The sequence below is a fragment of the Aeromicrobium changchenzhani genome, from assembly GCF_057586615.1.
The window spans coordinates 3023699-3139041 of the sequence record NZ_CM172480.1; the positions used below are offsets into that span (position 1 = coordinate 3023699).

Annotated in this window: 108 protein-coding genes (2 of these 108 running past the window's edge); 41 read left to right on the plus strand and 67 right to left on the minus strand. The window is 61.9% G+C overall.

Annotated elements, in window-relative coordinates:
* The 12 genes from AC2YB9_RS15295 to AC2YB9_RS15350 form a co-directional block, all read right to left on the minus strand.
* Positions 1–228, minus strand: the start of a protein-coding gene (locus AC2YB9_RS15295) for an MCE family protein (protein WP_487266217.1). 951 nt of this gene lie to the left of the window's left edge; only the first 228 of its 1179 coding nucleotides appear in the window; the start codon lies at positions 226–228; the stop codon falls past the left edge of the window.
* On the minus strand, positions 225–1571 hold the full coding sequence (locus AC2YB9_RS15300; RefSeq protein WP_487266218.1) for an MCE family protein: 1347 nt from the start codon (positions 1569–1571) through the stop codon (positions 225–227). Before AC2YB9_RS15300 ends, AC2YB9_RS15295 begins: the two co-directional genes overlap by 4 nt.
* The gene (locus tag AC2YB9_RS15305) at positions 1568–2776 is read right to left on the minus strand and encodes an MCE family protein (protein ID WP_487266219.1); all 1209 of its coding nucleotides are present in this window, start codon (positions 2774–2776) and stop codon (positions 1568–1570) included. Before AC2YB9_RS15305 ends, AC2YB9_RS15300 begins: the two co-directional genes overlap by 4 nt.
* A complete protein-coding gene (locus AC2YB9_RS15310) occupies positions 2773–3759 on the minus strand; it encodes an MCE family protein (protein WP_487266220.1) in 987 nt (328 codons plus the stop codon). The genes AC2YB9_RS15305 and AC2YB9_RS15310 overlap by 4 nt, the downstream gene beginning before the upstream one ends.
* Positions 3759–4826 carry an MCE family protein gene (locus AC2YB9_RS15315; protein WP_487266221.1) on the minus strand — a complete coding sequence of 356 codons (1068 nt, stop codon included), beginning with the start codon at positions 4824–4826 and terminating at the stop codon, positions 3759–3761. The genes AC2YB9_RS15310 and AC2YB9_RS15315 overlap by 1 nt, the downstream gene beginning before the upstream one ends.
* Positions 4823–5962: an MCE family protein gene (locus AC2YB9_RS15320; RefSeq protein WP_487266222.1), complete on the minus strand. Its 1140-nt coding sequence runs from the start codon at positions 5960–5962 to the stop codon at positions 4823–4825. The genes AC2YB9_RS15315 and AC2YB9_RS15320 overlap by 4 nt, the downstream gene beginning before the upstream one ends.
* Positions 5963–5966: 4 nt before the next feature.
* Positions 5967–6806, minus strand: a complete 840-nt coding sequence (locus AC2YB9_RS15325) for an MlaE family ABC transporter permease (protein WP_487266223.1) — start codon at positions 6804–6806, stop codon at positions 5967–5969.
* Entirely contained in the window at positions 6806–7579 is a 774-nt protein-coding gene (locus tag AC2YB9_RS15330; protein ID WP_487266224.1) for an MlaE family ABC transporter permease, read from the minus strand. The genes AC2YB9_RS15325 and AC2YB9_RS15330 overlap by 1 nt, the downstream gene beginning before the upstream one ends.
* A 67-nt stretch (positions 7580–7646) precedes the next feature.
* Complete coding sequence (locus AC2YB9_RS15335; RefSeq protein ID WP_487266225.1) at positions 7647–9164, minus strand: FAD-binding protein; 1518 nt, start codon at positions 9162–9164, stop codon at positions 7647–7649.
* A complete protein-coding gene (locus AC2YB9_RS15340; RefSeq protein ID WP_487266226.1) occupies positions 9161–10225 on the minus strand; it encodes a 2Fe-2S iron-sulfur cluster-binding protein in 1065 nt (354 codons plus the stop codon). Before AC2YB9_RS15340 ends, AC2YB9_RS15335 begins: the two co-directional genes overlap by 4 nt.
* Positions 10218–10517: a hypothetical protein gene (locus AC2YB9_RS15345; RefSeq protein WP_487266227.1), complete on the minus strand. Its 300-nt coding sequence runs from the start codon at positions 10515–10517 to the stop codon at positions 10218–10220. Before AC2YB9_RS15345 ends, AC2YB9_RS15340 begins: the two co-directional genes overlap by 8 nt.
* Positions 10517–11665: a 3-ketosteroid-9-alpha-monooxygenase, oxygenase component gene (locus AC2YB9_RS15350; RefSeq protein WP_487266228.1), complete on the minus strand. Its 1149-nt coding sequence runs from the start codon at positions 11663–11665 to the stop codon at positions 10517–10519. Before AC2YB9_RS15350 ends, AC2YB9_RS15345 begins: the two co-directional genes overlap by 1 nt.
* Positions 11666–11727: 62 nt before the next feature.
* Between AC2YB9_RS15350 and AC2YB9_RS15355 the strand changes: the two genes are divergently transcribed.
* The 4 genes from AC2YB9_RS15355 (at position 11728) to AC2YB9_RS15370 (ending at position 18197) form a co-directional block, all read left to right on the plus strand.
* Positions 11728–12912 carry an acyl-CoA dehydrogenase family protein gene (locus AC2YB9_RS15355; protein WP_487266229.1) on the plus strand — a complete coding sequence of 395 codons (1185 nt, stop codon included), beginning with the start codon at positions 11728–11730 and terminating at the stop codon, positions 12910–12912.
* 27 nt (positions 12913–12939) lie between these two features.
* Positions 12940–14040 (plus strand): acyl-CoA dehydrogenase family protein, encoded by a 1101-nt coding sequence (locus tag AC2YB9_RS15360; protein WP_487266230.1) that lies wholly within the window; start codon positions 12940–12942, stop codon positions 14038–14040.
* The gene (locus AC2YB9_RS15365) at positions 14037–15581 is read left to right on the plus strand and encodes an AMP-binding protein (RefSeq protein WP_487266231.1); all 1545 of its coding nucleotides are present in this window, start codon (positions 14037–14039) and stop codon (positions 15579–15581) included. Before AC2YB9_RS15360 ends, AC2YB9_RS15365 begins: the two co-directional genes overlap by 4 nt.
* A gap of 141 nt (positions 15582–15722) precedes the next feature.
* On the plus strand, positions 15723–18197 hold the full coding sequence (locus AC2YB9_RS15370; RefSeq protein WP_487266232.1) for a glycoside hydrolase family 16 protein: 2475 nt from the start codon (positions 15723–15725) through the stop codon (positions 18195–18197).
* A gap of 106 nt (positions 18198–18303) precedes the next feature.
* Here the strand turns inward: AC2YB9_RS15370 and AC2YB9_RS15375 are convergent, their stop codons facing one another.
* The 9 genes from AC2YB9_RS15375 to AC2YB9_RS15415 all read right to left on the minus strand — a co-directional run bounded on the left by AC2YB9_RS15375 (position 18304) and on the right by AC2YB9_RS15415 (position 28079).
* Positions 18304–18480: a hypothetical protein gene (locus tag AC2YB9_RS15375; protein ID WP_487266233.1), complete on the minus strand. Its 177-nt coding sequence runs from the start codon at positions 18478–18480 to the stop codon at positions 18304–18306.
* A gap of 80 nt (positions 18481–18560) precedes the next feature.
* Positions 18561–19553, minus strand: a complete 993-nt coding sequence (locus AC2YB9_RS15380) for an SDR family NAD(P)-dependent oxidoreductase (protein ID WP_487266234.1) — start codon at positions 19551–19553, stop codon at positions 18561–18563.
* A 32-nt stretch (positions 19554–19585) separates the two neighbouring features.
* Positions 19586–20551, minus strand: a complete 966-nt coding sequence (locus AC2YB9_RS15385; protein WP_487266235.1) for an alpha/beta fold hydrolase — start codon at positions 20549–20551, stop codon at positions 19586–19588.
* A complete protein-coding gene (locus AC2YB9_RS15390) occupies positions 20548–22023 on the minus strand; it encodes a WS/DGAT/MGAT family O-acyltransferase (protein ID WP_487266236.1) in 1476 nt (491 codons plus the stop codon). The genes AC2YB9_RS15385 and AC2YB9_RS15390 overlap by 4 nt, the downstream gene beginning before the upstream one ends.
* Positions 22020–23645, minus strand: coding sequence for an AMP-binding protein (locus AC2YB9_RS15395; protein WP_487266237.1), 1626 nt, complete (start codon positions 23643–23645; stop codon positions 22020–22022). The genes AC2YB9_RS15390 and AC2YB9_RS15395 overlap by 4 nt, the downstream gene beginning before the upstream one ends.
* 8 nt (positions 23646–23653) lie before the next feature.
* Positions 23654–24430: a 1-acyl-sn-glycerol-3-phosphate acyltransferase gene (locus AC2YB9_RS15400; RefSeq protein ID WP_487266238.1), complete on the minus strand. Its 777-nt coding sequence runs from the start codon at positions 24428–24430 to the stop codon at positions 23654–23656.
* Positions 24427–25275, minus strand: a complete 849-nt coding sequence (locus AC2YB9_RS15405) for an alpha/beta fold hydrolase (protein WP_487266239.1) — start codon at positions 25273–25275, stop codon at positions 24427–24429. Before AC2YB9_RS15405 ends, AC2YB9_RS15400 begins: the two co-directional genes overlap by 4 nt.
* A gap of 82 nt (positions 25276–25357) precedes the next feature.
* Positions 25358–26455: an NAD(P)H-dependent flavin oxidoreductase gene (locus tag AC2YB9_RS15410; protein WP_487266240.1), complete on the minus strand. Its 1098-nt coding sequence runs from the start codon at positions 26453–26455 to the stop codon at positions 25358–25360.
* Entirely contained in the window at positions 26445–28079 is a 1635-nt protein-coding gene (locus tag AC2YB9_RS15415; RefSeq protein ID WP_487266241.1) for an acyl-CoA synthetase, read from the minus strand. Before AC2YB9_RS15415 ends, AC2YB9_RS15410 begins: the two co-directional genes overlap by 11 nt.
* Positions 28080–28126: 47 nt before the next feature.
* On the opposite strand from AC2YB9_RS15415, the gene AC2YB9_RS15420 reads away from it, so the two are divergent.
* Positions 28127–28927: a crotonase/enoyl-CoA hydratase family protein gene (locus AC2YB9_RS15420; protein WP_487266242.1), complete on the plus strand. Its 801-nt coding sequence runs from the start codon at positions 28127–28129 to the stop codon at positions 28925–28927.
* A 7-nt stretch (positions 28928–28934) separates the two neighbouring features.
* On the opposite strand, the gene fadD8 is transcribed toward AC2YB9_RS15420, so the two are convergent.
* Positions 28935–30530, minus strand: coding sequence for a fatty-acid--CoA ligase FadD8 (fadD8, locus tag AC2YB9_RS15425; RefSeq protein ID WP_487266243.1), 1596 nt, complete (start codon positions 30528–30530; stop codon positions 28935–28937).
* A 3-nt stretch (positions 30531–30533) separates the two neighbouring features.
* Complete coding sequence (locus AC2YB9_RS15430; protein ID WP_487266244.1) at positions 30534–31382, minus strand: SDR family oxidoreductase; 849 nt, start codon at positions 31380–31382, stop codon at positions 30534–30536.
* Between the two features lie 172 nt (positions 31383–31554).
* Between AC2YB9_RS15430 and AC2YB9_RS15435 the strand changes: the two genes are divergently transcribed.
* From AC2YB9_RS15435 to AC2YB9_RS15455, 5 genes are all read left to right on the plus strand, one after another.
* Positions 31555–33060, plus strand: a complete 1506-nt coding sequence (locus AC2YB9_RS15435) for an FAD-dependent oxidoreductase (protein ID WP_487266245.1) — start codon at positions 31555–31557, stop codon at positions 33058–33060.
* Positions 33057–33509 (plus strand): nuclear transport factor 2 family protein, encoded by a 453-nt coding sequence (locus tag AC2YB9_RS15440; protein ID WP_487266246.1) that lies wholly within the window; start codon positions 33057–33059, stop codon positions 33507–33509. The genes AC2YB9_RS15435 and AC2YB9_RS15440 overlap by 4 nt, the downstream gene beginning before the upstream one ends.
* A 75-nt stretch (positions 33510–33584) precedes the next feature.
* Positions 33585–34544, plus strand: coding sequence for a Zn-ribbon domain-containing OB-fold protein (locus tag AC2YB9_RS15445; RefSeq protein ID WP_487266247.1), 960 nt, complete (start codon positions 33585–33587; stop codon positions 34542–34544).
* A 165-nt stretch (positions 34545–34709) separates the two neighbouring features.
* Positions 34710–35759, plus strand: coding sequence for a thiolase domain-containing protein (locus AC2YB9_RS15450; RefSeq protein ID WP_487266248.1), 1050 nt, complete (start codon positions 34710–34712; stop codon positions 35757–35759).
* A complete protein-coding gene (locus tag AC2YB9_RS15455) occupies positions 35759–36943 on the plus strand; it encodes a thiolase domain-containing protein (RefSeq protein ID WP_487266249.1) in 1185 nt (394 codons plus the stop codon). The genes AC2YB9_RS15450 and AC2YB9_RS15455 overlap by 1 nt, the downstream gene beginning before the upstream one ends.
* Before the next feature lie 64 nt (positions 36944–37007).
* On the opposite strand, the gene AC2YB9_RS15460 is transcribed toward AC2YB9_RS15455, so the two are convergent.
* A complete protein-coding gene (locus tag AC2YB9_RS15460) occupies positions 37008–38243 on the minus strand; it encodes a cytochrome P450 (RefSeq protein WP_487266250.1) in 1236 nt (411 codons plus the stop codon).
* Between the two features lie 119 nt (positions 38244–38362).
* On the opposite strand from AC2YB9_RS15460, the gene AC2YB9_RS15465 reads away from it, so the two are divergent.
* The 4 genes from AC2YB9_RS15465 (at position 38363) to map (ending at position 43583) form a co-directional block, all read left to right on the plus strand.
* Positions 38363–39526, plus strand: a complete 1164-nt coding sequence (locus AC2YB9_RS15465) for a steroid 3-ketoacyl-CoA thiolase (protein WP_487266251.1) — start codon at positions 38363–38365, stop codon at positions 39524–39526.
* 13 nt (positions 39527–39539) lie between these two features.
* Positions 39540–41159 carry a GMC family oxidoreductase gene (locus tag AC2YB9_RS15470; RefSeq protein ID WP_487266252.1) on the plus strand — a complete coding sequence of 540 codons (1620 nt, stop codon included), beginning with the start codon at positions 39540–39542 and terminating at the stop codon, positions 41157–41159.
* Positions 41156–42721: a succinic semialdehyde dehydrogenase gene (locus AC2YB9_RS15475; RefSeq protein WP_487266253.1), complete on the plus strand. Its 1566-nt coding sequence runs from the start codon at positions 41156–41158 to the stop codon at positions 42719–42721. Before AC2YB9_RS15470 ends, AC2YB9_RS15475 begins: the two co-directional genes overlap by 4 nt.
* 82 nt (positions 42722–42803) lie before the next feature.
* Positions 42804–43583, plus strand: coding sequence for a type I methionyl aminopeptidase (gene map / locus AC2YB9_RS15480; protein WP_487266254.1), 780 nt, complete (start codon positions 42804–42806; stop codon positions 43581–43583).
* 17 nt (positions 43584–43600) lie between these two features.
* On the opposite strand, the gene AC2YB9_RS15485 is transcribed toward map, so the two are convergent.
* The 5 genes from AC2YB9_RS15485 to AC2YB9_RS15505 all read right to left on the minus strand — a co-directional run bounded on the left by AC2YB9_RS15485 (position 43601) and on the right by AC2YB9_RS15505 (position 48202).
* On the minus strand, positions 43601–44614 hold the full coding sequence (locus AC2YB9_RS15485; protein ID WP_487266255.1) for an alcohol dehydrogenase catalytic domain-containing protein: 1014 nt from the start codon (positions 44612–44614) through the stop codon (positions 43601–43603).
* Positions 44611–45075: an SRPBCC domain-containing protein gene (locus tag AC2YB9_RS15490; RefSeq protein WP_487266256.1), complete on the minus strand. Its 465-nt coding sequence runs from the start codon at positions 45073–45075 to the stop codon at positions 44611–44613. Before AC2YB9_RS15490 ends, AC2YB9_RS15485 begins: the two co-directional genes overlap by 4 nt.
* A gap of 75 nt (positions 45076–45150) precedes the next feature.
* The gene (locus tag AC2YB9_RS15495; protein ID WP_487266257.1) at positions 45151–45927 is read right to left on the minus strand and encodes an SDR family oxidoreductase; all 777 of its coding nucleotides are present in this window, start codon (positions 45925–45927) and stop codon (positions 45151–45153) included.
* The gene (locus AC2YB9_RS15500; RefSeq protein WP_487266258.1) at positions 45924–47087 is read right to left on the minus strand and encodes a sulfotransferase family protein; all 1164 of its coding nucleotides are present in this window, start codon (positions 47085–47087) and stop codon (positions 45924–45926) included. Before AC2YB9_RS15500 ends, AC2YB9_RS15495 begins: the two co-directional genes overlap by 4 nt.
* Positions 47084–48202: a DUF1214 domain-containing protein gene (locus AC2YB9_RS15505; protein ID WP_487266259.1), complete on the minus strand. Its 1119-nt coding sequence runs from the start codon at positions 48200–48202 to the stop codon at positions 47084–47086. Before AC2YB9_RS15505 ends, AC2YB9_RS15500 begins: the two co-directional genes overlap by 4 nt.
* Positions 48203–48284: 82 nt before the next feature.
* On the opposite strand from AC2YB9_RS15505, the gene AC2YB9_RS15510 reads away from it, so the two are divergent.
* Complete coding sequence (locus AC2YB9_RS15510; protein ID WP_487266260.1) at positions 48285–49070, plus strand: SDR family NAD(P)-dependent oxidoreductase; 786 nt, start codon at positions 48285–48287, stop codon at positions 49068–49070.
* A 4-nt stretch (positions 49071–49074) separates the two neighbouring features.
* Here the strand turns inward: AC2YB9_RS15510 and AC2YB9_RS15515 are convergent, their stop codons facing one another.
* Positions 49075–50085 (minus strand): class I SAM-dependent methyltransferase, encoded by a 1011-nt coding sequence (locus tag AC2YB9_RS15515; protein ID WP_487266261.1) that lies wholly within the window; start codon positions 50083–50085, stop codon positions 49075–49077.
* A 127-nt stretch (positions 50086–50212) separates the two neighbouring features.
* On the opposite strand from AC2YB9_RS15515, the gene AC2YB9_RS15520 reads away from it, so the two are divergent.
* Positions 50213–50812: a TetR/AcrR family transcriptional regulator gene (locus tag AC2YB9_RS15520; protein WP_487266262.1), complete on the plus strand. Its 600-nt coding sequence runs from the start codon at positions 50213–50215 to the stop codon at positions 50810–50812.
* A 4-nt stretch (positions 50813–50816) separates the two neighbouring features.
* Here AC2YB9_RS15520 and AC2YB9_RS15525 read toward each other — a convergent pair whose 3' ends face one another.
* Together AC2YB9_RS15525 and AC2YB9_RS15530 are read right to left on the minus strand one after the other, a co-directional pair.
* On the minus strand, positions 50817–51695 hold the full coding sequence (locus tag AC2YB9_RS15525) for an SDR family oxidoreductase (RefSeq protein WP_487266263.1): 879 nt from the start codon (positions 51693–51695) through the stop codon (positions 50817–50819).
* Entirely contained in the window at positions 51692–52459 is a 768-nt protein-coding gene (locus tag AC2YB9_RS15530; RefSeq protein ID WP_487266264.1) for an SDR family oxidoreductase, read from the minus strand. The genes AC2YB9_RS15525 and AC2YB9_RS15530 overlap by 4 nt, the downstream gene beginning before the upstream one ends.
* A 67-nt stretch (positions 52460–52526) precedes the next feature.
* Here AC2YB9_RS15530 and AC2YB9_RS15535 point away from each other — a divergent pair, with 67 nt between their 5' ends.
* Genes AC2YB9_RS15535 through AC2YB9_RS15555 form a run of 5 tightly spaced genes read left to right on the plus strand, consistent with a single transcriptional unit; the run spans position 52527 to position 57191 of the window.
* Complete coding sequence (locus AC2YB9_RS15535) at positions 52527–53345, plus strand: enoyl-CoA hydratase family protein (protein WP_487266265.1); 819 nt, start codon at positions 52527–52529, stop codon at positions 53343–53345.
* Positions 53342–54217, plus strand: a complete 876-nt coding sequence (locus AC2YB9_RS15540) for a CoA transferase subunit A (protein ID WP_487266266.1) — start codon at positions 53342–53344, stop codon at positions 54215–54217. Before AC2YB9_RS15535 ends, AC2YB9_RS15540 begins: the two co-directional genes overlap by 4 nt.
* Positions 54214–54990: a CoA-transferase subunit beta gene (locus tag AC2YB9_RS15545; protein ID WP_487266267.1), complete on the plus strand. Its 777-nt coding sequence runs from the start codon at positions 54214–54216 to the stop codon at positions 54988–54990. Before AC2YB9_RS15540 ends, AC2YB9_RS15545 begins: the two co-directional genes overlap by 4 nt.
* Positions 54987–56054, plus strand: a complete 1068-nt coding sequence (locus AC2YB9_RS15550) for an NAD(P)H-dependent flavin oxidoreductase (RefSeq protein ID WP_487266268.1) — start codon at positions 54987–54989, stop codon at positions 56052–56054. Before AC2YB9_RS15545 ends, AC2YB9_RS15550 begins: the two co-directional genes overlap by 4 nt.
* 33 nt (positions 56055–56087) lie before the next feature.
* Complete coding sequence (locus tag AC2YB9_RS15555) at positions 56088–57191, plus strand: HNH endonuclease (protein WP_487266269.1); 1104 nt, start codon at positions 56088–56090, stop codon at positions 57189–57191.
* A gap of 125 nt (positions 57192–57316) precedes the next feature.
* On the opposite strand, the gene AC2YB9_RS15560 is transcribed toward AC2YB9_RS15555, so the two are convergent.
* Positions 57317–57721, minus strand: a complete 405-nt coding sequence (locus tag AC2YB9_RS15560) for a DUF3021 domain-containing protein (protein ID WP_487266270.1) — start codon at positions 57719–57721, stop codon at positions 57317–57319.
* A 309-nt stretch (positions 57722–58030) separates the two neighbouring features.
* On the opposite strand from AC2YB9_RS15560, the gene AC2YB9_RS15565 reads away from it, so the two are divergent.
* Complete coding sequence (locus AC2YB9_RS15565) at positions 58031–58954, plus strand: esterase/lipase family protein (protein ID WP_487266271.1); 924 nt, start codon at positions 58031–58033, stop codon at positions 58952–58954.
* On the opposite strand, the gene AC2YB9_RS15570 is transcribed toward AC2YB9_RS15565, so the two are convergent.
* From AC2YB9_RS15570 to cysD, 3 genes are read right to left on the minus strand one after another with little or no spacing between them, the layout of a single operon-like run.
* Positions 58951–59697 carry a 3'(2'),5'-bisphosphate nucleotidase CysQ gene (locus tag AC2YB9_RS15570; RefSeq protein WP_487266272.1) on the minus strand — a complete coding sequence of 249 codons (747 nt, stop codon included), beginning with the start codon at positions 59695–59697 and terminating at the stop codon, positions 58951–58953. The two genes, AC2YB9_RS15565 and AC2YB9_RS15570, sit on opposite strands and share 4 nt — an antisense overlap.
* Entirely contained in the window at positions 59694–61532 is a 1839-nt protein-coding gene (gene cysC, locus AC2YB9_RS15575; protein ID WP_487266273.1) for an adenylyl-sulfate kinase, read from the minus strand. Before cysC ends, AC2YB9_RS15570 begins: the two co-directional genes overlap by 4 nt.
* Complete coding sequence (gene cysD, locus AC2YB9_RS15580; protein WP_487266274.1) at positions 61532–62443, minus strand: sulfate adenylyltransferase subunit CysD; 912 nt, start codon at positions 62441–62443, stop codon at positions 61532–61534. The genes cysC and cysD overlap by 1 nt, the downstream gene beginning before the upstream one ends.
* A 151-nt stretch (positions 62444–62594) precedes the next feature.
* Here cysD and AC2YB9_RS15585 point away from each other — a divergent pair, with 151 nt between their 5' ends.
* On the plus strand, positions 62595–63392 hold the full coding sequence (locus tag AC2YB9_RS15585) for an SDR family oxidoreductase (protein ID WP_487266275.1): 798 nt from the start codon (positions 62595–62597) through the stop codon (positions 63390–63392).
* Positions 63393–63395: 3 nt separating this feature from the next.
* Here AC2YB9_RS15585 and AC2YB9_RS15590 read toward each other — a convergent pair whose 3' ends face one another.
* The 5 genes from AC2YB9_RS15590 to AC2YB9_RS15610 are packed head-to-tail and all read right to left on the minus strand — an operon-like array spanning position 63396 to position 67574.
* A complete protein-coding gene (locus AC2YB9_RS15590; protein ID WP_487266276.1) occupies positions 63396–63830 on the minus strand; it encodes an SRPBCC family protein in 435 nt (144 codons plus the stop codon).
* Position 63831: 1 nt separating this feature from the next.
* The gene (locus tag AC2YB9_RS15595; protein ID WP_487266277.1) at positions 63832–65001 is read right to left on the minus strand and encodes an acetyl-CoA C-acetyltransferase; all 1170 of its coding nucleotides are present in this window, start codon (positions 64999–65001) and stop codon (positions 63832–63834) included.
* Positions 64998–65588, minus strand: coding sequence for a TetR/AcrR family transcriptional regulator (locus tag AC2YB9_RS15600; RefSeq protein WP_487266278.1), 591 nt, complete (start codon positions 65586–65588; stop codon positions 64998–65000). The genes AC2YB9_RS15595 and AC2YB9_RS15600 overlap by 4 nt, the downstream gene beginning before the upstream one ends.
* Positions 65589–65592: 4 nt before the next feature.
* The gene (locus tag AC2YB9_RS15605) at positions 65593–66396 is read right to left on the minus strand and encodes an SDR family oxidoreductase (protein ID WP_487266279.1); all 804 of its coding nucleotides are present in this window, start codon (positions 66394–66396) and stop codon (positions 65593–65595) included.
* Positions 66393–67574, minus strand: coding sequence for an acyl-CoA dehydrogenase family protein (locus tag AC2YB9_RS15610; RefSeq protein ID WP_487266280.1), 1182 nt, complete (start codon positions 67572–67574; stop codon positions 66393–66395). Before AC2YB9_RS15610 ends, AC2YB9_RS15605 begins: the two co-directional genes overlap by 4 nt.
* A gap of 82 nt (positions 67575–67656) precedes the next feature.
* Between AC2YB9_RS15610 and AC2YB9_RS15615 the strand changes: the two genes are divergently transcribed.
* Genes AC2YB9_RS15615 through AC2YB9_RS15635 form a run of 5 tightly spaced genes read left to right on the plus strand, consistent with a single transcriptional unit; the run spans position 67657 to position 73168 of the window.
* A complete protein-coding gene (locus tag AC2YB9_RS15615) occupies positions 67657–69195 on the plus strand; it encodes an AMP-binding protein (protein WP_487266281.1) in 1539 nt (512 codons plus the stop codon).
* Entirely contained in the window at positions 69192–70055 is an 864-nt protein-coding gene (locus AC2YB9_RS15620; RefSeq protein WP_487266282.1) for an enoyl-CoA hydratase, read from the plus strand. Before AC2YB9_RS15615 ends, AC2YB9_RS15620 begins: the two co-directional genes overlap by 4 nt.
* Positions 70052–71185 (plus strand): acyl-CoA dehydrogenase family protein, encoded by a 1134-nt coding sequence (locus tag AC2YB9_RS15625; protein ID WP_487266283.1) that lies wholly within the window; start codon positions 70052–70054, stop codon positions 71183–71185. The genes AC2YB9_RS15620 and AC2YB9_RS15625 overlap by 4 nt, the downstream gene beginning before the upstream one ends.
* Complete coding sequence (locus AC2YB9_RS15630) at positions 71182–72093, plus strand: acyl-CoA dehydrogenase family protein (protein ID WP_487266284.1); 912 nt, start codon at positions 71182–71184, stop codon at positions 72091–72093. The genes AC2YB9_RS15625 and AC2YB9_RS15630 overlap by 4 nt, the downstream gene beginning before the upstream one ends.
* Positions 72094–72103: 10 nt before the next feature.
* Positions 72104–73168 (plus strand): acyl-CoA dehydrogenase family protein, encoded by a 1065-nt coding sequence (locus AC2YB9_RS15635; RefSeq protein ID WP_487266285.1) that lies wholly within the window; start codon positions 72104–72106, stop codon positions 73166–73168.
* A gap of 41 nt (positions 73169–73209) precedes the next feature.
* Here AC2YB9_RS15635 and AC2YB9_RS15640 read toward each other — a convergent pair whose 3' ends face one another.
* The 6 genes from AC2YB9_RS15640 to AC2YB9_RS15665 all read right to left on the minus strand — a co-directional run bounded on the left by AC2YB9_RS15640 (position 73210) and on the right by AC2YB9_RS15665 (position 80459).
* Positions 73210–73779: a hypothetical protein gene (locus tag AC2YB9_RS15640; RefSeq protein WP_487266286.1), complete on the minus strand. Its 570-nt coding sequence runs from the start codon at positions 73777–73779 to the stop codon at positions 73210–73212.
* A 1-nt stretch (position 73780) separates the two neighbouring features.
* Positions 73781–75382, minus strand: coding sequence for a choice-of-anchor P family protein (locus AC2YB9_RS15645; protein WP_487266287.1), 1602 nt, complete (start codon positions 75380–75382; stop codon positions 73781–73783).
* Positions 75379–76086 (minus strand): ABC transporter ATP-binding protein, encoded by a 708-nt coding sequence (locus AC2YB9_RS15650; protein WP_487266288.1) that lies wholly within the window; start codon positions 76084–76086, stop codon positions 75379–75381. The genes AC2YB9_RS15645 and AC2YB9_RS15650 overlap by 4 nt, the downstream gene beginning before the upstream one ends.
* A gap of 156 nt (positions 76087–76242) precedes the next feature.
* The gene (locus AC2YB9_RS15655) at positions 76243–77043 is read right to left on the minus strand and encodes an ABC transporter ATP-binding protein (protein WP_487266289.1); all 801 of its coding nucleotides are present in this window, start codon (positions 77041–77043) and stop codon (positions 76243–76245) included.
* Positions 77024–78991: an ABC transporter permease gene (locus AC2YB9_RS15660; protein WP_487266290.1), complete on the minus strand. Its 1968-nt coding sequence runs from the start codon at positions 78989–78991 to the stop codon at positions 77024–77026. Before AC2YB9_RS15660 ends, AC2YB9_RS15655 begins: the two co-directional genes overlap by 20 nt.
* Positions 78992–78995: 4 nt before the next feature.
* Entirely contained in the window at positions 78996–80459 is a 1464-nt protein-coding gene (locus tag AC2YB9_RS15665) for an ABC transporter substrate-binding protein (protein ID WP_487266291.1), read from the minus strand.
* A gap of 132 nt (positions 80460–80591) precedes the next feature.
* On the opposite strand from AC2YB9_RS15665, the gene AC2YB9_RS15670 reads away from it, so the two are divergent.
* Positions 80592–81290 (plus strand): TetR/AcrR family transcriptional regulator, encoded by a 699-nt coding sequence (locus AC2YB9_RS15670; protein ID WP_487266292.1) that lies wholly within the window; start codon positions 80592–80594, stop codon positions 81288–81290.
* 89 nt (positions 81291–81379) lie between these two features.
* Here AC2YB9_RS15670 and AC2YB9_RS15675 read toward each other — a convergent pair whose 3' ends face one another.
* Entirely contained in the window at positions 81380–82024 is a 645-nt protein-coding gene (locus AC2YB9_RS15675; RefSeq protein WP_487266293.1) for a PaaI family thioesterase, read from the minus strand.
* Between the two features lie 204 nt (positions 82025–82228).
* On the opposite strand from AC2YB9_RS15675, the gene AC2YB9_RS15680 reads away from it, so the two are divergent.
* Genes AC2YB9_RS15680 through AC2YB9_RS15690 form a run of 3 tightly spaced genes read left to right on the plus strand, consistent with a single transcriptional unit; the run spans position 82229 to position 84862 of the window.
* The gene (locus AC2YB9_RS15680) at positions 82229–82777 is read left to right on the plus strand and encodes an SDR family NAD(P)-dependent oxidoreductase (RefSeq protein WP_487266294.1); all 549 of its coding nucleotides are present in this window, start codon (positions 82229–82231) and stop codon (positions 82775–82777) included.
* Positions 82778–82814: 37 nt separating this feature from the next.
* Positions 82815–83987 (plus strand): oxidoreductase, encoded by a 1173-nt coding sequence (locus AC2YB9_RS15685; RefSeq protein WP_487266295.1) that lies wholly within the window; start codon positions 82815–82817, stop codon positions 83985–83987.
* Positions 83984–84862 carry an SDR family oxidoreductase gene (locus AC2YB9_RS15690; RefSeq protein WP_487266296.1) on the plus strand — a complete coding sequence of 293 codons (879 nt, stop codon included), beginning with the start codon at positions 83984–83986 and terminating at the stop codon, positions 84860–84862. Before AC2YB9_RS15685 ends, AC2YB9_RS15690 begins: the two co-directional genes overlap by 4 nt.
* Positions 84863–84892: 30 nt before the next feature.
* On the opposite strand, the gene AC2YB9_RS15695 is transcribed toward AC2YB9_RS15690, so the two are convergent.
* Genes AC2YB9_RS15695 through hsaA form a run of 5 tightly spaced genes read right to left on the minus strand, consistent with a single transcriptional unit; the run spans position 84893 to position 88913 of the window.
* Complete coding sequence (locus AC2YB9_RS15695; protein ID WP_487266297.1) at positions 84893–85267, minus strand: DUF8021 domain-containing protein; 375 nt, start codon at positions 85265–85267, stop codon at positions 84893–84895.
* 35 nt (positions 85268–85302) lie between these two features.
* Complete coding sequence (locus AC2YB9_RS15700) at positions 85303–85923, minus strand: flavin reductase family protein (protein WP_487266298.1); 621 nt, start codon at positions 85921–85923, stop codon at positions 85303–85305.
* Positions 85924–85945: 22 nt separating this feature from the next.
* Positions 85946–86857 (minus strand): iron-dependent extradiol dioxygenase HsaC, encoded by a 912-nt coding sequence (gene hsaC / locus AC2YB9_RS15705; protein WP_487266299.1) that lies wholly within the window; start codon positions 86855–86857, stop codon positions 85946–85948.
* Complete coding sequence (gene hsaD / locus AC2YB9_RS15710; RefSeq protein WP_487266300.1) at positions 86854–87747, minus strand: 4,5:9,10-diseco-3-hydroxy-5,9,17-trioxoandrosta-1(10),2-diene-4-oate hydrolase; 894 nt, start codon at positions 87745–87747, stop codon at positions 86854–86856. Before hsaD ends, hsaC begins: the two co-directional genes overlap by 4 nt.
* On the minus strand, positions 87747–88913 hold the full coding sequence (gene hsaA, locus AC2YB9_RS15715; protein ID WP_487266301.1) for a 3-hydroxy-9,10-secoandrosta-1,3,5(10)-triene-9,17-dione monooxygenase oxygenase subunit: 1167 nt from the start codon (positions 88911–88913) through the stop codon (positions 87747–87749). The genes hsaD and hsaA overlap by 1 nt, the downstream gene beginning before the upstream one ends.
* A 128-nt stretch (positions 88914–89041) precedes the next feature.
* Between hsaA and AC2YB9_RS15720 the strand changes: the two genes are divergently transcribed.
* Positions 89042–89929, plus strand: a complete 888-nt coding sequence (locus tag AC2YB9_RS15720) for a DUF1295 domain-containing protein (protein WP_487266302.1) — start codon at positions 89042–89044, stop codon at positions 89927–89929.
* 5 nt (positions 89930–89934) lie between these two features.
* On the opposite strand, the gene dmpG is transcribed toward AC2YB9_RS15720, so the two are convergent.
* The 3 genes from dmpG to AC2YB9_RS15735 are packed head-to-tail and all read right to left on the minus strand — an operon-like array spanning position 89935 to position 92718.
* Positions 89935–91026, minus strand: coding sequence for a 4-hydroxy-2-oxovalerate aldolase (gene dmpG / locus AC2YB9_RS15725; protein ID WP_487266303.1), 1092 nt, complete (start codon positions 91024–91026; stop codon positions 89935–89937).
* Positions 91026–91919, minus strand: a complete 894-nt coding sequence (locus tag AC2YB9_RS15730; protein WP_487266304.1) for an acetaldehyde dehydrogenase (acetylating) — start codon at positions 91917–91919, stop codon at positions 91026–91028. The genes dmpG and AC2YB9_RS15730 overlap by 1 nt, the downstream gene beginning before the upstream one ends.
* A 10-nt stretch (positions 91920–91929) precedes the next feature.
* Positions 91930–92718, minus strand: coding sequence for a 2-keto-4-pentenoate hydratase (locus AC2YB9_RS15735; RefSeq protein WP_487266305.1), 789 nt, complete (start codon positions 92716–92718; stop codon positions 91930–91932).
* A gap of 57 nt (positions 92719–92775) precedes the next feature.
* On the opposite strand from AC2YB9_RS15735, the gene kstD reads away from it, so the two are divergent.
* From kstD to AC2YB9_RS15750, 3 genes are read left to right on the plus strand one after another with little or no spacing between them, the layout of a single operon-like run.
* Complete coding sequence (gene kstD / locus AC2YB9_RS15740; RefSeq protein ID WP_487266306.1) at positions 92776–94446, plus strand: 3-oxosteroid 1-dehydrogenase; 1671 nt, start codon at positions 92776–92778, stop codon at positions 94444–94446.
* Entirely contained in the window at positions 94446–95315 is an 870-nt protein-coding gene (locus AC2YB9_RS15745; RefSeq protein WP_487266307.1) for a MaoC/PaaZ C-terminal domain-containing protein, read from the plus strand. The genes kstD and AC2YB9_RS15745 overlap by 1 nt, the downstream gene beginning before the upstream one ends.
* Before the next feature lie 21 nt (positions 95316–95336).
* Positions 95337–95951 carry a class I SAM-dependent DNA methyltransferase gene (locus AC2YB9_RS15750; protein ID WP_487266308.1) on the plus strand — a complete coding sequence of 205 codons (615 nt, stop codon included), beginning with the start codon at positions 95337–95339 and terminating at the stop codon, positions 95949–95951.
* Here AC2YB9_RS15750 and AC2YB9_RS15755 read toward each other — a convergent pair.
* Genes AC2YB9_RS15755 through AC2YB9_RS15765 form a run of 3 tightly spaced genes read right to left on the minus strand, consistent with a single transcriptional unit; the run spans position 95944 to position 100633 of the window.
* Positions 95944–97113 carry a lipid-transfer protein gene (locus AC2YB9_RS15755; protein ID WP_487266309.1) on the minus strand — a complete coding sequence of 390 codons (1170 nt, stop codon included), beginning with the start codon at positions 97111–97113 and terminating at the stop codon, positions 95944–95946. The genes AC2YB9_RS15750 and AC2YB9_RS15755 overlap by 8 nt on opposite strands.
* Positions 97110–98429 (minus strand): OB-fold domain-containing protein, encoded by a 1320-nt coding sequence (locus AC2YB9_RS15760; RefSeq protein ID WP_487266310.1) that lies wholly within the window; start codon positions 98427–98429, stop codon positions 97110–97112. The genes AC2YB9_RS15755 and AC2YB9_RS15760 overlap by 4 nt, the downstream gene beginning before the upstream one ends.
* An 8-nt stretch (positions 98430–98437) precedes the next feature.
* Positions 98438–100633 (minus strand): acyl-CoA dehydrogenase family protein, encoded by a 2196-nt coding sequence (locus AC2YB9_RS15765; RefSeq protein WP_487266311.1) that lies wholly within the window; start codon positions 100631–100633, stop codon positions 98438–98440.
* A 60-nt stretch (positions 100634–100693) separates the two neighbouring features.
* Here AC2YB9_RS15765 and AC2YB9_RS15770 point away from each other — a divergent pair, with 60 nt between their 5' ends.
* Entirely contained in the window at positions 100694–101644 is a 951-nt protein-coding gene (locus tag AC2YB9_RS15770) for an alpha/beta fold hydrolase (protein ID WP_487266312.1), read from the plus strand.
* A 9-nt stretch (positions 101645–101653) separates the two neighbouring features.
* On the opposite strand, the gene AC2YB9_RS15775 is transcribed toward AC2YB9_RS15770, so the two are convergent.
* Positions 101654–103063 carry a WS/DGAT/MGAT family O-acyltransferase gene (locus tag AC2YB9_RS15775; RefSeq protein ID WP_487266313.1) on the minus strand — a complete coding sequence of 470 codons (1410 nt, stop codon included), beginning with the start codon at positions 103061–103063 and terminating at the stop codon, positions 101654–101656.
* A 54-nt stretch (positions 103064–103117) separates the two neighbouring features.
* On the opposite strand from AC2YB9_RS15775, the gene AC2YB9_RS15780 reads away from it, so the two are divergent.
* A complete protein-coding gene (locus AC2YB9_RS15780; RefSeq protein ID WP_487266314.1) occupies positions 103118–104359 on the plus strand; it encodes an alpha/beta hydrolase fold domain-containing protein in 1242 nt (413 codons plus the stop codon).
* On the opposite strand, the gene AC2YB9_RS15785 is transcribed toward AC2YB9_RS15780, so the two are convergent.
* Positions 104345–106513 (minus strand): acyl-CoA dehydrogenase family protein, encoded by a 2169-nt coding sequence (locus AC2YB9_RS15785; RefSeq protein WP_487266315.1) that lies wholly within the window; start codon positions 106511–106513, stop codon positions 104345–104347. The genes AC2YB9_RS15780 and AC2YB9_RS15785 overlap by 15 nt on opposite strands.
* Before the next feature lie 90 nt (positions 106514–106603).
* Between AC2YB9_RS15785 and AC2YB9_RS15790 the strand changes: the two genes are divergently transcribed.
* A complete protein-coding gene (locus AC2YB9_RS15790; protein ID WP_487266316.1) occupies positions 106604–107197 on the plus strand; it encodes a TetR family transcriptional regulator in 594 nt (197 codons plus the stop codon).
* Positions 107198–107201: 4 nt separating this feature from the next.
* Here AC2YB9_RS15790 and AC2YB9_RS15795 read toward each other — a convergent pair whose 3' ends face one another.
* On the minus strand, positions 107202–108272 hold the full coding sequence (locus tag AC2YB9_RS15795) for an NAD(P)H-dependent amine dehydrogenase family protein (protein WP_487266317.1): 1071 nt from the start codon (positions 108270–108272) through the stop codon (positions 107202–107204).
* Positions 108269–109069, minus strand: a complete 801-nt coding sequence (locus AC2YB9_RS15800; RefSeq protein WP_487266318.1) for an SDR family oxidoreductase — start codon at positions 109067–109069, stop codon at positions 108269–108271. The genes AC2YB9_RS15795 and AC2YB9_RS15800 overlap by 4 nt, the downstream gene beginning before the upstream one ends.
* A 46-nt stretch (positions 109070–109115) precedes the next feature.
* On the opposite strand from AC2YB9_RS15800, the gene AC2YB9_RS15805 reads away from it, so the two are divergent.
* Positions 109116–109541 (plus strand): nuclear transport factor 2 family protein, encoded by a 426-nt coding sequence (locus AC2YB9_RS15805; RefSeq protein WP_487266319.1) that lies wholly within the window; start codon positions 109116–109118, stop codon positions 109539–109541.
* 41 nt (positions 109542–109582) lie between these two features.
* Entirely contained in the window at positions 109583–110422 is an 840-nt protein-coding gene (locus AC2YB9_RS15810) for a thioesterase family protein (RefSeq protein ID WP_487266320.1), read from the plus strand.
* Between the two features lie 53 nt (positions 110423–110475).
* Here AC2YB9_RS15810 and AC2YB9_RS15815 read toward each other — a convergent pair whose 3' ends face one another.
* The 4 genes from AC2YB9_RS15815 to AC2YB9_RS15830 form a co-directional block, all read right to left on the minus strand.
* Positions 110476–112113: an AMP-binding protein gene (locus AC2YB9_RS15815; RefSeq protein ID WP_487266321.1), complete on the minus strand. Its 1638-nt coding sequence runs from the start codon at positions 112111–112113 to the stop codon at positions 110476–110478.
* A 64-nt stretch (positions 112114–112177) separates the two neighbouring features.
* Positions 112178–113656, minus strand: coding sequence for a sodium:solute symporter family transporter (locus tag AC2YB9_RS15820; RefSeq protein ID WP_487266322.1), 1479 nt, complete (start codon positions 113654–113656; stop codon positions 112178–112180).
* The gene (locus AC2YB9_RS15825) at positions 113653–114093 is read right to left on the minus strand and encodes a hypothetical protein (protein ID WP_487266323.1); all 441 of its coding nucleotides are present in this window, start codon (positions 114091–114093) and stop codon (positions 113653–113655) included. The genes AC2YB9_RS15820 and AC2YB9_RS15825 overlap by 4 nt, the downstream gene beginning before the upstream one ends.
* A gap of 48 nt (positions 114094–114141) precedes the next feature.
* Positions 114142–115343 carry the 3' portion of a hydroxymethylglutaryl-CoA reductase, degradative gene (locus AC2YB9_RS15830; protein ID WP_487266324.1) on the minus strand. Its footprint extends 82 nt past the window's final position, so 1202 of the gene's 1284 nt are visible here — the last part of the coding sequence; its start codon lies beyond the right edge, outside the window — the gene reads right to left on this strand; its stop codon occupies positions 114142–114144.

Sequence of the window (115343 nt, forward strand, 5' to 3'; positions counted from 1 at the left end):
CCCCCCAGCCTTGACCGTCATCTTCGACACCTTGCCGACCTTGACGCCGCGATAGGTCACCTCACTTCCCTTAAAAAGGCCACCGGAATCGGGAAGCAGAACATGCACCGTATAGCCACGCCCGAGGACTTGATCGACGAATCCCAGATAGGACGCGCTGACGTACATCATGCCGACTGCACTCAGCAGCACGAAAGCAATCAGCCTGACCTTGATGCCGCGCCTCATCGCGAACCTCCACCTAGGAGGCCACCGATAAGTCTCTGGACAAGTGACTGATCCAGCCCGCCGAGCACATCGGGCGAGACTTGCGGGATACCTGGTACGGGCGATGCACCCGGCTGTGCCTTAGGTGCGTTGCCAGTTGCTCCACCCGGAGCTTCCTGCTCGACGCGACGAAGCGCGGCGGAGACATCAGCTGCGGCCGTTTGGTCGCACAACGGCAAGGAGCCGAGCAGCGAGCAGAGCTGATCTACGGCGCCACTTGCTGGCGCGCAGATCGGGGCGAGCGGCGTTCCGCGACACAAGGTGACGAGATCGTTGAGTGTCGTCGGCAACAGCCCGCCCTCGCTGACCGGAATGAGCTTGATCTGCAGTTTGAAAACAACATTGGCAAAGTCACCGCGGATGGTATCGGCGGCTTCAAGCGGGAACGGATAGCTCGCGACGGCAACCAATCCTGGGACGAGGGAGTCGCCGGTATCGGCGAGCTTGCGCAGCACCGGCTCAAGGTGACGCAATTCGGCGACTAGGTCATCCTTGGTCTCATTGACGACGCGCGTCCCGACCTCGCCAAGCTTGTCTAGTTCCGAAAGCATCTTGACCAACTGTGTGTGTTGATTACTCAGCACCTTGATTGCCGGCGCGGCCGCATCAATCGCGTCACCGATGGTGTCCTTCTCGGCAACGAGGGTTCGGCTCAAACCGTTGAGCGAATCCAGCGCATCGATGATGTCACCGCGCTGCGAATTCAGCGTGCCAACCAATATGTTGAGTTGGTTGAGGACGTCTCGGATCTTTCCGGTGCGCCCGTCCATCATTTCGTTCAGCTCGTGAGTGATGGTCTGCAACTGTCCGATGCCGCCACCACTGAGTAAGAACGAAAGCGCGCCGAGAACCTCCTCGACCTCCGGATTGCGCCCGGTATTCTTCATCGGTATCACGTCGTTGGGGCCAAGTCGGCCGCTGCCAACAGGTGCCGCTTGCGAGTCGCCGGTCGCCTTGGGCTCGGAGAGCTGCACGACTTTTTCGCCCAATAGGCTCGTCTGCTGGATCTGTGCCTCGGCGTTTGCGGGGAGCACCACATCCTTACGGATACGCATCTTCACGCGAGCATGCCAGCCAACCCTGCTGATCGATTCGACCTGCCCCACCGGAACGTTGCCCAACATCACCGAAGAACGCGGCACGACGTTGAGCGCATCGGCGAAGTCTGCATTGACCACGAATCCGTCATTCTTGCTGACCTTGTTACCGGGAAGAGGGAGATCATAAACACCGTTAAAGGAGCACCCGCTCACCGTAAGAACCAATAACAGCACGATAGTTACGCGCCACCGAGAGGAAGTCATTTCAGCACACCCCCGAGAAGTGACAACAACGAAGGCGGCCCGTTCTTCGGCTGTGAGCCCGGGATCGCAGGTATGTCTGCGGGTTTGGCCGCGGGCGCCGGAGTCGCAGCACCGGGAGTGCTTCCTGCTGCCGCCGCGCCACTAGCCGCAGGAATCAGTGGTTCCAGCAGACTCGTGATCAACGTACATACCGCTTGCGGAGCACCTGCATTGACGAGGGTCTGGCACAAGAATTGGTCGGGTCGGAACTGTATGCCGGGAGTAATCTGCACACGTGAACCGAATGTGCCGGTCGTCGGTTCATAGGCCACAGCCAGGTTGCTCAATGCCACGGAGCCCTTTTGGACCACCAGGCCAAGGGAATCTTTCTGCCGGTCCACCCGGTTGACCACGCTGCTCAGCAGGTCAACGTCTTGGCCGAGGGTCTTGCGGTTGTCGGCTACGAATCCTTTGACCGAACCAAGCACCTGTGCCAGCGACGCGAGCACCTGCTTGAGCTCGTCGCGTTCGCCGTTGAGTTGGCCCGACACTGAAGTGAGGTCCCGGAGGAAGGTTTGCACCGCCGTGTCGTTCGCCGCCAACGTGTCGGTTAGGCCGGCCAATGAGCGGACGTTGTCGAAGAGCGGGCCACGGTTGCTGGCGAACGTGTCGGCCGCCGCCGACAGATTGCGGATTGTCTTGGACCCCAGCGCACCATTGCCATCGAGCGCCTTCGCACTTGCCGAGAGCAGGTTGTTCAAGGCCCCCTTCGTCGATCCAGCTTTTGGACCGAGAGTCACCGAGAGATCATCCAGTGCCTTGTACATGCGATCAAGCTCAACCGGCGTCTGGGTCCGACTGAGCGGGATGTCGCTCCGATCGGAAAGTACGCGCCCCTGGCCATAGGCCGGGAACACCTGCACATAGCGGTCGGCCACAAGTGTGGGAGTCACAACGGCAGCTTTGGCATCGGCCGGCAGTTTGTAGGTCGAGTCGTACGTCATCTCAACGCGGACGCTGTTCCCCTCGGGAACGACCGCGGTCACTTGGCCGATTCGCACCCCCATCACGCGAAGGTCGGTGCCCGGATAGACCGCGATGGCACGATCAAAGTGAGCAGTGACGGTGCGCGAGCCACTACCAGGGAAAACGATCAACGCGGCTGCCAGGAGCACGATGGGGATTGCCGTCAATAGCACTCGGATCGGCCTGCTGGTGATATTCATCGGCCAGTCCCGGGTGCTATTGGGGTGAACTCACCGGTGAATACGCCGGTGATGTTGGGAACGTAAGCGTCGAACCACGGGCCGGTGCCGATGACGTTACCGAGGATGCTGACATACGGTCCGTAGTTACGCAGGAGCGTCTCGATCTGATCTTCACGCGCGTGCAAAAACGTCAAGACATTCTTTAGCCGGTCCAGCGTGGGCGCGAGCTGCTTCTGGTTGTCCTGCACGACGCCGTCCAACTCTTTCGCCAACTGGTTGGCGTTGACCAGGAGTTCGTGGATCGTCTGCTTACGTTGCTGCAGTTCTTGGAATACCAGGCTGGACTGTTTCATCAGAGTGACGAGGTCACCCTTCCGCTCATCGAGCAGCGAGGTGACATTTTTCGACCGCTTCAGCAGGGTCGTGATCTCCGCATCTCGTGATGCGATGGTCTTGGAGAGGCGGGACAAACCGGTGAAACTGGAGCGGACTTCAGGGCCAGCCGCATCCATGGTCTCTGCCAGTGTGTCGAGCGCTTTGGTGAGGTTCTCTTTGTCGGTGTCCTCAGTCTGTTCGGTGAGCTCACCGAGCGTCCCCACGATGTCAAAAGCGACGTCGGTGCGGGACAACGGGATCGTGGCACCGGCAGGCAGGACGCCGCTACCTGCTGGAGTGACGTTCAAGAATTTCTCACCAAGCAAGCTTTTCACTTCGACGCTGGCGCGCGTCGACTTGCCCAATTTGACGCCCTTGGCGTCAAAGTCGACGATCACTTTCTGCGGGCCGATGTGCATCTTGCTCACCCGCCCGACGGCAATACCAGCGACCTGTACCGCAGTGCCAACCCGCATACCGCTGGCATCGCTGACCTCAGCGTGGTAGTTCGTGCCACGAAAGCCGGGGAATTTTTGCAGATTGAATGATGCGGTCAGCACCACCAGCAGCAGCGCAATCGTGATGAAGCCGAGCCGCAAAATTTTTGCATCACTTCTACGTGTCATCACTGACACCTCTTCGCTTTGCTTTGCAGCGTGAAATCGGAGATATAGCCCTGCACATCGGCTGGCAACGTGTCCATGAGAACACTCGGCAGCACCACACCACCATGGAACTCGCAGAGATAATAGTTGTACCAGGAGCCGTAGACGCCGATTCTGGTCTGCTTCGCGAGCATCTCCGGAAGCTCCTTAAGCGCACGGGCGAGGTACTTCTTGTTCTCCGGCTTTGCGAGCACGGTGAACAATCTCCGTAATTGGGCAACGTCCGCTTTCAGCAGCGGCCGGCTGTCCGTGAGGAGGTCAGCGACGGCCTCGGTAACCCGAGAAATATTGGTGAGCGATGAGCCGATGACCTTGCGATCCTTGGCAAGATCACCGAACCAGGACCGCAGGTTGACGATCAAATCATCGAGTTCTTGGTGGTGATCATCGACCGTCCCAATTAACGTGTTCAGATTGGTGATGACCTCACCAATGAGTTGGTCACGATCGGCCAAGTTGTTGGTGAGCGACGCGGTGTTGGCAAGCAATTCCTGCACCGTCCCGCCTTCGCCTTGGAGAACCCGCACGAGGTTGAGTGAAAGCTTGTTGACATCTTCTGGGCGTAATGCGGCGAACAGCGGTTGGAAACCATTGAACAGTGCCGTCAGGTTGAGCGACGGAGTGGTTTGATTCATCGGGATCGTAGCGCCGGACGGAAGCCGCGACGCATCCGCTTTGCCCTTCGACAGCGACATATAACGATCGCCGATCAAGTTGAGAAACCGCACGTTGGCCCGTGTCTGCCGGCTAAGCGGGACCCCGTCCTTCACTTTGAACGTCACCAGGGCGTTGTTGCGGTGGTAAATCTCGACCTTTTTGACCTTGCCGACCACTACACCAGCGACGCGCACATCATCGCCCGACGTCAGCTCCGAGGCGCTGCTGAATACCGCTTTATATTCAGTCTGGGAGCCAAGTCCGAAGCCACCCATGATGGCTACCAACAAGCCGGTCACGAGCACGGAGACCATGGTAAAAATTCCGAATCGAAACACGGCCAAGTAGAAGGTGGTATTGCGACTATTCATCGAATACCCCCATCCGGCTCATCCTTGTTGGTTCCATCCTTCAACGGCAGGAACGGCGCAGGCTTGTCGTAATTGTCCGGCAGCCCGAGACACCACGGTCCGTGACCGACTTCCCCGAATGCTGGCGCATCCTTGGCGGTGTATGCCGTACGCTGCGGCGCGCCCAACTCGAGGGTCTGATGAATCACTCCGTTTTGGAAGACATTCTTCGTGTTGGCAACTTGCCGGTCTAGGCCAGTCAACAGACATGGCAGTTCAGGTGAGTAGGTGTCGAGTAGCGCCAGTAATGGGCGTGCCGAACTGGTCTGCGCAATCAGCAGCTTCTCATTTTCAGAAAGCGTTTTTCGGGTGATGACCGCCAAGCCGGTAAGGCTGCTCAATGCGCGATTGAGATCGGCCTTCTTCTGGGTCACTGTCCGCGCCGTCACCGTTGCATTTCGCAGCAGGCCAATCAGGTCCGGCGCTGCCAAGTCATAGGTCTTCGACACCTTCGCCAGCAGTTTCAGGTCCGTGCGCAGCGTCGGTAGTTCCGGGTTCATCCGAATGAGGTAGTCGTCCAAATCAACCAACGTGTCGCCGAATTGTTTGCCCTTGCCCTGCAATGCATGCGCGAGGGCGTAGAGCGTGGCATTCAGATCGGCCGGCTTGACCGAGCGCAAGAGCGGGAAGAGATCGGCCAGGATTTTCTGCAAATCGACATTCGTCGTTACTTGGCTTGCCGGAATCACCGCACCGTTGCGCAATGGGCCGGTCGATGTTGCCGTTTTGGGTGGCACGAGTGCTATGTAGTTCCGCCCGAACAGCGTCGTGGGCAGGATCTGCACGCGGATGTCACTACTGATCACACGCGCCACCTCCGGGCGCAGCTCCATCGTGATCACGGCCTGTTTTCCGTCGCTGTCGATCTTTCCGACCCGACCAACCAGCGCACCGTGCAACCGCACATCGCCGAACTTTGCGAGCTGCAGACCCGAGCGCTCAGCCAAGACGGTGACCGTGGTTTTGGCGGTGAACTTTTTGTCGTAGACCGCGATCGAGAGGGCGATCAGCATTGCAATCGAGACGAGGAAAACGATGCCAGCAAGAAACAGCCGACGATGCTCTCCCGGGGAGTCGTGAACGAGATTGACCAGCACCGGTTTACCCCGTGATCCGCACTGTTGTCGTCGATCCCCAGATCGCGTAACTGAGGAAGAAGTTCGCGACGACAACGGTCACAATTGACGTACGGATAGCCGTCCCGACCGCCAGCCCCACGCCGGCAGGTCCGCCCGAAGCGGTGTAGCCGTAGTAGCAGTGGATCAGGATGATCGCGACTGCCAGCACCATCAACTTTGCGAAGGACCACAGGATGTCCACCGGTGGCAGAAATTGCAGGAAATAATGATCGTAGGTGCCCACCGATTCGCCGTAGACCATTGTGGTGATCAACCGCGGCGAGAGGTACGACGCCAGGAGCGCGACGGTGTAGAGCGGAATCACGGCGATGAAACCGGCAATCATCCGGGTGGTCACCAAGAACGGAAGTGACGGGATACCCATCACTTCGAGCGCATCGATCTCTTCGGAGATGCGCATCGAGCCAAGCCGTGCGGTATAGCCGCAGCCGACTGTGGCCGCCAACGCGATCGAGGAGACGAGTGGCGCCACTTCACGGGTGTTGAAGTATGCCGAGATGAATGCCGTGAACTTCGCGACGCCGATCTGGCTCAGTGACGCATAGCCCTGAAGTCCGACCTCGGTGCCGGCGAAGAATGCGAGGAAGGCAATCACGCCCACGGTGCCGGCGATGACCGAGAGCGCACCGACGCCGAAGACCACTTCGGCCAACGTTTTGGCGATCTCTTGGCGATAAATTCGCAACACTTTGGGGGTCCACGCCAGCGCCTTGACATAGAACACCAGCTGATCGCCCCACGTCTCCACGCGCAGCCGTTGCCCCCTGACGAAAGAGGTCCCTAGGTCGCTGAGAAGGCTCATCACATACCCGCTTGTGGCACGAGTTGGAAGTACAACGCGGTGATGATCGAGTTCAGTAGGAAGAGCAACATGAACGCGAGGATTACCGACTCGTTCACCGCTCGGCCCACGCCGGCCGGACCGCCACCTGCGGTCAATCCCTTATATGAGCCCACTATCGCTGCCAAGAAGCCGAAAATGGCGGCCTTGACCATCGAGACGTAAATGTCGGGCAAGGTGGCAAGCGCGGTGAACGATGACAGGAACGCGCCCGCCGACCCGCCTTGGGCGATCACCGTGAAGTAGTAGCCGCCTGCGATGCCGGCGGTAATGACAATCCCGTTCATGAGGAGGGCTACAACCAGAGTTGCCAGCGCTCTAGGTACGACCAGCCGCTCGATCGGATCGATACCCAGAGTTTCAAGGGCATCGATCTCTTCGCGCATCTTCCGCGCACCAAGGTCCGAGCAGATCGCCGAACCGGCCGCGCCGGCAATGATCAGCGCCGCGGCGATCGGTGCCGCTTCGCGTACGGTGGCGAGCACTGCCGTGGCACCGGCGAATGACTCGGCGCCGAGCTGTCCGGTGAGGTTGCCTACTTGCAACGCAATGACCGCGCCGAAGGGGATCGACACGAGAATCGTCGGCATCAGCGTGATGCTGGTGATGAACCAGGCCTGCTCCAGAAATTCACGGGTTTGGAAGCGGGTGGTGAACGTCAGCCGCACCACATCCCACGCCAATGCAGCGACGTGGCCCGGGCCACGAATCACAGAGAGTGCATTAAAGCCCATGTCCCCTCCTGTGACCCGTCGATTCCGAAATGGCAATACCTATTACAAAGCGCGCAGACCATTCGTCCTACCGACCGATCTCAGTAGAGTAACGACCCAGCGCAGGCTCCGTTACGTTCTCGAAAGTCTTCATCGCTGCGTGGCGGCCAGCGCGTCGACCGAAGTACGACGCCTCTCCCAATTGGGTGCCTGAGGCATAGCCACGGCCGTCAACGGCGATATTGGAGGCACACGCACCGGCGGCATAGAGCCCGTCGACGACCGCTTGATTCTCGCGCAGCACCCGGCCGTTGTGATCGACCCGCAGGCCGCCGCAGGTGAACCCTGAATAGAAGCATTTGCCAGGCGTCAGGTCGTAGGCACCGTACGGTGGTTGGTCGAGCGGTTCTACCCACTCCGAGGCCTTGCGGAACACGGGATCCACATCCTCGCGCGCGGCCGTGTTGTAGTCAGCCAGAGTCTGCGCCAGCGAGCCATCCGGCAATCCCAGCCCGACTTCCATCTCGGCGATGGTGTCCCAGCCATCGACAAGTGGCTGCAGGCCGTATGCCGGCTCGGCCATATGTGTCGAGTCGAGGATCAACCAAGCCTTTTGTTCGGGCTGGTCAAAAACGAATGCCGAGGTCCGCGAATGGTAGGAGTCCTCGGCGACGAAGCGTTCCCCGCGGTTGTTCACGCAAATTCCCTTGACCAAATCACCCGGCGGATAAAATGGCGCGGTCAGGAAAGCGCCGTCCATGTGCTCAGCAAAACCGCCAACTGATTCGCCAAGGCGAATGCCTAGGCCGTCGTCGTAGGTGTTGCCAAGTGCCATCCCCCGAGCCAGCAGTGCTTCGAGCGCAGGCGCGAACTCGTGCACCATGTCGGGATTCATCACGAAGCCACCAGCGGCGATCACCACTGCGTCCGCGCGCACGAAGCCAGTTTCACTGAACCGCCGCCAGCTCGCACCGACGACCCCCACACCGTCCTGCTCAGTCTGTTCGGTCACAAGCGCGGTTGCACCGGTGTCGTAACGAACCTCGACGCCCAACTCGTCCAAACATTTCAGCGCAAGGTCAAGCACCAGCGAGGCGCCGCCAATGTCGCCGGCCATCGGCGGCTTATGTCCGCGCGGCGCAGGAACGGCGATTTCGCAAAATGGCCAGAGCTTCTCGTTGCCGCTGAACATCACACCTTCGGTGCCCGGCTGAATGACCGCTTTCGTTGCGTAGTAGGACCGCTCAAACTCAAATCCCAGCGCCTCGAGCCAACCGAAGTGCTCGACGCTGTCGTCGCTATAGAGACGAATCTTCTCCGAGTCGCAGGTCGGCGACACGGCCGTGAGGTACTTCGCCATCTCGGCAGAGGTGTCATCGAAGCCGGCCGCCTGCTGAACGGGTGTGCCGCCTCCGAGATAGAAATGGCCGCCAGCCATCGCACTGGTGCATGACAGGCGCCCGCCACGGTCGAGAACAAGCACTCTCGCGCCGGCTCGCGCTGCCTCGATCGCGGCCGCAACGCCGGCCATACCGGCACCGATGACAAGCACGTCGACCTCGTCCGACCAAGAACTCACGGCCTCGACACCGACGTTGGCCGTCACGAGTACGTCACCCGCACCTTCTGGGTCACGGGGTCACTCTGGCAAGCGAGACGGATGCCGTCGGCCAAGTCTTCCGCATCGAGCACATCATTGACACGCATAGCCACTTCGCCTTCCAGCAGACGTACCGCGCACGCAGAGCACTCACCCTCACGGCACGAATACGGCGCTTTCACACCCTTACTTTCAAGGTGCTCAAGAAGAGTCGTGCCTGACTTCCAGTCGTCGAATTCGTAGTCCACGCCGTCGAGTTCGACCTGCAACTGAACCGGCTCACTGGACGGCGTTTCATCGGCGGCGTCGCCGTCGACCGGCACAGCCTCGATTAGTGGTGCGCCGACGTCGAATGGGTTGCCGCCGAGGGAAACAAACTTCTCCTGATGGCGACGTTCCCGTGGGAACCCGAGCTGCTTAAGCGCGGCGATCGTTGCTGCCATGAACGGGCCCGGTCCGCAAACAAAGGCGTCTCGTTCTGAGTATTCAGCAGCGAAGGCAAGAAGTTGATCCTGGGTGGGCAGACCTTGAACCGATTCAAGCCAATGCACCACCTGCAACCGATCGGGGTGGGCAGCCGCAAGCTCGGCCAACGCGGTGCGGAAGATCACCGATTGTTCGTCGCGGTTGGCATAAAAGAGGACGATCCGGCCCGAACCGCGAACCAAGCAGGTGCGGATGATCGAGATCACTGGCGTGATGCCGCTGCCGCCAGCGAAAAGCAGCAAATCGGCGTTGAGATCCTTCGGTGTGAATATCCCGCTGGGCGGCAGCACGCGGAGCCTGGCGCCCGGACGGAGCTGGTCGCAGATCCATCGGGACGCATAGCCATCGAGTGTGCGCTTCACCGTGATCGTGAGCGGGCCGTCGTCGATCGGTGTTGAGGAGAGCGAATAACTTCGTGCCACTTGGCCGGTCAGGTCGCTGGGAATAGACACCGTGAGGAACTGTCCGGGAACATAACTAAAATGTTCGCGATGCTCACCCGGGTCAAGAACGACCGACCGCGCATCGCTGGTCTCCTCGATCACCTCGAGCACGGTCAACTCGAACGAATCGTCACTCATCGCTCGACCCGATCGGGACGGTTCCGCTGCGCACCGCTTCGTCGATCGAGTTCGAAATCGACGGACAGCCTGAATGGACCGGGCGCCCGCCCTCCAGCCGGTCGAGGCCGGCAAATGTTGCACAGCCTTGAACGGCCTCGCGGGTCCACTGGATCGACGTGTGGTGCTCGCTGTTCTTACGCACTTCGACTCGTACGTGGCATTGCGTGCACGTCACCTCCGCCAACTGGCCGCGGGTGTAGAGCACCCGGTCTGCCAGTGTTTCCGGATCGGAGGGAACGATATAGGCCATCAGACATCGACCGCTTCGGCCTGCTGATCCTCGGCAGCCTTGCGGGCAAGATTCTCCGCGACCTCGGCCCGCCAGTTTTCGTTCGCCTTGGTGGTGTCCACTTCAAATTCGAAACGCTCGATCATCTCGTCGGTGATATCAGCCTTGTCGACATAGAACTGCTCGTACCAGCGGCGGAGCTGGTAAACCGGGCCATCCTCCTCGCAGAGCAACGGATTCTGCACCGGCGCTTTGTTCTGCCAAATGGCGACGTCCTGCTGGAACCCGGCGGAGAAGGACTCAACATACTTTTCGGCGATGTAATTCGCGGTCGCATCATCGACACCAGCTGGCTTCTCCACACACAACCCGAACTGCAGATTAAAGGAGTTCGGTCCGGTCGGCACGTGGCAGTTGATCAAGATGATCTTCGTGACGAAGCCCTTGTAGTCGGTGTCAAGCCAGTTCACCATGTACGACGGTCCGTAATAGGTCGCTTCCGATTTGAGGATCAGGTTCTCGTCGCCGTAACCCTCCGCCTTCATGTCCGGTCGGCCGGTCGATTCCATGAACTGGGTGGCTTTATCGTCCTCGAACACGTTGCGGAAGTTCGTGGGGAAGGCAAAATGAATGTAGAAAAAGTGGGCCATGTCCACGACATTGTCGATAATTTCTCGGCAGTGCGCGTTGTCCACTTCGATAACGTTCCAGGTCCATTCGGTGTAACGATCGGTTCCCACGCCTTCGAGTTCGGGCGGCAGCGCATCCATATCGGCTGGCGCACCCTCAGGGTCGTGCCAAATCAACAACTGTCCGTTGCGGACGACGCTTTCGTAGTGCTGGGTCCGAGCTCGTAGTGGCACGCGTCGGGCATACGGAATCGCCTTGCATTTGCCATCGCCGCCCCAGCGCCAGTCATGGAACGGGCAGGCGATCTCATCACCCTTGACCGTGCCTTGAGTCAGGTCACCACCCATGTGCCGGCAATAACCGTCGAGCACGTTGAGGTCGCCTTGGGAGTTACTCCACACCACCAGTTTGCCGCCGAATGCGTATACCTCGTGTGGCTTTCCGTCGGCGAGAAAACGCTCAAGACCGAGGCAATGCCAGCCCCTAGCGAACCGCGCCGGAACCGAACCTGCATCCAATGCGCGAGAGAATTCAGTCACTTTTGCCTCCCAGTGTGCGGGCCTTGGTAGACCAAAACGAGAACACGTTATAGTTTTATCACATGTACGTCGCATTGACACCCGACCAACTCCGCCTTCAGGACGAGTTGCGCGGCTATTTTTCCGAGCTGGTCACGCCCGAACGTCGTGCTGCTCTTGCTGCCTCATCGGGCGAATTCGGTGACGTGACCGTCTACAAGGACGTCATCCGCCAACTCGGCACCGATGGTTGGCTGGGTATGGGTTGGCCGAAGGAGTGGGGCGGCCAAGATCGCTCGATGGTTGACGAGCTGATCTTCACCAACGTCGCAGCCGTCGCGGGGGTGCCAATCCCGTACCTCACGCTGAACACTGTCGGCCCGACGATCATGCGCTATGGCACCGAAGCACAGAAGGAATATTTCCTTCCGCGGATCGTTGCCGGCGAGCTGCACTTCTCAATCGGCTACTCCGAACCTAGTTCGGGCACCGATCTGGCGTCATTGCGCACCCGGGCCGAACTCGACGAATCCACCGGCGAGTGGGTCATCAACGGTCAGAAGATGTGGACCTCCCTGATCCAATACGCCGACTGGCTTTGGATGGCTTGCCGCACCGATCCGGACCTGCCCCGCCACAAGGGCTTGTCAATGATCTTGGTCCCGGCCGAGGCCAAGGGCTTCTCCTACACGCCTGTGCACACTGTTGCCAGCGTCGGCACGAGCGCCACCTATTACGACGATGTTCGTGTCCCAGCCGAGAATTTGATCGGCGGACGTGGCGGCGGTTGGGCCTTAATGACGAGCCAGCTCAACCGAGAGCGCGTGGCGCTTACGTCATCGGCGCCCCTGGTGCACTCGATCGAACTCGTCACAGACTGGGCGCGGCAGACCAAGGGCGTGAACGGCAGCCGCGTGATTGATCAGGAGTGGGTGCAAATCCTGCTCGGCCGCGCACAGGCGCGCACCGAGGCGCTGACTTTGATGGGCTGGAAGTTGGCCACCGAAATCGACACGCTCTCGCCGGCCGACGCCTCCGCCATCAAGGTCTACGGATCGGAACTGGCTATCGAGGTCTACCGCGTGCTGAAGGAGATCGTCGGCCCCGCTGCTGGCGTCGCGGCCGGATCGGCTGGCGCCGTGCTCGCCGGTCGACTCGAGCGCTACTTCCGGTCGTCACTTGTGATGACCTTCGGCGGCGGTACGAACGAGATCCAACGGGACATCATCGGCTACGTCGGCCTCGGTTTGCCGGCCGCGAAGCGCTGAATCACCGAACTGCTGAGGAGCGAACCCATGGACTTCATTTTTTCTGCTGAGGCCGACGATGCCGCGGCTCTAGCCGCAACGATCCTCAAGGATCACGCCGTGCCCGCGCGGCTGGCCGAGGTAGAAGCCGCCGGCAATCGATTCGATCCGGTGCTGTGGCGCGCCCTGAGTGATGCAGGGCTGCTCACCCTCACCACGCCCGAGGCATACGACGGCGCAGGGCTGGGATTTCTCGAGCTATGTCGCGTGCTCGTCGAGGTAGGCCGGACCGTCGCTCCGGTCCCGTTGGGCACGGACTCGGTCGCTCGTCTCTTCATCGCCGAGCATGGCAGCAGTGATCAGCAACGCCGCTCATTCGCGTCCGATGACGGCGCAACTGTGTTGTCCTGCGCGGTTGCCGAAGAACACGAACACGCTCCGATGAATCCCACGACGACAGCGGCCGAAGATGGCGATGAGTTCGTCCTGACTGGGAGAAAGTACCTCGTTCCGGCTGCGACCATTGCGACCGCATTCCTGGTGACCGCCATGACAACCTCCGGAGCCGCAGTATTCCTCGTGGACGCTGACACGCATGGCGTCGTCATCCATGAGCAAAATCTGAGCGACGGCGATGTCGCTGGCCTCATCGACTTCGACGGTGCCCGAGTCGCGGCTGACCGACGTATTGGCGAGGCCAACGCCGGGCGGTTGGTGGATTTACTGACCGTCGCTACCTGCGCACTTCAGCTTGGAGTCACCGAGGGCGCTGTTGCGCTCACCGCGGCGTATGCGAAGACTCGTGAACAGTTTGGTCGCCCAATCGGCACATTCCAAGCCGTTTCGCAGCGGCTGGCAGATGGCTACATCGACACGCGGTTCCTGGCGCTCACGGTCTGGCAGGCAGCCTGGCGGCTCGCCGAGAATCTACCCGCCGCCGAGGCCATCGCCACCGCCAAATTGTGGGCCGCAGATACCGGCCATCGAATCGCGCACACCGCGATACACATCCACGGCGGTGTTGGTATCGACCTCGATGGGGAGGCCCACCGTTACTTCACTGCGGCCACGAGATACGACTTCGAATACGGCGGCGCGACCGAGCAGGCGTTGCGTCTTGGCCGGCTGCTCGCAGCCGAGGCAGTGTGACAATACGCAATCTCCTCCTCGCCCGCGCCGCGCAGGACACACCGGCGCTGCTGACCCACGAACGTTCCTGGACGTGGCGCGAACTCGTAGCCGATGCATCAGCGCGGGCTGCTGCGATCGCTGAATTGCTCGACCCCCAACGCCCGCCGCATGTGGGCCTCTTGATGGATAACACTGCCGAGATGTTCTTGGCGCTGAACGCCGCCGGATTGGGCGGCCATGTCGCGGTCGGTATCAACAACACCCGTCGGGGTGAAGCCTTGGTAGCCGATCTGCATCGCGCCGACGTCCAGCTCCTACTGACCGATGCGACACAACGCCACCTGCTTGATGGACTCGACCTGCAGGGCATCCAGTTGATCGACACCGATAGCACGGCATGGCGCGAGCGACTGGTTCCCGGTGCCGTACCGGAAGCCGCGCCGACCGATGATTCGCTGTTTATGTTGATCTTCACCTCGGGCACGGGTGGCCGTCCCAAAGCCGTACGGATCACCCACGAGAAGGTGACCTATCCCGGCGCGTACCTCACCGACCGACTGGGTCTCACGTCCGATGACATCCACTACATTGCGATGCCACTGTTCCACTCAAATGCCGTCATGGCCGGTTGGGCGCCCGCGCTCGCAACCGGCGCGACGGTGGCGTTGCGCGAGAAATTCTCTGCCTCCGCGTTTCTTGCCGATGTACGTCAGTTCGGCGCAACGTACGCCTCCTACGTCGGCAAGCCGCTGACGTACATCTTGGCCACTCCCGAGCGCCCCGACGACGCCGATAGCCCGCTGCGTCTTGTCTTCGGGAATGAGGCCGGAGACCGCGACATTCGTGCCTTCAGCGAGCGTTTCGGCTGTCGTGTGGTCGATGGATTTGGTTCAACCGAAAACGCAGTCATCGTTAGTAAGGTGCCCGGAACGCCGCCGGGCGCGCTCGGTGAGCCGGCGGCGGGGGTCGCCGTGCACGATCCGGCAACCGGTCTTGAATGTCCGCGCGCGGAGTTCGCCCCGAACGGCCAGGTGGTCAACCTCGACGCATGCGTAGGCGAATTGGTGAACACCACCGGGACTGGTCAGTTTGCGGGCTACTACAACGATCCCGAGGCAACCGCTGAGCGGATGCGCGATGGCATGTATTGGTCCGGCGACCTCGCCTACCGTGACGCCGATGGTTGGGCCTACTTTGCCGGCCGAACGGCCGCTTGGCTTCGTGTCGACGGCGAGAATCTGGCGTGCGCCCCAATCGAACAGATACTGCTGCGGCACCCGTCGATCGAGCAAGTTGCTGTCTACGCGGTACCTGACGACCGCGCCGGCGACCAGATAGCAGCCGCGCTGGTCCTACGTGGTGACCTCGCGCCAGACGAGTTTGAGCGCTTCCTTGACCAGCAGCAGGATCTGTCGTCGAAGGCGCGACCGCGTTACGTCCGGCTGGTTGAGGGGCTCCCCCGAACCGCGACTCACAAGGTGCTCCACCGCGAACTCAGCGCCGCCGGGATCAGCGACGTCACCTGGACGCGCGAGGAACGCGGTACCCGCTACCTCTAGAGCCTCGATATGCGCTTAGCTATCCGCTCGCCCACGTTTGTCGCTTGATGACCCTGTCGACCGCTATCGTCTCATCACGGGGTACCCAGGGATGAGGGAAAGTTCATGTTGAATGGATCTGCGCGCCGGGGAGTCGGCCGTATGGTTATTAGTGTTATGGCTGCGTCGGTGGTCATTGTCGCGATGTTGGGAGCGTCCAGCGCGCCGAGTATGGCATCGTCGGGCGATCCGGCGCCCACCACCACCACACTGAAACTGAACCCCGACGGCACCGGCACCGTCACAGTCACCGCCGAGGGCACCACCCCCACCAACTATGTCGATATGTGGATCGACAGCGTGTGGCAGAAGGCCTACACCCTGGTTGACGGCAAAACCGACATCAACCTGGGCACCCAGCCACACGGCGACCACCAGATCTACGTCCGCTACCGAGCCAACAGCACCACCACAACCAGCGACGCCATCACCACATGGACCGCCCCCGGAACCGTCGCGGCGCCCACCACCACCACACTGAAACTGAACCCCGACGGCACCGGCACCGTCACAGTCACCGCCGAGGGCACCACCCCCACCAACTATGTCGATATGTGGATCGACAGCGTGTGGCAGAAGGCCTACACCCTGGTTGACGGCAAAACCGACATCAACCTGGGCACCCAGCCACACGGCGACCACCAGATCTACGTCCGCTACCGAGCCAACAGCACCACCACAACCAGCGACGCCATCACCACATGGACCGCCCCCGGAACCGTCGCGGCGCCCACCACCACCACACTGAAACTGAACCCCGACGGCACCGGCACCGTCACAGTCACCGCCGAGGGCACCACCCCCACCAACTATGTCGATATGTGGATCGACAGCGTGTGGCAGAAGGCCTACACCCTGGTTGACGGCAAAACCGACATCAACCTGGGCACCCAGCCACACGGCGACCACCAGATCTACGTCCGCTACCGAGCCAACAGCACCACCACAACCAGCGACGCCATCACCACATGGACCGCCCCCGGAACCGTCGCGGCGCCCACCACCACCACACTGAAACTGAACCCCGACGGCACCGGCACCGTCACAGTCACCGCCGAGGGCACCACCCCCACCAACTATGTCGATATGTGGATCGACAGCGTGTGGCAGAAGGCCTACACCCTGGTTGACGGCAAAACCGACATCAACCTGGGCACCCAGCCACACGGCGACCACCAGATCTACGTCCGCTACCGAGCCAACAGCACCACCACAACCAGCGACGCCATCACCACATGGACCGCCCCCGGAACCGTCGCGGCGCCCACCACCACCACACTGAAACTGAACCCCGACGGCACCGGCACCGTCACAGTCACCGCCGAGGGCACCACCCCCACCAACTATGTCGATATGTGGATCGACAGCGTGTGGCAGAAGGCCTACACCCTGGTTGACGGCAAAACCGACATCAACCTGGGCTCTCTACCAGGGGGTGACCACCAGATCTACGTCCGCTACCGAGCCAACAGCACCACCACAACCAGCGACGCCATCGAAAGCTGGTCAGTGATTACCGCCGACCAGGTCCCCACGACCACAAAGCTGACGATTCTCCCTGACGGCACTGGCACGATCCAGGTCACCGCTGAGAACAAGACTCCGACCAATCTCGTCGACATGTGGATCGACGGCAAGCACAGTCGTTTTTTCAGCCTGACCGACGGCAAAGCCAGTTTCGACCTCGGGTCTCGTCCGGGCGGCGAGGTCCCCGTAGTTGTCCGCTACCGGCCCAGCGCGACCGACCTGGCAAGCCAAGCGAGCAAGATCTGGTCAGTCAACACGGCCGCCGTACCCGACCCCAGGGCATGCGGCGCAACGATGCTGAAGGCCAACGGACAAGCTTGGACATGTTCCTTCGCCGACGACTTCACCGGCACGACTCTCGACCGCACCAAGTGGGCCACCCAAGAGCTTTTCGGCACCGGCACCAACGAACTGGCCTGCTACGTCGACTCGCCCGAAAACGTCTCGGTCTCGGACGGCAGTCTCCACCTCACCCTGCTCAAGGGCGAGCCGAAGCCATGCGCCGGACACGACAACGTCGTCACCGCTTACACGTCTGGCATGGTGACGACCTTCCACAAGTGGTCGCAGAAACACGGTCGTTTCGAGGCCCGGGTCAAGACCACGGCGACCACAGCCCCAGGCCTCCACGAGGCGTTTTGGCTGTGGCCCGACGACCGCTATCCCGAAGGCCACGGTGAGTGGCCGACGAATGGTGAGATCGACGTCGCTGAGACCTATTCGAATCACGCCGATCTAGTCGTTCCATTCCTGCACACCAGCCTGGACTCGCTCGGTTCGATTCTCACCGGAGCAAATATGAACACAACTTGGAATTGCCGAGCCGATCGCGGGGAATACAACACCTACACGATGGAGTGGAGCCCGGATCGACTCGAGATCTTCGTCAATGGGAACTCCTGTTTGGTCAACACATCGGGCAACGCCGCTTTCAACAAGCGTTACATCATGGCCTTCACGCAAGCCCTCGGTTCTCAGGACAACGACCTAACCGCCGAGACGCCGATACCGGCAACCATGTCGATCGACTACGTGCGTGCCTGGTCCTGACGATTGATTCGATCAGTTCTGCAAGACCGTGTCATGAAAGGAACTCGGACACACTTCCTCAGCTTTCCTTCGCGGAAAGCTGAGGAAATCGGCTGCACCTCGACCGTTAAAGGCTGGCGGGCCGTGCGATGGTCGCCTCATACTCGTCGATCAGATCGACCATCACCTCGGCAACTGGCCAGACGAGTTTGAGCGATTCCTCGACCAGCAGCGAGACCTGTCGCCGAAGGCGCGACCGCGTTACGTCCGGCTGGTTGAGGGGCTCCCCCGAACCGCGACTCACAAAGTGCTCCACCGCGAACTCAGCGCCGCCGGGATCAGCGACGTCACCTGGACGCGCGAGGAACGCGGTACCCGCTACCTCTAGGCGCGCCCTGCGCCACGCAGACCCTCGACGGTCGCGGCGAGAGTCTCGCGAACCGGACGGTAGATCACGCCGAGCTCGCGAACGCTGGGACTGTCGTCCGACGGCGGCATCTGCGTGAAGTACTGCATCCCGGCAGCGGTGACGTCCTTCGCCGCAGCAGGCAGCACCGGTCGGAGCCGGTCAGCAACCTTTCCCACCAGACGGAGGACGCGGTCCGGGACTGGCATGTACACAAGTCGCGTGCCGGAGATCTCGGTGAGCATGGCAGCCAGCGGTCGCACCATCAGTCGGTCCCCTCCGCTCATGTAGCGGCGGGGGCCCATCCCGGGCGTAAGCAGTGCAACGTGGAGGGCTGCGAGGTCGCGCACATCGACGATGGTCCACGCGGCGCTTCGGCCAGGGATCACCCTGATCTTCAGCACGGATTCAATGCCGTCAGCGGCCTCACCGAACTGCGTGCCCACGGGCGGCCCGAGGACCATGCTCGGGTAGGTGATCACGACCGGCGCTCCCGACTCCTGGAGATCGCGAGCATAGCGCTCGACCTTGGCCTTCGATTGGCCGTAACCGTCGCTGCCGCCCCCGACCTCAAGGTCAGCCCGGAACTCGGTCAGCCCTCGGTTGAAGATCGCGGTGATACTCGAGACGTGGATGATCGGGTCGAGCCCCATCTCGACAGCCTGCCCCAGCACGTTGGTCGTGCCGGTGAGGTTGATCTCGATCATCTCCTCCGCCCAACTCGGGTCGGTGGTGACGACGGCGGCCGCGTGGACCAGCGCATCGCAGCCACTCAGGGCTTTGGTCACCGACTCCTTGTCGGTGATGTCCCCGACCACATAATCAGAGACATCGACGCCCAAGGTCGCCACGCTCGTCTGCAGGCGGCCCGAATCGCGAACAAGGAATCGAACCTGGTGACCGGCATCCTGGATTGCCTTGGCTGTCCAGCCGCCGACGAACCCGGTGCCGCCGGTGATGAGTACTCGCATGCGCAGAACCTACTGTTCGCCTGTGGTTGACATCAGGCAGCAGTCTTGACGCCGGTGACGTGGGCCAGCGCCTCGAGCAGCACCGGACGCCAGTTGGCCGAATCCAGCACGATCGACGCGTGTCCGCCCGGCGCCCTGAAGGCCTTGGCGCCTGGGATCGTCGCCGCCATCTCGTACTGGCGCACTGGGGCGATCACCTTGTCCTTGCAGGTCACGATCACCGCAGTCGGAGCGGTGATCGAGGTGATCTGATCGCGCACGTCGAAGCGACCCAGCTCGCCCAGCACCTCGGGCAGCGACCAGAAGCTGGTCGCCCGAAACTCCGACCAGGCCCACCGAACCACGTCATCCTCGATGTCTGCCAGCGGTGGGAGTGAGTCGGCGTGAATCCTGACCTTGGACGACACGTGCTGTCGGCCCATGGCGGTGACGGCGCCGAGCACCGGATAGAACATGGCCTCACCGGCATTGCCCTTCCAGACCGTCGCGGTCGAACAGAGCACGAGACCGGCGATCCGATCGGGGTGCTGCAGGGCCAGCACCTGGGCCAAAGCCCCACCCATCGAGTAGCCGACGACCACGGCCTGATCGATCTCCAGAGCCGTCAACAGCGCCGCGGTGTCGTCAGCGCATTCCGACAGCGTGAAACGGTCGGACCGCACACCCCGGCCATGCCAGCGTTGGTCCATCAGGATGACGCGGTAATCGGAGGCCAGATCCTCAACTGTGGTGAACCAGCACAACGAGGCGGTCGTTGCGATTCCGTGCAGCAGGAGCACGGTGGGCGCACCAGGGTAGGGCTCGCCCGTGTCGACGACGTACACATCCCCGCGATCTTCCAGGTGAACCATTCGCCCAGCGGGAAGCGGGTTCGTCTCGGGCAGATTCTGGGACCGAGCCACAGCGAGACGCGCTCCCCCCCGCAGCACGGCGCCCGTGGCGCGCGCCGCCGCAAATGTGGTCGTGCCGATGGTGGCGCTGACGTGTTTCATGTTCATGCGCTTGCTCCGTTCGCATCGATGTCGGGCTCTTCATTTCGGCTGTCCACTGCCGCAGGCTCCAGATCCAGCTCTGCCAGCGCCGCCGGGAAGTACGTCGCTAGGACCTCGACGTCCGGGAGTAGGTCGGTACAGGCGAGCAGCGAGAAATTCAACTTGGCTACATAGCTCCACACCGTCACATTGAGGCCGATGCCCTCGGCCAGCGGTCCGACGCTGAACACGTCGCTAAGGCGCGCCCCACCGACCGAGACTGACTCACGCGGTCCCGGGACGTTGGAGACGATCGCATTGAACGCCGACGCGTGCCATGAGGCAGCGTTGCTGCGGGAGTACGCACGCACCAGGCTCGGGAAAATGGCGGGCGGGATGAACTGGCCCCAGTCCTTCATCAGGTCAAGCCCCATGTGCTGCTGGATCTGCTTGGCCGTGGCGGCCGTGCGAGATATCTGACGGAGCCGTTCGACCGGATCATCGATGTTCGTGGCCAATGTGGTGAACATGTTGGACACCCGGTTACCGCCCAACCGTGGGTCAGCCCCGACCGGATCGGTGCCGAGCGGAACGCCCGCGGTCAGGGACTGGGACGGGTGTTCATCATGAGCGGCAAGCCAGCGGCGCAGAGCCCCGGAAACCACGGCAAGCACCAGGTCATTGATCGTGACGCCCAGATGCTGCGTACGGATGCGTTTGAACTCGCTGAAAGGCAGGGTGACCGTGGCGAAGCTACGGTCTGCGGTCAGCGACCCGTTGAAGGACGTGCGCGGCGCATCGAGCACCGGAATGGGAGCCTTGTTGCTGTGCCCGCGGCGGTAGCGGCCAGCCGCCGAGAGGCCCCTGAACGTACGCTTGAGCAGCGCCGGGAGCGAGAAGACCTGCATGGAAGCGTCAAACAATGCCCGGCGCACCAACCACAAACGGCCGGGGATTCGGTCGGTCGACTCATACACATCGACGGGCGCTGGTGCGCCCACCACACTGCGGACATCAGTAATGTTGCCCAGAAGCGCGTTGAACGCTGCCCCGTCGGCGAGTGCGTGGTGCATCTTGCCGACAACAGCCACGCGACCATCATCGAGACCCTCGCAGTAGTGCAGCTCCCACAGCGGGAATCGACGATCGAGCTGTGCGCTGGCGATCCGCCCGATCAGCACCTCGAGATCGCGCATCGTGCCAGCGCCGGGGACCCGGTGGCGGTGCATGTGCCGCGACTGGTCGACCCGCTCCTGTGTCACCCACATCGGGTGATTGAGTCCGAACGGGACCTTTACCACCCTCCGTCGCATCGGCGGCAACCGTTTCAGTCGCGACAGTGTTCCGGCGACAAACGAGTCGAACGTGAGGTGCTCGGATGACTCGAATAGCGCGATCTTTAGCGTGTGCATGTGCACGGTCGGCGTCTCCAGATACAGGAAGGTTGCGTCACCGCCATCCATGCGTTCGACTGCGGGGTGGATACGGCGAGATCTCATCGGTCCACTCCGGGCAGATCGCGAACCATCACTTTGCCGGACGCGTTGCGCGGCAGCGTCTCGAGGAACACCACGTCACGAGGTACCTTGTAGCTGGCCAGCTGCGCTCGCACGTACGCCTTGAGGGTGTCAGAGTCCACCTCGTCGCGCCGAACGACGTACGCTGCCAGTCGTTGTCCGAAGGCCTCGTCAAGGACGCCCACGACGACGACCTCCCGCACCGACTCATGTGCGCCGAGCACCTTCTCAACCTCGATCGGGTAGACGTTCTCACCACCACTGACGATCATGTCGTCGTCGCGGCCCACGACATACAAGAGTCCGGAGGTGTCCATCCGGCCGACGTCACCGGTCACCATGAAATCCTGGACGAACTCCTTGTCAGGACCGGAGGTGTAGCCGTCGAAGGGGGAGGAACCGCACACGACGATCCGTCCGACCTCACCGGCTGCCACGTCTCGCCCTTCGTCATCGATGATCCGGACGAGAGAACCCCGGACGGCGCGACCGGCGGTGTCGGGCGCCTGCCGCAGGTCCGCTGGCCCAGCAACGCTGATCTGGCCTGCCTCGGTGGCGTTGTAGCTGTTGTGCACCACATCGCCGAAACGGTCCATGAACTGGATCACCGAGTCAGGTCGCATCCGTGAGCCGCTCGCCGAGACGAACCGCAAGCTTCGCAGCGAATAGCGATCGAGAGCCTCGCTCGGTAGGTCCATGATCCGCTCGAGCATCACGGGCACAACAGCGAGCCCAGTCGCGCGGTGCTCGTCGACCAGCGCCAGCGTTGCCTCGGGGTTGAATCCACGGCGCATGACCACGGTGCACGTCATCGTCGCGGCAATCACCAACTGCCCGAAGCCCCACGCATGGAACATCGGCGCAGCGACGACGGCGACCTCTCCCCCGCGCCACGGAATGGCATCGAGCATTCCGGCGAGCTCGCTCGGGTTGCCACCCGAGCGACGCGCCCCTTTGGGTGTGCCGGTGGTTCCTGAGGTCAGCAGCACGACTCGACCCGGTCGCGGCCCCAGCGCAGCAGGAGCGTCCCAGTGCTCGGCGATCAAGCGATCGGTGGTTGCTGAGTCCGTGGCGGTGTCAGTCCAAGCTCGGATCTCGAGGAGGTCGTCCAGCCGCTCGCACGCCTCGGCGACGATCCCAGCGAACTCCTCGTCGAAGACGATGACTCGCGCCCCCTCGCGCTCCATCACATCGGCCAGCTGCTGGCCAGAAAATCCGGTGTTGAGGAGCAAAGCATGGGAGCCGATACGGGTGGTCGCGAGCAGGGCATCGACGAATCCACGATGGTTGCGAGCCAAGATCGCCACCGACTCGACCGGTCCGCCATACACGGCCAGGAGTCCTGCGCCGAGTGACGCGGCGCGCTGCTGGATCTCGACCCAGGTCAAACTGCCGCGCTCGTCGATCACACCGACGCCATGAGGGTCGCGGACAGCAGCCAACGCGAATCCGCTGGTTGTGTGCGTCCCCTGCTCTCGGATGACCTTGGCCATCCCGAGGTACTTGTCCGGGCGCAGCAGCGTGATCATCTGGCTGCCCATGAGAACTCGTGCGACCCAGAGCTGCTTCAGAAGCGCCGCCCAGCCGCGTTGAAAGGCGTTCACAACCGTTTTCACCCCAGCACCGGGAAGCGACGCTCGCTGGCCAGGATGTCAAGGGCGTCCTGCATGCGGCGACGGATCTCTGCATCGACCATCTCGATCTCCGGATCCGGACCGAACTCGGCGATGATGTCGATCGGTTCGAGCACCTGGGTGGTGATCTTCGTCGGCAACGGCAGATTGGCTGGGAGCAGCCCGAACGGAAATCCAAAGCTGATCGGGAGATAGGGCACCCGTAGGGCTTTGCCCAGTGGGTTGAAGCGAGCCAGCCAGTCGCCCCGCGTGATGTGGAACTGATCCTCGTGGCCACCGATGGAGACCACCGGAAGGATCGGGACGCCCGCGGCGATCGCCGTCCGGACATATCCCGTACGCCCGTCGAAGTCGATGACGTTGGCCTTGCTCTGAGGACGGAGGCAGTCGTAGTCGCCACCGGGGAAAACGATGCTGGCTCCTCCGGATGTCAGCAACTCATGGGCATTCTCCCGGGTCGCCGGCACCATCCCGTACTTGCTCATGATCGGGCCGAGCGGACCCGTGAACAAGACGTCGTGGGCCAGGCAGTAGAGCGCGCGGTCGGGACCGAACTCATCGGCGATGCCCACCACGATGATGGGCACATCCATCGGCATCAGACCGCCCGAGTGATTCGAGACGATGAGCACACCGCCGTCAGGCAGACGACTCATGTCGCGAACCTCGCTGCGGAAATAGGTCTTCATCGCGAGGCGCAGAAACGGCATGACCTTCCCGATCGATTCGGGAACCCTCTTGTCGATGTCGTTCATACGGTCGCTTTCCGGTGTGCGTCCTGGCGGCCCGACGCGAGGCCTGGGAACAGTTGGCGCCACTTGAAAGTGTGCCAGTCCTCCGGGTCCTGCCGTAGGCGATTGACCACAACGGCAAGGCTAATCGGATTAGCGACCATGCCCACGTGGCTGCTGGGGACCGCGATATTTTCCGCGATCGCGGGGGTTGTGGCTTCGTCCACTGAACAGCCGGACCATGAGGTGATTCCGTCGGAGCGCGACCACACGGCAGTGGTCGGGACCGGCACCGGCTTCCTGATCTGGTCGACGATGTCACGGGCCCGATCGGACAGGCCGTGGCGGACTCGAGAGCGTTCGAACATGGCAGTCGCGCGGGTGCGTTCACCCTCGGCCTTCCACGGTGATCCCAGACAGATGATCTGTCGCACCTGGTCGGGGTGTTCGTGCGCGATGCGGCGGGCCAGCAGCCCACCGAAGCTCCAGCCCACGACTGACACTGGCTCGCCATAGCGGTCGGCGACCTCGACGAACCGGTCGATCAGGCCGTCGACCAAACCGTCGGTGAGCCCGACATTGCGACCCAGTCCCCACCCGTGCACGTGGAAGCCTCGCTGACGCAGGTGTGTGCGCAACCGTCCGGTCATAAAGTCGTTCGCGGCGAAACCAGGGAGTACGAGCACGGGCCGGCCCTCACCGACAGTGGTCTCGCAACTCACGGTGTCAATGGTCCGCGAGGCGGCATACTCGCCGATCAACCGTGGGAACTCCAGCGCGGCCAGCAGACGTGAGGGCGGGTTGTGCGCCGGGGTATCCACGCCTGCTGCTCCGTGCTTGGGCGGGATCTCGCGCTCGAAGTCATACACGGGATGGTCACGACCTCTCCAGAACTAGAACACGTTCTAGTATGCCTTCGAATCGGGTGCTCTGTCCAGCGGCGCGTCAGGCCTAGAGACCGACGAGACGGGCGACCGTCTCCTCATACTCACGGACCAAATCGGCCATCACGTCGGCGACGGAGCGAACCTTGTTCATCGAACCGACAATCTGGCCGACCGGCATCGAAATGACATCTGGGTTACCGGCCGAGTTCATCCGGTTGTGCGCATCGGCCACGAGCAGATTTTGCAGCGGCATCGGCAGCGGCGCGGGCGCATCTTCGGTGTCCCACGCCTGAGTCCATTTGGTCTTGAGCAAGCGCGCTGGTTTGCCGGTATAGATCCGGGTGCGCACCGTATCGGAACTGGATGCCCGCAAGAAGGCTTCAGTCATACCCGCATTGCGACTGAGGTTTTGATACTCCTCGGTGGTCAACCAGATCGATCCGGTCCAGACCCCCTGAGCGCCCAGAGCGAGCGATGCCGCCACCTGACGACCGCGTCCGATGCCGCCGGCACCGAGTACCGCGACCTCGGGACCAACCGCGTCCACGATTTCTGGCGTCAAAACCATGCTGGCGATCTCACCGGTGTGGCCACCGGCTTCGTAGCCTTGAGCGATGATGATGTCGACACCGTTGGCCACGTGAGTCATTGCGTGCTTGGCCGCTCCGGCCAACGCCGCCACCTGCACGCCGGCCGCGTGGGCTTGGTCGATGACGTCCTTCGGCGGCGAACCCAGCGCGTTGGCGATCAGGACAGGTCGGTGGTTAAGCGCCACGTCGACGTGGGATCGGGCCACCGAGTGCAACCAACCCAGCACACCATCTCGACCTTCACCTTCAGGCAACGGCGGTACACCGAGCTGTTGCAGGGTGCGCTCGACGAAGGAGAGATGCTCCGGCGGGATCATCGCCTGCAGATCCACGGCCTTGCCCTCGGTCGGCACCTTCATCGGCATGACGACATCGACGCCATAGGGCTTGCCGTCAGTATTCTCGTCGAGCCAGTCCAGAGTTCGGTCTAGCTCGGCAGCGTCATTGAACCGCACAGCGCCAAGCACGCCCAGTCCGCCGGCTCTGGAGACTGCGGCTGCGACGTGCTCAGATGGCGTGAATGCGAAGATCGGGACGTCAATCCCGAATCGCTCGCAGAGTTCAGTTCGCATCGGCCTCGGAGCCTTGACGAGCCGCGACGGCGAGTTCCTTGGCGAGCGGATAGTTCGCCTTGCCCGTGACAGTGCGTGGGATCTCGTCGACGTACGCAACTACGCGGGGCCATTTGTAGCTGGAGAGCAGCGGGCGGAGGTGCTCCCGAAGTTCTTCCAACGTTGGTGGCACCGCCGATCTGGACTGAATTACCGCCGACACACGCTGACCCCACCGCTCATCGACGAGGCCGATGACGAGCGCGTCGTATACGTCGGGGTGGCCCTTGAGTGCCATCTCAACTTCTTCAGAGTAGACCTTTTCGCCACCAGTATTGATGCAGTTGGAGCCGCGGCCAAGCAGCGTGACTTTGCCGTCACCTTCGATTCGCGCGATGTCGCCGGGTACCGAATAGCGCACACCGTCGACGTCGACGAAAGTGCGTGCCGACTTCTCCTCGTCACGGTAGTAACCAAGCGGCACGCTGCCGAAACGTGCCAGTCTGCCGATAGCGCCAACATCAGCAGCATCGATGACTCGGTTCAAATCGTCCAGCACGACGGTTTCCGCACCGAGAGCGATGACCGGCCCTTGCCCCTGAATGTTCTCGCTGTCCTGCAGCCCGGTGCCGGAGAATCCGGTTTCCGATGATCCGACTGAGTCGGTGAAGAAGGCATTGGGGAATGCCTTCATCCAGCTCTCCTTCACCGGCCGGCTGAAGATCGCTGCACTGCTGGCGACTGCCACGAGCGAGCTGCCATCAAACTGACCAGTTTCATAGGCTTCAATGAGCGGGCGCGCCATCGCGTCACCGGTCATAAACACCAGCTGGACCCTCTCACGATCGATGATCTGCCAGGTCTTCACCGCATCGAATGCCGGCTCGAGAATCGTCAGATGCCCGGCAAAGAGGTGCATCAAGAGGGCGGCCTGCGCGCCGCCGTGCATCAACGGGCTGAGTGGGAAGGTGACCATCGGTTCATTGTTCGCCGCCTGTTGGGATTGGCTGTACTCTTCGAGCCGCTCGCCGGTCATGAAGTCGATGCCACCGCAAAGGACTCGCCAAAAGTCCTCATGCCGCCACATCACGCCCTTGGGGAAGCCAGTGGTTCCACCGGTATAGACGATGTACAGGTCATCGCCGCTGCGCTCCTCGAAGTCGCGCTCAGCGCTCTGTCCGTCAAGTGCTTCGGCCCACGTGACTCCCCCGTACGAGGTGATGTCGGCCTGGTTGTCGGGAGCCGTCGGGTCGGGCATCGCCACGATCGTCGTGAGCAGTTTGTGCTTGGGCTCGATGCGGGCGACGAGATCTGCATACGTCCGATCGTGCAACAGTGCGACCATGTCGGAATTGTCGATGAGGTAGTCGAGTTCGCGTTCGACATAGCGGTAGTTGACGTTGATCGCGACGGCACGAATCTTGAAGATCGCGAGCAACGCAACAACGTGCTCGATGCTGTTCTTCGCATAGATTCCAACGTGGTCGTCCTTGCCGATGCTCCGCGAGGCAAGGAAATGCGCCAACTGATTGGCCTGCGCTTCCACTTCGGCGTAGGTCACTTTGTGGCTGTCAATCTGGATGATCGGTCGATCGGGTACGACGTCAACGGCGTGTTCGAATAGGTCGGCGATATTCAATGGCATGAGGCCAAGACTAGAACACGTTCTCGTTTTTGACTACGCTGTTCCCCATGTCAGAAAACATGGACGCTCCCCACTGCCTTGTCGAACTCCACGGTCGCACGCTGGTTGTCACGATGAATCGCCCCGAACGGCGCAATGCCTTGTCGGCAGAAATGCTGTCAATCCTGAGTGAGGCTTGGGACCGGGTGAATTCCGATCCTGAGGTCCTTGTCGCGATTCTGACCGGCGCTGGTGGCTACTTCTGTGCTGGCGCTGACCTCAAATCGATGTCATCGTCGGCACCATCGGACAAATTCGAGTCCGGTGAATTCGACCCATCGGTCATCAAACCGTTGCTCAAAGGCTTCCGGCTAACCAAGCCGCTGATTGCCGCCGTCGAAGGACCCGCGATCGCCGGAGGCACCGAAATTCTGCAGGCCACCGACATCCGGGTCGCCGGCGAATCGGCCAGATTCGGCGTCTCGGAGCCAAAGTGGGGGCTGTATCCATTGGGTGGTTCGGCAGTACGGCTTCCCCGCCAGCTGCCGTACACGGTCGCCGCCGACCTACTCCTCACCGGACGTCACATCAAAGCGCCCGAAGCGAAGGAGATCGGCCTGATCGGTCACGTCGTACCCGATGGTGAGGCGCTTGCCAAAGCACACGAACTCGCCGATCTGATCGCAGCGAACGGCCCGCTCGCGGTCCAAGCGGTGCTCAAGACCATCCATGACTCTGAGGGCAAGCACGAGAATGACTGCTGGCAGGCCGACGCCGCGGTCGGCGCCGCCGTCTTCGCCTCGGAGGATGCCAAGGAAGGCCCCCGTGCCTTCGCCGAAAAGCGGAAGCCCGAGTTCCAAGGACGCTGACCTACTCCTAGCCGACGCTTCGGTCGCTCGTCCAGAACTGCGCCCGAAGCGCCTTCTTATCCGGCTTACCCAGCCCCGTCAGCGGCAGCGAATCCACGACGATGACCTGTTTGGGTGACTGGACCGAGCCCTTGCGGTCCTTGACCGACGCTTGGATCTCCGCTGTTATACGGGCAACTGACTCCTCGTCACTGTCCACGTCGGATCGCAGGACGATGACCGCCGTGACGGCCTCGCCAAACTTCTCGTGTGGGGTGCCGATCACACCGACCTGAGCCACCGCCGGGTGCTCGGCGATCACGTCCTCGACCTCCCGCGGGAAGACGTTGAAGCCGCCGGTGACAATCATGTCCTTGATGCGGTCGACGATGTACCAAAAGCCATCGGCATCCTCGCGGGCGATGTCCCCGGTGTGAAGCCACCCATCGCGAAAAGCTTCCGCGGTCTCTTCGGGCCGATTCCAGTAGCCGCTCGCGAGCACCGGCCCGGCAACACAGATCTCGCCCGGCTCTCCCTGCTCCACGTGCTCCCCGTCCTCGCCGAGCAGCGCCGTGCGCAGGAATGCGCTCGGCCGTCCGCAGCTGGCGAGCCGCGACATCCCTGTCGTCGAGCTTGTCGAGACATGGTCGGCCTTGGCGAGGTAGGAGATCACCATCGGGCATTCCGATTGGCCGAAGTATTGCGCGAAGATCGGCCCGAACCGGTCAATCGCTTCTGCCAGTCGAGTCGGGTTGATCGCGGACGCACCGTAGTAGACGGTCTCAAGGCTGGACAGGTCACGGGTCCGTGAGTCTGGGTGGTCCATCAGTGCGTACAACATGCTGGGCACCAACATCGTCGAGGTAATGCGTTCCTCCTCGATTGTGCGCAGCACGGTCGCCGGATCGAAGCCGGGCAGCACCACAAGTCGGCCGCCCTTGGCGACCGTCGGTGCGAAGAACGCGGCGCCGGCATGGGACAGCGGGGTGCAGATGAGGAACGTCGGCGCCTCGGGCCATTCCCATTCGGCCAACTGCACCTGCGTCATCGCGGCGATGCTCGCCGCTGTGCCCAGCACGCCCTTGGGTTTGCCGGTCGTGCCGCCGGTATAAGTAACGCTGACGACGTGATCGGCCGCGAGTTCCTTGGCGACTAGTGGCAAGGCCTCGTACGTCGCAGCTTTCGCGGCGAGATCGTCGATCGTGATCACGCTCTGCAAGGTGGGCACTCTTAGTCGTAGCTCCTCGGCCCGCTCCAAATATTTGGACACGTTGTCGACGATCAACACCGTGACGCCGGCGTCCTCGAGTACGTAGGCGTGATCGTCGAGTGATCCGAGTGGATGCAATGCCGTGCGCCGGTAACCCTGCGTCTGGCCCGCCCCGATCAGAAACAAAACTTCCGGCCGATTGGCCGCAAGCAGGCCGACCGCCGTCCCGGTGCCGGCGCCAAGGTCTTCCATCGCCTGCACGTAACGGCTTATTTGATCAATCATCTCCTGCCCAGCGATGCTTCGGTCGCCCAACTGGAGCACAGGGACATCCCGATGGCGACGGAGTGAGTGGAGCAGCATGTGCCCCGAATGCGGCCCGCGGTAAATGTCGCCGTCAACTGTCACAGCCATGACCTACCGCTCGCCCTTCCCCGGTCCTTTGACTCTGGGATCGTCCTTGAAATTGACCGCATCACGCCCCTCGGCACCTGCGGAGTTGATCGTGATGCCACCGTCGACATCGAGGATTGTGCCGGTGACATAAGACGCGGCGGCGGTCGCGAGGAAAAGTGCCGCATCCGCGATGTCTTCGTGCGTACCCCACCGGCGCAGCGGGGTCGATGCCGTGATGCGCTCTTTGATGCCGGGCATCGTCGCGATGACGTTATCCATCCCGAAGGTGTCCTCGATGGGTCCGGGGCTGATGCCGTTGACGCGCACCCCGGCAGGCCCCCACTCGATAGCCAGACACTTGGTCAGCATGTTGACCGCAGCCTTCGCGGCACAAACGTGACTCTGAAATGGCAGCGGTTTGACAGCTTCGGGGGCGGTGATTGCAATCAGCGAGGCACCCGGCTTACGGAGGTGCTCAAAGCTCGCCCGATAAAGATTGAACGTCCCCTGCAGGTCGATATCGATGACTGACTTGAAGGCGGACGCTGACATGCCCAGAGCCGGCGCGTAGAAGTTGCCGGCCTGGCCCGCAACGACGATGTCAATCCCGCCAAACGTATCGGCGGCTTCCTCCATCGTCTCGGCGACGCGGTCGTAGTCCCGCGCATCAGCCGCGAGACCGAGCGCCTCACCACCCGCGTCGCGGATCTCCTGCGCCGCCGAAGCGCAACGCTCTTCGTTGCGGCTCATCACGATAACTTTCGCACCTTGGGACGCGTAGCGCTTCGCGATGGCAAGGTTGAACCCTCGCGTTCCACCAGCGACGTATGCGACTTTGCCGGCCAGGATGTTCGTGCCGAAGACGGTCATGCAATGTCCTTCTGTCATTCGATGCGTTTGCAACGAAAATGAAACACGTTCTAGTTTCGCATTAGACGAAACCACAGAGAAGCGCGTGGTGCAAGAGCGAATAAGGTAGAACGTGTTCCATTTTGGCCTAGCATGGGCTCATGAGCGAGCGCCAGCAAACGAATCGTGCAGCATGACGTATGACGTAGTGGTGATCGGATCAGGCGGCGGCGCACTGATTGGCGCATATCTGGCCCAACATGCCGGATTCGACACCGTCGTACTCGAACGGACTGGACTCGTGGGGGGCACATCCGCCTATTCCGGTGGCGCCTGCTGGCTGCCCGGTTCCGCGGTTCAACAACGAGCGGGCCTCAGCGACTCGACCGAATCCGCCCGCTCCTACCTCGAAGCGCTGCTCCCCCAGCCCTTGACCGCTGAGGTCGAGAGGTTTCTTGCAGAAGCCCCCCGCCTCGTCGCTCAACTCGAGTTGGACGACGCATTCGAGTTCGAGTGGCTGCCGTTCCCGGAGTACTTCGACGCGCCTGGCCGCGTAACCATGGGGAGGTCGATCCAGCCCTGCAACATTCGCCGAGACGAATTGCCCCACACAGTGGCCAAACTGGTAAGGCCTCCGGTCGAGCGTGACCGTGTCGGCGTCGGTGGGCGCAACACCCTCACCGGTGGCCAGGCCTTGATCGGCCGAGCGTTGAATGCCTTCCTGCGCGACGGCGGCACGGTTCTGACCGAACATCACATGACCGACTACGTCGTCGAGAGTGGCCGTGTTGTCGGCGTCGAGGTGTCTACTCCCGACGGTCCAACAACTGTTCGGGCCCGTCGCGGCGTTATCGCAGCGGCCGGAGGTTTCGAGGGCAACCGTGCACTTCGCGAAACCTACGGCGTGCCCGGGGACGCTGCGTGGACCATGGCGCCGACCGGCACCAACTCCGGTGAGCCCATCGAGGCGGGAATTGCCTTGGGTGCGCAGATCAACCACATGCAACACGGCTGGCTCTGCCCCGGCTTGGAGCAGCCCGAAGGCGGCGGATCCTTCACCCTCGGTTTCCGCAGCGGCGTCATGGTCGATGCGCGCGGTCGGCGGTATGCCAACGAATGCCTCCCCTATGACAGGTTCGGCACCGAGATGGCGGCATCGCCTGAGCGCACCCCCTCATATCTGGTGTTCGACTCGGCAGAAGGTGGCCGCCTGCCGGCCATCGCGATGCCCGAGGGAGATCCACAGGAGCACCTCGCTGCCGGTACCTGGATCCGCGCCGACACCCTCGCCGAACTGGCAGAACGTCTCGATCTGACCGACCTTGAGTCGACCGTCGGCCGGTTCAACACGTTCGCCGAGAGCGGCGTGGATGAGGACTTCGGTCGCGGCTCTGACGAGTATGACGTGTTCTTTGCGACCGGTTCCGGCCCCAACAAGGCACTAGTCCAGATTGGTATTGCCCCGTTCTACGCCGCACGCTTCGTACTCTCCGATCTCGGCACCAAAGGCGGACTCGTCACCGACGAGCATGGCCGCGTGATCCATACGAACGGGCACCCGATCCCAGGCCTGTATGCCACGAGCAACAGCGCCGCATCGATCTTTGGCCCGGCTTATCCCGGACCCGGCGCGCCACTGGGCAAAGCACTTGTCTTCGCATCGCTTGCAGTTCAGCACCTCACAAAGGAGAACCCATGATCACATCTGACGCGATCAGCTGGAATGCCCCCGACGATCCCCATCCTGCTCGCGCAGCGTCGCAGCGCTCATACTCCGCAGTCGCCAAGGGCGATCTGGCCGAATGGCTGACCGTCTATGCCGAAGACGCCATCATTCAAGATCCGGTCGGTCCGTCGATGTTCGATGAGGAGGGGAAGGGGCATCATGGCCATGAAGGCATCTCGGCGTTCTGGCACCTCGCGATAGCGCCGATCGCCACATTTGAGTTCACCATCAACGACTCGTTCGCCAACCCGGGCAGCAACACCTGCGCCAACATTGGCCAGATCAAGACCACCTTCGCCGACGGGTCCTACAGCACGACGGACCTGATCATGGTCTACACCGTCAACGATGACGGCCGAGTCAGTTCGATGAAGGCCTACTGGGAGCCAGAGCGCGCAATGGCAAGCTTCACTCCGGCTTAGTCGACAAGTCGCCCTCGGGTTCACGAACCAATCCCCCTCTTGTCTCCATAACTAGAACGTGTTTCACTTTGAGGCGTGACCGAACTTGGAACCCTGCATGCTCCTTTGAACGTCGAGTTTGACTACACCCGGTCGCTCGGTGCCACCTTGTCGCAGTTCATGACGGGCCTCAGACACCGTCAGATTCTCGGCGGAGTGCTGTCGGATGAGACCGTGTCCGTGCCGCCGCCGGAGTATGACCCACACACGCTCGACCCGATCACCGAACTGGTGCCCGTCAGCGACGTCGGGGTCGTGCAGACGTGGACTTGGGTGCCCGAACCCGTTCCCGGCCAGCCCATGGATCGACCTTTTGCCTTCGCGCTGATTGTGCTTGACGGCGCCGACGTGCCGCTGCTCCACGCAGTCGCCGTCGATGGTCCCGAGCAGATCAAGACCGGCCTTCGTGTACGCGCCCACTGGGCCGAGGCGCCCATTGGTGCGATCACCGACATTTGCTGGTTCGAGCCGTTTGACGGTGAGCCATCGTCGAAACCCGAACCTGATGGCGGCGAGCAGGTGACCAGCATCATTTCTCCGGTCAATCTCGCGTACGACTACGCCGCGTCGACAGAAGAATCGGCTTTTTTCCGCGGTCTGGCTGAGGGGCGAATCCTTGGTCAACGGTGTCCCACGTGCCACAAGGTCTATGTGCCTCCGCGCGGCGCCTGCCCGGTCGACGGAGTTCCGACAACTGATGTTGTTGAGGTGCCAGACACCGGCATGGTCACGACCTTCTGCATCGTGAACTTTCCATTCGTGGGCCAAAAGATCGAGGCACCATACGTCTCCGCGTACATCTTGCTCGATGGCGCTGACATCGCCTTCCTCCACTTGATCCTGGGCGTCGACTCCAGCGAGGTGCGGATGGGCATGCGAGTCAAGGCCGTATGGAAACCCCGCGACGAGTGGGGCACGAGCATCGAAAACATCAGTCACTTCGAGCCGTCTGGAGAGCCGGACGCCGACTACGAGACCTACAAGGTGCACCTGTGACGACCATGAGCGAGCGTCAGCGAACGAACAATGTGACCCACATGCCGTCGCCTCCGTACCGTGCCCTTTTCACGGAGCTGGCGGCATGAGCGAGCGTCAGCGAACGAACAATGTGACCCACATGCCGTCGCCTCCGTACCGTGCCCTTTTCACGGAGGTGGCGGCATGAGAGACGTCGCCATTGTCGGATTCGCCCAACGCCAGATGAAGGAGTTCGACGGCTCTCCGACCTGCGTCGAACTCCTCGTCCCGATCTTCGCTGAGCTCTTCGAACAAACCGGCTGGACCAAATCCGATATCGGATTCTGGTGCTCCGGATCGAGCGACTACCTCGCCGGGCGATCGTTCTCCTTCGTCTCGGCCGTGGACGCAATCGGTGCATTGCCGCCGGTGATGGAATCACACGTTGAGATGGACGCCGCCTGGGCGCTCTACGAAGCCTGGGTCAAAATCCAGACCGGTGAGGTCGACTCGGCACTCGTCTACGGGTTCGGCAAGTCCTCGGCCAGCACCCTCCGGCGCACGATGACACTTCAACTCGATCCTTACACTTCGACCCCGTTGTGGCCGGACGCCGTATCCATCGCCGGCTTGCAGGCTCGACTTGGCCTCGACCGTGGCACGTGGGACGAGGAAGCCATCGCGGCTGTAACGGCCCGCTCGATGACCGACGCGGTCGGCAACGAGTGGTCGATCCGCAAGGGTGAGAAATCGGTCGATGACGTGCTCGCCCAACCGATATACGCCGATCCTCTCCGCCGCTGGGATTGCGCACCAGTCTCCGACGGCGCCGCCGCCATGGTCATCGCGGCAACTGGGAAGGCCGAGTCCGCCGCCGGAGGCGCGGCTTGGATCACCGGGTTCGATCACCGCATCGACCCGATTGCGATCAACGCCCGCGATCTGACCAGCGCGCCAAGCGCTCGGCTTGCCGGCGAGGCAGCCGGTTCAGCGAGCGTCGACACGGCTGAACTACATGCTCCGTTCGCGCATCAGGAGCTCATACTCCGCCGCGAGCTTGGGCTCAACGACGATGTCACGATCAACCCATCGGGCGGGGCGTTGACCGCCAACCCGCTGTTCGCTGGTGGGCTCGTGCGGATCGGCGAAGCTGCCAAGCGCGTCTGGTCCGGTGAGTCGCAGCGCGCGCTCGGTCACGCCACGTCCGGACCGGCCCTGCAACAGAACCTCGTCTGCACGATGGAGGCCCGCTGATGTCGAACGCCACCCACCACAAGATCCGCGCCGCTGTCGTCGGATTCGGCCAAACCCACCACCGAGCCAAGCGCGAGGATGTCTCGATCGCCGGGCTGCTGCGCGAGGCGGTCGACCGCGCGCTGGCCGACGCGCACCTGACTTTTGCCGACATCGACGCGGTCGTGATCGGCAAGGCTCCCGATCTGTTTGAGGGCGTCATGATGCCAGAGTTATATCTGGCCGAGGCGATTGGAGCGGTCGGCAAGCCCCTGCTGCGAGTCCACACGGCCGGCTCCGTCGGCGGCTCGACCGCTATTGTTGCCACCTCCTTGATCGAGGCCGGGATCCACGAGCGCGTGCTGACAGTGGCCTTCGAGAAGCAATCCGAGTCCAACGCGATGTGGGCCCTGTCGCTGGCAGTGCCTTTCATCATGCCGGTGCACGCGGGGGCCGGAGGCTATTTCGCTCCGCACGTGCGTTCCTACATCCGACGCTCCGGAGCCCCGAACTACATCGGCGCCATCGTCGCAGCCAAAGACCGGCAGAATGCCTTGAAGAACCCGTATGCGCATCTCCACAACGCCGACACGACGGTCGAATCGGTGCTCGCATCCCAGATGCTCTGGGACCCGATTCGCTATGACGAGACCTGCCCATCATCGGATGGCGCCTGCGCGATGGTGATCGCCTCCGAAACTGCCGTCGACCACTCCGACATCAAGAATCCAGCCTGGATCCACGGCACCCAGATGCGCAGCGAGCCCACGACCGCCGCCGAACGCGATCAGGTCAATCCCCAGGCTGGCCGCGAGGCCGCCGCCGCGCTCTGGGCGCAGACCGGGATCACGTCGCCGATCGATGAGATCGACTGTGCCGAGATCTATGTGCCGTTCTCATGGTTCGAGCCGATGTGGTTGGAGAACCTCGGATTCGCCGAACCGGGTGACGGCTGGAAACTGACCGAGGCGGGCGAGACCCGAATCGAGGGACGCATCCCGGTCAACATGAGCGGTGGTGTCCTCTCCTCGAATCCGATCGGCGCCAGCGGCATGCTGCGCTTCGGCGAAGCCGCACTCCAGGTGATGGGTGAGGCCGGCGAACACCAGGTGGACGGTGCCCGCAAGGCGCTTGGACACGCATACGGTGGCGGTTCACAGTTCTTCGCGATGTGGGTTGTCGGCGCCGACAAACCGACGCACTGAAGCGAAATGGCCGGCCACCCTTGCGGGTGGCCGGCCATTTCGTAACCAAGAGCCGAGCGAGGCGCTACGCGTACTTGACCGGCATCGCTTTGATTCCGTTGATCCAGCCGTGACGGAGACGATCTTCTTCGCCGAGCTGGCTGATGTCAGGAATCCGATCGGCGATCGCATTGAACATGACCTCAACCTCGAGCCGCGCCAAGTTAGCGCCGATGCAGTAGTGCGCGCCATGGCCGCCGAAGGAGAGGTGGGGATTCGGATCGCGGGTGATATCGAACGTCCCCGGATTAGTAAAGACATCTTCGTCGTAGTTGCCGCTGGCGTAGTAAATACCGACCCGTTCGCCCTTTTTAACCTGAACGTCACCGACCATCACGTCGTTGATCGCGGTGCGCTGGAAGACAGTTACAGGTGTCGCCCACCTAATCACCTCATCCACCATGGTCGACGGACGCTCGTTCTTCCACAGTTCCCACTGGTCAGGGTGATCGAAGAAGGCTTTCATACCGTGGGTGATCGCATTGCGGGTGGTTTCGTTACCTGCCACGGCAAGCATGATCACAAAGTAGCCGAATTCGTCCTCGGCGAGCTGCCCGTAACCGTCGACATCTGCGTTAATGAGTTTGGTGATGATGTCGTCCTGGGGATTCTTGCGCCGCTCTTCGGCTAGGCCCATCGCGTAGACGAGAATCTCCGCGGCAGCTTCGTCTGGATTGCCGTCGAAGTCGGGGTCGTCGTAGGACATCATCTTGTTGGACCAGTCAAAGAGCTTGCGGCGATCCTCCTGCGGAACGCCCATCAAATCGGCGATCGCTTGTAGCGGCAACTCGGCGGCCACGTCCTCGACAAAATTACCCGTGCCCTTGGCAATGGCGTCGTCGATGATGTTGTTAGCTCGTTTGATCAAGCCCTCGTGCTGGGCGCCAATTGAACGTGGAGTGAAACCGCGGCTGATGATTGAACGAAGCGCCGTCTGCTCCGGCGGATCCTGATTGATCAGCATCACCTTCTGCAGATCGACCTGATCCCGTGTCATATCCGGAGCGAACCGGATGATCGCGCCGTTCTCCTGGCTGGAGAAATCCTTGCTGTTTCGAGACACTGCGGCAACGTCAGCGTGCTTGGTCACGGCCCAGAATCCTGTCCCGTCAAAGCCGGCACGAGCGTCAGGCTCCTGCTCAACCCACCAGACGGGCGCTGTCTTCCGCAGTTCGGCGAACTGCTCCAGTGGCACACCCCGCTGGTTGAGATCGGGGTCGGTCGGGTCGAAACCGGCGGGAACAGCGGGCTGGGTGGTCACATGAACTCCTAGGTTTCTATAACACGTTCTAGTTTATCCTGCCACGTCTTCGGGAATTTCGGAAGGCTTATACATAAGCGAGGCTTGTGCTAAATAAGAACGTGTTCTAGTTTTAGTCCATGGGCATTCCTGTTATCGTCGACGCCGTCCGCACGCCTCAAGGCAAGAGGAACGGAGTGCTGTCCGGTATCCACCCAGCGGTGCTGCTCGGCATGATCCAAACCGAAGTGATCGCCCGTGCCGGGATCGATCCGGAACTGGTCGATCAGGTGATCGGCGGCTGCGTGACAGCAGCCGGTGAACAGTCAAACAACATGGTGCGCCGGGCGTGGATGCATGCCGGTCTCCCCAACGCGACCTCCTCGACCCAGATCGATGCGCAGTGCTCATCGGCTCAGCAGGCCACTCATCTCATCCATGCCATGATCAGCGCCGGCCAGATCAAGGCCGGCATTGCCTGTGGCGTCGAGTTGATGTCCAGAGTCCCGCTCGGCGCCAACGTCCCTCCCGGCACGGGCTCGCCCCGCCCCGATGACTGGACGATCGACCTGCCGAACCAGTTCGAGGGCGCCGACCGGATCGTGCGCGACCGCGGCTTCTCTCGCGCCGATGTCGATGCATTCGGCCTGTGGTCACAAGACAAGGCTCGTACCGCACGCGACGAGGGCCGTTTCAACCGTGAGACCTTCGCCATCAAAGCGCCGGTTCTTGATGCTGACGGCAAACCCACGGGTGACACCCAGCTCGTCGACTCCGATCAAGGCATCCGTGACACCTCGTTGGAGAAGCTCGCCAGCCTCAAAGCAGTGCTCCCCGGCGGCATCCATACCGCCGGCACTTCTTCTCAGATCTCCGACGGCGCGTCGGCGCTGTTGCTCATGGATTCTGACCTAGCTGCCGCATTAGGACTCAAACCGCGGGCCAGAATCATTGGTTCTTGCTTGGTCGGCGCCGATCCCCACTACCATCTCGATGGTCCGGTTCAGGCCACCGAAAAGGTTCTCAAAGACACCGGTATGTCAGTCGGTGACATCGATCTATTTGAGGTGAATGAGGCTTTTGCCGGTGTCGTGATGTCGTGCACGAAGGTACATGGCATCCCCGAGGAAAAAATCAATGTGAACGGCGGCGGCATCGCATTGGGGCACCCCGTGGGCTCAACCGGCACCCGTTTGCTGACCACGATGTTGCACGAGCTCGAACGGCGCGACGCCAGCACCGCGCTGATTGCAATGTGTGCTGGCGGCGCGCAAGCATCTGCCACCATCATCGAACGCATCTAAACGAAGGACCGTCATGACCAACAAGAGCATTCAGCACGGCGAAGCTGACTATGTCGTCGTCGGCGCCGGTAGCGCCGGAGCTGCGGTCGCGTCCCGTCTCGCCGAGTCCGGCGCATCGGTGATCCTGCTTGAGGCAGGTAAGAAGGACAGCTCAATCTTCGTCACCAAGCCAGGCATGATGGGCCCGATGCACGCGGTCCCGCAGATCAAAAAGATGTTCGATTGGGGTTACGCGACCACGCCGCAGACGCACATGCTCGACCGTAGAATCCCGCAGACCCGCGGCAAGGTCGTCGGCGGCTCCAGCTCGGTCAACGGTTTGCTCTGGGTACGCGGCAACCGCGCGAATTATGACGCCTGGGCCGCCGAGGGCAACTCGGGCTGGGACGCCGATTCGGTCAATAGCGTGTATCAGCGGATCGAAGACTTCGAGGGCGGCGGCGACGACTATCGCGGCGCTGGCGGTCCGATCAAGATAACCCGGCACACCCAACCGACCGAAGCATCCATGCAATTCCAGCAGGCCGCCGCGGACACGCTGGGTATCAAGATCCTCAAGGACTACAACGCTGCGGAACAGGAAGGTGTGAGCACCTTCCAACAAAGCGCATCCGACGGTAAGCGCTACTCGTCGTCGCGTGGCTACCTCACGAATGCTGACCGACCGACGCTCCAAGTCCAGTCCGAAGTTCACGTCGAGCGGATCGTGATCGAGAACGGTCGAGCGACTGGCGTGGAACTGACCGACAAACGTGGAAACCGGCGCACGGTGCGCGCGGCCAAAGAAGTCATTCTTTCGGCCGGTGTATTCGGCTCACCCCAACTGCTGATGTTGTCGGGCATCGGTCCCGCGGCGCATCTCGCCGAGCACGGAATCCAGGTCGCAGCCGACTTGCCGGTCGGCGACAACCTGCACGACCATCTGTTCGTACCGACCACCTGGTTGATGCCCAACGCCATACATCGGGGCATACCCACGTACTTTGCCCGTGGCTTGGCCAAGGAGCTCACCCGTGGACACTCATTCATGGAGAACTCGGTCTTTGAGACGGTGGCGTTCGCGCGCACGTCGCAGGCCACGGACACCCCTGATTTGCAGATCCATGTGCTGCCCTGGGCGTATCCGTCGCCTAACCAGGACGCGCCGATCCGACACAAGGTCGACCGGCGTCCCGCACTGACCGTTATGTCGACACTGATCTATCCCCGCAGTCGCGGAACGCTACGGCTCGCATCAAATGATCCGAATGCGGCGCCACTGATCGACATGAATTACCTCGCCGAGGAAGGCGACCGGCAGGTCCTACTTGAGGGCATCGAAATCATCCGGGAGATCATGCAGTCGGCGGCCTTCGGCGGCAACGTCACCGCCGAATTGCACCCCGGCGCGGCGGTCGACTCGACCGCGATGAAAGCGGACCTCCTCAATCGCGCCACCACCGTCTATCACGGTGTTGGGACGTGCCGGATGGGCACCGATGAGCGAGCCGTCGTGGGACCTGACCTCAAAGTGAAGGGCATCGACGGGCTTCGCGTCGCCGATGCCTCGATCATGCCCTCGATCATCGGCGGCAATACGAATGCCCCATCCATTATGATCGGCGAAAAATGTGCAGAGTTGGTGCTCGCATGAGCACCAATGCCACGCGGCCAACAGCGCTCAACACCAGCTTCCTCGAGGGGCTAGTCCGCCGTGTTCCCGGCGGGACTGGCAACACTTGGAAACTTACCGAGGTCTATACCGGCGATCTACTGGTCGAACTGCCACAGTCCTCCGAAGCCGACATCGCCAAGGCGTTCGACGACGCCCGCGCTGCGCAACAGGTGTGGGGCTCCTGGTCGCTCAAGAAGCGCCTCAAAGTCCTTAAGAAGTTCCACGCCCTCGTCCTCGAGAACCAGTTTCTGATCACCGATGTCATTCAAGCCGAGAGCGGCAAGAACCGGCGGATGGCGTTCGAGGAATCCTGCGACGTGCCGATGGGCACGAGTCACTACATCAAGCGCGCACCGTCCGTGCTCAAGGAACGTCGCCACGCCGGACCGATACCGGTGCTCTCGCATTCGACCGAGGTGCGCCGCCCCAAGGGCGTTGTCGCCATCATCGCCCCGTGGAATTTCCCCTTCGCGACCGGCGTCTCAGACACCATCCCGGCACTGATCGCCGGCAATGGTGTTGTCCTCAAACCCGATAACAAAACTGCCTTGTCCCCGCTGTATGGGGTACAACTCTTGGAGCAAGCGGGGATGCCGCGGGGTTTGGTGCAGGTCGTATGCGGCGAAGGCCCTGACGTCGGCGGCCCGATGCTCGCCAACGCCGACTACGTCATGTTCACCGGCTCGACAGCCACCGGACGGATCATCGGCGAACTCGCCGGCAAGAACCTCATCGACTGCTGCCTGGAACTCGGCGGGAAAAACCCCATGCTCGTCCTCGCAGACGCCAATGTGGACGAAGCTGTTCATGCCGCCCAGTTCGGCGCGTTCGGCAACTCCGGCCAGATCTGCATGCACATCGAGCGGATGTACATCCATGACTCGATCTACGACGAGTTCCGGGACAAGTTCGTCGCGGCGACGAAGGCCATGAAGATCGGCGCCTCATACGACTTCGGACCCGACGTCGGCTCGCTGGTCTCGGTCGACCACCGAGACCGTGTCGCCGCTCACGTCGACGACGCCCGGGCGAAGGGCGCCACCGTGCTGACCGGCGGTCAGTCGCGCGACGACCTGGGCCCGGCGTTCTACGAGCCCACAATCCTCGAGGGTGTCACCCCGGAGATGCTGGCCGGTTCGACCGAGACGTTCGGTCCGGTTGTGGGCCTCTACCGTTTCCATACCGAGGACGACGCCATCAAACTGGCAAATGACACCGAATATGGCCTCAACGCCAGCGTTTGGGGCGCAGATCTGAAACATGCGATTTCGGTGGCCCGGCGGATCGATTCGGGAAATGTGAATGTCAACGACATCCTCGCCACCGCGTACGCGTCCAAGGGCACACCATCCGGTGGGCTCAAGCAATCGGGCGTGGGTGCTCGCCACGGCGACCAAGGGTTGTTGAAGTACACCGACGCCCAGAACATCGCGGTGCTCAAGAAGCAGATCATGGAGCCGCAGGGCAATCAGACCTACGACGCCTACGCCAAGCAGACACAACTCTCGTTGAAGTTGATGCGCAAAACGCGGCTCCGCTGATCGGCTGCCAGCTGCGACAAGCCGAGGAAACCGGTGATCGCCGCTATCGTTGGGAGAACAGGTTTCCCACGAAAGGCGCCCTATGATCGAGATCCTGAGCCCCAGCAAAATTGCCCGCGCAAAAACGACGGGTGCTCTGGTCGCTGAGATCCTGCAGACGCTGAAGCGCCGCAGCACGATCGGGACCAACCTTCTGGACATCGACCGGTGGGCTAAGGCCATGATTCTCGAGGCTGGCGCTCTGTCCTGTTATGTCGACTACGCGCCATCCTTTGGGCGCGGTCCGTTCGGTCACTACATCTGCACGGGCGTCAACGATGCGGTGCTCCACGGACTGCCCTACGACTACGCGCTTGCCGACGGCGACCTGCTGTCGCTCGACCTCGCCGTCATCAAAGAAGGAGTCGCTGCGGACTCTGCCATCAGTTTCATCGTGGGCAACGCAAGGCCCGCGGCGAGCATCGCGATGATCAGCGCAACCGAACGCGCATTGAGCGCAGGCATAGCCGTTGCCCGACCTGGAGCGCGCATTGGTGACATCTCTCATGCCATCGGCTTAGTCCTCACTGCGGCGGGCTATCCGATCAATACCGACTTCGGCGGTCATGGCATCGGCTCGACGATGCACCAGGACCCGCACATCCCAAACAACGGACGGCCGGGCCGCGGCTACAAACTGCGCCCTGGTCTGCTGCTCGCACTGGAGCCATGGGTCATGGCGGACACCGCTGAACTCGTCACAGCTGACGACGGCTGGACGCTCCGAAGTGCGACCGGCTGCCGGACAGCGCACAGTGAGCATACGATCGCTATCACCGACGACGAAGCCGAGATTCTCACCCTGCCGAAGCAGGCAACCTAATCTCGGCTGGCTTTCGCCTAGGGGACCAGCACGACCCGCCCCTGCAGCCCGCCGTCGGCAACGAGCCGCTGCGCATGATCAGCGTCGGCGAGCGGCAGCCGGGCATGGATCGGGACGGTCAAGGGGCTTTGAGCATGATGGGCCAGCAGCGCCTCCATATCGGCGCGGGTTGCGCCCGATGAACCAATGACCTGCAGCCCGAACGTGATCACGTAGCCAATATTGAGATCGATGCGCTCGCCGGTGATGTTGCCAACCGCGACAATCCGTCCACCGACCACGAGCGAACGCAGGGCAGAGTTGAAGGTCGGAGCACCAACGCAGTCAATAGCCACATCGACCGGCCCACCAGGGAGGCGCTTGTGAAAGCTGCTCCCATCGTCAACCAGTACCGCCGCCGCGCCCATAGCGTGGGCAAGCTCAACCTGATCCTCGTGCCGAACCACGGCGATTGCGGTGGCCCCGAGGCCGCTGGCGATCTGGAGCGCCGCTGAGCCGACGCCGCCGTTGGCTCCCGTGACGAGCACGCGCGAACCGGTGCGAACACCGGCACGTGTCAGCCCACGCCACGCGGTGCCGAGCGTGCAGTGAAACACCGCGGCCAACGCCGCATCAATATCGGCTGGAATGGCGTAGAAGCAATGCTGTGGCGCTGCCAGCCAACGTGCGTAACCGCCATCGATCAACAGACCGAGCACTGCCGACGCGTTCGCACACAGAGATTCCTCGCCGGCCAAACATGCTTCGCAGCTGCCGCACGCGTCACGATGCATGGACGCGACTCGTTGGCCGACAGTCCATTCTGTGACGTCTGGGCCGACTGCGACTACTCGACCGACCGCTTCATGGCCCGGCGTGATCGGTACCTGAACGAAGCCAAACCGGCCCGCGCGGTCGATGCAGTCGCGGCCGCACACTCCACAAGCCTCGACCTCGATCACAATCTGGTCGTCGACTGCGACGGGTTGTTCACTGTCCGCTTCGATGACCAAATCGGTGGCCCAGCCGAGTTCTTTGAGTCGCGCCCTCATACGAACAACTGTTCGGCGCGGGCCTTCAAAGCGTGGGCAACTGAGTCGAAACCCGATTGCATCCAGTCACCGGTCATCTCGATGGCCAGTTCGGCGTACTCACCACTCAAGGTGTCGGTCGTGTAGTACGAACAGCGATCCGACCCGAGTTCGGTGATCCACTGGTCCCTAACTCCGAGGACGCCGGGAATCTGATCTCGATTGTCGTATTGCAGGTGCTGTGGGTGGTCGACGATCCGGATGAATTCACGCGTATGGAACAGCCCGCCCGATCCGTCGAAGGCCGGCAGCGTGAGGTCGATCGGCGCACCAACTTCCAACGTCGTCGTCGCCTCGATCGTGTACGGGTTCCATTCTCGGTAGCGCTCAAAATCGACCATCACGTCCCAGACGAAGGACGCTGGCGCTGCGATCTCCACCGTCACCGATGTCACTTGATGCGTGGTCTCGGCGGGCGTCATGCCGAAACCTCCGTGAAAACCAACAATACGGAGGTCACGGCATGACCAACCCATGATTCGTTCGCTGACGCTCACTCATGCGGGCATGTACTCCCCACCATTGACGTCGAGCACCGCACCCGTCACCTCAGAAGCGAGGCTCGACAACAGGTAGAGAATGGCGCCGGCACAGGCCTCGTCCGGTGGGATTCGATTCAGCGGGTTTCGCGATGCGATGTCGGCGTAAACCTCTTGTTCGGTGATACCCTTTTCTTCGGCCGTCATCGTCAGATAAAAACGTACGCCCGGGCCCTCCAGCCAACCCAGAATCGCTTGGTTGACCCGGATGCCTTGTTCGCCGAGCTCCAGCGCTAAGTATTGCGACGCGCAACCCATCGCTGCTTTCGCGACCGCATAACCGCCCTCACCGCGCATTGGTTTGCGCGTCGACATGGTGCCGACATTGACGATCGAGCCGCCGCCAACCATATGCGGGGTCACCGCGCGGGTCATCTCCAACGATCCAAACAGGATGACATCCATCGCCCGGCGAAGCTGCTTATCTGACGTCGCCAACAGATCGGTGAAACCGGGGTGCGAGTATGCCGTGTTGACCAGACCGGTGATCGTGCCGAACCGCTCCACCGCCGTCGCCGCGACCCGCTCGACATCCTCGGGCTTTCGGACATCGCACTGCACCGCGACAGCCTCGCCGCCAGCTTGCGTGATCGCTTGGACCAGTTGATCGGTCACATCCCTGGAGCGAGCCGCCAGCACGACCTTTGCGCCTTCGGTCGCCGCACGTGCCGCCAGTTTTGCGCCGAGGCCCGCCCCGACGCCCGAGATGATGACAACCTCATCGTTGAGAATCATTTGGCAATTCCGCCTTCTTCTAGGTGTGCCGCATAGAACGCGAAACTCTGCTCCAGCCCGGCCTCAGTCAAACCGAAATCCTCGGCTGAATAGGTGTGCGATCCGTGCCGTTGTGCTTGGTTGCGGGCCATATACGCCTCAAGGGCGTTTTGATCGGCCAACAGTCCCAGCGCAGTTAGTACCCGGGTTGCTTCACCGACTGGGTCCGCGACCTGATCTTGGAACCGCACGTCGACGAACCGGTCGGGCCGTTTGGATCGCGCAACGAAATACTGGCTCAGCGCCGTCACGAAACGATCGCGCCAATAGGGTCCAACAGCCGAAGGATCGACCTCGTCGCTGTATTGCGCGCTGATCGAGCAGACCATCGAGGCATACGACGGCACTGCCTTCGACGGCGACCGATGGGTCATCACGATCTTGCAGCCGGGGAAGGTGTCTAGAACAGTGTCGACCGCGGTGAGGTGGTGTGGTGACTTGAGCATCCAGGCCTGGCCACGCCGCGACGGGTCCTGCCACTGCAACACCTGCAGCCATTCGCGCAGCTCACGGTAGGCCGGTGCCTGGTCAAATTCGCGCAGCCAGAGACCATATGTCGGAACCCAGTAGAACGAGTCAAAGCTCATCGAAGTGAAAGTCCGATCGAGCAGTATGACGTCCTCTTCTGGGCCATCCCACTCAATCGTGTGGATGTCGCCGAAGTCCGGGCTCATCTCCTCGAAGAGTTTGGCCCGGTCGCGCGCCTTCTGTTTGCGCACCGCGGCGTCGGGCCCCTCGTCGGGGAACGGCAGCGGGTAGGAGGTCTCCCACGAGAGCGTCGAGGTCACCTGTGGCGATGACGCCAGTAGGCGGTGCAGCAGCGTGGATCCGGTGCGCGGCAGCCCGCAGATCTCGGCGGCAACCAGCACTTCCTCGTCAAGAATCTCCGGATGATCGGACTGCAACTGACGTAACCGCAGCCGGTCGGCGAGCAATGCCACGAGTCGTTGCCGGGTCAACATCAGTCCCAACTCCGACAACTTGGCCTCGTCAATGAGCGCGGCGACGAGGACGCGCAGCGGCTCGATGAACCACTCGTCGCCGTAGGTGGTAAGCCCCGTTTTGGCACGGGCCGCAGCCATCAGCCCGTCGACATCCAGGCTGTCTCCAGCGGTGGTCATAGTGCCTCCAGATCGATCACGCGACAGCTCGGTAGCGGGTGTTCAGCGGCGCCGAGCCAGCGCAGCAGTGCCGTCCCGGAGCGATGTCCACAGGTGTCGATCCAGTTTGCCGACGGCACAGCATCCGAGCCGGGATCTCGCTCAGCGACGATGATCGTAAGCCGGTCGCCGTCAACCCCGTCATGATTAAGCAGTGCGGTGTGCTTGTTGATCGTCATCTGTCGGTCGTGGTCGAGTGATTCCATCCACCAGTTGTCGAGCTGAAAATTCCAGTACGGGCAATCGGGCACCTTGGTCTCGATGACCAAGGCCTGACCGGGCTCAAGTGTCCAGTAGCCGTGCAGGTAGAAGATCTCCGGATCGCCGCCGGCCTTCTGGAACATGTCCTGCCCAAAATCAGGCAGCTCATTGGGCCGGGTCATAAATAACTCGGTCCAATTCGCGAAGGTGGCCGCGGTGCCGTGCATCGCTAGGGCAGCGCGCTGCAATCCCTTGACCAGCCGTGCCGGATCCAGATCGCCCCGTTCGATTGGTTCGCCGATCCGTTCGATTTGCCACTGACCCGGCTTCTCGGTCGTACGGTCTAGGTAGGTCTGCCGGACCACGAGGCCGGTGGAGTCCGGCGCGAGCGGCACCCAGTTTTTTGACTGCGGAGTTGCGCTGACGATGATCTCGACGCTGCCGTCAGACTCGACAATGAGATCACGATCGGAGAGTTCACCGGTGGAGGCCATTGTGCCGTCCACGGCATACCGATTGGCCTTGGAACCAATGCTGAAGTAAGCGATCGTGCCGCGGGTGCCGGTGATCCGATAACTACGGTCGCCACGGATATTCGCCGACAGATAAACATTGTCGGGATTGTCGGCGCCGATCTTGACTCGATCGAGTTCGTGCAGCCGTGGAAAGTCGGGATCGGCATTCTCAATCGTGGAATACAACATCTCCCGCAGCAGCCGGGTCAGATATCGATAACCCTCCGCGCGATCGAGCGGAGTGTCGGGCGCACTGTCGCGCAGGACGACCTCGCCGGCCTGCTCTAATGCGCGGCAGAACTCCGTCCACGCCTGCCCGGAGATTACCTCCGCCGATCCATCACCGCTGCGGTCTGACACTGGTACCTCCATGGGGAAATCTAGAACACGTTCTACCAGAGTCTCAGGCCGAGAACAACCACTCGGTAGAGTTCGGAGCCTCATGAGCCAAGACTTGTCGACAGACTTCGCCGCCACGACCGGCGCCGCCCTAGTGATCGGCGGCAGCGGTGGTCTGGGTTCGGCGATCGCGCTCATGCTCGCCGCTCGCGGCGCCCACGTCGCGGTGACGTTCTGCGGCAACGAAAATGCCGCACATTCCGTCGCCACGGTGGCAGCTGAATCCGGCGTACGTTCGTCTGCCCATCAGCTCGACGTGACCTCCGCCGACGACTGCGCATCGCTACTAGCGGAGCTGACCACGACATACGGCGGACTGCACACGCTGGTCTACGCAGCCGGGCCGCACGTCCCGATGGTGCATCTCTCGCAGGTCTCGCCGGCAGACTTTGCCGAGCAGCTCAAGCAGGATGCGGCCGGCTTCTTTAACCTCGTGCAGCCAGCATTGCCATTGCTGCGGTGTACCAAGGGTTCGATCGTCGCGGTGACGACGGCCGCCACCGCACGCTACCCCGTGCGCGATGGTCTGTCGTCGGGGCCGAAAGGGGCAGTGGAGGCACTCGTACGAGCTCTCGCCGCCGAGGAAGGCCGCTTCGGCGTACGGGTCAACGCCGTCGGCCCGGGGATGCTCACCGATGGAATGGCTGAGCGACTGATCACCTCAGGCGAGCTCAACGACGAGGCGCTCGCAATCACCCGCGCGAACATCCCATTGCGCCGGTTCGGCAAGGCGGCCGACATCGCCGAAGCAGTCTGCTTCTTGGCCTCCGCCCGGGCCGGCTTCATCACCGGCCAAAAGCTCGACGTCGACGGCGGCTACACCGTCTGACGACCTAGGGTTTCTCGGCGACGATCCGCCAATTGAGGTCGGCGATCTTCGCCTGCTCCGCTTGTGTCCATGCCTCTCCGCCCTTCTGCAGCAGTTCGAGCGATTCTTCGACCCACGCCGGTGCGACGTGGATGGCTTCGAGCGCCCGCACCAAGCGCCGGCCGCGGCGGATCAGACCGGCCTTCTGATCACACAGCGGCCACGCCTCACTCTTCGACGGCGCGGACAGCACGATCTGGAAGCCTGCGCGTTCGAGGGCGGCACAGACATTGGCCGGGTACATCGACTGGGTCGCAGCGAGCGTCGGCAGGAACAGCCGGTGCAATGCGGCGTGCTCCTCGTTATTCCAGTCGAAGTACGGCGTGAGCAGATATTCCGAGCAGGCATAGCGCGCGCCCGGTTTGAGGACCCGATACATCTCGGCCGCATGGAGATCCAGCTCCTCCTTCTTGAAGAACGGCCACACCGCTTGGATGGAAAAGCAACCGTCGAACGACTCGGATTCGTACTCAAGCGGATCGTGGTGATTGCCGACCTTAAAGTGCAGCCGGTCGCTCATATCGCAACGCGCTGCCCAGTCGATCCCATTTGTCACCTGGTCAGGATCGATGTTGTAGCCCGACACTTGTCCGCCGGTGAGTGTCGCGAGGTGATGGGCAATCCGTCCCCGGCCGCAGCCCATGTCGAGCAGGTGCGAGTTGCCCGGATCCGGCAAATTCAATTCGGCGAGCAACGCCTTTTCGGTAAGGATCTGATTGTCGTACAGGCCCTTGGATCCATCCAGCATCGGCGGAATGTAGAGCTTCTCCAGATCGAAAACCGAGAGCATGTTGTTGAGGACCTTGTAGTAGTCCGCGACTGCCTTCGTCTCATCGACAGTCTCGGTGGGCTCGCCAGCCTGCATCCGTTGGAAGAACCGATAGGCGTCGATGCACGCCTGCTTGTCCTCCGCCGACAACGTCGCCAGACGCTTGACGCCGGTGAAGGCAGTCTTGACCCGGTAGGTGTCCAACATCTGCTGGCCTCTCTTCGGTTCATCCGGAGTGTCCGGACAAGGGTTTGACGCCTCGAGACGTCATCGTTACATTCATACAGTATGTGGATGAATGTATGATCGGCTAGCTCGAGGGAGTGGCCGTACGATGGGCAATCATGGTTGGCAGGGCGACCCACCGCGTACCGAAGCGCTTGCCCGCGAACGCATCATCACCGCCGCGAACCAATGCATAGAACGCTCAGGCGTCGAAAAGACAACTCTCTCGGACGTGGCCGCGACTGCCGGAGTGACACGACAGACGGTCTACCGCTACTTCCCGAACCTTGGCGACCTGTTCAATGCGGTCGCCGAAACCGGTGCCGCCGCGTTTATCGAGCGGATGCGGACTCATCTAGAGCCCCAGAATGCACCGGCCGACGCGGTGATCGAGGCGATCATCTTCTGCACCGAAGAACTGCCGAACGAGCCGCGGATCGCGATCCTGCTCCAGGTTGACGACCGGGCACTCTTCGGTCGCGGGATCACCTCGGTGACCGGATTTGGCCTAGGCGCGCAGTTCCTGCGGAGCCTGCCCGTGGACTGGAAGTCCGGTGGCATTCTTGATGACGACTTGGACGGGTTGGCCGAACTGATGTTGCGTTTGATCGGGTCGTTCATGCAGAACCCGCCCGCGACACCTCGTTCCCCTGACGAGATGCGGGCTTTCCTTCGCCGCTGGTTCGGGGCAGCTTTAGCAGTCCGGTAAGTCGTCAGTTGGCTCCGTATACCGGCTCGGGGGCTGCGCCGTCGGCAATCAGCTCGCGCAGCGCCGTACCGACCTCGGCGGTCTCCCAGCGCTGCCCAATGTCACGCTTCGGGCCGTGCGCCCAGCCCTGCTCCACGCAGATCTGACCGCCGTCGATTTCGATCACGCGGCCGGTGATGTCGCTGGCTTCGACCGATGCCAGCCACGCGACGATCGGTGAGTTGTCCTCGGGCACCGCCATCGCGGATGTGTCGAAGGCACCCTCGGTCATCCGGGTCCGGGCCACCGGCGCGATCGCGTTGACTGTGACGCCATAGCGTCCCAACTCGGCGGCCGCGACCAGCGTCATACCAGCGATGCCCGCCTTGGCGGAGGAGTATGTCGTCTGACCGATCGAGCCCTGCAGGCCGGCGCCGGACGACGTGTTAATGACGCGAGCATCCCGCTGGCGACCTTCTTTAGACTCGGCACGCCAGTACGCGCCCGCATGGCGTAGCGGCGCAAAATGCCCCTTGAGGTGCACGCGAATAACTGCGTCCCACTCCTCCTCTGAGGTGTTGACCAGCATCCGGTCGCGGACGAAACCGGCATTGTTGACCAAGATGTCGAGCCCACCGAACGTGTCGATCGCCTGCTGGACCATAGCTTCGGCCTGCGCGAAGTCGGCGACGTCGGCACCGTTCGTGACCGCTTCACCGCCCAACGCCTTGATCTCTGCCACGACCGCGTCGGCAGGAGATTCCTCCTTCTCGCCGGCCAACGAGACGCCGAAGTCGTTGACCACTACCTTCGCGCCCTGCCTGGCCAGCTCGAGCGCGTGCGCCCTACCGATCCCGCGGCCTGCGCCCGTAACAATGGCGATCCGACCTTCAAGAATAGTCACTTTTGCTCCTTGGTGATGACGTGTAGAAATACCGGGGGCTCGCCGCCGCCGTGGCAGGCGAGGTTGGCGCCAGAAACATACGATGCAAGGTCTGAGGCCAGGAATGCGACGACGTTGCCGATCTCCCCCGGCTCGGCCATCCGCCCGAGCGGGATGGTGGACTCGATCGCGGCAACGGTGTCGTCGCCGCCGTAGTGATCCTCGGTTTGCTCGGTGCGGCACAGGCCGACATCGATGCTGTTGACCCGGACACGCGGGGCCCATTCGACGGCCAATGTCTTGGTCAGCGAGTCCACGCCAGCCTTTGCCGCACCGTATGACGCGGTACCGGGCGAGGGCCGCAGCGCAGACACTGACGAGATATTCACGATCGTGCCACCAGCGGTCTGTTGCTGCATAACCGCATTTGCTGCCTTGGACGCAGTCAGCACCGCAGTGAGGTTCAGGCCGAGAATCTTCTCATCGAGTCGCGAGCTCGAGTCGGCTGCCAGCGCATACGGCGCGCCACCGGCATTGTTGACCAGCAGATCGAGCCGGCTATGGTCGGCGACGATCCCGGCGATCAACGAATCAACAGCGTCAACTTCGCGGACGTCGCAGACGACGTACTCGGTGCCTGCCACCGGATCGTCGACGGCAGAACGTCCACAGGTCACCACGGTGGCACCCGCCTCGACCAACACGGCGGCAATGCCCCGGCCGATCCCGCGAGCGCCGCCGGTAACTAGCGCGACGCGTCCAGAGAGGTCCAGTGCCAAAGTCATACTGCTAGGCTACCAAGCAAATGTTAGGTTGGGGCACATTGGTAGACAGATTGGCAGGTAGGTAACAATGAGTGTCACTTCCGACCTCCGAGGCGATGGCATCCTCGTCGTCACGATGAATCACCCGCCAGTCAATGCACTCCCGGTGCAGAGCTGGTTCGACCTGGCCGATGTCCTGAACACCGTCGCGAGCAATCCCGCCGTCAAGGTGGTCGTGCTCCGTGCCGAGGGCAAGGGCTTCAACGCCGGCGTGGACATCAAGGAGATGCAGAATACGACGGGCTTCGATGCTCTGATCGGCGCGAACAAGGGCTGCTTCGCCGCCTTCAAGGCGGTCTATGAGTGCGCCGTTCCGGTAATCGCCGCCGTACACGGCTTCTGCCTCGGCGGTGGCGTGGGCCTCGTCGGCAACGCCGACATTGTCGTCGCCAGTGACGATGCCTACTTCGGGGTTCCCGAAGTCAATCAGGGCGCGCTCGGGGCCGCCACCCACCTCGCCCGACTCGTTCCTCAACACCTAATGCGCACGCTCTACTTCACCGCGCGGACCATCTCGGCAGCCGATCTGGTTCAGCACGGCTCGGTGTACGACGTCGTCCCGCGCGATCAGCTGGACGATCTGGCGCTGAGTTTGGCGGCCGAGATCGCGGCCAAAGACGGCAGGGTCATCCGTGCCGCCAAGGAAGCGCTCAACGGCATCGATCCGATCGACGTCAACCGAAGCTACCGCTTCGAGCAGGGCTTCACGATGGAGCTCAACTTGATGGGCGTGAGCGACGAACTTCGCGATGACTTCGCCGGGACGGCGAAAAGTGAACAGAGTGCCGGGACGGCGAAAAGTGAGCGCAGCTCAGGAACTGACAAAGCCCATGGAGGCAGCCGATGAGAGCACCGTCCAAGGAACTCACGATCGACGAGGTGGTCGCCCGCATCGAGAGCGGGATGACGATCGGTATCGGCGGTTGGGGATCGCGACGCAAGCCGATGGCGCTCGTTCGCGCGATCCTGCGTAGTGACCTCACCGACCTGGATATCGTCTCGTATGCGGGCGCAGACGTCGGCTTGCTGCTCGCTGCCGGGAAGGTTCGGCGAGTTACGTACGCTTTCGCCACGCTGGACTCGATCGCGTTGGAGCCACTGTTCTGCCGCGCTCGCCAAGACGGCACCGCGCAGTTCCGCGAGTGGGATGAAGGTATGGTTCAAACCGGTCTACGCGCGGCCGCCCAACGCATCTCATTCCTACCGATGCGCGGCGGACTCGGCTCCGCTGTGCTTGAGAACGACACCGATCTACGTACGGTCACCTCACCGTATGACGACGATGAGGAACTGGTCGCCGTACCAGCGCTCACGCTCGACGTGGCCTTGGTGCACATGAACCGAGCGGACAATCTGGGCAATGCGCAGTATCTCGGCCCCGATCCTTACTTCGACGACCTGTTCTGCATGGCCGCCCGCGAGGCATACGTGTCCACCGAGCAGATCATCGACACCGCCGGTCTGACCGTTGACGCACCGTTGCAGAGCTTGCTGCTCAATCGCACCATGGTTTCTGGTGTGGTCGAGACGCCGAACGGCGCCCATTTCACCAGTTGCGCCCCGAACTACGAGCGCGATGAGAAGTTCCAGAAGGCATACGCAGCCGCCGCGAAGTCAGCCGAAGACTGGCCTGAGTTTGCTGACCGATTCCTCGCCGGCGACGAAGCTGCCTATCAGGCCGCGGTGACCGCGTTCCATGAGGAGAATGAAAGCAAATGACCGACGTGACTCGCGCTGAATATTGCGCCGTGGCCATCGCGGACTGCTTCGCCGACGACGGCGAAATCATGGGCAGCCCGATGGGTTTGCTCCCCACGCTGGGCGCCAGGCTGGCCAAGAACACCTCGAACCCCCATCTGTTGCTGACCGATGGTGAGGCCCGGATCCTGCAGGGCACGCCGCCGCTGGGCCAGAGTGCTGATGTTGTCGAAGGCTGGATGCCGTTCCGCCTCGTGCTGGAAGCAGTCGTCCCGTATGGCAAGCGGCACGTCATGATGGGCGCTACTCAAGTCGACCGGCACGGCAACCAGAACATCTCCGCGATCGGTCCGTGGGACCGCCCAAAACGCCAGCTTCTTGGCGTGCGCGGTGCGCCGGGAAACACGGTCAACAACAGAACGTCTTATTGGGTGCCGAAGCACTCGCCTCGAGTCTTGGTGGAAGAGGTCGACATTGTTTCTGGTGTCGGTCGCACCCGGGCCGAAGCCGCCGGTCCGGCAGCCGCAAAATTCCACGATGTCCACCGTCTGGTCACCGACCTCGGAGTCTTCGATTTCGGCGGTCCAGGACATACTCTGCGATTCGTCTCGGTCCACCCTGGCGTGACCGTCGACGACGTTCGTGCCGCCAGCGGGTGTGAGATCCACGCCGACGGCGACGTGCCTGAGACTCGTGAACCGACCGCCGCCGAGCTGATCCTGATCCGCGAATTGCTGGACCCAAAAAGTCTCCGCGATCGCGAAGTGCCGGCCCAGAAAGAACAGACACAGTGATCGATCAACTGCTGTCGACGCCGCTCACCAAGCTCACGGGGGTCCGCCACCCGGTCGTACAGACCGGCATGGGCTGGGTGGCCGGTCCCAGCCTGGTCAGCGGCACCGCCAACGCCGGTGGGCTTGGCATCCTCGCATCCGCCACGATGACGCTTCAGGAGCTTGAGCAGGCAATCATTGAGGTCAAGGAACGCACCGACAAACCCTTTGGCGTCAACCTGCGCGCCGATGCTGCCGATGCTCCGGCCCGATGCGATCTACTGATCGAATACAGCGTGAAAGTGGCTTCCTTCGCGCTCGCGCCAAAACCGGAACTTATTGCCCGCCTCAAGGAACACGACATTGTCGTCATTCCCAGCGTCGGCCTGCCTAAACATGCGGTGAAAGTGGCCTCCTGGGGTGCCGACGCCGTGATGATCCAAGGCGGCGAAGGCGGCGGGCATACCGGCTCAGTCCCCACCACCCTGCTGCTGCCGACCGTGCTCGATGCGGTCGATATCCCGGTCATTGCGGCCGGCGGCTTCTTCGACGGTCGCGGCTTGGCCGCCGCACTTTCCTATGGCGCTGCCGGTGTCGGTATGGGCACGAGGTTCCTGTTAACCGCGGACAGCCGAGTTCCGGATGCGGTCAAACAACGCTATTTGGCGGCTGGCCTGAACGACACCGTGGTGACCAAGAAGGTCGACGGAATGCCGCACCGAATGTTACGCACCGACCTCGTCGAGCAGGTCGAGGGCAGCGCTGGCATACGACGCCTTATTCCTACCGCTCGGCGCACTCTTGAGTTCAAGAGGATGGCCGGAATGACGTGGAAGCAGCTCGCGATCGACGGCCGCTCCATGCGCAAGGAACAGGGACGGACGCTCGGCCAGCTGGCCTTGGCTGCAAACACACCAATGATGCTCAAAGCCGGACTGGTCGATGGTGACGCCACGGCGGGGGTGCTGGCCTCCGGTCAGGTGGTCGGCGTGATCGATGACTTGCCCAGTTGCGAGGTGCTGATCGACCGAATCGTCACTGACGCTGCGGGCGCACTGAAACGAGCTCACACCTACTTAGGCTAGATATCACGCCTTGTCCACGGGTTTGTTTTTCTCTTGTTTTGCGGGGGTTTTTCGACTAGACTCGAACACGTATTCGATAACGTTTCTGCCGTTGACCTCCTCTGGGAGATCCGCGCGCATGACTACACCTCGGACCCCGCCGACGAAGCTGGCGCTTCCCGGATTGAGGCGATCAAAACCCTCGACCGGCTGATCTGTTCGGCCCAAGCTGAACAACTTTCACACATCGGTGCACTACGACGCGAACGCCGCGAACTGATGCCCCTCGGTGGCGCCGACCCAGCACTATCGGTCATCGGGGAAGTCGCGATGGCCCGCAACATCTCCCCCAGCACAGCCGGCACCCAATTCGGACTCGCGATGGCACTGCCGAATCTTCCCCACGTGTCCGACCTCTTCCACGCAGGGATCATCAGTGAAGCCGTCGTACATGCGGTCGTACGCGAATCAGAATCACTCGCGCTGGACGACTTCATCATCCTCGATGGCGAGATCGCGCCCCGGCTTCCCGGACTGACACATGTGAAAGCCGCCCAACTCACCCGCTACGCAGTGATCAGTATCGACGCCGAAGCCGCCCGCACCAGGGCCGCCACCAACCGCGCCGACTGCCGCATCACCCTCTGCCCCGCCGTCGTCATGGACGCCGCCACCCTAATCGGGTTCGGCAACGACCCCGCAGACCTCACCGGCTACGGACCCATCAGCCCCGACATCGCCGACGAACTCATCGCCCAAGCCCACCACGCCTCCATCCGCCGACTGCTAACCGATCCCGTCGACGGCACACTGCTGGCCCGCGACCCCCGCCGACGCCGCTTCGACGCCCCACTCGCCGCCCACATCCGCAGCCGAGACCGCCGCTGCCGCCAACCCGGCAATGGAGCCACCGCAAAAAGGCGCGTAGCGGCGGTGGAGGACTGTAAGATTCGCGACCTGGATCATGTCCAGCCGCACGAACAAGGCGGACCCACAACCGAAAACAACGGCCAAGGCCTCTGCAAACGATCACACACCATCAAGCACCAACCCGGCTGGAAAGTCGAAGCCAACGGCAAAACCACCACCTGGACCACCCCAACCGGCCACCAATACCACTCAAACCCACCACCCTTACTCGGCCACCTCCGCCAATAGCCAGCGGTAGAAAAACACAAACAGCCTTGGCTACATGACCAAGCTGTGGATCTGACCTGTAAGACTTGATTACCTTGCTTGTTCGGGCAATGGACTGACACAACGAGCCGCAAATCTTGGCACGTCTATGCGCCACGATGCGTTTCGCGAGGGTCTCGTCTGGAACCGTTGAGCATCTTCCCGAAAACGAGATAGCCGATGCTCCAGATCACGATGCCGGTCACGATGAAGTAGCCCAAAATAACGAGTACATCCAAGGGTCCATCAGTCGCGAACCAACCACTGAGGAAAAGGCACGGCAGCACGACGACCGCCATGCAGCCAGTGTGCACAAGGCTCTGCTTCAGCACACTCCAAGACTCGATGTCGTAAATCACAGAGAAACCAGCCACTGCGGCGACGATCACGCCAACCAAGAAGGTGCTCCTTGCGCCCGAGCGTTGGTCAGTGAGTTGTTGGGCCAACGCCATCCCCCACATGATGGCCAGCGGAATGAAAGCCCTCAGCAGGCTGCCCCTGACCAATCTCAACGGTCTGACCGAAGCGGAATCGTCGTGAGGCTGTTATCCATCTTGCCAAGGCTACTGGAACGGGGATGAGGCCCACTTCTCACGAGACTTCGTCGTGGTGTCGATCCGCGGACACCTACCGACCGTGAACCAGACGCTCAAAAGCCTGACAGCGGTCGGCCGCAGTTAGTGCATTGGGAGTTCGCGCGCTTGGCGGGGTTACGACCGTGATGCGGGTAAGCAGCTACCTCTGAGACATTGCCGGATCGTCACTTTCCGTACGTTTGCTCGTTGCATTGGTCAGAACGCGCTCTACTCATGGGGGTCCACATGCGCCGAATCACCACCATCGCAACGGTCCTCATCGCACTGACGCTTGTCGCACTGACCCTTGCAGTGTCGCCCGCGACGGCAGCCGCTAAGCCGCTCCCGGTGCCCTACAACTTCTTGCCCGCTGCAGTTTTCGGTGGGACCCCCGGCTCCAATGCGCCCGGTACGAATGACTGGACGTGCAAGCCAACGGCGGCGCACCCCCGCCCAGTCGTGCTCGTGCACGGCACGTTCGGCAACCAGAGCACGAACTGGCAGACGTACGGCCCATTACTGAAGAACAACGGATACTGCGTTTACTCGCTAACGTACGGCGCCCTCCCTGCGCCTTACCCGGTCAATGCGCTCGGTGGGTTCACCAGCATGCGCTCCAGCGCGGTGCAACTGAGTGGGTTCATCGACCGAGTGCGCACTGCCACAGGTAGCACGAAGGTCGACCTCGTCGGGCATTCGCAAGGGACTCTGATGCCAGCGTATTACCTGAAGTATCTCGGTGGAGCGACAAAGGTGAATAACTACATCTCATTGGCGCCGCTGTGGCACGGTACGGAGTTCGTCCCTGCCCCCGTCGCGAAGGCACTAGGGTTCGATCCGACCGCGATTCCGGTGTGCGTGGCGTGTGGAGAGTTTGATCCGAACTCGACCTTCATGCAGCAGATCCGCGCGGGCGGCGTCGCAGTGCCTGGCGTGCACTACGTGAACATCGTGACTAAGTACGACGAACTGGTGCGGCCGTACACGAGCGGTATCGAGAAAGGCATGACGAACATCGTCCTGCAGGAGCGCTGCAAACTCGATTACACCGAGCACTTCGAGATCGCAGCTGACCGCAACGCGTCGCTCTACGTACTCAATGCTCTCGATCCGGCACACCCCCGACCGATCACGTGCACGTTGAGCCTGCCATTCGTCGGCGGTCTTTAGCTAGCTGTTGCGATCGCGGCAAGCAGATCAGCGGCCAGATCAGCGCGACAGATAAGTAAGTCCGGCAGGTATGGATTAGCCGCGTTGTAGGTCAATGTCGAGCCATCTACCCGCGACGCGTGCAGACCAGCGGCCAGTGCCACACCGACCGGCGCCGCCGAGTCCCATTCCCATTGACCACCCGCATGCAGGTAGGCATCGGCGTCACCGCGCAGCACAGCCATCGCCTTCGCCCCGGCCGATCCCATCGGTTGTATGTCCGCACCCAGAGTCATCGCCACCGAAGCAGCGAACTCCGGTGGCCGGCTCGCACTCACCAGAAAGATCGGCCGCGATCGGCCGACGTACTCGGCCGCCGAAACGCCAGTCGAATAGACGGTCGACAAGGCTGGCTGCGCCACCGCCGCAGCAGTAATCGCCGAACCGGAAGCGCCCCGCTCCCACAATGCGACGTGAACGGCCCAGTCGTCGCGGTCTTCCATACCGTATTCGCGGGTGCCATCAAGCGGGTCGATGATCCAGACCCGATCCGCCGAGAGACGCGCAGCAGAGTCCGCAGATTCCTCCGAAAGCACCGCATCACCGGGACGTTCCGCCGCGATGAGATCGAGCAACAGATCATTGGCTTTCGCGTCGCCCGCCTTGCCCAGTTCCTTGCCGCTCAGTCCCGAGGTGCGCTGCAGGTCGAGCAGCAGTGCACCAGCTCGCTCGGCCAGATCAGCCGCAAACGCCGAATCGCTCACAATTCCTCAATGCGATCGATGACCATTCCCGCGAGCGCTGCGGCATCGCCATCACTCGGCCGCAAAAGCAGATCAGGTCGCAGTGGCGCCTCATACGGCGCGCTGATGCCGGTGAAATCCGGAAGCTCGCCCGCGCGCGCCTTCGCATACAAGCCTTTCGGATCACGGCCCTCGGCAACTTCCAAGGGCGTGTCCATGAAGATCTCGAGGAACGGCAAGTCGTCGTCCTCGTGAATCACGCGCGCCGCGTCCCGATGCGCACGATAGGGACTGACCAGCGAGACGATCGCGACGACGCCAGCATCAGCCAAGAGTTTGGCCACCTCGGCCACACGACGTACGTTCTCCTCCCGGTCCTCGGGACTGAACCCGAGGTTGGCGTTGAGTCCGTGGCGCAGGTTGTCACCGTCAAGAATGTACGCCGGCTGGCCGGCCGCGACTAGGCGGCGCTCCACCTCAACGGCCACGCTCGATTTGCCCGAGCCAGACAATCCGGTGATCCAGAGCGTCATACCTTTGGTCTTGCGCTGCTCGCGGGTCACAGCACCGCTATGCCAAACGATATTGGGCTCGTCCTGGCTCGCGCCGAGGATCATGCCAGCGGCAACGGTGTTGTTAGTGGCCTCGTCAACCAAGATGAAACTGCCGGTGTCTCGATTGCGGCGGTAGGGGTCGAAGTGCAACGGCTTCTGCGTGCGCAGCCGCACCCGACCGATCTCATTCAGTCCCAAGGTGACCGCTTCTTCATCGCGGTGCAGCGTGTTGATGTCCAGCCGGTATTCAAGGTCCTTCACCGCGACGCGGGTGTCTCGTGTGGTGTGCAAGATCGCATAGGTCGCGTCGGTCGACAGCGTGGCGTCACTGTCCATCCAGCAGATCATCGCGTCAACGTCCTGACTGCTGATCGGCCGATTATTCGGCCGGCACAGCATGTCGCCGCGGCTGACGTCGAGGTTGTCGGTCAACTCGATCGTCACGGCCTGGCCGGTGAATGCCTGGTTCAGCTTGGCTCCGCCTGGCCCCCATACGTTGCTCACCGTCGTCGAGAAACCCGACGGCAAGACGACAATCTCGTCGCCCGGTCGGAAGACACCGCCAGCGACCGTCCCGGCATAACCGCGGAAGTCGTGGAAGTCGTCTTGTTGCGGCCTGATCACATACTGGATTGGCATCCGTGTATCGATGAGGTTGCGGTCGGAAGCAACATGCAACTCCTCGAGGTGCCCGAGCAGCGCGGGTCCTTCGTACCAAGGCATCGCGGTGCTGGCGGTGACGACGTTGTCACCCAGCAGTGCCGAGATCGGGATGAAGGACAGGTCGGCGACATCGAGCTTTGATGCGAACGCCGCGAACTCTGCACGGATCTCGTTGAAGCGCTCCTGCGAATAGTCGACGAGGTCCATTTTATTCACACATAGCACGAGGTGCGGGATGCCCAAAAGAGTCGCCAGGAATGCATGCCGCCGTGACTGCTCAAGTACACCGTGCCTGGCGTCGATCAGGATCAATGCGACGTCGGCGGTGGATGAACCGGTGACCATATTGCGGGTGTACTGAATGTGGCCGGGGGTGTCAGCGATGATGAACTTGCGGTTTGGGGTCGCAAAATAACGGTACGCCACATCAATCGTGATGCCCTGTTCGCGCTCGGCCCGCAGACCGTCGGTGAGCAGCGCCAGGTCGGGACCTTCATGTCCACGAGCAGCACTAGCGGACTCCACGGCGCCGAGTTGGTCTTCGAAGATCGCCTTGCCGTCGAAGAGCAGCCGCCCGATCAGGGTGGACTTTCCGTCATCGACGCTACCGGCCGTCGCGATGCGCAGCAGTTGTGACATCAGAAGTACCCCTCTTTTTTGCGATCCTCCATGCCGGCCTCGGAAATCCGATCGTCGGCTCGAGTTGCTCCTCGTTCGGTGATGCGCGCAGCCGCCACTTCGTTGACCACTGCTTCACGGGTGGTTGCCTCAGATTCGACGCAGCCGGTGCAGGTGGCGTCACCGATCGTACGGAATCGTACGCTCGCCTCGAACGGCTCTTCGTCCGTGAGCGGTTGGATGAACCGGTTGACCGCGAGCAACATGCCGGCGCGTTCGACAACGGTGCGGTTGTGCGCGTAGTACAGGCTCGGAAGGACGATCTGCTCCTGGAGGATGTAGTTCCAGATGTCGAGCTCGGTCCAGTTGGACAATGGGAAAACGCGCATGTTTTCGCCGTTGCGGTGGCGTCCGTTGTAGAGACTCCAAACCTCCGGGCGCTGGTTCTTCGGATCCCATTGGCCGAACTCATCGCGGAAACTGAAGACGCGCTCCTTGGCGCGCGCCTTCTCCTCGTCGCGACGCGCACCGCCAAACACTGCACCGAACTGATTCTCCTTGATGCCACGCAACAGCGACACCGTCTGGAGTTTGTTGCGCGGACCCAGTGGACCGCCGATTTCGACGGCGCGACCGGTGTCAATGTCGTCCTGCACACTCGCGACGATCAACCTCAGTCCATGCCGTTCAACCGTGCGGTCTCGGAACTCGATGACCGCGTCGAAGTTCTGGCCAGTGTCGACGTGCATCAGCGGGAATGGCACGGGCGCTGGCCAGAAAGCCTTCGTCGCCAGGTGCAACATCACAACCGAATCTTTGCCGCCAGAGAACAACATGGCTGGCCGTTCGATCGTCGCGGCCACCTCGCGGAAGATGTGCACAGCTTCGGCTTCAAGCATGTCCAGATCGGTCAACTCGTACGTGTTGATCATGGCGCGAAGGGCCTTTCACCAATGTTGTGTTCGGAGAGTAACTAGAACCTGTTCTAGTTTCGCAGGTGTACGCGCCGACCGCAACCATCAATTCGAAACCCTAAATTGGCTACAGTTTCCGCATGTTCCACACCATCATCGGCCAACACGTATGAAGACGTATGTCGTCAGTGGCGCAGCCAGCGGGATCGGTGCTGCCACCACCACCTTGCTGCGCGAGCAAGGTGACCGAGTGATCACCGTCGACCTGCACGATGCCGACATAGTCGCCGACCTCGCCACACCCGCCGGTCGCGCCGAAGCCGTCGCCGAAATCCAACAGTTGACCAACGTAGTGGACGGGTTGGTGCCCTGCGCGGGCATCGCCGGCGCCACTGGCATCGACTCCGCACTTGTAGTCTCGGTGAACTTCTTCGGCGCTGTGGCCCTTGCCCGCGGGCTCCACTCACAGCTCGCTGCCGCGCGAGGCGCAAGCGTCGTCTTCATCGCTTCAAACTCGATTACCGGCATGCCCGGTTGGCGCGTATCGGTCGCCGACCGTTGTCTTGCCGGCGATGAACAAGCGGCTCGCGCCGATGCGGCCAAAGCCGATTCGGTGCTGGTCTATCCCGCAACGAAGGCCGCCTTGGCGTGGTGGGCGCGGCGCGAAGGTGTCACCGAAAATTGGATCGGACAGGGAATCCGACTCAATGCGGTGGCGCCGGGCATGATCGCTAGCCCGATGACCGATCAGCTCCTGGCGGATCCGGAGATCGGACCACTGATCGAGTCCTATCCGTCGGCGATCGGCCGGGTGGGACAGCCCGAGGAGATCGCCGCGCTGATCGCCTTCATGCTGTCCGGCGCAAGCAGCCTGATGGTCGGCTCCGTCGTCTACGCCGATGGCGGCACCGACGCGATCCTGCATCCGCAGTCGCCCGAGGGTTGGAACGTCCAACGGGCTGATTGAAAATCAGCGGCTTTCTAGGTACTTCTTAAAATCCTTGCTGCCGGTGTCGAGCGCAGTCTTCAGTACGCGTTTGAGTACGAATCCGGGCATCGGCACTTTCACACCGATCTCCAGATCCAGCACGATATGCGTGCCGGTGTCGGTTGGCGTGAGTATGTAGGTGCCAATCTGCTTGGACTGCACCGAACTCTCGGCGAGGGTCCAAGTCACCGAATTCAGGCCATCCCACGTGTAGTCAGTCACCTCTTCGTCCTTGAACCCAGCCGCACTCACCTTGGCGCGAACCCGTTGCGGGCGGCCATCGTTGTGTCGGGACTCGACCTCGGCGGACTGATGTGGGCCGGACCGTTGGGGCAGATCTTCGATCGCGGCGACCGCGTCCATGACTTGCTCAGGCGTTGCCTTGACGTCGAATTCCGTGGTTCCCGAAACTGCCATCTCAGAGCCTTTCGATGATGGTGACGTTTGCCTGACCGCCACCTTCACACATGGTCTGCAAGCCATAGCGACCGCCGGTACGCTCCAATTCGTTCAGCAGCGTCGTCATGAGTCGAGCCCCGGTCGCGCCAATGGGATGCCCCAGCGCGATACCGCCGCCGTTGACGTTGACCCGCTCATGCGGCACGTCGAACTCCTGCATCCATGCCAGCACGACCGGCGCGAAGGCCTCGTTGCACTCGAACAGGTCAATGTCGGCAATGGACATTCCAGACTTTTTCAACGCATGACGAGTCGCCGCGATCGGACCGGTCAACATCCAGATCGGATCATCGGCCCGCACCGAGATGTGGTGCACGCGGGCTCGTGGTGTGAGCTGGTGATCCTTCATGGCCTGCTCAGACGCAATCAGCAATGCGCTGGCGGCGTCACTGATCTGCGACGCGACGGCGGCGGTGATTCGGCTGCCAGGTGAGAGCGGCTGCAATCCGGCCATCTTCTCCATCGACGTATGCCGTGGCGTCTCGTCGACAGCAAAATCACCGACCGGAACGACCTCAGCATCGAACCGTCCGTCGGCGATCGCCGCCAATGCGCGCTCGTGTGATGTCAGTGCGAATTCCTCCAACTGCTCGCGGCTGAACCCCCATTTTTCGGCAATCATCTCGGCGGAGCGAAACTGGCTGACCTCTTGGTCGCCATAACGTGCGTGCCAACCCGGAGACTCCGCGAACGGCGTACTGAAGCCGTACTGGTCAGCCACCAGCATCGCCGCGGAGATCGGGATCGCGCTCATGTTTTGCAGCCCACCTGCCACCACCAGATCCTGCGTCCCGGACATCACCCCTTGCGCGGCAAAGTGCACCGCTTGTTGGGACGAGCCGCATTGCCGATCGATGGTCACGCCCGGGACATGGTCGGGCAACCCGGCCACTAGCCAGGCGGTCCGGGCGACGTCGCCAGCCTGGGAGCCGATCGTGTCGCAACAGCCCATGATCACGTCATCGACTGCACCCGGGTCGACGCCGGTGCGATCGACCAACGCACGCATGACGTGGGCGCCCAGATCGGCCGAGTGCATGCTGGCGAGCGAGCCGCCGCGTTTGCCGATCGGGGTTCTTACGGCGTCGATGATGTATGCGGTAGCTGTGTTCGAATTTGGGGAATTCATGAGGTGATCCCGTCGAGGAGAATTGTGAGGTATTGGTCGGCCACAACGTGGTGATTGAGTTTGCCGCCGGGGCGATACCACCGCACCGCGACCCAGACTGTGTCGCGGATGAAGCGGTACACCAACTCGACATCGAGGTCTTGGCGCAATGCACCTGAGCGGACTCCCTCGCCGAGCAGCGTCAGCCAGACGTCACGCGATTGGCGATTGCGATCAGCGAGGTAGTCGAAGCGGTCGAAGGTGCCGAGGAAAGCGGCCTCGTTCTGGAAGATGGCGACTTCATTGCGGCGCTTGTCGATCGCTTCGAATGACACCCGAACGGCCGCTTCGAGCTTGGCTCGCGGGTCAGCCGTGTCGGCCAAAATCTCGGTGTATTTGCCAAACAGTTCTTCTTGGAAAGAGGACAGTATCTCATCGACCATCGACTCCTTGGAGTCAAAGTGGTGATAGAGCGAGCCACTCAGGATCCCGGCCGCCTCAGCAATGTCGCGCACTGTCGTGTTCTTGAAGCCTTTCGTCGCAAACAGCTCGGCCGCAATCTGCAGGAGTTCGTCCCGCCGCGTCGAGGTATGGGTCTGATCGGTCATCCGATCACGCCCGCTGGCTCGACACGGAAACAACCTCGCCGGTGAGGTAGGAGGAGTAGTCCGAGGCGAGGAACACCATCACATTGGCGACCTCCCACGGCTCGGCAGCACGACCAAAGGCTTCTCGCTGCTTAAGTTCGGCCAGCAGTTCGTCGCTCGTGACCTTCGCCAGGAATGGGTGCATCGCGAGCGATGGTGCCACCGCGTTAATCCGAATCCCGTATGGTGCCACGTCAAGGGCGGCGCAACGAGTCAGCGCCATTACGCCCGCTTTCGCGGCGGCGTAATGCGCCTGACCCTCCTGTGCACGCCAGCCGATCACTGACGCGTTATTCACGATCACCCCGCGTTTGCCCGCCGCCCGCATTCGGTTGCCCGCGGCACGGACGCACCGGAATGTGCCGGTCAGCGTGATCTCCAATACGCGCGACCATTCATCGTCGGTCATGTCCAATACGTCGGCGGTGCCACCGAGGCCCGCATTGTTGATCATCACGTCGACACCGCCGTGCTCATCAGCAACGTCGAGCAGTGCTTGCACCTGAGCCTCGTCGGTCACATCCACGAGGAGAGCGCGAACTCGCTCAGCCCCGAACTCGGCGGCGAGCAATTCTTGCGCCTCCGCGAGGCGGCGTTCGTGGGTGTCGCTAATGACCAGCACAGCAGCGCCTTCTTCAAGTGCGCGCCGTGCAACGGCGGCGCCGATCCCAGCGCCAGCCGCGGCAGTCACGACCACCACCTTGCCGGCCAGCAGATCGTGCCCCGGAACATAATCAGGAGTAGGTTGTTCGGGTCGCATAGTTGTCATCCGCGGGGCTCCTTGGGAAGGCCGAGCACACGCTCGGCGAGAATATTGCGTTGAATCTCGTCGCTACCGCCATACAGCGTGTCCGCACGCGAGAAGAGAAAGAGTCGTTGCCAGCGATCCAGCTCGCCCGATGTTAATGAAGCGGTCAGCGATGCTGCTCCAACAACCTCCATGGCAAGTTCGCCCAGCCGTCGGTGCCAGCCCGCCCAGACCAATTTTGCGATGCTGTCGGCGCCCGGTGTCGCCGCCGTCAGCGAACGGACGGCGTTAGCCCGCATCATCTCGAATTCCGCACTCTGTCGCGCCAACCGGTCACAAAGCACTGGGTCAGCAAGGCTGCCATTGTTTCGTGCAAGGTCAATCAGATCGTCCAGCTCACGCTCAAAGCCCACTTGCTGGCCAAGTACGGACACGCCGCGTTCAAAGCCCAGCAGCGCCATTGCAACCCGCCAACCATCGCCGGCCTCACCCACGAGCATGGACGCGGCAGTTCGGGCACTGGAAAAGAAGACTTCATTGAACTCCGAGCCGCCGGTGATTTGTTCGATCGGTCGAATTTCGATGCCCGGCTGATCGAGTTCCATCAGGAGGAAGGAAAGTCCGCGGTGACCGACTGAGCCGCGCTCGGTCCGTGCGAGCACAAAAATCCAGTCTGCCTCGACAGCGAGCGACGTCCAGATCTTCTGGCCATCAACGACCCACTCGCCGGCCGTTCCGTCGCCAGCAGCATCGTCGAACACTGCACGGGTGCTCACTGCGGCAAGATCGGAGCCGGCGCCGGGCTCGGAGTAGCCCTGGCACCAAAGTTCATCGACCGACCGAATCGCCGGCAAGAAGCGTGCTCGTTGGTCGTCGGTGCCGAACTCGATCAAGGTCGGGCCGAGTAACTGCTCACCCAAATGATTCACCGTCGCTGGCGCACCAGAGCGAGCGTATTCCTCGTGGAAGATCACCTGTTGCGTCAAGCTAAGACCACGGCCGCCGTACTCCTGCGGCCACCCCAGACAGGTCCAGCCGTGTTCGGCGAGGTGACGGTTCCACGCATGTCGCTGCTCAAACGCCTCGTGATCGCGACCCGGACCGCCGAGCCCACGCAATGCAGACCATTCACCGGTCAAATTGTCGCGGAGCCAGCCGCGCACCTGTTCACGGAAGGCTTCGTCGGTGACAGCATCCACGGTCTGCTCCTTCCCAGTCGGGGTCTATCCGACTAAGGTAGCCTACCAAGCACTTGTTTGGTTTGCGCGCAAAGGAGACTCCATGGTCGACACCGTCCCGGATCTCGTGCGCCGCGCTGCGACGGAGTACGGCGACGCGACAGCCTATTCAATGGCTGGCCACACACTGACCTTCGTCGAACTACACGAGCTGATCCGTCGCACCGCAGCAGTTTATCGACACCACGGCGTTGGCACTGGCGACCGAGTGGTGCTCTGGGCGCCCAACAGCATCGAGTGGGTCGTGGCCGGTTTGGCGGCGACATACGCCGGCGGCACCCTCGTGCCAGCGAACTCGCGCTACACCGCCCATGAGGTCGCTGATCTGGTCGAACGCACTCAGGCAGCGTTGGTGATCGTCGCTGACGGCTTCCTTGGGCGCACGCAGATCGCCGATCTTCGTACGCTCGTTGACGGAGTGACAATCCTCGACCTCGCCGACCTAAATGGCCTCGCAGCAGCGGCCCAAACGATCGATCTGGATGCAGCCGAAGCCGCAGCCGATGCTGTTAGCCCCGACGACGTCGCCGATATTCTCTTCTCCTCGGGAACGACCGGTCGGCCGAAAGGCGTACTCACCGCACATCGACAGACCATTGCAGCAGCATCGAACTGGAGCGCGATCGGCGAGGTGAGCGCGGCCGATCGCTACTTGGTGATCAGCCCGTTCTTCCACTCATACGGCTACAAGGTCGGCATCCTGGTTGGCCTACTGCACGGGTGCACGCTCTACCCGATGGCAATGTTTGACACCTCGGCCGCGCTCGCGCTGATCGAGGCCGAACGGATCACCATGGTCCCCGGCGCGCCCGCGATCTTCCTCGGTTTGCTCGAGTCGCCCGACTTTGCAAACACTGACACATCGTCCTTGCGGTTCGCCAACACCGGCGCTGCGAACGTACCGGTGGCCCTAGTCGAACGGCTACAGCGCGAGCTGACCTTCGATCTGGTGATCACCGCGTTCGGTATGACCGAATGTGTTGTCGCCACGATGTGCCGCCGCGGCGACAGCGACGAGACCGTCGCCAATACCTGTGGCCGCGCCATCGACGGTATCGAGATAGCTATTGCCAATCCCGATACCGGTGAACATCTTGCCGCTGGCCAAGAAGGCGAACTACTGCTCCGCGGCTCACAGGTGATGCTCGGCTATCTCGACGATCCCGCCGCGACCGCCGAAGCGATCGATTCGGACAAGTGGCTACACACCGGCGACGTCGGCGTGCTCGATGAGACCGGCTACCTCCGCATCACCGATCGACTCAAAGACATGTACATCTGTGGCGGCTTCAACGTCTATCCGGCCGAAATCGAGCAGGCTCTAACCCGACTCGACGGCGTGCTCGACGCGGCAGTGATCGGAATACCCGACCGCCGACTGGGCGAAGTCGGCAAGGCTTACGTCGTTCGGCGCGACACAGACGCACCCGACGCCGATGCGGTCATCGGTTTCGCCCGCGAACGACTAGCCAATTTCAAGGTCCCGCGCGAGGTCGTTTTCATTGACTCACTCCCCCGAAATTTGTCCGGCAAGGTCCTAAAGAACGAGCTGCGTACCGCAGCCGAACGGAGCACGTCATGAGTGAAGAAGTGGTGACCTACGAGGTCGTCGATCAGATCGCGCGCATCACGCTGAACCGGCCCGAATACCGGAACGCACAGAATTCGAAGATGACCTACGCACTCGATGCGGCCTTCCAACGCGCGACCGATGACGATGACGTCAAGGTCATCATTCTGGCTGGCAACGGCAAGCACTTTTGTGCCGGCCACGACATCGGCACGCCGGGCCGCGATGTGGATCAATCCTTCGAACGCAAAGCCGTGATCTGGTGGGACCACACCGATAAAGCCGGCGGCGACCAACGGTTTGCCCGCGAGTCAGAGGTCTATCTCGGTATGTGCCGACGCTGGCGCGAGGTGCCCAAACCAGTGATCGCGATGGTCCATGGCGCCTGCATTGCCGGCGGGCTGATGCTGGCCTGGTCCTGTGACTTCATCGTCGCTTCCGATGACGCGTTCTTCTCCGACCCGGTGGTGCGGATGGGCATCCCGGGCGTCGAATACTTCGCGCACCCGTGGGTAATGAATCCACGGGCCGCCAAGGAGTTCCTCTACTCCGGGGATCGATTCACCGCTGACCGCGCCTTGGCACTCGGCATGGTCAATCAGGTCGTGCCCGCCGATGAGCTGGAGCAAACCACGATGGCGCTCGCGGGCCGGATCGCACAGATGCCATCCTTCGGCCTCGCGCTGACCAAAAAAGCGGTCAACCAGGCCGAGGATCTGCAAGGCCTGCGGGCCGGAATGGACTCAGTTTTCGGACTGCATCACTTCGCACACGCGCACAACGCCGAGACGTCAACAGACTCACTTGGCGGCCTCGATGCCAAATCGATGGCGAAGAAGGGTCGCGAGCAAAAGGATGGGGAGCGCGGGTGAAACTCGACCTTTCCGCCGACGAGTTCGCATTCCGAGATGAGGCTCGGGCCTGGCTGGCAGCGAACGTCCCGAGCGAGCAGTTGCCGTCGATGGACACCGCAGCGGGATTCATCGCCCACCAACAATGGGAACGCCAACTCGCCGATGCGAGCTGGTCGGTTGTCTCTTGGCCCGAAGAATTCGGCGGTCGTGGCGCCTCTCTCGTCGAGTGGGTCATCTTTGAGGAGGAGTACTACCGCGCAGGAGCACCGGGACGCGTTTCACAGAACGGCATCTTTTTGCTCGCACCAATCGTCTTCGATCATGGGACCGCCGACCAGCAGCAGCGTTGGCTGCCATCAATGGCGACCGGCGAAACGATCTGGGCGCAGGCATGGTCCGAACCCGAAGCCGGCTCAGACCTCGCCTCGTTGCGTTCGAGCGCGAAGCCGGTCGAGGGCGGCTGGTTGTTAAACGGCCAAAAGACCTGGTCCTCCCGGGCCGCGTACGCACACCGGGGATTTGGGCTGTTCCGTTCCGACCCGAGCGCCGAACGGCATCACGGATTGACCTATTTTTGCTTCCCCCTGGCTGCCGATGGGGTGACCGTGCGACCAATCGCGCAACTCGATGGCGAGGCTGGTTTTGCCGAATTGTTCTTTGACGACGTTTTCGTACCCGATGCCGATGTGCTCGGGGAGCCCGGCGACGGCTGGCGAGTGGCGATGAGTACCGCTGGGAACGAACGCGGGTTGTCGTTGCGCTCACCGGGACGCTTCTGCGCCGCGGCCGACCGTCTGCTCAACCTGTATTCCGACGCCCCAAATCCAGCCCTTTCGGGTGCAGTCATCGACGCCTGGATGCGAGCTGAGGCTTATCGGCTCTACACCTGGGGCACGGTCACCAAGATCGCCGGGGGCGGTGACATCGGGGCAGCCGGTTCAGCCAACAAGATTTGGTGGAGCGAACTCGACGTAGCACTCCACGAGACCGCACTGGATCTGCTCGGTTCACAGGCAGAAGTCGCATCGACATGGACCGACGGCTACCTCTTTGCGCTTTCCGGCCCGATCTACGCCGGCACCAATGAGATCCAGCGCAATATCGTCGCCGAGCGAATCCTCGGCCTGCCGCGGGAGCCACGAGCATGAGATTCGAGTTGACCACAGAGCAGACCGGCTTCGCCCGCTCCCTCGATGACCTGCTTTCTCGCGCTGACAGCATCGGTGCGAACCGCGCTTGGGCAGCTGGCGATCACCAACCCGGCATTCGGCTGTGGTCCCGGCTGGCCGACCTCGGCGTGACGTCGCTCGCTACCGAAGCAACACCGGTCGAGGTCTGCATCGCATTCGAAGCCTTGGGCCGCTACGCCGCACCCGGACCGTGGATCGAATCGGCGGCCTATCTGCCGTTGGCGCTGCCGGCCATCGACCTTTCGGCGTCGCGGGCGACGGTGGCCGTAACACCGCACGTGTCTTTTGCCCTCGATTCAGACGTTGTCGACGACACGTATGTCGCCACCGATACCGGGCTGCACAAAGCAATTGTGGGAAATCGTGTCGAGTCAATTGACCCCAGTCGCGGGCTTTGGGACGTCACGCCCGGCGACCCAGTGGAGCACGGTGATCTCGACGCAGCCTTCGATCTGGCCGCCCTCGCGACCGCCGCCGAATTACTCGGCGCAGGTGAACGCGTGCTCGCCGACTCCGTGACGTACGTGAAGCAGCGAACGCAGTTCGGCCGCACGATCGGCTCCTACCAAGCGATCAAACATCAGTTAGCCGATGTACGAATCGCGCTCGACTTCGCCCGACCCCTCGTCTATGGCGCCGCCGTGGATCCGAGCCCCCGCTCGATCTCGGCCGCGAAGATCCAGTGCACAGAAGCGGCTAACCTCGCCGCTCGTGCAGGCCTACAGGTCCATGGTGCGATCGGTTACACCGAAGAATACGATCTGAGCCGTTGGCTGCTCCGCATCCGCGCGCTGCGGTCGACCTGGGGCACGTCAACGTTCCACCGCGGACGATTACTCAACGACTTGCTGGCGGACCAGATATGACGGACTGGACATGACGGATTTGGTGCCCACCAAGGAACACACCGAGCTGGCAGCCGCTGTGCAAAATTTGCTGAGCAAGCGCTCCGACAGTCAGGCAGTCCGGCGTGCGATCGAGTTGCCGACCGGCTATGACCCCGATCTCTGGGCGACGCTATGCGACCAGATCGGGGTGGCCGCATTGACCGTCCCCGAAGAGCACGGTGGAGCTGGCTTCACGCTCGCCGAGGCAGCTGTCGTATTAGAAGAACTCGGCCGGACACTGACCCCGTCGCCGCTGCTCGCATCGATCGTCACAACCGCCGTCCTCGTCGCAACTGAGCACCCTGAGCCGCTGGCCCGCATCGCCGAAGGAGCAGTCGCAACCATCGCTTGGTCGGGCATCACCGGCCCGGTCGACGCACCCGTGGGGGTGACCTGGTCCGACGGCACCCTGCATGGATCGGTTTCCCCAGTGCTCTGCGGCGATGTCGCCGAGATCCTCGTCGTCGTCGCCACACACGCCGTTGGCGTTGGCCTCTTCCGCGTGTATCCGACGGCTTCGGGCCTAACCCGCACGCGGCTTACTGGCATGGACCCAACCATTAGTTTCGGCCAGCTCCAATTCGATGCCGTCGAGGCGGCGCCAATCGACATGGACGCAGTTTCTGCCCTCGCGACAGCGCACCGAGTCGGCACCCTCGCGACCACGGCACTCCAGGTCGGCTGCGCTCAACGTGGTCTGGATATGACCGTCGCATACACGAAAGAGCGTGAACAATTCGGTCGCCCGATCGGCTCGTTCCAGGCGCTCAAGCACCGCATGGCCGATCTACTGGTCCTGGTGCAGATGTCCCGCGCGGGGGCCTGGGCCGCAATCCAAGCGCACGCCCACGGCGCACCCAACGCGGACCGGCTGGCAGCGGCCGCGGCGTCATACTGCGCCGACGCCGCCATGGCGGTCGCAGGCGAAACCGTCCAATTACACGGCGGTATCGCGATCACGTGGGAACACGATGCCCAACTGGTCCTCAAACGTGCGCAGGCATTAAACCAACTCTTCGGGCTCCCCCACCATCGGCGAGCTGCTCTGCTGTGATCTCCGTCTGACGGCCACTCTCCGTGATCCAGAGATCTCGATCAGGCTCGAGGTGCCCCGGGGTTGCAGAGCCTGCACGGCGTGAGGTCGCTGGCATCTGCACCGGCGGTTCGCAGATCATCACGACCGGCGACCAAGCTGCAATCGGCACGATGCACGCTGGTACCGCCGCCAGCCACCACGAGGACCGCCCCAGCGTCACGGGCACCGACCGGCGCGGCAGCCGCGGCGCTGTGGGCCACCGCGTCGGACAGCAGGAGTAGCGTGTCGGAAAGTTGGCCTTGCGCGGCCTTCTGATCCGACGCGATCCGGGCAAGCCAGGATCCGAAATAGAGGAAACCGCCGACGAAGGTTAGGCCAAGTCCGAAGATGCCGGAGACCAAATAGGCGTTCTGGTCGAACACATAAGGGGTATGAGCGCTGCCGTACCAACTGAGGCCGATCACGATCAGGCCCAGCGGTAGCAGCACAGCACCTGCGATGAACAGCACCAGATGCAGCAACTGGGCAGGGTCGTTGCGCAGCGGAGCGACACCATTACGCGAGCCTGCACGGGGCATCATGTGGGGTGTTGTCTGGGTGGGCTGTACGGCTGCCCGTTGAATGGTCATGTCAGGCCTTTCTGAGATCTGGGATACCGACCCTGAGGCCGAAAGAACACGCGGAGGCGGCACCGAAAAGCAAGAGCCCTGCGGAGCGTAGATACCACCCGACGCCAGCGGCGAGTGCGAGCCCGCCGAACAGGAGCAGCATCGGCACGCTGCCCAGTGGGGGCAGGCCCTTGGCGACCGGAACGGTTGCCAGATTCGTATTGAGATCGCCGCCGCCAGAGGCCGCCGGAGGACTCGCGTCGAGCCCAGGCGTTCCAGCCGTGCCCAAGGTACCCGCGCTCGCGCTCCCGCCCGCACCCCCGCCTGTAGAACCAGGCGTCGAGGTGCCGGGTCCGCCACCTAGGCCCAGCGACGAAACGGTAGTCGCAGAGACCTCGGCCGTGCCCAGATGCAGGACCAGCTTGGGTGCGATCGTGTTGAGCGATAGGAGCAGACCCTTGAGCAAGTTAGCCTGACCTGGGAGTGGTGGGATTTTGTTCACCAAGCCGTCAATCGGCAGTTGAGGCAACTTAGAGCGCAGTGGTTTGGTGTCCAAGGTGATCCGCACTGCTTCGGCCGAGATCGAACCGGCCGAACCCTTCTTAGTGACCTCGGGTTTGGGCACCTCGATGGCGACCCCTAGTTGCTTGAGCAAGGCTGCCGCTGAGGTCGGGATGCCCGGGATCGGTGTGGTCTTGCCCGCAGCGGTGAATCCTTCGGGACCGTAGGAGAACTTCTGACCGACGATATTCATACCGCCAACGTCGACTGTCTGACTCGTCTTCGCACCACCCGCCAGAGTGCTCGTGACCTTGGTGACGACGTTTATGCCATTGAGCTTGATCAAGCCGCCGAGAAGCCGAAGTTCACCGATCCGGCTGGTCGCGGTCGCGGTCACGGCGTCGCCTTCATAGTCGGTACTGGAGACGCTCGTCATTCCGTCGAAGTCGATGAGTAAGCCCAACGCTCCCAGCGGGTTCGGGGTCGCGGGCGCCGATTTGGGGCCAATGAGCTGGCTCAACGCATCCAGCGGGTTGGCGGATTTCGTCTTGTCACCGCCGGTGTCACCATCGGAGACATCTGAGCTCGTGTAGCTGACCTTGGCAATCGTTCGTTTGGCGCCGGCGTCAGCCCGGCCGACCATTCCTGGAAAAAATTCCTGAACCTGCTGAGGGCTGTCACCTGGGAATCCGGCGTTCGCCTGGACCGGGTAGCCACCGCCGGTGATCGCTGCGGGGAGGCCAAGCTGTTCACCAAAGGTCTTCAATCCCTCGCCGAGCGCCGCGCCTGGCCACATCGCCGAGGCACGCGCACTCGTCGCCGGACCTGAGCTACCGAGTACCCGCGTGTACGACAAGTCGAACTCCGCCTGCGGATCTGTCGGAATCGGGATCGCCGGTTCAAAAATCTCCAGCTTGAGCGGAGTGGCGGTGGCCGTCGTGGTGAACCCGCCGTACGCCGCAGCGTGCGCAGGTGTTGCCCCCGCCGCTGTCCCGCCGGCGACCAGACCAAACGCCAGCAAAACGGTGGCGGTGCGCTTCGCGCGTCTGCCCAGTGATTGGGCACGCCCGACGACCGACTTGTCGTAGAACGTCTTCTCGTGCTTGTGCTGGCCACAGGTCATGCGGCACCTCCCAGAATGACGTCAGCCATGATCTCGCTGATCTCGCTCGGTTCTCCGGTGGCCACGATGCGGCCTCCGGTCATGACTGCTGCATAATCAGCGACTTTCAATGCGGTTCGCGCGAACTGTTCGACGACCAGGATCGACACCCCAGACTGGGCGATCTGCCCGACGGTCTCGTAAAGATCGTCGACAATCAGTGGTGCCAGGCCCATCGAGAGTTCATCAAGGAGTAGCAGTGCCGGGTCCGAGTTCAGTGCTCGCGCCATCGCGAGCATCTGTTGTTCGCCACCAGACAATGTCCCGGCGAGCTGGTACCGACGTTCGTGCAGTCGCGGGAAGTAGGAGTAGGCAGTGTCGTAGACCTGGTTCGCGCTGACGCCCGCGTACGACATCAGCAGCAGGTTCTCTTCGATGGTCAAGTTCGGGAAGACGCTGCGTCCCTCCGGGATGGTAGTCAGGCCCAGGCGGGCCAGGTCGTCAGGCTTGGCGCCGGTGACATGGACTCCCGCCAAATGGATGTCGCCCGAGGTCTGCTCCATTTGGCCCGAAATGACCTTGAGCAGAGTGGACTTGCCAGCGCCGTTCGGGCCGAGCAGCGCGACCACGGCACCGCGGGGCACAGCGAGGTTGACCCCACGCAGGACTTCGATTCGGCCATAGGCGGCGTGCAGGTCAACGACCTCCAGGATCGGTACGCTCACAGTGCCACCTGCCAAGAAAAGGCACGATAGGCAGACAACACCGTAATCCTTCGATCGTTCACTCGCTGACGCTCACTCACAGTGCCACCTGCCAAGAAAAGGCACGATAGGCAGACAACACCGTAATCCTTCGATCGTTCACTCGCTGACGCTCACTCACAGTGCCACCTCATTGGTCACCGGCAGGACTTTCGTCTCGTCCAACTCAGCTGCAACGCTGTCGCCGCTGTATCCCAAATATGCCCTCTGAACGACCGGATTGGCGCGGGTCTGCGCGGGCGTACCCGCTGCGATGATCGAGCCAAAGTCGAGGACATGGATGCTGTCACAGACCCGCATCACGAGGCCCATATCGTGTTCGACCATGAGGATGGTGCAACCCGCGGCGGCCAACTCGAGCAAAAGGTCACCGAAAGCCTCGGTCTCGGTCTCGTCCAAGCCAGAGGACGGTTCGTCAAGGAGCAGCAGCCGCGGGTCACATGCGAGTGCTCTGGCGACCTCAAGAAGTCGGGCGGTGCCGGTCGGCACGGAGTCGGCGCGCTCTTCGGCGTAATCCGCGATGCCGACGCGTTCGAGTAATGCCGCGATCTCGAGATCGGCCGAGCCGTTGGCCGTTCGCAGCACCCCGCGGAATCCATTGTGGATGTCGAGTGCAACGCGGACGTTGTCCTCGACGGTCAGCGAGCCAAAAGCCTCCAGCCGCTGGAAAGTGCGACCCATGCCATGTCGCGCACGCCGGTGAACGGGCATTCTGGTGATGTTCTTGCCGTCGAGGAGAACCCGGCCCGACGTGGGGGCCTGCAGTCCGGTGATCACGTTGAAGCAGGTGGTCTTGCCGGCGCCATTCGGACCGATCAGTCCGGTGACTGTGCCTGGCTCGACCTGAAAACTCGCGTGGTTGACGGCGGTCACACCGCCGAATTGGACGACCACATCGTCAATGTGCAGCAACGGCATCTGGGTCCACCTCCTCACAGCTAGCCTCATCTTCGCCCGATCGCATCCTTGAAGGCAGCTTCAGCACCAACTCCGGATATCTAGCAGCGAGCGCTGGGTAGATCTTCTCCTGGATCCACTTCGGGACCTGGAAGAGCTTGTTCGCCAATCCGTTCGGGTCTCGAGCAAGCAAGACCGCACCGACACCAAGGAGCAGAAACAACAGCCCTGCGATCGATGGGTTGTTCGACTGCGCCACTGGGAGGTACATCAGGAAGATCCCGCCGAGTGCGGCGCCCGTCACCGACGTAACACCCCAGACAACGGCCATCAGCAGGAGCAGCAGGCTCGCGAAGAATTGGAAGTCGAACGCCACGATGGTTCCTCGGAGTCCAGCGAAGAGCGCCCCGGCAAGGCCCGCGATACCCGCGGACGCTGCGAACAGACTCACTCGGAGCCAGCGCATATCAACACCGAGGGTCCCGGCGGCGGCCGGACTGTCACGCACCGCGATCAGAATCCGGCCCAGCCGACCACGCCGTATAGCAAGGACAGCCACAGCTATGAGCACGAAGAAAACCGTCATCATCACCGCGTACGCCCCAGTGCCATCTATATTCACGCCGAGGATGGACAGCCGTTCGGCCTGCAACGGGTTGTCGAACTTGAACGCAAACGAGGCCTGAAAAACGAGTTTGTCCATGAGTTGTGCGAACGCCAACGTCGCCAACGCGAGGTAGAGGCCAGTCAGACGCAATACCGGGATAGCTACCAGCGCGCCGACAGCAGCCGCGATGAGCACTGCGAACAGAAGCCCCAACAGGTTCGGCTGGTCGATCTTGGCGTAGGCGACTGCACCGACGCCAGCGAAGGTGAACTGAGCCAGCGACACGTAGCCGCCGTACCCGGTCAACAAGACCAGCGAGAGCATCACGATCGCATAGGTGGCCGCGGTGCCAACCAGAAGCAACTTAGAGTCGGGCATTCCGACGGCGAGAATGAGGACAAAGAAAACGAGCACGGCTCCCCAGCGCGCGGCCCGGCCCAGCGTCGGCACTGGCGCGGAAAGCATCCCTTTGACCTGACCGATCCGCAGCGGCGCCTGAGGAAGGAGCACCAAAATCACGAACAAGAAAAGCGTCGGGATAACGGCGGGCAGGCCCGGAACCTTGTCGCTGAACGGAATGTTCTGGAGGTAGCCCACGACATATGATTGTGCGATTCCGAGCACCATTGCCCCCACATAGGTCATCGGCAAGCTGGTGAGTTTGCCAAGCATTGCCGCGGCGTATGCCGAAATCACCAGCAGAGTGAGGTCGTAATACTGCAGACCGACCACCGGCGCGAGCAGGATGCCGGCCAACGCTGCCAGCGAGCTGCCGATCGCCCAGGCGAGCGCCGCTACCACTTGGGGCCGGCCGCCGTAGAGCTGGAGCAGTTCGGGGTTGTCAACCGAGCCGCGCATCGCAGTCCCGATCCGGGTCCTAGTGAGCAGGACGTACAGACCCATCGCAACCACAGCCGAGAGGGTCACCGTGATGAGCTCTTGCCAGGTGATCACGATAGAACCGAGGGTGATCAATTGCCCCTCAAAGAACTGCGGCAGTGTCCGCGCCGCCGGTGGCCAGATCTGGGTGGCGGTGCCGATCAGGGCAACCAGAAGGCCAACCGTAACGACGAGCGAAACGCTGACCGGCGCCGAACCAAGGCCTCGTGCGAGCACTCGCTGGATGAATACGCCGAACAGAGGTGCTGCCACGAAAAGCACGAGAATGAGCGAAAGCCAAACTGGGATGCCCTGCTTCACCGAGAAGTCCCAATAAACGAAGGCGAAGACCATCCCAACGGCACCGTGGGCGATGTTGAAGACCCGGGTGGTGCTGTAGGTCAGAACTAAGCCACTGGCAGCAATCGCGTAGGCCGAACCGGTAAAGATCCCAATGATGGTGTAGGAAATGAGCGCACTCACTTGGTCACCGGGCCGAGCTGTAGCCGTGACAAACGTAAGCCGTGCCCTTCAATGGCACCCACTTTCCGTTCCGCAGTTGCAGGAACCGTGCGCATGCGGCCGCGTGTTTGCCGCCGACGTCCATGGGACTGTGCAATCCGCTGGCAGCCCACTGGCGGACTCCCTTGATCTTCGCGACCAACGACGCTCGGGTGAGCTTGCCGCCCAGCTTGAGCGACTCTTCGACGAAGAGTTTGGCCGCCGACCACGCATACAGTCCGAAGAACGTTGGAGTCGCGCCTGGTGCGGCCTGTTGGAGCCACTGCTTGTAGCGGTTGAGCTCGGGTTGTGACTCTTCAAACGGGGTGAAGTCGGTGAAGGTGATGGCACCTTCGACAGCTGATCCGCCGCTCTTGACGAAGCCCGCGTCATAAACCGTCGGGTCGAAGAACAGGACATCAGGTTTGTAATTTGCTGACTGCATTGCCTTAGCGAGCCTGACGCCTTGCTGGTAACCGCCGATAAATTGCACCCAGCGAACTCCCTTGCTCTTCAGTTGCTGGACGTAGGGGCCGTAATTGAACTCGGCAACATCGATGCCCGAGGAATAGACGAACTTCATCCCCCGCTTGGTCTCGACCTTTTGCTGGGTTGCCGCGTTCTCCGCAGCAGCACCCGCAGTCAGATAGAGGAAGGCTGCCTTCTGACTTGCGGCCTTGTAGTTCTTGACAAAGAAATCCGGGACCACATTGCCGAACTCATTGGCACCGACCGCCCGTACGCCAAAGCAGGTGCTGCAATTGTTCCGGGTCGCAGTCGTCGCGGCGGTGCGAATGTCTGGGAGTCCACAGGATTGTGCGGCTCCGGCGCCGCCTGAGTCAAACGCAGACATCGAGCCGACCGCTGCAAACGTCGACTCACAGAGCTTCGCATACGCTTGCTGGTCGGCGCCGGCATCGGTGCGGGAGTCCAAGGTCGTCAAGGCAAGTTTGCGGCCGCAGATGCTTGACGTTGCGTTGAAATAGGCGACATACGCCTTAGTGCCTTGCTGCGCAGATGTGAACAGCCCTGGGACCGGGCCGCTGATATCTGAAGCGTTGCCGATCGAGATCGTTTTGTCGGTGATGCCCTTTTGGTTCTTGAATCCACTGCACGACGCGGCAGTCACACCAGAAATGGCTCCTTTGCCGCCATCTCCCGAAGTGCCCGAGGTACCTCCCGAGGTACCTGCGGTATCGGGATCGCCCGCAGTACCTGTGTCGCCCGTGCCGGAGTCGCTTCCGTTCGGCCCCGCGACACTGCCATTCGTTCCATTTGCGCTTACGGCGCCGGGGTCATTCGCGGACCGCACATAAGCGGGGTCGAGTTGAGATCCACCGCAAGCGGCCGGGAGGACGAGCATGAACGAAATCAGACCACCGACTGTGACGCGTCGGGCGCGTTGCCAGTTGCCGGACAGGGTGTCGGAGTTTGGGCTCGAGCGTCGCAAGGCTGAAACCTTAAGATATGAGTAGGATGTTGTGATCTAACACACGGTCACTCAAATAAACGACGAGTCACAAAAATAGTTACGAAAATAGAAAATTGGTTAGCATCCGCCACCTAGAACCATTCGGACATCTTGACCACCACAGCCTGGAAGGCAGCCCTCTTGACGAAAGCAATATCACAGCCAACATCAGATCTGGGCGCCAACAGTGCAGCTACGTCGCGCGCGGCTCAGCGTCGAGAGGCGCGTCGTGCTGACAACCGAGACGACATCCTCGATGCGGCCGAACGGATCTTTGCGGAGTTTGGCATCGCCGGCGGATCTATCCGCAAGATCGGGGCTGATTCGGGTTTTTCGGCTCCCGCGATCTACACCTTCTTCGAGAACAAGCAGCAACTACTCACCGAGACACTGACTCGTCGGGGCGAGGAACTTCTGCAAGGCATGCGCGCAGTCGGCGAGAACCAGCCAGAACCACTCGAGGGACTGCACGGGATCATCGATGTCACGGTTGCATTTTTTGAGGCGCACCCGAACTTTGGACAACTTCTCCACCACGTGCGTGGCATGGCCCAACTCGCTAGCCCGCCGTTAGGCGAGTTCGAGCCAGGTGGCCTGGACCTGTTCCTGGAAGCGCGAGGAATTATCGCTGGCTTCATCAGGGCCGGCCAAGACGTCGACACCATCCGTTCGGGTGACGCTAACGCTCTGGCGCACCTTTATGAGGTGCTTATCAACGAGTTCGTCAGAGCAGCCGACGGCGCGGGCCGCCTGACCCAGAAACAACTTCACGACTTCATCGGTGGAGCTTTGAGCACGCCCACGTCGTGACGATTTTATGCGCAGCAGATGTCAGACGTTGATCGCGCGGCCTGATGCGAGGTCAATGTCGCCCAGTTTGGTCCGTTCATTGCAGCCGTTCAGTCTAGGGAACCGACCTCGGCCGAATTGGCCTCGTCGTGTGCCCACCGCGGCGTGATGAACAGCCCGTTCGCCTCGACTGCTGGTTCGTTGCCATGGTCGTCAGGCCCGATGTGTGCCGTGACGGTGACCTTCCGGCCACTCACCTTCGTGATCTGTGCCCACAGGTGGATTCGCCCCAATGGAAGTGGGCGCAAATAGCGCAGGTTCAGAGTGCCGGTCACGACGAGTCGGGTATGGGCGTCGCTTGCGGTCTCGCCCATGAGGTGGTCAAGCAGGAGCGCCGAAACGCCCCCATGAACACAGCCCGGAGGACCTTCGTAAGCCACACCAAGATCAACCTCCGAACGTATGGCGCCGTCGTTTCCACACTTCAGAACCACCGGAGGTGCGATCGCATTGCGGACGCCCACGACGGCGTTGCCCCAGTTCCAAACCCTGCCTTCGGTGTTGAAGCGAATACCAGCTGGGAAAGATGCGGCATCCTCGCCAAGCACTAGCGCCGCCTGTTGAATCAGATCGCGGGCGGCAGCGATCTGCTCGGGTTCTACCTGTGTCCTGATCGCGACATCGACAAGGCCACGGATGTCACCAGCCAGCGCCCCATGACGTAGTTCAGAGGCTTCAACCTCGGCGGTTGACATATCCGAGTGGAGAAAGGACTGGGACGATAGCGTCATGAACCGGCCGCAAATCCGAAGGGGCTTTCAGGTTTGCGGCTGGCAGGCGAGGCCGGCGGCATGATTTCGTTGCGCATACGACTGATGATAGAACGTGTTCTACTATTAGTGGATGTGGGCAGTCCCTCGAGTCACTGCTGATCAATCAAGAGAACCGGTGAAATCCAGATGAAGCGTGATCTGACTGGCAAAATTGTTGTTATATCCGGCGGTGGCCGTGGCGTCGGGACCGCGACTTCGAAACTGCTCAAGAGTGTCGCTGCGACCGTGGCTGTGTGCGATCTCGATGCCGCCGTGATGGAGCCGACGATCGAAGGGCGTTCGGCCCACGGCATCGTCGCGCTAAAGCGGATGGCGGTTATCTACGGCACGAAGGAAGTGGTCGCGCAGATGAAGACGCGCGGGGCACGCGGTCACATCGTCAACATCTCCAGCGCGGCGGGCCGGATCCCCATTGCTGGCGCGTCCACGTACGTTGCAAGCGAGCATGCGGTCAGCGGATTCTCCAACTCGCTCCACATTACTGCGGTCCACCCAGCGATCATCAACACCGAGCTCGCAATGGGGTTCGCTGTGAACAAGGGTTCAGCCGAGTCCGTTACAGTCGAGCAGGTCGCGGCCCGCATTTCGTCCGCGCTCGACGACCCACGACGCAAAACCTACGAAGCGCGAGCCGCGCGAAGTGCGCGGGCAGCTGACAAAGAGTTCCACAAATGATGCGCCGCGACTCACCAAGAACTAGGTTCTCATGGAAATGAACAGCGTCTTCGAGCCCGCTAGCCTCGGCCCGGTCCAGCTACGTAACCGGGTGATCAAGGCCGCAACGTTCGAAGGCCGAACGCCGCACGGTTTGGTCACCGATGAATTGATTGACTACCACCTCGAACCGGCTCGCGGCGGTGTTGGCCTGACCACGGTTGCCTACTTGGCGGTGGCTCCCGAAGGGCGCACTCACAAGGAAGTTATCGTCGTCAACGACAAGTCGGCATCGGGCCTGTCTCGACTCACTGAGGCGATCCACCGAACCGGAGCAAAAGTTGCCGGCCAGCTGGGCCACGCAGGGCCGGTGGCTAACGGCCGCTCCAACGGCGTACACGCACTCGCCGCATCGCGACTGCCTTCACCGCTGAGTATGCAGATGATCCGAGCGGCGACGACTGCCGATATTGCCAGGATTACCGCAGACTACGTGCGCACGGCGCGAATCATGGTCGACACCGGCTTCGATGTACTCGAGATCCACATGGCACACGGCTATCTACTCAGTTCATTCCTGGCATCGGGGCAGAACCGTCGAAAAGATGACTGGGGCGGCACCTTGGAGAACCGTGCTCGGTTTGCGCGCGACGTTGCTCGCGCAGTACGCGATGAGGTTGGCAGCTCGGTCGCGGTCACGGCGAAAATCGGAATGACCGAAGGTTCACCCCGCGGCTTCTCGATGCCGGAGAGCGTAGAGTTCGCGCGGCTGCTGGAAGCCGATGGCTATCTCGACGCGCTTGAACTCAGCGCGGGCAGTTCATTGCTCAATCCGATGTATCTGTTCCGTGGCGACGTACCGCTTAAGGAATTTGCCGCCACCATGCCAGGCCCGCTCCGACTCGGACTCAAAACACCGATCGGTAAAAGCTTTTTCCGCGCCTACCCCTTCGAAGAGGGCTTCCTGCGGGAGAAGGCGCTCGTCTTCCGCGCGGCGGTCTCAATGCCGTTGGTCATGCTTGGCGGGATTAACGACAAGGCGACGATGGATCAGGCAATGGCCGAAGGCTTCGAGTTCGTCGCAATGGCTCGGGCGCTGCTCCGCGAGCCGGATCTGATCAACCGTATGCAGTCTGGCGAGGCTACACAGGGCATCTGTATCCACTGCAATCAGTGCATGCCAACGATCTACACCAAAACCCGCTGCACGGTCTTGGACACGCAGCAGTGACCAGCACTGCGTCGCGGCTTCCGTTCACGGCCAAGACCTATGTAGTCACCGGCGCAGCGTCGGGAATCGGTGCGGCAACCACCACGCTGCTCCGCGACCGTGGTGCGCACGTCATCACCGTCGACCGGGCGGGCGCCGAGATCAACGCCGATCTATCAACCGCCGACGGACGCACCGAGGTGATTGCTGCAGTCCGTACACAGGTCTCGACGCTTGATGGGGTTGTGCCTTGTGCCGGAATCGCCGGCATATCGGGTGTCGATCCGCAAACACTGATCTCGGTCAACTATTTCGGCGCCGTCGATGTCGTTGTCGGGCTTCGACCGCTCCTGAGCCACGCCGCTTCGGTCGTGCTGCTTTCGTCCAACTCGATCGTCTGCCAGCCTGCTTGGCCCGCCCACCTGGCCAAGACGCTGCTCAAAGGCAATGAGGAAGCCGGGCGACGAGCCGCAGCAAAGGTCTCTGCGGTGGTGGCCTACCCCGCTAGCAAGGCGGCGCTCGCATGGTGGGTTCGTCGCGAATGCATCAAGTGGGCGCCAGCCGGCATCAGGCTGAATACGGTTGCTCCAGGCCTAATCGAAACGCCTATGACTGCCGCCGTTCGCAAAGATCCGGCCTTCGGCCGATTCGCTGACACCTATCCGAATGCTATTGGTCGTGGTGGCCGTCCCACGGAAGTCGCCGAACTCATCGCGTTTCTCCTCAGCGACGCTTCCAGCCTCCTCGTCGGAACAACCATCATGGTTGATGGCGGAACGGACGCTATCAAGAACAAGTATCGCCCTCAGGCCGTCGGTACCGGGCGGCTCCCATCGGCCGTCATCAGCGGGCTCCTCGAGACCTATGCACATATTGCCGGGCGCCGTCAGCGTTAGTCGCGAGCCATCGGGTCCCACGAGCTGGACCTAACCGCCACCTGACCACCGGAACCGTACGTCGATACGATGGATGCGCAAATCGCTAGGCGGGATCAGGAATACCTCATTGATGGCAACCGGCGGCAGCGTTCGACCGAAGAGCTTTGCATCGAGTACGTAGTTGACGACAACCCGGTCACCATCGATGGTCCAGTTCTCATCCCGAATCGCGGAGACTAGGCGGAACTGTGGTGCCCGGGTCAGGCTTCTGGTCAGGTGGCGTCCCGAGAAGCCCGTCTTGATACCCGCCTCGAAGCGAACCGCCTTGGGATGAAATCGCACTGAGGCACCATCGTGGCTCAGCAATGCTTGCAGATAGGCATCCGCAATGGCGATCCGCTCAGCTCCGAAGGTTCGGTTCATGCTCGTGAGCCTGCCAGCGGCCGGACGTGGCCCGCCTAGTCCGTCGTGCGGTACTGCCCGCGGTGAAATAGCAGCGGTTCAGAACTATTGCCCGCGCCGAGCGCCTCGACCCGACCGATCACGAGGTAATGGTCACCCGCCTCATGGACCGCATGGACTGTGCAGTCGACCCAACCGGCCGTGCCGTCAAGCCGGGGCATCCCCGCATCGGTCAGCTGCCACGCGATGCCATCGAACTTGTCCTCGGCCAGCGACGCGAACCGATTTGACACTTCGATTTGTTCGGCGGCGAGGAAGTTAACGCAGAAACGGCGCGACTGACGGATCGCCGCGAACGCCCTGGACGTTTTCATCGGTAGAAAGGCAACGAGCGGCGGGGCCAACGACACACTGGTGAACGACTGACAGGTCATACCGATCGGACTGCCGCCATGAACGGTTGTGACCACCGTGACGCCGCTGGCGTATCGGCCGAGGACGTCACGGAACTCGCGCGCCGCAGACTGCGCGGCCTCGCCATCGATGTGGACAACCTCGCCGGGCCGCCAGGCGAACTCCTCACGGCTGCCGCCCAAGAACGAATCAATCAGCTCACGGGACGGCCAGGACGTAGCCGCGTCCGCACTCATGCCATCGGGAAGATCTGGGTCGGTCATGGAAACCACTGTCGCATCCCCCTCAGCCCGACTGGCCGAAAGCGTGTCCCCAATAGGACACCGCAGTGGACTCCCGGGCCACCCACCGGTGGTCGTCGACGGTCAAACCCTCGCAACCGAACTCAATATCGAAGCCAGCTGGGGACCGCACATAAAAGGAAACCATCTCGTCATTCATGTGCCGGCCAAGGGTCGCTGAGAGCGGCGCCTTGTGCTTACGGACCCGTTCGAGCGCCCGACCAACGTCATCAAGTTTCTCGACCTCAAGCATGATGTGCACGCAACGGCTGGGATTGGGCATCGGCAGAAATGCCAGCGAATGGTGTCGCTGATTGACGCCGAGGAAGCGGAGCCAGACTTTGCTACCGGGTTCTTTACCGACGAACTCCCCGGGCATCGACATCGAGTCTCGGAGCCTAAAGCCCAACACGTCACGATAGAAACGCAGCGCCTCGACATCGTCGTCAACAGGTATGACGACGTGCCCCATTCCCTGTTCTCCGGTAACAAAGGTGGCGGCGTACGGCGTCACAACCGGTCGCGATTCGTAGGTGATGCCGTGAAAGAGTTCAAAGACATTGTCGAACGGGTCGGTGAATCGGATCAGCTCTTGGACCCGACGGTCGGCGAGCTCATCGGCCGTTCCCTCGACGAAGCCGACACCTGCCTTCGACAGATGCTCACGCGCCACCTGCAACGCCGCATGATCGGCGAGTTCCCAGCCGACACATTCCAACCGATCAACGTCTGATGGGAAGACCACAAGCCGGCTTGAGACCTCGTCGATCCGGAAGTACAGATTGTCCGCATTCGGCCCGCGCCCCTCCGCCAGACCGAGTACTTTGCTGCCAAAATGTCGCCACTTGTCCAGATCGGTCGAAGCGACCCGGGCATAGCCCATCGATCGGATATCGATCGCATCTCGGCCGGTCATGACGTCTCCTTCGGGCGCTCAATGTGACGCGCTAGGTATGCAGTGCAGACCTGGCGGAACTCATCTGCCGCCTCGATCTGGGCCCAGTGCCCGCAATTGGGAAAGACATGGAGTGACGCCTTGGGGATCATCTTCAGCGCCACCAAGGCGCCGTCGAACGGATTCACGCGGTCTTCGCGCCCCCACGTGAGCAAAGTCGGACGCTTCATCCGGTGCGCATCGCGCCAGATCAGGCCGTCCTCATAGCTGTCGGGATTCCAAAAAGACATGCCCATTGAGCGCATCGCCGCCATCGAACCCGGTGCTGTCGCGTCAGCGAACCGCTCTGCCACCAACTCGTCAGTGACGAGTTTCTGATTGACCACCATGGTGGAGATGAACGCCTTCAAGGCCTCTTTTGAGGGCGCGCCGGAGAAGTCCATGAGCCGCTTGACGCCCTCGGTTGGATCGGCGTGAAAGAGGTTGAGGGACAATCCGCCAGGGCCCATCAACACCAACCGACCGACTCGTTCGGGATAGAGCAGCGCAAAGCGCATCGCGGTGCCGCCGCCAAGGCTATTGCCGAGCAGATGGATGCGTTCAATTCCCATTTCGTCGAGGAAGTCCTTGAGCACCTCTGCGGAGAAGCGAAAGTAGTTCCCGACAATTGCGGGCTTGTCGCTTTGTCCAAACCCAGGCTGGTCCACCAGAATTGTCCGGAAGTCTTGCGCGAACCCCGGCAGTGCCTGCCCGAAGTTCGACCACGCGGAGGCACCTGGCCCGCCGCCGTGCAGCATCACCAGCGGCAGCCCGCCACCAACGGGGGTTGGCGCGCCGGCTTCGTAGTAGTTCAACGTCAGGTCGCCAGCCTTGCCCGAGCGTCGCACGGACTCTCGATCGAGGTCGGCCATCAGTACATTCCCGGGTCGACCTTGTGCCCAAACTCGGACATGCCGTACATCAGCAGCGCACGTTCCGGGTCATTGGCGGCGTGCACGCGGCCAGCGTGAGCATCTCGCCATGCCCGCTGCAGGTATGTCCCGTTGGCCAACGCGCGACCACCGGAGGCCTCAAAAAGCTCATCGATGGCATCGATTGCACGCTGGGTGCCGAGCACTTGGTCACGGCGCACCCGCAACCGCAAGGAGATCGGAATCCGTTCTCCCTTGGCCACCAGCGCCTGCTCCTCGCGGATATTGGCCATGCACAGCGCCCAAGCTCCATCGATCGCGCTCGACGCCCGTGCGATACGTACCGCTGCGAAGGGGTCGGACGAGGCTTTCTCGCCGGCATACGCCGCACGTACGCGCGCCTGCTGCATCTCGACGTGTTCGGTGTAAGCCCCGCGCGCCATGCCGACGATCGGAGCGGTGATGGTGGTGGTGAACAACGAATGGAACGGCAGCCGGTAGAGCTCGCTGGGGTTCTGTTCCTGGCCGGGGCCTTTGCACCGGCCGGTGTCGCTCATCGAGAGCGTGAACTCCTCGGAGATAAACGTCTCTTCGACCACGATGTCATTTGACCCGGTGCCCGAAAGGCCAACCACATTCCATACATCGACGATCTCGTACTTGTCCCGCGGCACTAGGAAGGTCTTGAAGTCGACGACCTGGCCCTCTTCGTTGAACACCAACCCACCGAGCAAAACCCAGGTGGCATGCGCTGACCCAGAGGAGAAACTCCAACGCCCCTGCAACATGTAGCCGCCGTCGACAACGGCTGCCTTGCCCGTGGGTGCATACGACGAACTCAGTCTGGTGGAGGTGTCTTCACCCCATACGGCCTGCTGCGCGGTGTCATGGAATATCGCCACCTGCCAAGGGTGGACACCGAGCACCGACGAGATCCAACCGGTCGCGCCACACGCGGAGGCGATCATGCTGACCGCGGTGTAGAAGTCAATCGGGTCGGACTCGAGCCCATCGAAGCGACGGGGCTGGAGCATGCGGAAGAAGCCGGTCTCCTCCAACTCCTTGACCGATGCTTCGGGGACCTGACGCAACCGCTCCGTCTCGTCCGCGCGCTCGCGGAAGGTCGGGAGAAGGTCTCGTATTCCGTCCAACACAGTCTGGGTCATTACAGCTCCTAGAGTTCGTAAGCTCAATACTAGAACACGTTCTAGTAAGAAGTCCATCGTGCCCACATTCGAAGCAAAAGTCGCCCAAGTGCTCGCCGAGTAGAACACGTTCTCGATACGGTTCGCTTATGAATCACGATTCGATCAGTCGCGCGGAGTCCTACCTTCGAATTGGGGTTGTGTACGTTTTCTCAATCACTGGCGGCGCTGCATGGTTCGCTTGGGGCCCCGAGACCGCATGGCTGTGGCTCGACGGCCTGATCGCCGACCTCATCGCGACCGTGGTGATTTTCGCCGGTAGCCGGGCACTGCGCAATTCAAGTGTCTACGACGCCTACTGGAGCGTTCTCCCGCCGTTGCTGATGCTCGGCTGGTGGATCAAGTCCGACACGCCATCGGACGATCTACGGTCTTGGCTCGTGATGATAGTCATCGCGTTGTGGGCAATTCGCCTTACGGTGCACTGGGCTCGCGGGTATCCAGGCCTGCACCATGAGGACTGGCGCTACCCAATTGTGCGCGGTCGAGCTGGACGGGCCGAAGCCGCCGCAGACCTCATGGGCATCCATGTCTTTCCAACTCTCCAGGTTTTTCTCGGCACGTTGCCGGTCTACATCGTCATCACCCGTACCGGACGCCACGTCGGCTGGCTGGACATCATTGCGATCCTCGTTGGCGCCGGAGCGACCGCCATCGAGTACTCCGCGGATGCACAAATGATCCGGTTTCTCCGTGAACGGCAGCCGGGCCAGGTGATGGACCGTGGACTTTGGGCTTGGTCGCGGCACCCCAACTACTTCGGAGAAGTAGGTTTCTGGCTGTCTTTGGCAATCTTCGGCCTGGCTGCCGCACCGACGACATGGTGGTGGATCTTCGTCGGCGTGGCCGCCATGTACGCAATGTTTCAGGTTGTCAGTATCCCGATGATGGAACAACGAAGCCTCGAACGACGACCGTCCTATCAGGACACCATCGACCGAGTGCCGCGCTTTGTACCACGGCCAAGCAAGACGTGATCTGGCTAGACCTTCTGCGCTTTGAGCTGCAGCGCGATGTCGATCAGCTGGTCCTCCTGGCCGCCGATTAGCTTGCGCTGTCCGGCTTCAAGCAGGATCTTTGCGGCCGAGACGCCATAGCGCTCCGCCGCGTTGTCAGCATGCCGCAGGAACGATGAGTACACACCTGCGTAGCCAATCATTAGGGCGTTACGACCGAGCGTGCATTCTTCGGGCATGGCCGGGCGTACGACATCCTCAGCAGCATCGACGATCTGCAGGAAGTCGACCCCGGTGTTCCAGCCGAGTTTGTCGGCTACGCCGATGAACGCTTCAAGTGGGGTGTTGCCAGCGCCAGCGCCGAATCTACGCACCGAGCCGTCGATCTGCGTGGCTCCGGCCCGTGCAGCGATCACCGTATTCGCAACGCCGAGCCCGAGATTTTCGTGGCCGTGAAAGCCGACGGTCGCGTCGTTACCGATCTCCGCGACAAGCGCGGACACCCGATCGGCAACGCCCTCCATGATCAGCGCACCGGCGGAATCGACGACGTACACACATTGGCAACCGGCGTCGACCATGATTCGCGCCTGCTTGGCCAATGCCTCCGGTGCCTGGGTGTGGCTCATCATCAGGAAGCCGACGGTTTCGAGTCCCAGTTCACGCGCCAGCCCGAAGTGTTGTCCCGAGGTATCAGCTTCGGTGCAGTGCGTGGCGATGCGGCAAATCTGCCCGCCATTGTCTTGCGCAGCCCGGATGTCATCTTTGGTGCCAACGCCGGGGAGCATGAGGAAGGCGATGCGGGCACGCTTTGCCGTTTCGGCGGCGATCTTGATCAGGTCTTGTTCGGGTGTCTTGGAGAAGCCATAGTTGAACGACGATCCGCCCAGGCCGTCGCCGTGGGTCACCTCGATCACCGGCATGCCGGCGTCGTCGAGCGCGGCCACGATGTCGCGTACTTCTTGCGGCACGAACTGATGCCGCTTGTGGTGCGATCCGTCGCGTAAGCACGTGTCGGTCAGCCGTAGGTCGAGACCACTCGCCGGATCGGTCTGCGACCACGTACGAGCAAGTGTGTTCAGATCCGCCGGCACTAGGCCGGTCACCAAGGCAGTCATCAGAGCAGTTCCTTCGCAATTGATTCGCCGACCCGGGTGGCGGCGGCGGTCATGATGTCCAAATTGCCGGCGTATGGCGGCAGGAAGTCGCCGGCGCCCTCGACCTCGACGAAGATGCTCACCTTGGTCCGGCCTTGGGTGGCCGCCGTCGCATCGTCGAACTGTGGATCTTGGAGCAAGCGATAGCCCGGCACATATTCCTGAATCGACTGCACCATCTGGACCACGGACTCAGAAATGGCGTCGCGGTCTGCGTCCGGATCGACTGCACAGAAGATCGTGTCGCGCATGATCATCGGTGGTTCGGCCGGATTGAGGATGATGATTGCTTTGCCGCGTTCCGCCCCGCCAATCTCGGAAACGCCGGCGCTGGTCGTGCGCGTGAACTCATCGATGTTGGCACGGGTGCCGGGTCCAGCGGATGCGCTGGATACCGATGCAACGATCTCCGCATACGACACCGGGGTGACTCGCGAAACCGCGTAGACCATGGGGATGGTGGCCTGCCCGCCACAGGTAATCATGTTGACGTTGACTGCAGCCAGGTGCTCCTCGCCGTTGACCGGCGGGATAACTGCCGGCCCAACCGCCGCGGGGGTGAGGTCGATGGCCCGGATGCCCGCCTCGGCATATCTGGGTGCGTATTCACGGTGGACGTAAGCCGAGGTCGCCTCGAAGATCAAGTCGGGCAACTCATCCTGCTTGAGCAACCAGTCGACCCCCTCGTGCGACGCTTCGACACCACGCTGGCGGGCCAGTTCGAGGCCTGCGGAGGTCGGATCGACACCAATCATCCAACGTGGCTCGATCACATCACTGCGTAGCAACTTGTAGAGCAGATCGGTTCCGATATTGCCGGGTCCAACAATGGCTGCGGTGACTTTTCGAGTCATCACATCACCCCTATTCGATGAAGGACAGCCGCACGCTGCCCAGATTGGTGAAGATTGCTTCGAAGTCGTCGCCCGCGTGAGCGTCAATCGCTCGGTGGACGCTGCCGGGAAGAATTACGTGGCCGGCCTCAAGGGTCACGCCGAAGGACGCGACCTTCCGCGCAAGCCAAGCGACTGCGGTCACCGGGTTGCCGAGCACGGCGTCCGATCGCCCGGCTGCCACCTCGACGCCGCCGCAGAGCAGGCGAGCTTCAATCGCGGTGAGGTCAACATCATGGGGATCGACTTTTGTCTCGCCGAGTACGAAACCCGCGCTGGACGCGTTATCGGCGATCGTGTCGGCGATCGTGATGTTCCAGTCGGTAATCCGCGAATCGATCAGTTCGATGGCCGCAGTGACGTGATCGGTGCAGGCGAGGACATCGGCCTCGGTGCAGTTCTCACCGGGCAATGTCCGACCGAGGACAAAACCGACTTCAACCTCGACCCGTGGCATGCAGTAGCGGCTCACGCTGATCGGCGCGGCAGAACTGACTTCCATGTCGGAGAGCAGATGTCCATAGTCCGGCTCGTCGACGCCCATCATGTCCTGCATGGCCTTGGAGGAGAGCCCGACCTTGTGACCACGGACGGTGGCGCCACGCTGCCGCCGGTCGGCGATATTCAGCAACTGGATGGTGTAGGCGTCGACAACGTCAAGCTCGGGCCACGTCTCACGCAGGGGTGAAATCGCGATCCGGTCACGTTCAGCGATCGCCAGCGTCTGGGCGACGCGTCGTCGATCCTCATTTGAGAGCATGTCAGCATAGTAGAACCTGTTACAGTTTTGCGGAAGTCAGCCCCGACTGGAGGACCGATGGAAAAGACATACGACGTCATCGTCGTGGGTGCCGGCGGCGCCGGAATGACCGCCGCACTCGCCTCCGCGCAGCTCGGCCTGGACACCGTCCTGATCGAGAAAAGTGCCTATTTCGGCGGTTCGACCGCACGTTCAGGCGGCGGCGTATGGATCCCGGGAAACCGGGCGCTCCGTGACGCCGGTCAAGTCGACGCAGACGACGCAGACAACGCCCGACGCTATCTCGACGCCATAGTCGGCGATGTCGTCCCCAAGGAGCGGCGCGACACCTTCCTTCAGCGCGGCCCCGACGTTGTGGACTTCCTGCTGGACAAGACTCCCGTACGTTTCCGCTGGGTTCCCGAATACTCCGATTATCTTCCTGAACAGCCCGGCGGCCGGCCGCGCGGACGTAGCGTCGAGCCAGTACCAATGGACGGCCGGATTCTCGGCGAAGAGCTCACTCGGTTGCATCCGGCATACACCAAGGCGCCGGCAAATATGATCGTCACGCAGGCCGACTTCCGCAAGATCAGTCTCGGCCCGCTGCGTACGCTGCGCGGCACAACAACCATGCTGCGGATCATCGTCAACAAAATGTTGAGCACGTTCCGCGGCCGCAAGATGTACGCCATGGGAAGCGCGCTGGCCATAAGCCTGCGCAAGGGCCTGCTCGATGCCAAGGTTCCGGTCCACTACGACACCCCCCTGACCGAGCTCATCATCGAGGATGGCCGGGTGGTGGGAATTCGCGCTGAGCATGACGGCACCGAATTGGTCATGCGTGCGCGCTTGGGCGTAATTCTCGGCTCCGGCGGCTTTGAGAAAAACGCCGTTCTGCGCGAGAAACATCTTCCTGCTCCCACACATGTCGACTGGAGCACCGCAGCCCCCAGCAACACCGGGGCCGGTATCGAGGCCGGTATTGCCGTTGGGGCTGACGTTGACCTGATGGACGACGCCTGGTGGGGACCAACGATCCCGCTTCCGTCCGGACCGTGGTTTTGCCTCTCGGAGCGAAATCTGCCTGGCTCAATGATCGTGAACTCAGTCGGTCAACGCTTCATGAACGAGGCGCTCCCGTATGTGGAGGCGACCCATGAGATCTACGCGGGCGAAGCCACCGGAGTCTCACACGTACCGGCTTGGATGGTGTTTGATCAGCGTTATCGCAACCGGTATCTGTTTGCCGGGTTGCCACCACGACAGCCGATCCCTGGCCGCTGGTACAAGAACGGCGCCGTGCATCGGGCCGACACCCTCGCCGATCTCGCGGCTGAAATTGCTGTGCCCGTGGAGGCGCTAGCCCAGACCGTCCAACGGTTCAATGGCTTCGCTGAAGCCGGCGTCGACGAAGATTTTCATCGCGGCGAGAGCGCCTACGACCGCTACTACGCAGACCCGAAGGTCAAACCGAACCCATCGCTGCATCGCATCGACAAGGGCCCGTTCTATGCGGTCAAGATCGTCCCCGGCGACCTTGGCACCAAGGGCGGAATCGTCACCGATGTGCACGCCCGGGCGTTGCGCCCAGATGGCTCGGTGATCGAGGGTCTGTACGCGGCCGGAAACTGTTCAGCCGCGGTCATGGGACATACCTACGCTGGCCCCGGCGCAACTATCGGACCTGCACTCACCTTCGGCTATCTGGCCGCCAAGGACATCGCCCAGCAGAACGGTCGCCACTGATGCCAATCGATCCCCAAGTGGCCATTGGTGCCGAGGTCGGCAGCCAAGAGTTTTCCTGGACCCGCAGCGATGTCTTGCTCTACCAACTTGCTGTGGGCGCCGGATCGCGCCCTGGCGATAACGTCTCGTCCGCTGCGCTGCGGTGGACGCTCGACAATGACGCCTTGCAAGTGCTGCCGAGTTTTGCCGTGGTGGCGCCATCCTTCCACGCGACCGAAGCGCCGCGGCTTGATCTGCCCGGCTGCGACATCAACCTGGCCCAGGTCGTCCATGGTGCGCAAGAAGTCGAGATCAGCGGGCCGGTGCCAGCGGCCGGCTCGGCTCGGCTGACCACCCGAATCACCGATATCTGGGACAAAGGCAAAGCCGCTGTCATCTGGCAAGAGGGCGTGGCCACTGATGCCGACGACAATGAACTCTGGCGCGTACGCTCGTCGATCTTCGTCAAGGGCGAGGGCGGGTGGGGCGGCAACCGCGGTGAGAGCACTAAGGTCGCCATCCCAGATCGAGCTCCGGACGCCACCACGACCTATGTCGTGACCCCACAGCAGGCGCTGCTTTACCGACTGTGTGGCGACCGCAATCCGCTGCACGCCGATCCGGCATTCGCCAAGGCAGCGGGCTTCGAGGTGCCGATTCTGCACGGTCTGTGCACCTACGGCATCGTGCTGCGCGAAGTCATCGACCTCCTGCTTGACGGCGATGCCAGCGCGGTCAGTGGCTTCAGTGCCCGATTCGCGGGGGTCGTATTCCCCGGCGAGACCCTCGCTATCAACGCCTGGGATGAACCGGCCGGCATCGTGGTGACCGCGACGGTCGCCGACAACGCACGTCCCGCGCTCGCTGACTGCTTCGTGACGAGGGCTTGATCCAGGCCTAGGCTCAGTTGTATGGAGAGCGATCCAAATATCCGCACGGTCGAGTCATACGAAAAAATCGCAGTCGACTATGCCCGTGAGACCGCTGGCAGCAGGGCCATGTCCGGCGCATTAACGCAGCTGGCGGAGACGATCCCGTCCGGGCACGTGCTCGAGATCGGGTCCGGCCCAGGTTGGGATGCCGATGTCCTCGAGGCGGCTGGCCTCACTGTCCGACGCACCGACATCACGCAGGCATTCATCGACCTGCAGCACGACCGTGGCAAGGCTATCGACCGGCTCGACGCGATCAACGACGGTTTCGGTGGTACCTATGATGCCGTCGTTGCGCTAGCCGTGCTTCAGCATGTGTCCCCCGGCGACTTGCGGAAGGTGCTGGGCAAGGTTGTCGCCGCCTTACGACCGGGCGGTCGTTTCCTCGTCGCAGTACGCCTGGGCGACGGCGTTGGTTGGGAGATCGGCGCGTCCGGCAATCGCTACTACTTGGCCCGCCGGTCTGCGGACGAGTTCATCGCCGCGTTGGCGAGAGTTGGGCTCACGCCGGAATGGACCGGCCAGACGGTCAACGACGAAGACCCGAACCTAGCGGCCAGCGACTGGCTCACCGTACTGGCTCGGCTCAGCTAGCCGCCAAGATCAGCCCGGAGGTCGGCACGCCTGTGCCTGCCGTGACCAGGACGTGTTGAGCGTTGTCCACCTGGTTCACCGAGCTCCCGCGCATCTGGCGTACGCCCTCCGCGATCCCGTTCATACCATGGATGTAGGCCTCACCGAGCTGTCCGCCGTGGGTGTTGAGCGGAAGTCGACCGCCAAGCTCAATCGCCCCATCGGCAATGAAATCCTTTGCTTCACCGCGGCCGCAAAAGCCGAGCTCCTCCAACTGCATGAGGACGTAAGGCGTGAAATGGTCATAGAGCACCGCGGTGTCAATGTCGGCAGGAAGCAGCCCCGATTGCCGCCACAGATCACGCGCAACGACGCCCATCTCGGGGACCCCGATATCGGCACGGTAATAGGACGTCATCACGAACTGGTCAGGGGCACTGCCCTGAGCCGCGGCCAGGATCGGGACTGCGCCAGCCTTGAGGTCCTGTGCCCGTTCGGTGGAGGTGACGACAATGGCCACTGCCCCATCGCTTTCCTGACAACAATCGAGAAGCCGCAGCGGGTCGGCAATCATTCTGGAGTTTTGGTGGTCTTCGAGTGTGATCGGACGCTGATAAAAGAAAGCCGCCGGGTTGGTGGCAGCATGCTTACGATCAGTCACCGCGACACGGCCGAAGTCCGCCGAGGTGGCGCCGTACTCGTGCATATAACGACGAGCCTGCATGGCCACCGTTGCCGCCGGTGTGGACAGCCCATACGGATAGGTCCAGGCGTTGTCCAGCCCGTTGGTGTTCGCCTGTCCGGCGACCGCATTCTGCACCTGACCGAAGCGTTGACCCGAGCGTTCGTTGAAGCCGCGATAGACCACAACAACATCGGCGATCCCGGTTGCCACGGCCATCGCGGCCTGCTGCACCGTCGCGCAGGCCGCTCCTCCGCCATAATTGATGCGACTGAAGAAGCGCAGGTCACCCATTCCGAGCTCGCGTGCCAGCGCAATCTCCGAGGTGGTGTCCATTGTGAAGGTCACCAGACCATCGACATCGGCGGCAGCGAGCCCGGCGTCGGCGAGGGCCGAAAGCGTCGCCTCTGCCGACAGTTGAAGTTCTGACCGTCCCGATGCCTTGGAGAACTCAGTGGCCCCAATGCCAGCGATCGCGGCCGCGCCCCTGAAGTTGGTCATTTCACTACCTCAAGTCGCGCGTTGACGTGGCTGCCGGTTGCGGCGGTTCCGGTGACGTCAATTGTCGTGATCCCGTCGGACTCGGACACAATGTTCCCGGTGAAACGCAGGGTGTCGTACGGATATGCCGGCGCGCCGAGCCGAAGCGAACATGACAACACCCGGGTTTGCGGTCCGCCCCAGTCGGTGACGTAGCGCTGCACGAGGCCGGTGGTGGTCAGGATATTCACAAAAATGTCCTTACTGCCATGCCCGATCGAGCGATCACGGTCGTGGTGGACGTCTTGGAAGTCGCGGGTAGCGAGCGCCGTCGAAACCACCAGGGTGGGGGTGATTGGCAGGTCCCAGACCGGCAGATCCGACGCAGGCTCCGGCTCTGGCGTCGTGACCGGAGCGTCGAGGGTCCGCCACTGTGCCAAGGTGATGTCGTCATCGAGCCGGTCGAACCACACTTCCACCGGGTCACCGATCGCAACGCTGTCCCCTCCTGGCCGGCCGCTGACCTCGCCCACCATCCGGACGCCCTCATCGAGTTCGATCAGCGCCAATGTGAGCGGCAACTTCTTGCCCGGGACGGCGGGCGCGTGGTGGACCAAAAATGAATGCACGAATCCCCGGCCAGACGCCACGACATAGCCACGGTCCATCGCATGACAGGACGGGCATACCGGGCCGGGCGGATGCCGGAGCAATCCACATACGTTGCACCGTTGGATCCGAAGCTCACCGGCGGCAGTGCCGTCCCAAAAATAGGACGTGTCGCGGTTGATCATGGGTCGGACCGTTTTGTCTCGGTCAACGGTGGGACGACCAGTGCCAGACTTGAACTTGAGAACGCGGAACAGCATCGCGGCAACCACTTCGGTGCCAACCGACCACGTGCTGTGTGTGGTGACGAAATAGCCCTCGCCCACACCGGTCAACTTCGGACCGACGACGCCCTCCAACCGGGTGCTGATCTGGACGCGCTCACCGGGCCGCAACGTCCGAGCGTAGGTCTGGTCGCAGTTGGTGCCGAGGACAGCGGTGAAGCCGGCAGCGTCGAGCACCGCCATCGCTTCGGGGAGCGGGTCGCCGGGCATTCGGTTGGGGTCGAGCCCGTACATCGTCCACACCTGCGCCATCGCCGGCGGCGCCTCGGTGTCAGAGCCTGCCGCCCAGCGCGGATTGGTATCACCGATCGCTTCTGCCCAATGCCGAATCATCGGTACGTTCACCGGGTCCAGCGCTTCCCTGGCGGGGCTGTTGCCGCGCGCCTTGATCTGCTCCATCTGCGCGAGGATTTCGTCGTGCGCGACTCGCTGGCGCTCGTTCATACCCGGGCTCATCGCGGCACCCGCGGGAGATCGAGCCCGAACATGGCGATCAGTTCGCGCTGCACCTCGTTGACCCCACCACCGAAACTCAGCACCAGATTGCGTTTGGCGGTCGCATCGAGATATTCGGCCAGCCGATCGGTCTCAGGATCAGATCGGTCGCCGTAAGCATCAACGATGTCCGCCACCGCCAACCCCAGCCGTTGCACTTCGTCGCTGGCAAACACTTTGGACGTTGAGGCGTCAGCCACCGCGGACCGCTCCCCAGACGCGGCATTCGCAACCGCCCAGTTAAGCAATTCATTGACCCGGAATGACGCGGTAGCGCGCGCCAACGTGTCGCGCACCCACGGCACCTCCAGCAGCGCCGTGCCATCCGGAGCGATCTGACCTTGGGCCCAATCAACCACTAGATCTCGAAGCCCCTCGATCCGGCCCGCAGGTCCAAGCATGATGCGCTCATGGTTGAGCTGGGTCGTGATCAGCTGCCAACCGCGGTTCTCCTCGCCGACCAGCATGTCGACCGGCACACGTACGTCGTTGTAATACGTCGCATTCGTGTGATGGGATCCGTCGCTAGTCACGATCGGAGTCCATGAGTAGCCGGGGTCGCGGGTGTCAACGATCAGCACCGAGATGCCGCGGTGCGGCGACGCATCGGGATCCGTGCGTACCGCCAACCACACATAGTCAGCCGCGTGGCCGCCGGTGGTCCACATTTTCTGGCCGTTCACGACGTAGTGATCACCGTCGCGACGGGCGGAGGTCCGCATCGAGGCCAAATCGGTGCCCGCGTCGGGCTCGCTGTAGCCGATTGCGAAGTGCACATCGCCGCTCACGATGTCAGCAAGAAACATCTTCTTTTGCTTCTCAGTTCCGTATGTCTGGAGAGTCGGACCAACGGTCTGCAGGGTCACTGATGGCAGGTGAACATCAGCCCGGGATGCCTCGTTGACGAATACCTGCTGCTCGATGACGCCGCGGCCCTGGCCGCCATATTCCGTGGGCCAACCGACGCCCATCCAGCCGTCTGCACCCATCTGCTTAATGATCCGGTGGTAGGCCGGCCCGTGCCTGTCGTTGCGCATCTCGTCACGATCGGCATCGTTCACAAGTCCGGTGAGGTAGGTACGCGCCTCGTCTTTGAACGCTCGCTCTTGTGGGCTCAGCTCGGCATTCTTGCCGGCCGTTTCCAATACCGGAACATCGATCAACGTGGCTGGGCCGCCGAGCTGACGGACGATGTCTCGTACGTAGGAAAAATACCGATTCATCGGATAGGTGATATCAACGCCGACGCCGCCGTGCAGATGTTGGCAGGTCTGCATCACAGCCGGTGCTCGAGCGGCGAACCAGTACGCCGCAATCGCCAAATCTTCATCGGCCGGATCACCTGCATCGCGGCGACGCGTGGCCTCGCCGGCGGTAAGTGTGAATGTCCGCGATGCGATGTAGACGTCCGCGATCTGCTGGGCGACTGCCTGGAACTCCGCCAGCATCCGCCCGAACTGACGTCGGTCCCGGATATATGCAGCCGTAAGGTCGCGAGCGCCCTCGACGAGGCCCGCCCCGAGGGCGGCCAGGCCGGCAATTGCGTTCCCACGCACCATTTCGGCGTCAAGCGTTCCGAGCACCGATGCTGCGGTGAGCGTGTAGGTCGCTTGAGTCGCCCCTCGTGAGGTTTGTGTGTCAACCCGGCTCACCCCTGAGCTGGCAGGGTCGACGATGACGACCGTCGCGTTGCCATCGGTCGTCGTGGCCGAAACGAGCAAAAGTGTTTTGCCGCCAGCGGCGGTCCCGTCAAGGACCGGCACACCAACTTTGGTCCCATTGACGTGCTCGCCGTCGTATGTCGTCGCTGGCTTGCGTGGCATCGCCGCGCCGCGCTCTGCCAGCGCTGGCGCAAACAGCAATTGGCCGTCCGCCAGCTTCGGGATCAACTCAGCCCGCAGCGCCTCCGAACCCGATCCGACCAGCGGCAACAGGCCGCACGCCAACGTCTCCCATACCGGAAGTTCAACTGCGCGACGGCCTAGCTCGTGCAACAGGGCCGCTACTTCAGTCAAACCGAGGCCTTCGCCTCCGTATTGTTCTGGAACGGCCAAGGACAGCAACCCAGCTTGCTGCAGTGCCCGCCAAGACCCATCATCGCGATCAAGCACATCGGCGATGACAGAGTGCACGTCGTCCAAAACCGAGTCCATACAAGTTCCTCTTCCGGGGGTGGCGGGCGTACATTTAAAACTATAACGTGTTCTAATCTCGTGGACACCAACCCAGAGGAGAACATCACCATGGATCCGGTTCAGTGCTCGATCGACGCCCTTCGCCAGCGACTGCCCGATCTGCCCGCCGTCGATCTGCCGGCAGGACGCTGGTTGGAACTTCCCCGGCGCGGTCGCACGTGGCTCACCGACGTACCCGGACCGACCCCGGACGCACCCACGATCGTGCTTCTGCACGCCGTCGGCTGCACCGGTCAGCTGACGTGGTTTCCCAGCATCCCGCGACTTGCCGAGCGCTATCGGGTGATCACTTTTGACCAACGCTGGCACGGACGTGGCATCGCCTCTGAGCGTTTCCTGATCTCAGACTGTGCCGACGATGTGGCTGCCGTGATCGACGAACTCGGCCTCGATCGTCCACTCATAGCCGGTTACTCAATGGGCTCAATGATCGCGCAGCGCGTGTGGCGCCAGCACCCCGACACGGTTGGCGGCCTCATCCTCGCTGCCAGCGCTGCTCACCTTCGCACCAATGGTCGCGAGCGGATCTTCCACGCCGGACTGGAACTGGGAATGGGCGTCAGCGCGGCACTATCGCGATCCCGGATGGTCAATCGTGCCGGCTCGGCGGCCATCGATGCACTCGATGACGATCTGTCCGACTCCGCGCGCTGGGCGATGCGCCAGTGGCGTGCAACCAGCCCTTGGACGATCGGCCAGGCTGTCGCGTCGCTCGGTCGTCACCATTCCACCCCTTGGCTGTCACATGTTGATGTACCAACCGCAATAGTTGTCACCACCAACGATCATGTGATTCCGCCATCTCGCCAGCTCGACTTGGCCGCGCTGATTCCTGGCGCCACCGTGCACGAGGCCGCGTGCGGACATGCCGGGTGCGTCTTGGAATACAAGACCTTTGTCCCAGCCTTGCTCGAAGCGGTCAATGTCACGGCGGCCCGACGGTACGACTGGCTGCGGGCCACCGCCTAGGACAGCGCCTCAGTTGCCGTCGCGCACCGCCGAATGCATCGCGGCAAGTTCGACCGGGAACTGCTCGACCAGATCCCACACCCGGGGCATCAGCTCGGTGCATGCGATGATCCCGATGTGCATCTGCCCGTTATTGCTCATCACCGTGATGTTCAGCCCCGCACCGTGGAATACCGGGCCTAGCGGATAGAGCGCAACGATCCGAGCCCCGACGAAGAACAACGGGACTGGTGGCCCAGGAACGTTCGAAATAACCAGGTTGTGAATAACCGGGCCACGTTCGGCGAGCCGCAAACTAGACACGGTCCGGACCGCCAGACCAAAGGTCCGCGGAGCAGCAAATTCTGCCCACTCCTGCAGTGTGTCGGCGGAGACAGCCTTGTGATGTTCCTTGGCGTTGGTGTTCGCAACAGACATCGCTACGATCCGTTCGCGCGGATCCTCGACATCTGTCCCGAGTCGGCAAAAAATCGACGAAATCTTGTTCCGTCCACTGGCTTTCTTCGACTCTTGGTGCACCGAGACCGGGACACTCGCCAGCAGCGACGTCGCTGGCAGCTCGCCCCGACCGTCAAGGTAGCGACGGAGCGCACCGCCGCTGAGTGCGAGCACGACGTCATTGACCGTTGAGCCGGGGATCGCGTTTTTGATCTCCTTGATTTCATCCAACGAAACATCAATGAACGCGATCGATCGGTGGCCGGTGATCGTCCCATTGAACGACGTACGCGGAGCGGTCAATGGCGCAGCCATTGCGGTGCCCTTTCGCGCTCGCTTGGCACTCTCGACGAGCGTGCGTGCCGTAGGCCCGACGAGCTTGGCCAAGTGCCAAGGTTTAGCTGCAGTCGCCAGCACGCCCCGGCTGACCAGTTCGAGATCGGACGGGTTGCGTTGATAGTCATGTGCGCCCGGAGCACTCACACTGTCGAGGGGTGGCGAGTCGGGCGCCAGGCTGCACAGGTACGAGATCATGTTCGACCCCGAAACGCCGTCAACGGAGGAGTGATGCATCTTCGAGAAGATGGCGATCTGGCCGTTGGCCAGCCCCTCGATCACGAACATTTCCCAGAGCGGGCGCGTGCGATCGAGCGGAATGCCCGCAAGGTGACCGCCGAGCTCTGACAACTGCTGGTCGGTTCCTGGTGCCGGCGCAGCAAGGCGATGAACGTGCCGATCGATGTCGAACTCTTCATCCAGCACCCACACTGGGAAATCGATCCTGCCGGGGACAAACTTGAGTTTTCGGTTGAACATCGGAACATCCGAAACTCGCCGGGACAGCTCGCGTTTGAACGAATCGAAGTCATACCCCCCGGGAATTGTCTCGGGGTCGACAAGAATCAACCCACAAACGTGCATCAACTGCGCGCTAGTCTCCAAATAGAGAAAACTGGCGTCGAGTCCACTAAGACGATCCATGGCCGTATTCTAGACCGTAATCTAGAACATGTTCTACCTTTGGGAGGAGTGCACATGCCGAGTTTCACTCGTCGCCAGCTCGTTCTCGCCGCGCTGGCAATGAACGCGGCGCGCCCGATACCTGGCAATTGGGCTGGGATTCCGGCGTTCGCGCTTGGTTGGCCGGTCAGCGAATTGGCTCCTCAATTGTTGGGACTGAACCTCCTGGATACCGCAGCCGAGCTCACGGTGCGGCGACGCAATTCCGCTCCGGCCGCTACCGGATTGATTGCAGCCGGGGTGGCCGCCGGGCTGCTGGGCTGGAGCATTGTTGAGGCACGACGCACCGGCGCTGAGCTCGAAGAAGCGCTTCGCGAGAGCCTCGGCGAGGATTACCTAACGCGGTTTGACCGTGCCGAACCCGCCAACCTGCGGCTTCCTCGCGGAGCTGTCGTTCGACCGTTCCATCTGCGGCAGCACGACGTCGAGGTGCTCCGCGATGTGCCCTACACCGAAGGCGGACGTCGCGCAAAGCTGGATATCTACCGACCCCATGGCGTCGACCTGAGTAACGCGCCGGTGCTGATCCAGATCCATGGCGGCGGCTGGACGATCGGCACCAAGGAACAACAGGGCCTGATCCTGATGAACCGGATGGCACAGCAGGGTTGGATTTGCGTTGCCGCCAATTATCGACTCGCTCCTAAACATCCGTTCCCGACCCAGATTGTCGATGTGAAACGGGCGATCGCATGGGTCCGAGAAAATATCGAGCAATACGGCGGCGATCCGTCGTATGTCGTCGTCACCGGTGGGTCTGCCGGTGGTCATCTGGCCGCTCTAGCCGCGCTCACCCCGGGGCTGCGGGAGTATCAGCCCGGCTTCGAGGACGCCGACACATCGGTCTCCGCGTGTGTCCCATTCTATGGCGTCTACGACATGGCCGGCCTGACCGAGGAGCCCTCAGCCATTGCCATGCGCGACCGCTTCCTCGCCTCACGGGTCTTTCAGAAAGATCCAGTGGCCGACCTCGATGACTTCGTGCGCGCATCTCCGCTCGCCCATATAAATCCGAACGCGCCCGATTTCTTCGTGCTCCACGGACGGAACGACACGTTAGTTTCAGTGCGCCAAGCGCGTGCCTTCGTCGCCGCGCTACGCGAGCAGTCGACTGCGACAGTGACCTACGCGGAGTTGCCCGGAGCCCAACATGCCTTCGATGTGTTCTCCTCGATTCGCAGCCAACATACGATTGCGGCCGTGCAACGTTGGCTGCAATGGCATCGCGCGGCCAGTCTGAGCTCAGCTGCGCGGTAGTCCAAGCACCCGTTCGGCGACGACATTGCGCAGAATCTGAGTGGTTCCACCGGCGATCGAAAGACAGCGGGTCAGGAGCATCTCGTGCACATCGGCCGTAAGCGCCGAATCATCTTGCGGGAAGAGCGCTGCCGGACCGCGCAGATCGATGACGAGCTCGGATGCCTCCTGCCGATTGCGCACCCCCAATAATTTTGCGACGCTCGATTCCGGCCCCGGCCCACGCGCGGCGATCGACCGGAGGACCGACCGTGCCCCAAGCAACTGACAGATTGTTGCCAGGGCCACCTGATGGCCGACCCGCGCAGCATCGGTCTGCGACTCCCCCGCAGCCAACAACTCAACCGCACGCTCCGTGCTCAGCCCCAGCTTGGTTCCGGCCATCGCCACCCGCTCATTCGCCAATGTGGTGCGGGCGAGTTTCCATCCTTCATTGACCGTTCCGATCACACACTCATCGGGAACGACGACATCGTCAAGGAACACTTCGTTGAACATCGCATCGCCGGTCATCTCCCGCAGCGGCCGTATGTCGATGCCCTTCGTCTTCATATCGACCAAGAAATAGGTAATCCCGCGGTGGCGTGCGGCGTCCGGATCAGTGCGCGCCAAACAGATCGCCCAATCCGCCTCATGGGCCAAGGACGTCCATACTTTCTGACCGGTCAACGACCAACCGCCATCGGTTCGGACCGCACGTGTTCGGAGCGACGCTAGATCGGACCCTGCTTCTGGCTCGCTGAACAGCTGGCACCAGGCGATTTCGCCGAGCAGCGTCGGCAGGATGAACCGCTCACGTTGCTGGTCCGTGCCGTGCTCAATGACCGTCGGCGCTGCCCAAGCGCCGATGGCCAAGTTAGGCCGCTCAAGCCCAGCTCGAGTCAGTTCTTGGTCAACCACCAACTGCTCGACCGGACCGGCATCGAGACCGAATGGCTGCGACCAATGCGGCGTCAGGTAGCCAGCCCGTGCGAGCGCGGCGCGACGCTGATCGGCAGGGAGTTCGACGATGCTGGCCAAGACTTGTCGAACCGTCTGACGAAACGCTGCGTCGGCGCCGCTGAAGTCGATCTCGGATACTCGGCGCTGGCCATTCGCGGCGCGGCGGGCCAGCCGAACCGCGGACGGCTCGGCACCGCCGGTCAACGCGATCACCGCGGCGCGCAGCGAAACCGCGCGCCGGAGGTAGAGGTGCGCGTCGTGCTCAAAGGTGAAGCCGATGCCACCGAGGACCTGGATGCAGTCCTGAGCAACGGAAACTGCGCCGTCGAAAGCAACAACGGCAGCAACTTCGGCGGCATAATCGACCTGTTCGGTCGGCGCACCTGTCGACGCGGCAGCGCCGACGTCCCAAGCAACCGCTGCCACCGACTCAGTTACTTCAAGCATCCCTGCACATAGCTGCTTGATTGCTTGAAATGAGCCGATCGGCGCCCCGAACTGCTCACGCACCTTGGCGTAAGCGACGGCGGTGTCGAGACACCATTGGGCGACACCAGCAGCTTCTGCGGCTGCCACGGCGACGAGTAGACGACGCACCGTCGCCCGATCGAGCTCCGGCAACAGCAATATCTGGTCACTCGTTGCCGTTACCTGGACGCGCCCTCCGCGGCGGGAAAGATCGAGGCCTACGGCGCGCTCCGCGCTCCAGCCATCTGCGCTGATCAGTACCCATGAATCATCAGCGGTTCGCGCCAGCAGCCAGCGCGCGTCGACGGCGTCTATTACGACAGCGAGTGGCCCGGTTGCCCCGGCGGCATCGACCGTGACCGTTCCCGACAGAGCGACTGCGGCACGGTCGCCACCAGCAAGCCCGGCGAGCAACTCGTCCCGGTTCACCCCCGCCAGACCGACCGCCGTCCCGTTGATCAACAGACCGACCAGAGTTGACCCGAGCAGCGGGCCGGGGACTAGTGCGTATGCCGCGGCTTCCAGCGCAATCAACTGATCAAGCAGATCGCCGCCACCACCGTGTGGCTCGTCGATACCGATGCTGGTCAAACCAGTCGCAGCGATGGACTGCCAAGTCTTCGCGAACGATGCATCGGGATCGGTCTCGGCCGCGCGAATCACCGTGGGACCATCGAGATCAACCGCCCAGGCACGTAAAGTGGAGCTCAGTTCAAGATGATCACGAGTCACGCCGACCGGCATCAGTACCGCCTTCAATTCTAGAACGTGTTTCAATAGTAGCGTCGGCTGACCGAGTTAGGTCAGCAGCAAACGGGGAAGGAAACTGTGCCGATGACCAGTACGACTGTCACACCGAGTTCCAGCGCGCAGCGGGAACGACGCAGCCGCATCCTCGATGCCACCATCGAACTCGCCGACGAAGGCGGCTTCGATGCGGTGCAGATGCGTGAAGTCGCCGATCGTGCCGACGTTGCTCTCGGAACGCTCTATCGCTACTTCCCCTCAAAGATCCATCTCCTGGTCACTGCCCTCGGGCGCCAGTTCGAACGGGCACAGGCCCAATCGCTCGGCCGGTCGGTGCCTGGCGATACGGCACCCGAACGTGTCATGCACGTGCTCGGCGTGACTACAGAGGCCCTGCAGAAGCAGCCGCAACTGACCGAGGCGCTCACGCGCGCGTTCATGTTCGCCGATGCATCGGTCGCGGAAGAGATTCACGACGTCGGAATGAAGCTCACGGCGATGATCACGCATGCCATCGACGGCACCGAACAAAATCGCGAGCCGACCGAGGAAGACACCGCCATTGTGCGGGTCATCGGCGATGTGTGGCTGTCGGCGCTCATGGGCTGGGTCACCGGCCGGGCATCGGCCGAAGACGTCAACACGTCGATCGATGTCGCTGTCCGTTTGCTGCTGCGCTAACCACTCAGCCGTCGGCAAGTAGACCGCGGCCGGTGACCAACGGCATGTCGAGTGCCGAGATCAGGCCTGGTTTTGCCGCCACTACCGCTGGGATCGAGTTGACGATCCGCATGGCCGTGGCTTTGAGGCCTGCCGTGTTGTGGTCGCCATCGGTGCCCAGCAGCTGCAGATCGAGGGTGTAGTTCGGTTCGCCCTTGACCTCAACGCGATAACAACCCAGCCCAGCCGGTTGCGGCCAGTCCGGACCGATGTCGTCATGGACACGGGTGACATGTTCAAGTACGACGACAGTCTTACCGCTGATCTTCCCGCGCACCTCGAAGTGAAGGCCCGCAACCGTGCCCTTTTCGATCGTTCCAGAGTCGATATCGAACGTTTCGGTCGCCGGCAGCCGTTCGTGGAATTCTTCGATCTCATCAAGCTCAACCCCAAGCCCGGCGGCGATCTGGTGCACGACGCTGCCCCATGCCATCGTGAGTACGCCCGGTTGCAGAATCATCGGGATGTGATCCATCGGTCCGCCGAATCCCAGCACGTCGAACACGATCATCCGTTGGTTGTAGGTGTTGTAGTTGAGCAACTCGGTGCAACGCACCTGATCGATGCGTTCGCTGATGCTGGTCAGCGACAGGGGAAGCCAGTCGTTGGCGAAACCAGGATCGATGCCATTGATGTGGAGCGAAACTCCACCGTCGAGTGCCGCCTGTTTCACTCCATCGGCCAAGCCGAGCGCGGGTCCGGAGGGGAACTGAAGGAAGACCGGGCCTGCCGAGACGACGTTGATGCCAGCTCGCAGCAGTCGCTCTAGATCGGCCATGGCTTCGAAGAGCCGGTCGTCGGACATCGAGGCGTGAACGACGCAGTCGGGCTTGAGCGCGATGATCGCGTCGACGTCATTCGTGGCAAGGATGCCGAGATCGCGATCAAGGTTGGCGAGTCGGCCCGCGTCCTTACCCACTTTGTCAAGGCTAGATACCCAAAGCCCGACGAGCTCGAGATCAGGCCGGGCGGCAATGCCAGCGAGGGCCTGCTTCCCAACGTTGCCAGTGCCCCATGCAACTACGCGGATACTCATAATTTGTCTCCTAGGTCAGGCAACCCCATGTCGAGGTTGGGCTGGTCGATACCGCCGTCTACCTCCAGCACTTTGCCGGTGAGGTAGGCGCCAGCCGGGCTGGCAAGAAATAGAACAGTCGCGGCGATTTCTTCGGGGTCGCCGATGCGGCGCAGTGGCGTGGCGGCTTCCATCTGTGCTGTGAGGCCCTCATCGCCGGTGACGATCTCGAGTGCCGACGTTGCAACCGATCCAACAGCGATGGCGTTCACTCGGACTTTGGGCGCCAGGTCCCGGGCGGCGAGACGCGTCCAATGGGCAAGTGCTGCCTTGGCCGTGCCGTACGCCAAATAGCCACGCCCGCTGACCCTGCCCATGACCGAGGAGATGTTGACGACGGCTGCAGCGTCGCTCACCAACAGGTGCGGCAGGGCGGCCCTGGTCAGCGCGTGCGCAGTCGACACATTGAAGTGGAATGCGCTCTCAAGAGCAGCCACGTTGGTCTTCGCGAATTCTCGTGGCATGGCACCCCCGACGTTATTCACCACCACATCGAGGCGGCCGAGCGAGTCAACGGCGGTCTTCGCGAGCGCCGCCACCTGGTCAAGATCCGACAGGTCAGCGACAACAACGACGGCCTTACGACCCAGCGCTTCAACCTGCGAAGCGACCACTCGCAACTCGTCCTCGGTGCGAGCGGCTAGGACAACATCGGCGCCTGCCTCGGCAAGCGCGAGGGCGCTGGCGGCTCCGATCCCACGGCCTGCTCCCGTGACCACGGCGACCCGACCATCCAAGCGAAACTTCTCAAGCACCATGACGGGACAGTAGCGCAAAACTGAAACACGTTCTAGTCTTACCAGCATGGTTGACCTGCAAACAGTCTCCGACCGTATCGAAATCGATGATCTGATCACGTCTTACACGCGGGCGGTCGACACCCTCGACTGGCCGCGCTACAGCGCTGTATTCACCCCGGACGCGACCATCGATTACACCGCAAGCGGTGGCATCAAGGGCACGCGCGACGAGGTACGAGACTGGCTGGCCGAGACACTGCCGATGTTTTCGGCCATGCAGCACTACATATGCCAGAAAGAGGTCGTGCTTGACGGCGACAACGCAACGGCGCGGGTGTATCTGATGAACCCCATGACGATAGCCCAACCAGATGGCACCACCTGGCGCATGGAGGTGGGCGGCTATTACCTGCACCAACTGGTGCGAACTCCAGATGGGTGGCGCAGCAGGGAGCTCGTCGAAGAGATGGTTTGGGATCGCAAGGACTAGCCGCGCGGCTGACCCGTACGTTCACCTGAAAGGCTTCGTACATGTCTCTTGCCATGTTCACCCTTGAGGGTGACCAACTCGTCCCCACCGAGATCTCCCGCAGCATGTGGAGCCACGACCAAATGCACGGCATCGCGGTGAGTGGCGCACTCGCACGCGCTCTAGAACAGCAACTGGCTGCGCTCGGCCGGACTGAGCTCCGACCGACGCGGTATGCGGTGGACCTCTTCCGACCCGCCAAAATGTCTCCATGCACCGTCGTCACCGAGGTGGTGCGCGAGGGCAAGCGCATCTGCCTGATCGACGCAACCCTGCTGCAGGACGGGATCCCCGTCGCGCGCGCCGGTTGCACATTTCTCCTGCCGACCGAATCACCAAATGGTGTGGTCTGGGCCCCGACCGACGGCCCCAAGCCACCGCCGGTTGAGCTGGCCCCGCCGAGTGATGAGCCGGGAATCCCCTACTTCACCAGTGCGGAGCCCTGGTCTCAATCGTTCCAGGAGCATCAGAACGCCGGCCGCAAGCAGACGTGGCAAACTGGTCTTCCCATCGTCGATGGCGAGGCGGCAACACCATTCCAAGCGGTTGCGAGCATCGCCGACTCGACCAGCATGCTCGTCAACTGGGGCACTCAGGGCGTGCAATTCATCAACGCGGACATCACCCTAACCCTCGCGCGGCAGCCCGTCGGACGCGAGATCGGCCTGTCGACAAGCACCCGAGTCGAGCATGACGGGATTGCCGTCGGAACCGTTGACGTATTCGACCGCGCCGGTCCCTTGGGCACAGCGATGATCACGTCGCTGGCAAATGCTTCCCGTGCGGTCAACTTCGATAATCTCCAATTCGACGATGACGGCGGGCGACGCGTCGCGGAGTAATCAGCGGCTGCGTCTGTTCGGCGGGCTGACGCCAACGGGCAAGGCCCGGCGTTCTAGTCCCGGTTTATGGCGCGCAAGTCCTGACGTCGAACCTTGCCCGTTGCCGTCATCGGCAATTCATCCATGAACTCGACTTCGCGTGGATATTCGTACGCGGCCAAGTGCGAGCGCACATGCTGCCGGATCTCGTCGGCGAGTTCGTCCGACGGATCGAAGCCGTCGCGCAATTTCACGAATACTTTGACCACCTCTCCGCGAATTTCGTCGGGAACCCCTACCGCCGCGACCATCGCAACCGCCGGATGTGTCAGCACGCACTCCTCAATTTCAGCTGGCCCAATCCGATAGCCCGCTGACATGATGACATCGTCCTGCCGGCTGATGAACCACAGATAGTCGGCATCATCCTTGTGCCCCAGATCGCCGGTTCGAAGCCATCGGGACGTGTTGCCACGGGAATCCACAACTTCGACATACTTCGCTTCGGTCGCTTCGGCGTTGTTCCAGTAGCGAAGCATCATCACGGGATCATCCGCACTTACGACAATCTCTCCGTCGACATCGATCTGGTCTAGTTGTCCGTCCGAGTCCAAAACTGACACCCGGTGGCCCGGGAAAGGACGTCCCATTGATCCCGGCCGAACGTCCCAGACTTCGGAACTGTTGCCAACCAGCAAATTCGCCTCAGTCTGGCCATAGATCTCATTGATCCGCGCACCTAAGTGTTCACGAGCCCAGCTAAGCGTTTCAGACCCCAACGATTCCCCGCCGCTCATAATCGTCCGCAATGGACCATCTTCGAGCTCGACACCGGCTTGCCGCATCATTTTGAGCGCCGTCGGCGGCAGGAATGTTGACGTTATTTGATGCTCCTTGATCAGTCCGACAGCCCAATCGGGATCAAATCGCGCTCCGGGCGTCGCGACGATCGGCCGCCCGTGATACCAAGCCGGAAGGAGCGCATCCAATAACCCACCGATCCATGCCCAGTCCGCCGGCGTCCAGATTCGCTCGTCGGGTCCGGGAAAGAAGTCAAACATCAGCTCAAAGCCTGGGAGGTGACCGAGCAGAACTCGGTGGCCGTGCAGCGCCCCCTTCGGCGCACCGGTTGTTCCCGACGTGTAGATGAGTAGCGCTGGATCATCTGGGCCAGTGGCTGCAGCCTCCAACTGTGCTGATGAATCCGTCACAAGCCGTTCCCAAGTCCGATCACACGTTGAGCCTTCACCCGCTGTGACGACGATCGTAATCCCGCCGATTTCGGCAGCGATTTCGGCGACAACTGCACGTGTTGATTGGTCGGTGATGACGATTTTTGGGTTGCAATCGGCCAGTCGATACCGCAACGCCGATGGGCCGAAAAGCTGGGTCATCGGCACCGCTACAGCGCCCAGTTTGTAAGTTGCCAGGTGCGAGACCCCACATTCGAAGCCCTGCGGAAGCAGTATCGCAACTCGATCACCGAATTCAACGCCTAAGCCACTCAAGCCGTTCGCAAGACGGTTTGAAGATTCAGCCAATTGGTCGAATGAATATTCTTCGACGTTGTCGCCGGCTGCCACTATCAGCGCAAGGTCCGGACCATTCTGTTCATCAGAGCATGCTGTTCCAATATTGAGGCTCGCCGGAATGTCCCAATTGAAGCCATCGTAGAGGCTCTCGTAGGTTGCTCCCGCGGTTCTGATGATCATTAACTGGTCCTCGCTCGATCTGAGTGTGCTCTATGGATAGCGGTCGGCCGCACGTTCGTCCGATCTATCCGCCATCAATAACAATGGCCATACGGGCATCGTTTGCCGACGGCGTTGTGTCACGCCCCGCAGTGAACTTTGAGACCACGATGTAGATGATCAGGCATACGGCGAAAGTAAATGCGCCCACGACGACGCCATCAGGGAGCGGCGTAAATCCGTATTTGTTGCCCACCTCAAGAACGAAGTTCAAAATGATGCCGATAATGGCACTTGAAATCGCTGCTTCTTTGGTTCCGCCGCGCCAAACCATTCCGAGAACCAGCGCCGGAAACAGGCTGGCCGCAAACGTTCCCCACCCGAACGTGCCCAATAGTGCGACAACGCTACCGATGTACAGAGCAAATGCGGTGGAGAGCACAAGCAGTACGCCGACCGCGATGCGGCTCCAGAACAATTCGCGGCGGATTTCGATTCTGAAAGCCCGCGGAAGATCTCGGACGATGCTCGAAGCACCAAGGGTCAAGAAGCTTGATCCAGTAGACATGATCGCTGCCAGAAGGCCGGCAATCACGACACCGGCCAAGACCGGTGGGGTGAACTCGGTGAGGTAGGCCGTGAAGGATTCGTCAGGCGAATCCAATTTTGGAAAGTCTCCCCGAATCGTTAGAACTGAGACCGCAGAACCGATGCCTACGACCATCATGGTCGTAATCGCATACCCGGTTCCGCCAATCAGCGGCCCCCATTTCAGGCTTCGCTTCTCACGAAGCATCAAGAATTTGGTGAGCCCGTGCGGTTGGGCAGATCCACCGAGGCTGAAAAGGAAAATCCAGCACGGGATCGTAATCAGCGGGGAGATTCCAAATGGGCTAGCCAGATCCGGACTCTTCTCAACGAGCGTATGGGTGATGCCCGAAATCCCGCCGGCGCTATCTATCGCATAAAAGAAGGAAACCATTGACGCTGCGATCATGAGCAAACCTTGAAAAAGGTCGGTGTAGACGCCAGCGAGGATCCCGCCACCCACGACGTAGATGCCCAATACGCCCATCCCGATAATTGCGCCGGTCGTCGTCGAAACGTCGAAGATGGCCGCGACGACGATCCCCATGGCGAGGACCTGTGTGCCCAGATAACCGAGAACACCAAGGACAACGACAACTGCCACGGTCCCGCGGGCGGCCCGGCTGTTGTATCGCAGTTCAGCTATGTCGCCAACGGTGTAAATCTCACCCATATCGCCGACATTGACCATTCGCTTTCCAAGTACGAACCACGTGATGGCAAACCCCAAGGGGGTCGCGATCATGACACCGGAGACAAAGCCATAACCGCCCGCCGCCACAGTCGAGGTTCCGCCGACAACCCCAAATCCACTCTGGATCGAGGAGAACACAGCGATAGCCATAACCAAGACGCCCAGGCCACGTCCAGCAATATAGAAGTCACCGCTGGTTTTGGTGCGGGTCGTAGCCCAAACTCCGATTGCCAGAACTACCAGCAGATAGACGGCGACAATGGAAACTACGGTGGCATTCATTCGGAATCCTTATCGACGATTTGAGCGGAACCCATTCCTTGTGACGCTAGTTCCGCAAGCCCGTCATCGGCCATCAATCGACGATGGAGGATCGCATACATGCAAGCGACAACCAAACCCATCGGCCAAATCACGAAGAAGTAGATTGCGGTGCTCGGAATTACGCCGCCGATCAGCGGAGTATTGACGGTCACATCGGTGCCCATGACAACATCAAGCCAGATGTATAGCGCGAAATAAATCGCTGATATACCGATCGCGAAGCGGAAGTATATTGGATCCTTGTGCCGGGAAGAACCAATACCCAACAGCAAGATGACACCAATCACAGCGAGGTACGGATATAACACCACCCGCCAGGAACCTGTGAGCATGCCGATGAGCATGACTGAGACAAGTCCCAGCAGGAGGTTCACGAGTCGATCGGTCGATCGCATGTTGATTCTCCTAGATAGGGTCGAATTGGTCTTGGTAAGACGTCGGACCTAGTTGTCCTTGGCAGTTGTTGACCGCAGTTGGGCGATAATCGAACGCGCGGTGGCATCCTGAATAGATCCGCTTTCTACCAGCTGACCAACCACATTGCTGAGTTCGTCGTCGGTGGCTCCCGCTGTTCGTGCAATGTTTCGGGCATGAAGAGCCATGTGGCCACGTTGGATGCCTTCGGTGGCTAATGCCCGCAAAGCGGCAACGTTCTGCGCCAAGCCCGCAGCCACGATGATCTCTGCCAACGACGAAGCGTCATTCGTGCCCAAAATACGCAGACTCGCCTGCGCGACGGGGTGGACCTTGGTGGCTCCGCCAACAGTCCCAACGGCCATAGGCAGCTCAAGACTCACCGAGAGGTTGCCATCGGCATCGGCCTCAAAGTGGGAAAGGGACGTATAGCGGCCGAGTGCGCTGACTGCATGCGAATGCGCTCCGGCCTCAATGGCCCTGGTGTCGTTGCCGGTGGCAAGTGCGACTGCGGTGATCCCATTCATGATGCCCTTGTTGTGGGTTGCTGCTCGATAGGGATCTGCTTCCGCCAGCGCGGCGCACGCAATCATGTCTGACACAACCTGGGAACCACCCAGATCCTCGGCACGAAATGTTGCGCGCGCACGTGCGATTCTGTGGTCAGCCTTGTTCGTCAAAATTCGAAGGAGAGTCCGGCCGCGCGCCAATTCGCCGATTCTCGTCGCCAACGCCTCGGCCATGGTGTTCACCATGTTGGCGCCCATCGCATCGCGGACGTCAACCACGAGGTGGATTACGACTTGTCTGCCGACCTTGGTGTCGACAACTCGAGCGGTGATGTCACGAACGCCGCCACCGAGGGATAGCAGCATCGGGTCTTCCGCGTTGGCGGCATCGACCAACTCAGCACGCGCCTCAAGAACTCGGAACAAGGCGGCATCGGGATCGCTCGTATCCACGACCTGTATTTGAGCCTGCATGAGTGGGGTCGAGCTCGACGTGAAGAATCCACCCGTATTTCGGGCAATCCGCGCCGCATTGCTCGCCGCAGCGATAACCGATGGCTCTTCCGTCGCCATTGGCACGAGCCGGTCAACTCCGTTAATGACAAAGTTGGTTGCCAGCCCGATCGGTATGCCGAACACGCCAATGGCGTTCTCAATCATGTAGTCGGCTTGATCAACTGTTAACCCCAACGTGGGGTCCAAAACATCCAAGTCAGTAGCGT

Excerpts from the sequence above, each read along its gene's own strand:
- AC2YB9_RS15385 (WP_487266235.1), bottom strand. The coding sequence starts at position 20,551 with ATGAACATGAAACACGTCAGCGCCACCATCGGCACGACCACATTTGCG.
- AC2YB9_RS15585 (WP_487266275.1), top strand. The coding sequence starts at position 62,595 with ATGAAGACGTATGTCGTCAGTGGCGCAGCCAGCGGGATCGGTGCTGCC.
- AC2YB9_RS15700 (WP_487266298.1), bottom strand. The coding sequence starts at position 85,923 with ATGACCGACCCAGATCTTCCCGATGGCATGAGTGCGGACGCGGCTACG.
- AC2YB9_RS15330 (WP_487266224.1), bottom strand. The coding sequence starts at position 7,579 with ATGGGCTTTAATGCACTCTCTGTGATTCGTGGCCCGGGCCACGTCGCT.
- AC2YB9_RS15590 (WP_487266276.1), bottom strand. The coding sequence starts at position 63,830 with ATGGCAGTTTCGGGAACCACGGAATTCGACGTCAAGGCAACGCCTGAG.
- AC2YB9_RS15655 (WP_487266289.1), bottom strand. The coding sequence starts at position 77,043 with ATGCCGTTGCTGCACATTGACGATGTGGTCGTCCAATTCGGCGGTGTG.
- AC2YB9_RS15390 (WP_487266236.1), bottom strand. The coding sequence starts at position 22,023 with ATGAGATCTCGCCGTATCCACCCCGCAGTCGAACGCATGGATGGCGGT.
- AC2YB9_RS15695 (WP_487266297.1), bottom strand. The coding sequence starts at position 85,267 with ATGAACCGAACCTTCGGAGCTGAGCGGATCGCCATTGCGGATGCCTAT.
- AC2YB9_RS15545 (WP_487266267.1), top strand. The coding sequence starts at position 54,214 with ATGACCGACGTGACTCGCGCTGAATATTGCGCCGTGGCCATCGCGGAC.
- hsaC (WP_487266299.1), bottom strand. The coding sequence starts at position 86,857 with ATGACCGGCCGAGATGCGATCGATATCCGATCGATGGGCTATGCCCGG.
- AC2YB9_RS15755 (WP_487266309.1), bottom strand. The coding sequence starts at position 97,113 with ATGACCAACTTCAGGGGCGCGGCCGCGATCGCTGGCATTGGGGCCACT.
- AC2YB9_RS15370 (WP_487266232.1), top strand. The coding sequence starts at position 15,723 with ATGGTTATTAGTGTTATGGCTGCGTCGGTGGTCATTGTCGCGATGTTG.
- AC2YB9_RS15415 (WP_487266241.1), bottom strand. The coding sequence starts at position 28,079 with ATGCCATTGAATATCGCCGACCTATTCGAACACGCCGTTGACGTCGTA.
- AC2YB9_RS15490 (WP_487266256.1), bottom strand. The coding sequence starts at position 45,075 with ATGACGCCCGCCGAGACCACGCATCAAGTGACATCGGTGACGGTGGAG.
- AC2YB9_RS15325 (WP_487266223.1), bottom strand. The coding sequence starts at position 6,806 with ATGAGCCTTCTCAGCGACCTAGGGACCTCTTTCGTCAGGGGGCAACGG.
- map (WP_487266254.1), top strand. The coding sequence starts at position 42,804 with ATGATCGAGATCCTGAGCCCCAGCAAAATTGCCCGCGCAAAAACGACG.
- AC2YB9_RS15355 (WP_487266229.1), top strand. The coding sequence starts at position 11,728 with ATGTACGTCGCATTGACACCCGACCAACTCCGCCTTCAGGACGAGTTG.
- AC2YB9_RS15600 (WP_487266278.1), bottom strand. The coding sequence starts at position 65,588 with ATGACCGATCAGACCCATACCTCGACGCGGCGGGACGAACTCCTGCAG.
- AC2YB9_RS15680 (WP_487266294.1), top strand. The coding sequence starts at position 82,229 with ATGAAGCGTGATCTGACTGGCAAAATTGTTGTTATATCCGGCGGTGGC.
- fadD8 (WP_487266243.1), bottom strand. The coding sequence starts at position 30,530 with ATGGCTGTGACAGTTGACGGCGACATTTACCGCGGGCCGCATTCGGGG.
- AC2YB9_RS15565 (WP_487266271.1), top strand. The coding sequence starts at position 58,031 with ATGCGCCGAATCACCACCATCGCAACGGTCCTCATCGCACTGACGCTT.
- AC2YB9_RS15635 (WP_487266285.1), top strand. The coding sequence starts at position 72,104 with ATGACGGATTTGGTGCCCACCAAGGAACACACCGAGCTGGCAGCCGCT.
- AC2YB9_RS15345 (WP_487266227.1), bottom strand. The coding sequence starts at position 10,517 with ATGGCCTATATCGTTCCCTCCGATCCGGAAACACTGGCAGACCGGGTG.
- AC2YB9_RS15485 (WP_487266255.1), bottom strand. The coding sequence starts at position 44,614 with ATGAGGGCGCGACTCAAAGAACTCGGCTGGGCCACCGATTTGGTCATC.
- AC2YB9_RS15805 (WP_487266319.1), top strand. The coding sequence starts at position 109,116 with ATGGTTGACCTGCAAACAGTCTCCGACCGTATCGAAATCGATGATCTG.
- AC2YB9_RS15300 (WP_487266218.1), bottom strand. The coding sequence starts at position 1,571 with ATGACTTCCTCTCGGTGGCGCGTAACTATCGTGCTGTTATTGGTTCTT.
- AC2YB9_RS15380 (WP_487266234.1), bottom strand. The coding sequence starts at position 19,553 with ATGCGAGTACTCATCACCGGCGGCACCGGGTTCGTCGGCGGCTGGACA.
- AC2YB9_RS15315 (WP_487266221.1), bottom strand. The coding sequence starts at position 4,826 with ATGAATAGTCGCAATACCACCTTCTACTTGGCCGTGTTTCGATTCGGA.
- dmpG (WP_487266303.1), bottom strand. The coding sequence starts at position 91,026 with ATGACTGCCTTGGTGACCGGCCTAGTGCCGGCGGATCTGAACACACTT.
- hsaD (WP_487266300.1), bottom strand. The coding sequence starts at position 87,747 with ATGGCCGACCTCGATCGAGAGTCCGTGCGACGCTCGGGCAAGGCTGGC.
- AC2YB9_RS15420 (WP_487266242.1), top strand. The coding sequence starts at position 28,127 with ATGTCAGAAAACATGGACGCTCCCCACTGCCTTGTCGAACTCCACGGT.
- AC2YB9_RS15605 (WP_487266279.1), bottom strand. The coding sequence starts at position 66,396 with ATGACAACTATGCGACCCGAACAACCTACTCCTGATTATGTTCCGGGG.
- AC2YB9_RS15530 (WP_487266264.1), bottom strand. The coding sequence starts at position 52,459 with ATGACTTTGGCACTGGACCTCTCTGGACGCGTCGCGCTAGTTACCGGC.
- AC2YB9_RS15340 (WP_487266226.1), bottom strand. The coding sequence starts at position 10,225 with ATGAGTGACGATTCGTTCGAGTTGACCGTGCTCGAGGTGATCGAGGAG.
- AC2YB9_RS15520 (WP_487266262.1), top strand. The coding sequence starts at position 50,213 with ATGGGCAATCATGGTTGGCAGGGCGACCCACCGCGTACCGAAGCGCTT.
- AC2YB9_RS15305 (WP_487266219.1), bottom strand. The coding sequence starts at position 2,776 with ATGAATATCACCAGCAGGCCGATCCGAGTGCTATTGACGGCAATCCCC.
- AC2YB9_RS15535 (WP_487266265.1), top strand. The coding sequence starts at position 52,527 with ATGAGTGTCACTTCCGACCTCCGAGGCGATGGCATCCTCGTCGTCACG.
- cysD (WP_487266274.1), bottom strand. The coding sequence starts at position 62,443 with ATGATCAACACGTACGAGTTGACCGATCTGGACATGCTTGAAGCCGAA.
- AC2YB9_RS15760 (WP_487266310.1), bottom strand. The coding sequence starts at position 98,429 with ATGAACGAGCGCCAGCGAGTCGCGCACGACGAAATCCTCGCGCAGATG.
- AC2YB9_RS15400 (WP_487266238.1), bottom strand. The coding sequence starts at position 24,430 with ATGAACGACATCGACAAGAGGGTTCCCGAATCGATCGGGAAGGTCATG.
- AC2YB9_RS15630 (WP_487266284.1), top strand. The coding sequence starts at position 71,182 with ATGAGATTCGAGTTGACCACAGAGCAGACCGGCTTCGCCCGCTCCCTC.
- AC2YB9_RS15795 (WP_487266317.1), bottom strand. The coding sequence starts at position 108,272 with ATGAGTATCCGCGTAGTTGCATGGGGCACTGGCAACGTTGGGAAGCAG.
- AC2YB9_RS15800 (WP_487266318.1), bottom strand. The coding sequence starts at position 109,069 with ATGGTGCTTGAGAAGTTTCGCTTGGATGGTCGGGTCGCCGTGGTCACG.
- AC2YB9_RS15810 (WP_487266320.1), top strand. The coding sequence starts at position 109,583 with ATGTCTCTTGCCATGTTCACCCTTGAGGGTGACCAACTCGTCCCCACC.
- AC2YB9_RS15750 (WP_487266308.1), top strand. The coding sequence starts at position 95,337 with ATGGAGAGCGATCCAAATATCCGCACGGTCGAGTCATACGAAAAAATC.
- AC2YB9_RS15540 (WP_487266266.1), top strand. The coding sequence starts at position 53,342 with ATGAGAGCACCGTCCAAGGAACTCACGATCGACGAGGTGGTCGCCCGC.
- AC2YB9_RS15410 (WP_487266240.1), bottom strand. The coding sequence starts at position 26,455 with ATGCGAACTGAACTCTGCGAGCGATTCGGGATTGACGTCCCGATCTTC.
- AC2YB9_RS15595 (WP_487266277.1), bottom strand. The coding sequence starts at position 65,001 with ATGAATTCCCCAAATTCGAACACAGCTACCGCATACATCATCGACGCC.
- AC2YB9_RS15785 (WP_487266315.1), bottom strand. The coding sequence starts at position 106,513 with ATGCCGGTCGGCGTGACTCGTGATCATCTTGAACTGAGCTCCACTTTA.
- AC2YB9_RS15620 (WP_487266282.1), top strand. The coding sequence starts at position 69,192 with ATGAGTGAAGAAGTGGTGACCTACGAGGTCGTCGATCAGATCGCGCGC.
- AC2YB9_RS15825 (WP_487266323.1), bottom strand. The coding sequence starts at position 114,093 with ATGCGATCGACCGATCGACTCGTGAACCTCCTGCTGGGACTTGTCTCA.
- AC2YB9_RS15745 (WP_487266307.1), top strand. The coding sequence starts at position 94,446 with ATGCCAATCGATCCCCAAGTGGCCATTGGTGCCGAGGTCGGCAGCCAA.
- AC2YB9_RS15360 (WP_487266230.1), top strand. The coding sequence starts at position 12,940 with ATGGACTTCATTTTTTCTGCTGAGGCCGACGATGCCGCGGCTCTAGCC.
- AC2YB9_RS15495 (WP_487266257.1), bottom strand. The coding sequence starts at position 45,927 with ATGATTCTCAACGATGAGGTTGTCATCATCTCGGGCGTCGGGGCGGGC.
- AC2YB9_RS15640 (WP_487266286.1), bottom strand. The coding sequence starts at position 73,779 with ATGACCATTCAACGGGCAGCCGTACAGCCCACCCAGACAACACCCCAC.
- AC2YB9_RS15815 (WP_487266321.1), bottom strand. The coding sequence starts at position 112,113 with ATGATCATCAGAACCGCGGGAGCAACCTACGAGAGCCTCTACGATGGC.
- AC2YB9_RS15820 (WP_487266322.1), bottom strand. The coding sequence starts at position 113,656 with ATGAATGCCACCGTAGTTTCCATTGTCGCCGTCTATCTGCTGGTAGTT.
- AC2YB9_RS15510 (WP_487266260.1), top strand. The coding sequence starts at position 48,285 with ATGAGCCAAGACTTGTCGACAGACTTCGCCGCCACGACCGGCGCCGCC.
- AC2YB9_RS15455 (WP_487266249.1), top strand. The coding sequence starts at position 35,759 with ATGTCGAACGCCACCCACCACAAGATCCGCGCCGCTGTCGTCGGATTC.
- AC2YB9_RS15720 (WP_487266302.1), top strand. The coding sequence starts at position 89,042 with ATGAATCACGATTCGATCAGTCGCGCGGAGTCCTACCTTCGAATTGGG.
- AC2YB9_RS15730 (WP_487266304.1), bottom strand. The coding sequence starts at position 91,919 with ATGACTCGAAAAGTCACCGCAGCCATTGTTGGACCCGGCAATATCGGA.
- AC2YB9_RS15465 (WP_487266251.1), top strand. The coding sequence starts at position 38,363 with ATGGGCATTCCTGTTATCGTCGACGCCGTCCGCACGCCTCAAGGCAAG.
- AC2YB9_RS15765 (WP_487266311.1), bottom strand. The coding sequence starts at position 100,633 with ATGGACTCGGTTTTGGACGACGTGCACTCTGTCATCGCCGATGTGCTT.
- AC2YB9_RS15735 (WP_487266305.1), bottom strand. The coding sequence starts at position 92,718 with ATGCTCTCAAATGAGGATCGACGACGCGTCGCCCAGACGCTGGCGATC.
- kstD (WP_487266306.1), top strand. The coding sequence starts at position 92,776 with ATGGAAAAGACATACGACGTCATCGTCGTGGGTGCCGGCGGCGCCGGA.
- AC2YB9_RS15515 (WP_487266261.1), bottom strand. The coding sequence starts at position 50,085 with ATGTTGGACACCTACCGGGTCAAGACTGCCTTCACCGGCGTCAAGCGT.
- AC2YB9_RS15775 (WP_487266313.1), bottom strand. The coding sequence starts at position 103,063 with ATGGATCGTCTTAGTGGACTCGACGCCAGTTTTCTCTATTTGGAGACT.
- AC2YB9_RS15435 (WP_487266245.1), top strand. The coding sequence starts at position 31,555 with ATGACGTATGACGTAGTGGTGATCGGATCAGGCGGCGGCGCACTGATT.
- AC2YB9_RS15615 (WP_487266281.1), top strand. The coding sequence starts at position 67,657 with ATGGTCGACACCGTCCCGGATCTCGTGCGCCGCGCTGCGACGGAGTAC.
- AC2YB9_RS15430 (WP_487266244.1), bottom strand. The coding sequence starts at position 31,382 with ATGACCGTCTTCGGCACGAACATCCTGGCCGGCAAAGTCGCATACGTC.
- AC2YB9_RS15780 (WP_487266314.1), top strand. The coding sequence starts at position 103,118 with ATGCCGAGTTTCACTCGTCGCCAGCTCGTTCTCGCCGCGCTGGCAATG.
- AC2YB9_RS15675 (WP_487266293.1), bottom strand. The coding sequence starts at position 82,024 with ATGTCAACCGCCGAGGTTGAAGCCTCTGAACTACGTCATGGGGCGCTG.
- hsaA (WP_487266301.1), bottom strand. The coding sequence starts at position 88,913 with ATGACCCAGACTGTGTTGGACGGAATACGAGACCTTCTCCCGACCTTC.
- AC2YB9_RS15685 (WP_487266295.1), top strand. The coding sequence starts at position 82,815 with ATGAACAGCGTCTTCGAGCCCGCTAGCCTCGGCCCGGTCCAGCTACGT.
- AC2YB9_RS15500 (WP_487266258.1), bottom strand. The coding sequence starts at position 47,087 with ATGACCACCGCTGGAGACAGCCTGGATGTCGACGGGCTGATGGCTGCG.
- AC2YB9_RS15470 (WP_487266252.1), top strand. The coding sequence starts at position 39,540 with ATGACCAACAAGAGCATTCAGCACGGCGAAGCTGACTATGTCGTCGTC.
- AC2YB9_RS15645 (WP_487266287.1), bottom strand. The coding sequence starts at position 75,382 with ATGACCTGTGGCCAGCACAAGCACGAGAAGACGTTCTACGACAAGTCG.
- cysC (WP_487266273.1), bottom strand. The coding sequence starts at position 61,532 with ATGTCACAACTGCTGCGCATCGCGACGGCCGGTAGCGTCGATGACGGA.
- AC2YB9_RS15310 (WP_487266220.1), bottom strand. The coding sequence starts at position 3,759 with ATGACACGTAGAAGTGATGCAAAAATTTTGCGGCTCGGCTTCATCACG.
- AC2YB9_RS15440 (WP_487266246.1), top strand. The coding sequence starts at position 33,057 with ATGATCACATCTGACGCGATCAGCTGGAATGCCCCCGACGATCCCCAT.
- AC2YB9_RS15790 (WP_487266316.1), top strand. The coding sequence starts at position 106,604 with ATGACCAGTACGACTGTCACACCGAGTTCCAGCGCGCAGCGGGAACGA.
- AC2YB9_RS15475 (WP_487266253.1), top strand. The coding sequence starts at position 41,156 with ATGAGCACCAATGCCACGCGGCCAACAGCGCTCAACACCAGCTTCCTC.
- AC2YB9_RS15450 (WP_487266248.1), top strand. The coding sequence starts at position 34,710 with ATGAGAGACGTCGCCATTGTCGGATTCGCCCAACGCCAGATGAAGGAG.